This is a genomic window from Tateyamaria sp. LSS28 (assembly GCF_059611725.1).
Window position 1 is genome coordinate 1 of sequence record NZ_JCAPFI010000008.1, and the last position, 113458, is coordinate 113458.

110 protein-coding genes, 3 tRNA genes, 1 other RNA gene and 2 pseudogenes (1 of these 116 cut by a window edge) are annotated in these 113458 nt (G+C 59.0%); 51 read left to right on the forward strand and 65 right to left on the reverse strand.

From position 1 onward, the window contains the following. The 4 genes and pseudogenes from AC53L6_RS20915 to AC53L6_RS20930 form a co-directional block, all read right to left on the reverse strand. Positions 1-110 (reverse strand): annotated as a pseudogene (locus AC53L6_RS20915) (sulfopyruvate decarboxylase subunit alpha); the annotation flags it as partial. A gap of 19 nt (positions 111-129) precedes the next feature. Then, the gene (locus AC53L6_RS20920) at positions 130-1104 is read right to left on the reverse strand and encodes a zinc-dependent alcohol dehydrogenase (protein ID WP_496909248.1); all 975 of its coding nucleotides are present in this window, start codon (positions 1102-1104) and stop codon (positions 130-132) included. Positions 1105-1162: 58 nt separating this feature from the next. After that, the gene (hisD, locus tag AC53L6_RS20925) at positions 1163-2470 is read right to left on the reverse strand and encodes a histidinol dehydrogenase (RefSeq protein ID WP_299605487.1); all 1308 of its coding nucleotides are present in this window, start codon (positions 2468-2470) and stop codon (positions 1163-1165) included. Positions 2471-2706: 236 nt separating this feature from the next. Next, the gene (locus tag AC53L6_RS20930) at positions 2707-4935 is read right to left on the reverse strand and encodes an NADP-dependent isocitrate dehydrogenase (protein WP_496909249.1); all 2229 of its coding nucleotides are present in this window, start codon (positions 4933-4935) and stop codon (positions 2707-2709) included. Between the two features lie 350 nt (positions 4936-5285). On the opposite strand from AC53L6_RS20930, the gene AC53L6_RS20935 reads away from it, so the two are divergent. Together AC53L6_RS20935 and AC53L6_RS20940 are read left to right on the forward strand one after the other, a co-directional pair. Then, positions 5286-5669 carry a hypothetical protein gene (locus AC53L6_RS20935; protein WP_299749116.1) on the forward strand — a complete coding sequence of 128 codons (384 nt, stop codon included), beginning with the start codon at positions 5286-5288 and terminating at the stop codon, positions 5667-5669. A 110-nt stretch (positions 5670-5779) separates the two neighbouring features. Next, positions 5780-6217, forward strand: a complete 438-nt coding sequence (locus AC53L6_RS20940) for an ion channel (protein WP_299196390.1) — start codon at positions 5780-5782, stop codon at positions 6215-6217. A gap of 62 nt (positions 6218-6279) precedes the next feature. On the opposite strand, the gene AC53L6_RS20945 is transcribed toward AC53L6_RS20940, so the two are convergent. Genes AC53L6_RS20945 through AC53L6_RS20965 form a run of 5 tightly spaced genes read right to left on the reverse strand, consistent with a single transcriptional unit; the run spans position 6280 to position 12231 of the window. Beyond that, positions 6280-6834, reverse strand: a complete 555-nt coding sequence (locus AC53L6_RS20945; protein ID WP_496909250.1) for a pyridoxamine 5'-phosphate oxidase — start codon at positions 6832-6834, stop codon at positions 6280-6282. After that, positions 6827-7867 carry a lipocalin-like domain-containing protein gene (locus tag AC53L6_RS20950; protein ID WP_496909251.1) on the reverse strand — a complete coding sequence of 347 codons (1041 nt, stop codon included), beginning with the start codon at positions 7865-7867 and terminating at the stop codon, positions 6827-6829. Before AC53L6_RS20950 ends, AC53L6_RS20945 begins: the two co-directional genes overlap by 8 nt. Next, a complete protein-coding gene (locus tag AC53L6_RS20955; protein WP_496909252.1) occupies positions 7857-10235 on the reverse strand; it encodes an FtsX-like permease family protein in 2379 nt (792 codons plus the stop codon). The genes AC53L6_RS20950 and AC53L6_RS20955 overlap by 11 nt, the downstream gene beginning before the upstream one ends. Beyond that, the gene (locus AC53L6_RS20960) at positions 10232-10903 is read right to left on the reverse strand and encodes an ABC transporter ATP-binding protein (RefSeq protein WP_299605502.1); all 672 of its coding nucleotides are present in this window, start codon (positions 10901-10903) and stop codon (positions 10232-10234) included. Before AC53L6_RS20960 ends, AC53L6_RS20955 begins: the two co-directional genes overlap by 4 nt. Further along, entirely contained in the window at positions 10900-12231 is a 1332-nt protein-coding gene (locus AC53L6_RS20965) for an ABC1 kinase family protein (protein ID WP_496909253.1), read from the reverse strand. The genes AC53L6_RS20960 and AC53L6_RS20965 overlap by 4 nt, the downstream gene beginning before the upstream one ends. A 688-nt stretch (positions 12232-12919) precedes the next feature. Between AC53L6_RS20965 and AC53L6_RS20970 the strand changes: the two genes are divergently transcribed. Then, complete coding sequence (locus AC53L6_RS20970; protein WP_299605506.1) at positions 12920-13804, forward strand: bifunctional 5,10-methylenetetrahydrofolate dehydrogenase/5,10-methenyltetrahydrofolate cyclohydrolase; 885 nt, start codon at positions 12920-12922, stop codon at positions 13802-13804. A 1-nt stretch (position 13805) separates the two neighbouring features. Continuing rightward, entirely contained in the window at positions 13806-14834 is a 1029-nt protein-coding gene (locus tag AC53L6_RS20975; protein WP_496909254.1) for a GlxA family transcriptional regulator, read from the forward strand. On the opposite strand, the gene AC53L6_RS20980 is transcribed toward AC53L6_RS20975, so the two are convergent. After that, positions 14819-15658 (reverse strand): EamA family transporter, encoded by an 840-nt coding sequence (locus AC53L6_RS20980; RefSeq protein WP_496909255.1) that lies wholly within the window; start codon positions 15656-15658, stop codon positions 14819-14821. The genes AC53L6_RS20975 and AC53L6_RS20980 overlap by 16 nt on opposite strands. 137 nt (positions 15659-15795) lie before the next feature. Between AC53L6_RS20980 and AC53L6_RS20985 the strand changes: the two genes are divergently transcribed. From AC53L6_RS20985 to AC53L6_RS21000, 4 genes are all read left to right on the forward strand, one after another. Beyond that, the gene (locus AC53L6_RS20985; protein WP_496909256.1) at positions 15796-18165 is read left to right on the forward strand and encodes a trimethylamine N-oxide demethylase; all 2370 of its coding nucleotides are present in this window, start codon (positions 15796-15798) and stop codon (positions 18163-18165) included. Continuing rightward, positions 18162-18539 carry a hypothetical protein gene (locus AC53L6_RS20990; protein ID WP_496909257.1) on the forward strand — a complete coding sequence of 126 codons (378 nt, stop codon included), beginning with the start codon at positions 18162-18164 and terminating at the stop codon, positions 18537-18539. Before AC53L6_RS20985 ends, AC53L6_RS20990 begins: the two co-directional genes overlap by 4 nt. Then, positions 18536-18937, forward strand: a complete 402-nt coding sequence (locus AC53L6_RS20995; RefSeq protein ID WP_299605516.1) for a hypothetical protein — start codon at positions 18536-18538, stop codon at positions 18935-18937. Before AC53L6_RS20990 ends, AC53L6_RS20995 begins: the two co-directional genes overlap by 4 nt. A gap of 63 nt (positions 18938-19000) precedes the next feature. Next, positions 19001-19618 (forward strand): dimethylsulfonioproprionate lyase family protein, encoded by a 618-nt coding sequence (locus tag AC53L6_RS21000; RefSeq protein WP_496909258.1) that lies wholly within the window; start codon positions 19001-19003, stop codon positions 19616-19618. Here AC53L6_RS21000 and AC53L6_RS21005 read toward each other — a convergent pair. After that, positions 19615-20949 carry a trimethylamine monooxygenase gene (locus AC53L6_RS21005; protein WP_496909259.1) on the reverse strand — a complete coding sequence of 445 codons (1335 nt, stop codon included), beginning with the start codon at positions 20947-20949 and terminating at the stop codon, positions 19615-19617. The genes AC53L6_RS21000 and AC53L6_RS21005 overlap by 4 nt on opposite strands. A gap of 160 nt (positions 20950-21109) precedes the next feature. Between AC53L6_RS21005 and AC53L6_RS21010 the strand changes: the two genes are divergently transcribed. Then, complete coding sequence (locus AC53L6_RS21010) at positions 21110-21502, forward strand: hypothetical protein (protein WP_299196358.1); 393 nt, start codon at positions 21110-21112, stop codon at positions 21500-21502. Between the two features lie 161 nt (positions 21503-21663). Here the strand turns inward: AC53L6_RS21010 and glnT are convergent, their stop codons facing one another. The 4 genes from glnT to AC53L6_RS21030 form a co-directional block, all read right to left on the reverse strand. Next, the gene (gene glnT, locus AC53L6_RS21015; RefSeq protein WP_496909260.1) at positions 21664-22998 is read right to left on the reverse strand and encodes a type III glutamate--ammonia ligase; all 1335 of its coding nucleotides are present in this window, start codon (positions 22996-22998) and stop codon (positions 21664-21666) included. Positions 22999-23069: 71 nt separating this feature from the next. Then, complete coding sequence (locus tag AC53L6_RS21020; RefSeq protein ID WP_299605523.1) at positions 23070-24413, reverse strand: FMN-binding glutamate synthase family protein; 1344 nt, start codon at positions 24411-24413, stop codon at positions 23070-23072. Between the two features lie 10 nt (positions 24414-24423). After that, the gene (locus tag AC53L6_RS21025) at positions 24424-25101 is read right to left on the reverse strand and encodes a protein GlxC (RefSeq protein WP_496909261.1); all 678 of its coding nucleotides are present in this window, start codon (positions 25099-25101) and stop codon (positions 24424-24426) included. Then, positions 25102-26031 carry a class II glutamine amidotransferase gene (locus AC53L6_RS21030; protein WP_299605525.1) on the reverse strand — a complete coding sequence of 310 codons (930 nt, stop codon included), beginning with the start codon at positions 26029-26031 and terminating at the stop codon, positions 25102-25104. It abuts the gene before it with no gap. A gap of 203 nt (positions 26032-26234) precedes the next feature. On the opposite strand from AC53L6_RS21030, the gene AC53L6_RS21035 reads away from it, so the two are divergent. The 6 genes from AC53L6_RS21035 to AC53L6_RS21060 all read left to right on the forward strand — a co-directional run bounded on the left by AC53L6_RS21035 (position 26235) and on the right by AC53L6_RS21060 (position 31839). Then, the gene (locus AC53L6_RS21035; protein WP_496909262.1) at positions 26235-27638 is read left to right on the forward strand and encodes an ammonium transporter; all 1404 of its coding nucleotides are present in this window, start codon (positions 26235-26237) and stop codon (positions 27636-27638) included. Positions 27639-27660: 22 nt separating this feature from the next. After that, positions 27661-27834 carry a hypothetical protein gene (locus AC53L6_RS21040; protein WP_299196343.1) on the forward strand — a complete coding sequence of 58 codons (174 nt, stop codon included), beginning with the start codon at positions 27661-27663 and terminating at the stop codon, positions 27832-27834. A 156-nt stretch (positions 27835-27990) separates the two neighbouring features. After that, the gene (locus tag AC53L6_RS21045) at positions 27991-29142 is read left to right on the forward strand and encodes an aminomethyl transferase family protein (protein WP_496909263.1); all 1152 of its coding nucleotides are present in this window, start codon (positions 27991-27993) and stop codon (positions 29140-29142) included. Positions 29143-29198: 56 nt separating this feature from the next. Continuing rightward, positions 29199-29795: a dimethylamine monooxygenase subunit DmmA gene (gene dmmA / locus AC53L6_RS21050; protein WP_496909264.1), complete on the forward strand. Its 597-nt coding sequence runs from the start codon at positions 29199-29201 to the stop codon at positions 29793-29795. Next, a complete protein-coding gene (locus AC53L6_RS21055; protein ID WP_496909265.1) occupies positions 29792-30775 on the forward strand; it encodes a PDR/VanB family oxidoreductase in 984 nt (327 codons plus the stop codon). The genes dmmA and AC53L6_RS21055 overlap by 4 nt, the downstream gene beginning before the upstream one ends. Then, complete coding sequence (locus AC53L6_RS21060; protein WP_299605538.1) at positions 30772-31839, forward strand: heme-dependent oxidative N-demethylase family protein; 1068 nt, start codon at positions 30772-30774, stop codon at positions 31837-31839. The genes AC53L6_RS21055 and AC53L6_RS21060 overlap by 4 nt, the downstream gene beginning before the upstream one ends. Positions 31840-31842: 3 nt before the next feature. On the opposite strand, the gene AC53L6_RS21065 is transcribed toward AC53L6_RS21060, so the two are convergent. Next, positions 31843-32472 (reverse strand): helix-turn-helix domain-containing protein, encoded by a 630-nt coding sequence (locus AC53L6_RS21065; protein WP_299196333.1) that lies wholly within the window; start codon positions 32470-32472, stop codon positions 31843-31845. Between the two features lie 144 nt (positions 32473-32616). Between AC53L6_RS21065 and AC53L6_RS21070 the strand changes: the two genes are divergently transcribed. Then, the gene (locus tag AC53L6_RS21070) at positions 32617-33597 is read left to right on the forward strand and encodes a GlxA family transcriptional regulator (protein WP_496909266.1); all 981 of its coding nucleotides are present in this window, start codon (positions 32617-32619) and stop codon (positions 33595-33597) included. On the opposite strand, the gene AC53L6_RS21075 is transcribed toward AC53L6_RS21070, so the two are convergent. Genes AC53L6_RS21075 through AC53L6_RS21090 form a run of 4 tightly spaced genes read right to left on the reverse strand, consistent with a single transcriptional unit; the run spans position 33594 to position 38631 of the window. Further along, complete coding sequence (locus AC53L6_RS21075) at positions 33594-34160, reverse strand: sarcosine oxidase subunit gamma (protein WP_496909267.1); 567 nt, start codon at positions 34158-34160, stop codon at positions 33594-33596. The two genes, AC53L6_RS21070 and AC53L6_RS21075, sit on opposite strands and share 4 nt — an antisense overlap. Further along, a complete protein-coding gene (locus AC53L6_RS21080) occupies positions 34153-37098 on the reverse strand; it encodes a sarcosine oxidase subunit alpha family protein (protein ID WP_496909268.1) in 2946 nt (981 codons plus the stop codon). The genes AC53L6_RS21075 and AC53L6_RS21080 overlap by 8 nt, the downstream gene beginning before the upstream one ends. Then, positions 37095-37367, reverse strand: coding sequence for a sarcosine oxidase subunit delta (locus tag AC53L6_RS21085; RefSeq protein WP_496909269.1), 273 nt, complete (start codon positions 37365-37367; stop codon positions 37095-37097). The genes AC53L6_RS21080 and AC53L6_RS21085 overlap by 4 nt, the downstream gene beginning before the upstream one ends. 13 nt (positions 37368-37380) lie before the next feature. Beyond that, on the reverse strand, positions 37381-38631 hold the full coding sequence (locus AC53L6_RS21090; protein ID WP_496909270.1) for a sarcosine oxidase subunit beta family protein: 1251 nt from the start codon (positions 38629-38631) through the stop codon (positions 37381-37383). A gap of 284 nt (positions 38632-38915) precedes the next feature. Here AC53L6_RS21090 and AC53L6_RS21095 point away from each other — a divergent pair, with 284 nt between their 5' ends. The 3 genes from AC53L6_RS21095 to AC53L6_RS21105 all read left to right on the forward strand — a co-directional run bounded on the left by AC53L6_RS21095 (position 38916) and on the right by AC53L6_RS21105 (position 42962). Continuing rightward, the gene (locus tag AC53L6_RS21095; RefSeq protein ID WP_496909271.1) at positions 38916-39857 is read left to right on the forward strand and encodes an ABC transporter substrate-binding protein; all 942 of its coding nucleotides are present in this window, start codon (positions 38916-38918) and stop codon (positions 39855-39857) included. A 100-nt stretch (positions 39858-39957) separates the two neighbouring features. After that, the gene (locus tag AC53L6_RS21100; RefSeq protein ID WP_496909272.1) at positions 39958-40974 is read left to right on the forward strand and encodes a quaternary amine ABC transporter ATP-binding protein; all 1017 of its coding nucleotides are present in this window, start codon (positions 39958-39960) and stop codon (positions 40972-40974) included. Beyond that, positions 40974-42962 (forward strand): ABC transporter permease, encoded by a 1989-nt coding sequence (locus AC53L6_RS21105; RefSeq protein ID WP_496909273.1) that lies wholly within the window; start codon positions 40974-40976, stop codon positions 42960-42962. The genes AC53L6_RS21100 and AC53L6_RS21105 overlap by 1 nt, the downstream gene beginning before the upstream one ends. Before the next feature lie 63 nt (positions 42963-43025). On the opposite strand, the gene AC53L6_RS21110 is transcribed toward AC53L6_RS21105, so the two are convergent. The 11 genes from AC53L6_RS21110 to AC53L6_RS21160 all read right to left on the reverse strand — a co-directional run bounded on the left by AC53L6_RS21110 (position 43026) and on the right by AC53L6_RS21160 (position 55380). After that, positions 43026-43259, reverse strand: coding sequence for a hypothetical protein (locus AC53L6_RS21110; RefSeq protein ID WP_496909274.1), 234 nt, complete (start codon positions 43257-43259; stop codon positions 43026-43028). A 379-nt stretch (positions 43260-43638) separates the two neighbouring features. Next, positions 43639-43728, reverse strand: a tRNA-Ser gene (locus tag AC53L6_RS21115). A gap of 58 nt (positions 43729-43786) precedes the next feature. Next, positions 43787-44506 carry an alanyl-tRNA editing protein gene (locus AC53L6_RS21120; RefSeq protein ID WP_496909275.1) on the reverse strand — a complete coding sequence of 240 codons (720 nt, stop codon included), beginning with the start codon at positions 44504-44506 and terminating at the stop codon, positions 43787-43789. Next, positions 44503-46908: a DUF3772 domain-containing protein gene (locus tag AC53L6_RS21125; RefSeq protein WP_496909276.1), complete on the reverse strand. Its 2406-nt coding sequence runs from the start codon at positions 46906-46908 to the stop codon at positions 44503-44505. The genes AC53L6_RS21120 and AC53L6_RS21125 overlap by 4 nt, the downstream gene beginning before the upstream one ends. Further along, positions 46908-47942 carry a cysteine synthase A gene (locus AC53L6_RS21130; protein ID WP_299605569.1) on the reverse strand — a complete coding sequence of 345 codons (1035 nt, stop codon included), beginning with the start codon at positions 47940-47942 and terminating at the stop codon, positions 46908-46910. Before AC53L6_RS21130 ends, AC53L6_RS21125 begins: the two co-directional genes overlap by 1 nt. 68 nt (positions 47943-48010) lie before the next feature. Further along, positions 48011-49120, reverse strand: a complete 1110-nt coding sequence (locus tag AC53L6_RS21135; protein ID WP_496909277.1) for an NUDIX domain-containing protein — start codon at positions 49118-49120, stop codon at positions 48011-48013. A gap of 4 nt (positions 49121-49124) precedes the next feature. Next, positions 49125-49565 carry a TrgA family protein gene (locus tag AC53L6_RS21140; protein ID WP_299196304.1) on the reverse strand — a complete coding sequence of 147 codons (441 nt, stop codon included), beginning with the start codon at positions 49563-49565 and terminating at the stop codon, positions 49125-49127. A gap of 18 nt (positions 49566-49583) precedes the next feature. Then, entirely contained in the window at positions 49584-50792 is a 1209-nt protein-coding gene (locus AC53L6_RS21145) for a class I SAM-dependent methyltransferase (protein ID WP_496909278.1), read from the reverse strand. A gap of 75 nt (positions 50793-50867) precedes the next feature. Next, entirely contained in the window at positions 50868-52262 is a 1395-nt protein-coding gene (locus AC53L6_RS21150) for a cryptochrome/photolyase family protein (RefSeq protein WP_496909364.1), read from the reverse strand. A 98-nt stretch (positions 52263-52360) separates the two neighbouring features. Then, entirely contained in the window at positions 52361-53587 is a 1227-nt protein-coding gene (locus AC53L6_RS21155) for an aminotransferase class V-fold PLP-dependent enzyme (protein WP_496909279.1), read from the reverse strand. 101 nt (positions 53588-53688) lie between these two features. After that, the gene (locus AC53L6_RS21160) at positions 53689-55380 is read right to left on the reverse strand and encodes a BCCT family transporter (protein ID WP_299196295.1); all 1692 of its coding nucleotides are present in this window, start codon (positions 55378-55380) and stop codon (positions 53689-53691) included. A 474-nt stretch (positions 55381-55854) separates the two neighbouring features. Between AC53L6_RS21160 and AC53L6_RS21165 the strand changes: the two genes are divergently transcribed. After that, positions 55855-57693 (forward strand): BCCT family transporter, encoded by a 1839-nt coding sequence (locus AC53L6_RS21165; RefSeq protein ID WP_496909280.1) that lies wholly within the window; start codon positions 55855-55857, stop codon positions 57691-57693. Positions 57694-57755: 62 nt separating this feature from the next. On the opposite strand, the gene AC53L6_RS21170 is transcribed toward AC53L6_RS21165, so the two are convergent. The 6 genes from AC53L6_RS21170 to AC53L6_RS21195 all read right to left on the reverse strand — a co-directional run bounded on the left by AC53L6_RS21170 (position 57756) and on the right by AC53L6_RS21195 (position 62393). Continuing rightward, positions 57756-58172, reverse strand: a complete 417-nt coding sequence (locus AC53L6_RS21170; protein WP_496909281.1) for an HIT family protein — start codon at positions 58170-58172, stop codon at positions 57756-57758. Between the two features lie 41 nt (positions 58173-58213). Then, complete coding sequence (acuI, locus tag AC53L6_RS21175) at positions 58214-59200, reverse strand: acryloyl-CoA reductase (protein WP_496909282.1); 987 nt, start codon at positions 59198-59200, stop codon at positions 58214-58216. Positions 59201-59286: 86 nt separating this feature from the next. Next, a complete protein-coding gene (locus AC53L6_RS21180; protein WP_299749005.1) occupies positions 59287-60390 on the reverse strand; it encodes a dimethylsulfoniopropionate demethylase in 1104 nt (367 codons plus the stop codon). Next, positions 60390-60899: a DinB family protein gene (locus AC53L6_RS21185; protein ID WP_496909283.1), complete on the reverse strand. Its 510-nt coding sequence runs from the start codon at positions 60897-60899 to the stop codon at positions 60390-60392. The genes AC53L6_RS21180 and AC53L6_RS21185 overlap by 1 nt, the downstream gene beginning before the upstream one ends. Then, complete coding sequence (locus AC53L6_RS21190) at positions 60896-61603, reverse strand: DUF1326 domain-containing protein (RefSeq protein WP_299196282.1); 708 nt, start codon at positions 61601-61603, stop codon at positions 60896-60898. Before AC53L6_RS21190 ends, AC53L6_RS21185 begins: the two co-directional genes overlap by 4 nt. Before the next feature lies 1 nt (position 61604). Beyond that, the gene (locus AC53L6_RS21195; RefSeq protein ID WP_496909284.1) at positions 61605-62393 is read right to left on the reverse strand and encodes a DUF2182 domain-containing protein; all 789 of its coding nucleotides are present in this window, start codon (positions 62391-62393) and stop codon (positions 61605-61607) included. 69 nt (positions 62394-62462) lie between these two features. On the opposite strand from AC53L6_RS21195, the gene AC53L6_RS21200 reads away from it, so the two are divergent. The 10 genes from AC53L6_RS21200 to AC53L6_RS21245 all read left to right on the forward strand — a co-directional run bounded on the left by AC53L6_RS21200 (position 62463) and on the right by AC53L6_RS21245 (position 70376). Next, complete coding sequence (locus AC53L6_RS21200; RefSeq protein ID WP_496909285.1) at positions 62463-63218, forward strand: FadR/GntR family transcriptional regulator; 756 nt, start codon at positions 62463-62465, stop codon at positions 63216-63218. Positions 63219-63292: 74 nt separating this feature from the next. Next, complete coding sequence (locus AC53L6_RS21205) at positions 63293-64693, forward strand: selenium-binding protein SBP56-related protein (protein ID WP_299196276.1); 1401 nt, start codon at positions 63293-63295, stop codon at positions 64691-64693. A gap of 6 nt (positions 64694-64699) precedes the next feature. After that, on the forward strand, positions 64700-65347 hold the full coding sequence (locus tag AC53L6_RS21210) for a hypothetical protein (protein ID WP_299702452.1): 648 nt from the start codon (positions 64700-64702) through the stop codon (positions 65345-65347). A gap of 62 nt (positions 65348-65409) precedes the next feature. Continuing rightward, on the forward strand, positions 65410-66111 hold the full coding sequence (locus AC53L6_RS21215; RefSeq protein ID WP_496909286.1) for a lysophospholipid acyltransferase family protein: 702 nt from the start codon (positions 65410-65412) through the stop codon (positions 66109-66111). Positions 66112-66148: 37 nt separating this feature from the next. Further along, on the forward strand, positions 66149-66502 hold the full coding sequence (locus AC53L6_RS21220; protein WP_496909287.1) for a DUF4345 family protein: 354 nt from the start codon (positions 66149-66151) through the stop codon (positions 66500-66502). A gap of 77 nt (positions 66503-66579) precedes the next feature. Beyond that, positions 66580-66931: a transfer-messenger RNA gene (gene ssrA, locus AC53L6_RS21225) on the forward strand. A 99-nt stretch (positions 66932-67030) separates the two neighbouring features. Further along, complete coding sequence (locus tag AC53L6_RS21230) at positions 67031-67459, forward strand: nuclear transport factor 2 family protein (RefSeq protein ID WP_496909288.1); 429 nt, start codon at positions 67031-67033, stop codon at positions 67457-67459. Between the two features lie 358 nt (positions 67460-67817). Further along, positions 67818-68543, forward strand: a complete 726-nt coding sequence (locus tag AC53L6_RS21235) for a rhodanese-like domain-containing protein (protein WP_496909289.1) — start codon at positions 67818-67820, stop codon at positions 68541-68543. Then, positions 68540-69793 carry a chromate efflux transporter gene (gene chrA / locus AC53L6_RS21240; RefSeq protein ID WP_496909290.1) on the forward strand — a complete coding sequence of 418 codons (1254 nt, stop codon included), beginning with the start codon at positions 68540-68542 and terminating at the stop codon, positions 69791-69793. Before AC53L6_RS21235 ends, chrA begins: the two co-directional genes overlap by 4 nt. A gap of 76 nt (positions 69794-69869) precedes the next feature. Beyond that, the gene (locus AC53L6_RS21245; protein ID WP_299206823.1) at positions 69870-70376 is read left to right on the forward strand and encodes an SspB family protein; all 507 of its coding nucleotides are present in this window, start codon (positions 69870-69872) and stop codon (positions 70374-70376) included. Between the two features lie 8 nt (positions 70377-70384). Here the strand turns inward: AC53L6_RS21245 and AC53L6_RS21250 are convergent, their stop codons facing one another. Further along, a complete protein-coding gene (locus AC53L6_RS21250) occupies positions 70385-70954 on the reverse strand; it encodes a hypothetical protein (RefSeq protein ID WP_496909291.1) in 570 nt (189 codons plus the stop codon). A gap of 178 nt (positions 70955-71132) precedes the next feature. Here AC53L6_RS21250 and fumC point away from each other — a divergent pair, with 178 nt between their 5' ends. The 4 genes from fumC to AC53L6_RS21270 are packed head-to-tail and all read left to right on the forward strand — an operon-like array spanning position 71133 to position 73151. Beyond that, the gene (gene fumC, locus AC53L6_RS21255) at positions 71133-72524 is read left to right on the forward strand and encodes a class II fumarate hydratase (RefSeq protein WP_496909292.1); all 1392 of its coding nucleotides are present in this window, start codon (positions 71133-71135) and stop codon (positions 72522-72524) included. Further along, the gene (locus AC53L6_RS21260; protein WP_496909293.1) at positions 72521-72733 is read left to right on the forward strand and encodes a DUF4169 family protein; all 213 of its coding nucleotides are present in this window, start codon (positions 72521-72523) and stop codon (positions 72731-72733) included. The genes fumC and AC53L6_RS21260 overlap by 4 nt, the downstream gene beginning before the upstream one ends. Positions 72734-72774: 41 nt before the next feature. Next, entirely contained in the window at positions 72775-72936 is a 162-nt protein-coding gene (locus AC53L6_RS21265) for a hypothetical protein (RefSeq protein ID WP_496909294.1), read from the forward strand. Beyond that, positions 72933-73151: a ribbon-helix-helix domain-containing protein gene (locus AC53L6_RS21270; protein ID WP_299748966.1), complete on the forward strand. Its 219-nt coding sequence runs from the start codon at positions 72933-72935 to the stop codon at positions 73149-73151. Before AC53L6_RS21265 ends, AC53L6_RS21270 begins: the two co-directional genes overlap by 4 nt. Before the next feature lie 126 nt (positions 73152-73277). Here the strand turns inward: AC53L6_RS21270 and AC53L6_RS21275 are convergent, their stop codons facing one another. From AC53L6_RS21275 to AC53L6_RS21290, 4 genes are all read right to left on the reverse strand, one after another. Next, entirely contained in the window at positions 73278-74171 is an 894-nt protein-coding gene (locus tag AC53L6_RS21275; protein WP_496909295.1) for a fructose bisphosphate aldolase, read from the reverse strand. 85 nt (positions 74172-74256) lie between these two features. Next, entirely contained in the window at positions 74257-75597 is a 1341-nt protein-coding gene (locus AC53L6_RS21280) for a cytochrome P450 (protein ID WP_496909296.1), read from the reverse strand. Beyond that, positions 75594-76814: a hypothetical protein gene (locus tag AC53L6_RS21285; RefSeq protein ID WP_496909297.1), complete on the reverse strand. Its 1221-nt coding sequence runs from the start codon at positions 76812-76814 to the stop codon at positions 75594-75596. The genes AC53L6_RS21280 and AC53L6_RS21285 overlap by 4 nt, the downstream gene beginning before the upstream one ends. A 59-nt stretch (positions 76815-76873) precedes the next feature. Continuing rightward, positions 76874-77626 carry a cytochrome c biogenesis CcdA family protein gene (locus AC53L6_RS21290; RefSeq protein WP_299206840.1) on the reverse strand — a complete coding sequence of 251 codons (753 nt, stop codon included), beginning with the start codon at positions 77624-77626 and terminating at the stop codon, positions 76874-76876. Between the two features lie 93 nt (positions 77627-77719). Between AC53L6_RS21290 and AC53L6_RS21295 the strand changes: the two genes are divergently transcribed. After that, the gene (locus AC53L6_RS21295; protein ID WP_496909298.1) at positions 77720-77947 is read left to right on the forward strand and encodes a sulfurtransferase TusA family protein; all 228 of its coding nucleotides are present in this window, start codon (positions 77720-77722) and stop codon (positions 77945-77947) included. A 28-nt stretch (positions 77948-77975) separates the two neighbouring features. Here the strand turns inward: AC53L6_RS21295 and AC53L6_RS21300 are convergent, their stop codons facing one another. The 8 genes from AC53L6_RS21300 to purC all read right to left on the reverse strand — a co-directional run bounded on the left by AC53L6_RS21300 (position 77976) and on the right by purC (position 87876). Beyond that, on the reverse strand, positions 77976-80729 hold the full coding sequence (locus tag AC53L6_RS21300) for an Rne/Rng family ribonuclease (protein WP_496909299.1): 2754 nt from the start codon (positions 80727-80729) through the stop codon (positions 77976-77978). A 508-nt stretch (positions 80730-81237) separates the two neighbouring features. Then, positions 81238-82044: an endonuclease/exonuclease/phosphatase family protein gene (locus tag AC53L6_RS21305; RefSeq protein WP_472727895.1), complete on the reverse strand. Its 807-nt coding sequence runs from the start codon at positions 82042-82044 to the stop codon at positions 81238-81240. Between the two features lie 108 nt (positions 82045-82152). Beyond that, positions 82153-82821, reverse strand: coding sequence for an HAD family hydrolase (locus tag AC53L6_RS21310; protein ID WP_366523099.1), 669 nt, complete (start codon positions 82819-82821; stop codon positions 82153-82155). A 113-nt stretch (positions 82822-82934) separates the two neighbouring features. After that, the gene (locus tag AC53L6_RS21315) at positions 82935-84269 is read right to left on the reverse strand and encodes a sigma-54-dependent transcriptional regulator (protein ID WP_299206848.1); all 1335 of its coding nucleotides are present in this window, start codon (positions 84267-84269) and stop codon (positions 82935-82937) included. A gap of 6 nt (positions 84270-84275) precedes the next feature. Beyond that, positions 84276-86057 carry a sensor histidine kinase gene (locus AC53L6_RS21320; protein WP_299206850.1) on the reverse strand — a complete coding sequence of 594 codons (1782 nt, stop codon included), beginning with the start codon at positions 86055-86057 and terminating at the stop codon, positions 84276-84278. A gap of 37 nt (positions 86058-86094) precedes the next feature. After that, positions 86095-86763, reverse strand: a complete 669-nt coding sequence (gene purQ / locus AC53L6_RS21325; protein ID WP_299206852.1) for a phosphoribosylformylglycinamidine synthase subunit PurQ — start codon at positions 86761-86763, stop codon at positions 86095-86097. Between the two features lie 109 nt (positions 86764-86872). Next, positions 86873-87103, reverse strand: a complete 231-nt coding sequence (gene purS / locus AC53L6_RS21330; protein ID WP_299206854.1) for a phosphoribosylformylglycinamidine synthase subunit PurS — start codon at positions 87101-87103, stop codon at positions 86873-86875. Positions 87104-87114: 11 nt separating this feature from the next. Beyond that, positions 87115-87876: a phosphoribosylaminoimidazolesuccinocarboxamide synthase gene (gene purC, locus AC53L6_RS21335; protein ID WP_299702504.1), complete on the reverse strand. Its 762-nt coding sequence runs from the start codon at positions 87874-87876 to the stop codon at positions 87115-87117. A gap of 151 nt (positions 87877-88027) precedes the next feature. Between purC and AC53L6_RS21340 the strand changes: the two genes are divergently transcribed. The 3 genes from AC53L6_RS21340 (at position 88028) to bmt (ending at position 91459) form a co-directional block, all read left to right on the forward strand. After that, complete coding sequence (locus AC53L6_RS21340) at positions 88028-88345, forward strand: DUF1476 domain-containing protein (protein WP_496909300.1); 318 nt, start codon at positions 88028-88030, stop codon at positions 88343-88345. Positions 88346-88507: 162 nt separating this feature from the next. Further along, the gene (locus AC53L6_RS21345; protein ID WP_496909301.1) at positions 88508-90406 is read left to right on the forward strand and encodes a phosphatidylglycerol lysyltransferase domain-containing protein; all 1899 of its coding nucleotides are present in this window, start codon (positions 88508-88510) and stop codon (positions 90404-90406) included. Positions 90407-90442: 36 nt separating this feature from the next. Then, positions 90443-91459: a betaine--homocysteine S-methyltransferase gene (bmt, locus tag AC53L6_RS21350; RefSeq protein WP_299206862.1), complete on the forward strand. Its 1017-nt coding sequence runs from the start codon at positions 90443-90445 to the stop codon at positions 91457-91459. Here bmt and AC53L6_RS21355 read toward each other — a convergent pair. Next, positions 91456-92532 carry a PA0069 family radical SAM protein gene (locus tag AC53L6_RS21355; protein ID WP_496909302.1) on the reverse strand — a complete coding sequence of 359 codons (1077 nt, stop codon included), beginning with the start codon at positions 92530-92532 and terminating at the stop codon, positions 91456-91458. The genes bmt and AC53L6_RS21355 overlap by 4 nt on opposite strands. A gap of 208 nt (positions 92533-92740) precedes the next feature. On the opposite strand from AC53L6_RS21355, the gene AC53L6_RS21360 reads away from it, so the two are divergent. Genes AC53L6_RS21360 through AC53L6_RS21370 form a run of 3 tightly spaced genes read left to right on the forward strand, consistent with a single transcriptional unit; the run spans position 92741 to position 94645 of the window. After that, a complete protein-coding gene (locus tag AC53L6_RS21360; RefSeq protein ID WP_299206865.1) occupies positions 92741-93442 on the forward strand; it encodes a corrinoid protein in 702 nt (233 codons plus the stop codon). A gap of 34 nt (positions 93443-93476) precedes the next feature. Further along, positions 93477-94022, forward strand: coding sequence for a thioredoxin family protein (locus AC53L6_RS21365; RefSeq protein ID WP_496909303.1), 546 nt, complete (start codon positions 93477-93479; stop codon positions 94020-94022). Continuing rightward, entirely contained in the window at positions 94013-94645 is a 633-nt protein-coding gene (locus AC53L6_RS21370; protein WP_299702521.1) for a DUF1638 domain-containing protein, read from the forward strand. The genes AC53L6_RS21365 and AC53L6_RS21370 overlap by 10 nt, the downstream gene beginning before the upstream one ends. Before the next feature lie 92 nt (positions 94646-94737). Here the strand turns inward: AC53L6_RS21370 and AC53L6_RS21375 are convergent, their stop codons facing one another. Next, positions 94738-95145 (reverse strand): SufE family protein, encoded by a 408-nt coding sequence (locus tag AC53L6_RS21375; RefSeq protein WP_299703717.1) that lies wholly within the window; start codon positions 95143-95145, stop codon positions 94738-94740. A 136-nt stretch (positions 95146-95281) separates the two neighbouring features. Here AC53L6_RS21375 and AC53L6_RS21380 point away from each other — a divergent pair, with 136 nt between their 5' ends. Next, positions 95282-95815 carry a hypothetical protein gene (locus AC53L6_RS21380; protein WP_299206871.1) on the forward strand — a complete coding sequence of 178 codons (534 nt, stop codon included), beginning with the start codon at positions 95282-95284 and terminating at the stop codon, positions 95813-95815. Positions 95816-95824: 9 nt separating this feature from the next. Here the strand turns inward: AC53L6_RS21380 and rnd are convergent, their stop codons facing one another. From rnd to purM, 3 genes are all read right to left on the reverse strand, one after another. Beyond that, positions 95825-96985 (reverse strand): ribonuclease D, encoded by a 1161-nt coding sequence (rnd, locus tag AC53L6_RS21385; RefSeq protein ID WP_496909304.1) that lies wholly within the window; start codon positions 96983-96985, stop codon positions 95825-95827. Between the two features lie 66 nt (positions 96986-97051). After that, positions 97052-97642: a phosphoribosylglycinamide formyltransferase gene (gene purN, locus AC53L6_RS21390; protein ID WP_496909305.1), complete on the reverse strand. Its 591-nt coding sequence runs from the start codon at positions 97640-97642 to the stop codon at positions 97052-97054. Next, entirely contained in the window at positions 97639-98685 is a 1047-nt protein-coding gene (gene purM / locus AC53L6_RS21395; RefSeq protein WP_496909306.1) for a phosphoribosylformylglycinamidine cyclo-ligase, read from the reverse strand. Before purM ends, purN begins: the two co-directional genes overlap by 4 nt. Positions 98686-98877: 192 nt before the next feature. Here purM and AC53L6_RS21400 point away from each other — a divergent pair, with 192 nt between their 5' ends. Further along, on the forward strand, positions 98878-99969 hold the full coding sequence (locus AC53L6_RS21400; protein ID WP_496909307.1) for a hypothetical protein: 1092 nt from the start codon (positions 98878-98880) through the stop codon (positions 99967-99969). A 52-nt stretch (positions 99970-100021) separates the two neighbouring features. After that, positions 100022-100098, forward strand: a tRNA-Ile gene (locus AC53L6_RS21405). A gap of 8 nt (positions 100099-100106) precedes the next feature. Here AC53L6_RS21405 and AC53L6_RS21410 read toward each other — a convergent pair. Continuing rightward, entirely contained in the window at positions 100107-100553 is a 447-nt protein-coding gene (locus tag AC53L6_RS21410; protein ID WP_299206881.1) for a PaaI family thioesterase, read from the reverse strand. Positions 100554-100628: 75 nt separating this feature from the next. Then, on the reverse strand, positions 100629-101948 hold the full coding sequence (locus tag AC53L6_RS21415) for an ATP-binding protein (RefSeq protein WP_496909365.1): 1320 nt from the start codon (positions 101946-101948) through the stop codon (positions 100629-100631). Between the two features lie 43 nt (positions 101949-101991). Between AC53L6_RS21415 and AC53L6_RS21420 the strand changes: the two genes are divergently transcribed. Next, entirely contained in the window at positions 101992-102912 is a 921-nt protein-coding gene (locus tag AC53L6_RS21420) for an MBL fold metallo-hydrolase (protein ID WP_496909308.1), read from the forward strand. 70 nt (positions 102913-102982) lie between these two features. Continuing rightward, positions 102983-103057 (forward strand) — tRNA-Asn (locus AC53L6_RS21425). 140 nt (positions 103058-103197) lie between these two features. Here the strand turns inward: AC53L6_RS21425 and AC53L6_RS21430 are convergent. From AC53L6_RS21430 to AC53L6_RS21455, 6 genes are all read right to left on the reverse strand, one after another. After that, the gene (locus AC53L6_RS21430) at positions 103198-103320 is read right to left on the reverse strand and encodes a hypothetical protein (RefSeq protein WP_496909309.1); all 123 of its coding nucleotides are present in this window, start codon (positions 103318-103320) and stop codon (positions 103198-103200) included. A gap of 6 nt (positions 103321-103326) precedes the next feature. Continuing rightward, complete coding sequence (locus tag AC53L6_RS21435) at positions 103327-103593, reverse strand: hypothetical protein (RefSeq protein ID WP_496909310.1); 267 nt, start codon at positions 103591-103593, stop codon at positions 103327-103329. Positions 103594-103614: 21 nt separating this feature from the next. Beyond that, the gene (locus tag AC53L6_RS21440; protein ID WP_496909311.1) at positions 103615-103881 is read right to left on the reverse strand and encodes a hypothetical protein; all 267 of its coding nucleotides are present in this window, start codon (positions 103879-103881) and stop codon (positions 103615-103617) included. Between the two features lie 155 nt (positions 103882-104036). Then, positions 104037-104630: a DUF6778 family protein gene (locus AC53L6_RS21445; RefSeq protein ID WP_496909312.1), complete on the reverse strand. Its 594-nt coding sequence runs from the start codon at positions 104628-104630 to the stop codon at positions 104037-104039. A gap of 896 nt (positions 104631-105526) precedes the next feature. After that, a complete protein-coding gene (locus tag AC53L6_RS21450) occupies positions 105527-106444 on the reverse strand; it encodes an aminotransferase class IV (protein ID WP_496909313.1) in 918 nt (305 codons plus the stop codon). 94 nt (positions 106445-106538) lie between these two features. Continuing rightward, on the reverse strand, positions 106539-106898 hold the full coding sequence (locus AC53L6_RS21455; RefSeq protein WP_496909314.1) for a VOC family protein: 360 nt from the start codon (positions 106896-106898) through the stop codon (positions 106539-106541). A gap of 224 nt (positions 106899-107122) precedes the next feature. Between AC53L6_RS21455 and AC53L6_RS21460 the strand changes: the two genes are divergently transcribed. The 3 genes from AC53L6_RS21460 to AC53L6_RS21470 all read left to right on the forward strand — a co-directional run bounded on the left by AC53L6_RS21460 (position 107123) and on the right by AC53L6_RS21470 (position 109114). Next, positions 107123-107512 (forward strand): VOC family protein, encoded by a 390-nt coding sequence (locus tag AC53L6_RS21460; protein WP_496909315.1) that lies wholly within the window; start codon positions 107123-107125, stop codon positions 107510-107512. Between the two features lie 124 nt (positions 107513-107636). Next, positions 107637-108554 (forward strand): aldose epimerase family protein, encoded by a 918-nt coding sequence (locus tag AC53L6_RS21465; protein WP_496909316.1) that lies wholly within the window; start codon positions 107637-107639, stop codon positions 108552-108554. A 230-nt stretch (positions 108555-108784) separates the two neighbouring features. After that, the gene (locus AC53L6_RS21470) at positions 108785-109114 is read left to right on the forward strand and encodes a TfoX/Sxy family protein (RefSeq protein ID WP_496909317.1); all 330 of its coding nucleotides are present in this window, start codon (positions 108785-108787) and stop codon (positions 109112-109114) included. A gap of 342 nt (positions 109115-109456) precedes the next feature. Here the strand turns inward: AC53L6_RS21470 and ndk are convergent, their stop codons facing one another. Next, positions 109457-109879: a nucleoside-diphosphate kinase gene (ndk, locus tag AC53L6_RS21475; protein WP_496909318.1), complete on the reverse strand. Its 423-nt coding sequence runs from the start codon at positions 109877-109879 to the stop codon at positions 109457-109459. Positions 109880-109938: 59 nt separating this feature from the next. After that, a complete protein-coding gene (locus AC53L6_RS21480; protein ID WP_496909319.1) occupies positions 109939-111132 on the reverse strand; it encodes a multidrug effflux MFS transporter in 1194 nt (397 codons plus the stop codon). Positions 111133-111177: 45 nt separating this feature from the next. Here AC53L6_RS21480 and AC53L6_RS21485 point away from each other — a divergent pair, with 45 nt between their 5' ends. Together AC53L6_RS21485 and AC53L6_RS21490 are read left to right on the forward strand one after the other, a co-directional pair. Further along, positions 111178-113025, forward strand: coding sequence for an ABC-F family ATP-binding cassette domain-containing protein (locus AC53L6_RS21485; RefSeq protein WP_496909320.1), 1848 nt, complete (start codon positions 111178-111180; stop codon positions 113023-113025). 99 nt (positions 113026-113124) lie between these two features. Continuing rightward, a pseudogene (locus tag AC53L6_RS21490) lies at positions 113125-113458 on the forward strand (MarC family protein); it runs 290 nt beyond the window's last position.

The window sequence follows — 113458 nt, forward strand, 5'->3', positions numbered from 1 at the left end:
TGCTGGTCGATCTCGTCGATGACACCCGCAAGCTGTTTGCAGGGCACCGTCGTCACAAACGAAATGTCGTTCGCAACCAGATCATCGGTAATCTTCTTGTCTATGGTCATGAATATGCTGTCTCCGGCATCAGGGGTGGAGGATGATCTTGGGCGCAGCAACCGCTCCGCTGCGCAAGTCGGCGAAAGCGCGGGCCCCGTCCGACAAAGGACGTTCTTCGGCCCAGTCCAGCGGACCCAAGCGCCCATCGAAAATTGCACTGCATGTGTCGCGGAAATCCTGCGGCGTATAGGTGTACGTGCCGATGAATGTAATTTCCTGCAGTGTCATGCGCCGAATATCGAGACCGCCGGTGTCTTCGCCAAGCCCGATATGAACGATCACGCCGCCAGGTTCCGTGAGTGATGAGGCTGAAGCCCGTGTGGCGGCGTATCCGACGGCATCTACAACCAGCCCGTAGCTGCCTGTCCCCGCGGGGAAACATGGAATGTCACATCGTTTTTCCAGAAAGCTGCGCCTTGCCTCATTCGGCTCGGCGATGGTGACATTGGACAGGCCTTGCGCTTTCAATGCCAAGGCTGCGGCAAGACCAATTGCGCCGCCGCCCAATACAAGCGCAGAGCGGCTGGCCGCTGGATCCAATGCTACCAACCCAAGACGAACGGCATGCCAGCTGACCGCCAGCGGTTCCGCCAAAGCAGCCTTGTCCAGAGACACAGCGTCCGGCACTTCGATCAGATTTGCGGGGCGCATCGCCACAAATTCAGCAAAGGCACCTTCGCGCGGCGGCATGGAAATGATCTTGCGGTCCGCACAGAGATTGTCACGGCCAGAGGTACAAGCGGCACAGATCCCGCAGCCCACCAGCGGATTGATCGTGACCCGTTTGCCATCGCGGTCCCCACCTACGATCACACCAGCCGCCTCGTGCCCAAGGATCAGTGGCGCGGGTCGTCGGTCATCATGTCCCAAGTAAGCATGCATGTCTGATCCACAGATGCCCGATGCCACCACGCGCACAAGTTCCTGCTCGGGGTCCGGCACTGCATCCGGCACATCGCGAAATGTCAGAGTTTCGACGCCATCATAAACAAGTGCTTTCATTTGCCGGCTCCTCTCCCCCGCCACCGCATCAGCAACAGCCTTGCCGATGCCAACCGGCTCAGCCCTCGGCACTCAGATCAAAGTTCTCACCCGGGAAATACTTGGCCAGACGTACGTCCGCGGCGCGGGCGTGCCCCTCCATCCCCTCAAGGCGCGAGATACGAGCTGTTGCTTCTGCCACCGGTTTCGACCCTTCACGGGTCGCACGCTGCCATGTCACGATCTTCATGTACTTATGTACAGACAAGCCGCCTGTGTAGTTTGCCGCGCCAGATGTCGGCAACACGTGGTTTGTACCAGATGCCTTGTCGCCATACGAAACGGTTGTCTCTTCCCCAAGGAACAGCGAACCGTAACATGTCAGCCGTTCCAACCACCAATCCAGGTCCTCGGCTTGCACGGTCAGGTGCTCCGGTGCGTAATCATCCGAACAGGCGGCCATCTCTTCACGGTCCGCACACAGGATGACCTCGGCATAGTCGCGCCAGGCCGCGGTCGCGTTCTCGCGATTTACGTCCGGCAGATCATCGATCAACTGGGGCACCATTTCCATCACACGCTCAGCCAAATCACGGTTATCCGTGACCAGCCAAACGGGTGAGTTATAGCCGTGCTCGGCCTGGCTCACGAGGTCGGTCGCAACGATATGCGCGTCGGCCTTTCCATCGGCTAGGATCAGGCTGTCAGTCGGGCCCGCAATCATATCAATGCCCACGCGACCAAAGAGAATACGCTTGGCTTCGGCCACAAACTGATTGCCGGGACCGACAAGAATGTTCGCCTTGGGCAAGCCAAACAGGCCGAATGTCATGGCCGCGACGCCCTGCACGCCGCCCATGGCCATGATCTTGTCCGCACCGCAGATATGCGCGGCATAGACAATGGCCGGCGCAACACCGACGCCCGGACGCGGTGGTGAACACGCGGTGATGTGCTTGCAGCCCGCAACCTTGGCCGTTGTGACCGTCATGATGGCGCTGGCAATATGACTGTATCGACCGCCGGGCACATAACAACCGGCTGCATCGACGGGGATCGCCTTCTGCCCGGCGATCAGGCCCGGCACAACCTCAAGCTCAACATTCGCTACCGTTGCTTTCTGTGTCTCTGCAAACCGGCGCACATTGTCATGGGCAAACCGAATATCCGCTTTCAGCTTGTCAGGTACTTGGGCGACAGCCGCTTCGATCTCGTCAGCAGTCAAAAGCACGTTGCCTTCATACTTGTCGAACTTGGCCGCATACTCCAATGCCTTGGCATCACCGCCAGTTTCGATATCGGCCAAAATATCGCTCACAATCTGGTTGACGTCAGACGCCCCTGATGTTGCGGTCAGCGTTGCTTTCTTGAGGTATTCACGTGCCATCGGATGCCTTGGTTCACTTTGCAGTCCGGCGCACGCTAGGGGGTTGTTGTCAGGCGACGCAAGGTCAGCTGAGACGGGAGACGTGACATTCACGAACAAGCCGCCCCACTTTTGACTATCCGAAAGATATGATAGCCAATTGTCTCAATTTTGGCGCTTCACGTTGGCACAGCATTCACAACCTGAATACTGCGAAGTGAGCGCCGCCGGGAAAAGCGCCCGGCGACGCGAGACTCCTAGCTGTCGATCAGGGCATTCAGGGTCCCGGATGGGCGCATGATGCCCGCCACCTTGGCTGCGTCGGTGTTGTAGTAGCCACCCAAGTCGACCGCCGCACCGCGACCGGCCATGAGTTCTGCTGAAATCGTGTCTGCATTGCCGCCAAGCGATGCGGCAAGATCGGCAAAGGATGCGGCCAGATCCGCGTCATCGCTTTGTGCCGCCAACGCTTCGGCCCAATAGAGGGCAAAAAAGAAGTGGCTGTCACGGTTGTCCGGCTGACCGACCTTGCGGCTCGGGGATTTGCCCTCGCCCAGCAGCTTGATGATCGCAGCATCCGCGGCATCACCCATGATGGACGCCTTCGTATTGCCGTGTGCATCACCAAAGAAGCGCAGGCTTTCTGCAATGGCGCAGAACTCACCCAAGCTGTCCCAGCGCAGGTGGTTTTCCTCAACCAGCTGTTGCACGTGCTTCGGGGCGGACCCACCTGCCCCGGTTTCGAACATGCCGCCACCGTTCATCAGCTTTACGACCGACAGCATTTTGGCCGATGTCCCCACCTCAAGGATCGGGAACAGGTCGGTCAGATAGTCACGCAACACATTGCCGGTAATGGCGATGCAATTGTCACCCGCAGTGATGACCTTGAGCGCGTGGCGCGTGGCGGCCGCTGGGTCCATGATCTGGAACGCATCGAACTTGCCCTTTTCGGTCAGGATCGGGGTGATCATCTTGATCAGCTCAGCGTCATGGCCGCGCGTGGAATCCAACCAGAAGACCGAGGCATAACCCGTTGCGGCTTCGCGTGAAATCGCCAGATCAACCCAGTTCACAACCGCTTCTTTTCGGGTCGACGCCATCCGCCATATGTCGCCAGCTTCCACGTCATGGCTGGTAAGCACGTCGCCGCCATTGGCCGCGATCACTTTGACCGTACCGTCTGCCGGGATTTCGAAAGTGGTTGGGTGCGAGCCATATTCCTCGGCTTTTTTCGCCATCAAACCGATGTTCTGCACGGTCCCGGCCGTTGTCGGATCAAGCGCGCCATTGGCTTTGAAGAAATCAACCGTCTCGGCATAGACCGGCGCGTAAGAGCTGTCGGGGATAACGCAGTTCGTGTCGCCCTCTTTCCCATCCGGACCCCAGCCCTTGCCACCAGCGCGCAGCACGGCAGGCATTGAAGCGTCGATGATCACGTCGGATGGGACATGCAGGTTGGTGATGCCCTTGTCAGAGTTCACCATGTACATTGGTGGGCGATCCGCCATGACCGCGTCAATCTCGGCCTTGATTTCAGCGCCGTTGGACATACCCGCAATCACGTCCAGCATGGTGCCAAGACCGGAGTTAGGGTTCACACCGGCGGCTGCGAAATCGTCAGCGTATTTGTCAAAGACAGGCTTGAGGTAGGCGCGAACCGCGTGACCAAAGATGATCGGGTCCGACACCTTCATCATTGTTGCCTTCATGTGCAACGAGAACAGGGTACCGTCAGCTTTGGTGTCATCAATCGCTTTGCCAAGGAATGCCATCAACGCGTCCCGCGACATATAGGTCGCGTCGACGATGGTGCCCGCCTCCATGCTCAGGCCATCCTTGAGCACCGTCACGGTGCCATCTGCTGCCGTATGCTCGATTTTCAAAGCACCGGCCTGTGCGTCGCTCAAGGTCACCGATTTCTCGTTCGACCGGAAATCGCCAGCGCCCATGGTCGATACCTTGGTCTTGCTGTCGGCGCTCCACGCGCCCATCGAATGTGGATTGTCCTTGGCATAGGCTTTGACAGCGGCAGGCGCACGGCGGTCCGAGTTGCCTTCGCGCAGGACCGGGTTCACGGCGGAGCCCTTGATCGCGTCGTAGCGAGCACGGATGTCATTCTCTTCATCCGTGGAAGGCGCTTCCGGATAGTCGGGAATGTCGAAGCCCTGACCTTGCAGTTCCTTGATCGCCGCTTGCAGCTGCGGCACCGAGGCCGAAATGTTTGGCAGTTTGATCACGTTTGCGTCCGGTGTGGTCACCAACTGACCGAGGGCCGCCAGATCATCACTTTGCGCCTGCGCGTCCGTCAGACGTTCGGGAAATGTTGCCAGGATACGGCCCGCGACCGAGATATCACGCGTTGACACGTCGATGCCTGCGGCAGACACGAATTTACGCACGATGGGCAGCAGCGATGCGGCCGCCAATTGTGGAGCTTCATCCGTGACGGTGTAAATGATGTCGGGAGCGGCGTCTTGGGACATAATGCAGTCTTTCGCTTGTTTCTCACACGAGGGGCGCATGGCATGACGTTCTGCACACCATTGTATGCCGTGCAGATAACGGGTCAGCGGCAAAGGCTCAATGCCAGTCACGCAAGCGCGACAATTGTATCCGTTTTCCCGCCTTTTCAGCGCCGAGGATGCCATGGAAACCATTTCGAGCGCATCAGAAAAGCGCGAGACATCCGGTCTGTTGGATAGAAACTGAAATCATCTGCCGCGGAGTCGTTCCGGCCGCGAAAGACCCGACCGCTCGAGATTGAAAGAATCCGCCACAATTCTTTATATTATGCACAGTTGACGCGCAGCTTTTTGACCGCAATGCTCAATACATGAGCAGAATAAAAACGATGTGCGCAGCGTTCGTCGTTATGGCAACCGGGATCACACAGGCCGCAGCCGACAACGACATCGCCTTTTCCTTCGCCGAATGCGCTGGCCGTTTCTCGGCTGAAATGGAGCATGCATGGCTTCTGAATGATCCTGTGGCGCAAGTGTACGAGCAAGACCGGGCTTCTTTTGTCAGTTTGACCGACGCATCATTTGCACCCGGACAGGGCCGTGCAATCCTCAGTCACAGGGTAGAAGTCAAACTTGCCCACGCAGCGCTCTTGCAGCAAGCCAGCTTTGGAACACGCGCCGACCGCGCCAAGACCGCGCGCCATGTCGCCAACACTCATCTGGCAACATGTCGAACCCTGCTGCTTGGCAGCTGACCTAGGCATATAGCTGCGGCGTGGAAAGCCACCTGTTTACAGGGTCTTGAGCCTTCGGATATCGCGTTGCACAGTACAGGATCAAACTGTGACCTTCCGAAAGGCCGCCAATGACTGCTGCGTCCCAAATCCTGCTTGGCAGCGCGCTTTTGACGATTTGCGCCCTGATCCACGTCGGAGCCGTTGCGATGCTTGTCCCGTTTCTGGCGCGTGCCGCCGATCGTTTGGAAGAAACCGGATCACGCTTGCGGACACTGATCATAACTGGGCTCAACGTGCTCATTCTACTGGTCGCGCATACAGTTCAGGTCTGGGCATGGGCATTGGCGTTCTTCGCCATGCGGGCATTTGATGATTTTCCGACCAGTTTTTACTTCGCGACCGCGACATATACGACATTGGGATACGGTGATCTGCTATTGGGTTCGGGTTTGCGCATCTTTGGGACATTCGCTGCCATCACCGGCCTTTTGACTTTTGGCATCAGCACTGCGTTGCTGATGGGGGTTATCGTCAGGCTATTGCCGTCCCTGGACGACGACGAGTAGACAACTCACCGGTCTCGCGACTTTTGGTCGGGACGCTTCGCGCAGGCAGGCGACGGTTCGCCTTATGGTGCCAACCAAGAGCCCCTCCAACCATCTTCCCGGACATATGCGGCGCGGCGGTGTTTCTCGCCCAGATGCACGAGATCAATATGGTCAATCGTGCATCGCAATACGGCAAAACGCTCACGGACCGGCGGCTTGTCATAGGCAAACACATCCTCGATCGGTGTGCCGGGATCGGGTGCCGTCCCATAGGACACCCGCGATGCAACGGGAACCCTGTCCCATTCCCGCTCGACAAAGGCTCCCGTCAGGATTTCAACGGTCGTGGTCAAACGAATTTGCAGGCGCGATCGGGGCAACCACATGTGAACGGCTGCCTTTGGACATTGGCGCAATGCCTCTATCTTGGCCGTCACGATATCGGTGTGCACCTCGACCACCGCGTCAGGTTCATTGGCGCGGCGCAATGCGACTGTGCGCGCCTCGGGCACGCCGGACGGCGACACGGTGGCAAAGGTCGGGTATCGCGCCGGTGATCTGCCATCCGCAACACCTCGACGCATCTGCAGCCACGCTGTGGACAGAAAGGCTGCCAAATCGCCCGGGTCACTCATATCCCGTCATCTCCAGATATCCGACGCCATCGTGGCTGCCAGTGATATGCACGGGCCCTTCCCAATATGGAATGGCCAAGGGCATCCATGCCTCAGTATTCAATGCCTCTACAGAAACATCGACGCCCCTGTCGGGCAGGCGGACACGCCACGTCGTCGGCACGTGACGTTCGGCAACAGCACTTCGCGTGACAGGCTCAGCCGTAAATGCACCATCCGGGTACGCGGTCGTACCACCATCCGGATCGATCCATGTGGATGCGCTGTAAAACGTCCCATCGCGTTGGCGCAGCTGGAAGCCCATCAACTTCTCACCGCTCTCAAAAGACAAGGAAAACCAGTCCCACCCCGATTGCGTTTCTGACAAAGGTTGCGACGACCATTCGCGATCCAACCATGCACTACCTGTGACTTCAACGGGGCCTTCCGGCAGAACCAAGATGCCAGTAATGCTATAGAACGGCTGCGAATAGTAGTAACTGGCCTGTCCATCGGCCGATTTTACCGAATACCCGTCTTGCCCTTGAAAAACCAACGGCCCGTCGGCCTGCAACGCCATGTCGTACCCAAAGTCAGAACCTTGAGCGCTAAGCGAAAGCGTATCCAGATCCGGGCCTTCCATGGTCCATTCATCAATCCACGCGCGAAATGGATCAGCCTGCACACCAGCCTGCCCGATCCCGCCGCGTGCAAAGCGTTCCGTTGCGAAATGCGCGTCGGGTGTTGTGACGGCAGCGTGGGCAAACCACACCTGTGGCGATCTCCAACCCTCGCTCTCACCCGGTGCAAGAGCCGACCGGAACAATGTCCATTGAAGCCCGTATGGTGTGCCATCCGCAGCCTTCAGGTTGGCCGTCAGATACCACCATTCAATCCTGTAATCCGGATGCGGGCCGTGATCGGCGGGAAAGTCAAACTGCCGACCTGGCTGTGGCACGGCGAAACCATCGGCATCGGATCCCAACCCCGCAAAACCCTGCGCCAGCGCCGCAATTGGCCAGAGCAAACAGAAAATCACTGCTCTAACGTTCATTGGCAAACACCTTGAGCAGCGCATTTGGCGGTGTTCGCGCCAGCCGCAATGCGGGCCACGCAGCCGCCGCTAGAGCTGCGAGTATGGCATAAAGACCCAGGCGCGCATAATCACCAGGGAACAGGAACATAGGCAAGCGCCACCCAAACGCTTCGACATTGATGACCGCCAGCAACACCCAGGCCAGCCCAAGGCCAACAGGCAACGCGAAGAAACATACCAGCGCAGCACAGACAACGGCGCGCATCATTTCAAGTTGTCCAATCTTGCGCCGTGTCAGTCCAAGCGCCCAAACAGGAGCCAATTGCGGGACCCGCAGATCGGCCAATGTCAGCAAACTCATCAGCATGGCAAAGCCAGCGACCGCCAGCGTCAGTACATTCAACGCGGCCGTCACCGTAAAGGTGCGGTCGAACACCTGCAGTGAAAAGGCCTTGATCGCCGACTGATCCGTAATTGCGTTGTCGGCAATGCCCAAGTCGTCCGTTAGAACACCCCGGACCTGCTGCGGGTCCTGCGTGCGCAAGCCAAATTGGCGGGGTGCAATGTCCGGATGTAGATGGCGGAACAGGGTTTCAGCTACGACAACCTGCCCTTTCGGATTGCCATAATCGGCCACCACCGCGGCAATGGGCAATGACTGTCCCGGCGCAATGTCGATCTGATCCCCGACCCACAAATCCGCACGCCGCGCAAGCTGCTCATTGGCGACCGCCGCCTCCCCGGCCTCAACCTGATCCCAGGCGTCCGGCACCGCATCCAGAAACGCCCAGTTGTCCCGGTATGTTGGGCCAACACGCACACCAAAAAGGCGGGCTGGAAGCCGCGCGACCTGTACATCCACTGCAAGTAGTGGAAGGACCGTGACCCCCTGCCCGGCCATCGCCGTCTCGATCGTTGCGGCTTGCGCTGCATCCGTGGCTTCAACATACAATTCCGATGCGAGCCTCTGATCCAGAAAGTCCACAAATGTCTGCCTGAAGCTGGACACCATGGTTGCCACGCCAATATTGGCCGAAAGCGCAAGCAAGAGCGCCATCAAGGCAAGACTAAGACCTGGCAATTGCTGCCGCGTGTCCGCCCAAAACCAGCGATTTGCCGGGGTTCTCGCAAGGTTTTCCGCGTACCTGAGCAACGGATGGACAACCACCGGCAAAGCCAACGCTGCGCCGATCAGGAAAAACCCCAAGAGCGCAAATCCGGCCAACAAGCCCGACCCGCCCCAGAGAAGCCCAGCCGCACAAAGCAGCAAGGCAGCTGCAACAGCTGCTTGTACACGCTGCATACGTCCAGAAGTCATGGCCCATGCGCGGGGTCGCGCGCTCGCCAGCAGGGGCATGCGCGCGATTTGCCACAGCCGCCCACCAGCGGCAGCAAAGGCCCCAAGCACCGCAATGGCAAGACCCGAAGCCCACCAAGACGCACGGAATTGAAGCGTTCCAGCAACCTCGGTGCCATACAGCCCCCGCAAGGTCACAGCCACATCTGGCAGCAAGATGGCCGCGATCACATAACCCAGAACAATACCCAAACCTGCGCCAACAAGTGCCAGCAACAGAAGCTCGATCAGCATCAAACTGACGAGGCGTCGCAAAGGCACACCCAGCGCGCGCAAGGTGCGCACCAGCCCCCGGCGCTGCTCAAAGGCAAGGCCGATCGTACTGTACACGATGAAGAGGCCCACGGCGAAGCTGAGCAAACCAAAGGCGGTTAGATTCAAGTGAAAGCTGTCGGTCAGTTCTCCCATATCGGCGGTTTGGTTTGCGCGTTGCAGGCGCAGCCCTGGTGCGACGTCATCAAGGTCGGGCTTTGCCATCGGTTGCACAGGTTGCATCAAGAGGCGCGACAGATCATCACGATCAAGCAATCGTTGAACGACACCGATGTCACCCACCGCGATGCTAGGCGCGATGGCGGGATCAATGACTATCTCGATTTCAGTCTGCAGTCGTGCCGCAGTGGTTGCATTTGCATAGAGTTGCCCGGGATCCAGAAAGGCCGTCAGATCACTGGTCTGGGCCACCTGCCCGACGCCAAAACCCGCAGGCGAAGAAAGAGGGTCAAAACCAAGCAGGCGGACGCCCTCGAACCGTCCGTCAAGCACGGGCGAAACCAGCCATCCTGCGCGGCGCAGTTCCACGAAGTCCTGCTGCCCAATACTGTCACCCGTTTTTGGCACGATCTGATCGAACTGACCCTCACCCAGCGTTGCAGCGGCAGCATCATAGCTGGCGCGTGCCTCTGCATTGATGGCCTGCACGCCAGACCAAAGTGCCGTTGCCAGGGCGAGGCCCGCCAGAAAGGCAAACAGCTGCAATGGGTTTCGCCGCCAATGAGACAGTAGCGCTGCCATGCAGGCACGTGTCATGCGAGATGTCCCTGGCTTAGATGCAAGCGTCGATCCATCCGTGCCGCAATGGCCGGTGAATGGGTGACCAAAAGCAGCGCCGCCCCTGTATCCTCAACAAGATGAAGCAATTGGTCCAAGACTTCGGCCGCCGTGCCCTCGTCCAGGTTTCCTGTGGGTTCGTCAGCCAGCAGCACTTTGGGCCGAGCCGCGATCGCGCGCGCGATCGCCACGCGTTGCTGTTGACCTCCGGACAAGGCTTCGGGGTATTTTCGCATTTGATCTTTCAGGCCCAATCGCTGTGAAAGACGCTGGATCAGATCATTGTCTACCCGTCCGGACAGCCGCGCCTGGAACGTGATGTTGTCACCTACCGTCAATGACGGGATCAGATTGAACTGCTGAAATACGACGGCCACGTCTTTGCATCGAACCTCTGCGCGCGCACTGTCCGACATTGCCCCCAGATCATGGCCCGCGACACGCACAACGCCCTCATCTGCCGTTTCAAGCCCACCGGCAATGTGCAAAAGCGTGCTCTTGCCGCTGCCAGATTCTCCGGTCAGGGCCAATGTCTCCCCCGCTTCCAGCGTCAGGTCGACACCGCGCAGAACCGGTACAGGTGCTCCACCATTGGCGAATGACTTCTTAACACCGCTAAACTGTAAAACCGGAGGCAAAGCCGTCATGTGTGATCCATGTGCTTAGCCATCAGATCAGCGACCGGGACGCGCGCACGCAACCGATTGGCCAACAAGAACATGCCCGCAACCTTGCGCTGAATATACAGCAAGTCCATTGGAACCGGCGGCGGTACAAAGCCGTCAATCGCCAGTGCCTCCCCTGCCTGTTGCAAACGCTGGGACAGTCCAGACGCGGCAATGTCCAAGAAAGGAGATGCACGTATCTCGTCGAAAACAAGCATGATCATATCAAGGATGCGTGCGCGAAACGGCTCATCCACCGTTTCAGGCACCAGTTCCATCGCCGCAACAATCTGTGCCACCTCGGCACGCGCCCCCTCATTCCCGGCCCGCATGAGCGCACGCATCTGTTCTGACAGCCTTGGTGGCACATTGCGGGTTGCACCGAAATCCAAAAGTACAATGCGCCCAGTGTCAGGGTCATGGCGATAATTGGCAAAGTTAGGATCGGACTGCATGGCGCCAAACACAAACAGCTCGCGCAACATCAAATCACACAGCACATACATGACATGATCGCGCTGTTCCTGCGGCAAGTCGGCGACACTCTCGATCCCGTCTGACGGCACAAAGGTCATGGCGAGGACCTTGTCCGTGGAAAGCGGCGCGTGCAGTTCTGGCAGAGTTAGGCTCGGGTCGCCCTTCAGCAATGCAGCGAAATGTTCAAGATGTGCGGCCTCAGCGTGGTAGTCCGCCTCTTCCTTCAACTGCGAACGCGCCTCATCCAAGTAGGGGTCGATAGCAAAGCCGTCGGGTAACAGACCGGACAATCGGATCAATCGGCCGATATTTGCAACATCACTGTCTATGCTGCGCGCGATACTGGGATACTGAACTTTGATGGCAAGATCGGTTCCATCGGGCAATTGTGCCCTATGAACCTGGCCAATCGATGCAGCAGCAATGGGCCGAACATCAAAACGTGCAAACCGCTTGCGCCAGCCTGCGCCCCATTCCGCGTCCAGCACATCGCGCAACTGCTGCGGCGGCATGAAATCCGCATCTGCACGCAGCCGGGCCATGATATCGGCCAGCTCAGGCGGCAGCACATCGCCGGTGTCCATCGACATCAACTGCCCGACCTTCATGGCAGCGCCGCGCATACGCGCAAGCTCGTTCGCGATGCGGCGCATGTTTGTGGGTGTCAGCAGTAAATCGCGCGCAACAGGGCGACGGCCCTGCCCCAGTTGCAGCGCGCCGCCGACGGCCATGCGCCCGGCCACACCTGCAGCAAGCGATCCCATCCGCCCAAATCGCGAGATGCGCCCCGCAGGCACCGCCAGCGGGCGCGACAGGTGTGAGTGATCGGTCATGTGCTTTATAGTCCTTGCCTTCAAACCAACCTAAGTGACCCAGGAATGAAATCAATCGAACCACACATGATCCCTACTCTAGCAGGACGTTGCGTTCGGCGACGACAGCGATACCTCGGCCAAAGCAACGCAGATAGAAAGATTGAGAGGAGTGGCGGACAGGAGGTCCGCCGGGCTGTTCCTTTACCACATTAACAATGCGTATTAATTTTGGAGAAGTGAAAATTTAAACCCTAAAACCTACCAAATGTTGTTGAATTCTCTTTCTCCTTCGAAACCGGATGCCAACGGTTCGCTGTCCTCCAGCGACAGCGCTTCAGCAGTTTGGAAGCAACAAATCCAGCCTAGTGAATAGCGCCAAAAGTAGGATTTGTTCCGGCCCAAAGCCGACCTTGCCTGTGTTCAATCGCGCTGCGCCGCAGCGCCTCGACAGCGGGCTTTGAATCAATACGCACTTTAGTCGAACAATGTGACGCGTACTGGGGCGTCAAAGTCCGATACCGCAGGAGGCTCAGATGCAAGGAACTCTAAGGTCACCATTCAAGAAGTGTAACCAGTGGCGGCGGGATGGCTAGCGTCTAGGGTTTTACTCAACAGCCACCCACACCAACAGTAAAAAAAGTTGCACTAAGGGAAATAATCTGGAACGGTCGAACGTGTTAGCTCAGCAAATGTCACCGGAACCCCAGTGAAAGACAGCGCCCAGACCCATCATCACATCGACGGCCGCTCTGTCGCTGCCCGGATCCTGAACGCCTGCCGTACTTTCATCGAAGAGAACGGCCCCATTGGGCGGCTTGTCTCGGTCTCGATCGGTGACGTGCCGGAAATCGCGGTCTACGTGCGCAATCAGGAACGCGGCGCCGCCCGCGCCAACCTGCCCTTTGAAACCCAATTCTGGCACGGCGACATCACTCAGGATGAGGCCAAAGCGAAAATCCAGCGCATGAATGATGACGCCGAGGTGCTGGGGATCATTCTTCAGCGGCCTGTGCCTGATCACATCAACCTGCGCTCGCTGCAATCGGCGATCCACCCGCTTAAGGATGTCGAGGGGATGAACCCCGCGTCCATCGGCAACATCGTCTATTCGGACGTGGCCCTGGCACCCTGCACGGCAGCGGCCAGCGTCGAGTTGATCAAGGAAACGGGCCTTGACCTCAAAGGGCTGGAAGTGGTGATGATCGGCCACTCCGAAATCGTTGGTAAACCCGCCGCCATGATGCTGATGGCCGAAGGGGCCACCGTCACCGTCTGCCACCACCTGACCCGGTCGGTTGCCATGCACTCGCGCCGAGCCGACGTGGTGGTCGTGGCCGTTGGCATTCCGCACTTTCTGGGCCCCGACATGATCAAGCCGGGCGCTGCGGTGATCGACATCGGGATCAACCAGATCGACGGGCCAGACGGCACACCCAAAATCGTGGGCGACGTCGATACAGACGCGGTCGGAGACATCGCAGGCTGGATCACCCCCGTGCCGGGCGGCGTGGGGCCGGTCACGGTGGCAATTCTGATGCGCAACGCAACCGTAGCGCACCAGCGCCAGGTCGCAGCAGGATGGATGGATTGAGATGGGCAAACCCGACAACCGTTTCGACGTAGCCGCCGCGATAGACACCCAAGCGCAATCGCGGGTGATCGAAATCCATGTCACCAAGGGGTTCAGTGGGCTTGAATTGACATCAATCACCCACGTGCTGGCCACCGCCAACACGCTTTTGGGGCGCGATCTGTTCTCCTGGCGCTACAGCACAGACACACCCGGCATCATCGCGGGCGATCAGGGCGCCCTTGTGCGGGCCGAACCGGCCATTGGCGACCACCGGCTGGCCGACATGATGGTTGTGGTCGGCGGCAAGGGGGCCGCAGCAGGCAAATGGCTGGCGCGGGCACGCGCGATGCAGCGCAAGGCGCGCACCGTGGTGGTGCTGTCCGACGCCGCCACGGCTTATATTCAGGCGACCAAGGCCCCCAGTGGGCGCGTCACCACCCACTGGCGCGACATCACGAGCCTTGTCGAAACCGGCTATCACCCCAAGCTCACAACGCATCTCAGTGAAAACTCCGATGGCATCATCACCGCCGCAGGTGCAGGGGCGACACTTGAGTTGATGGTGGGCCTGGTGGCGCCCTACCTGACCAGCCCGCAGGTGGCCGAGCTAGGCAATCACCTGCTGCTGCAGACCCTCCGCAAAAGCGACGCGGAGCAACCCAAGGGCATGGCGGACAACGAAGGCATGTTTGACGCCCGCCTGACCAAGGTCATCCGCCTGATGGAAGACACGGTGAACGACCCCCTGTCCATGGATGAAATCACGGCGCGGGTTGGTGTCTCGACCCGGCATCTGGAGCGGGTGTTCCGCACCACGTTTAACGACACGCCCGCGCGTTTCTATAAACGCCTGCGGGTGAAACGTGCGCGCACCATGATCGAAGAGTCCCTGCTGCCCATGATCGACATCGCTATTGCCTGCGGTTTTGCCTCCTGCACAACCATGGCCAAGGCGGTCAAAGGGGAATACGGTGTGACGCCGTCCAAAATGCGGTCACGCAAAAGCATCCAGCTTTTAACCTATGAGGGTCGTCAGACGGCCAGATAGCCAATCCCCATGAATACAACCGCGATCCCGAGCCATTGGATACGGGCCACCGCCTCGCGCAGGAACACGGCAGCCAGAATGATGGTCAGCACGCCAAAGGTTGACGCCGCCACAGACGCAAAGGCGGGATAGGCAAAACTGCCTGCCAGCATCACCGCACCAATCGCGGTCGCGTCCAGCACGCCCATGATCGCCAGCACCGACAACGCCGACTTGGCCGGTATGACCGGTTGCCGCAGGATCAGCGCAGCCACTCCAACAACGCAGACCGCAGCCACGCGCGCGACCGCGATGGCCGTCATCTCCGACCCGCCGTCGACGGACAGTTGCCCAACGGCAAAGGACGCTGCGAACCCGATGGCCGCCAGCGCGGACCACAGGATGGCTGCAGGCTGCGCACCAGCACCTGTATCATCCTTCGACGTGGCTGCAACGAACCCGCAGCCCACGACCACAATCAGCACCGCAATCCATTGAAGGGCCGTCACGGTCTGTCCATTCATCACGGCCCAGCCCACCGACAGGATGGGAAAGCTCGCGACAATCGGAGCCACGACCGGCACTGGTCCAATCGCCAGCGCCTTGTAAAAAGCAGCACCTGTGAGGCCAAAGATCGCGCCCGACAGAACTGCATACACGGCGGCATCCGTTGCCAGCCCGTCGGCGCCAAGCGCGCCTGCCAATATGGTTGTGGCGATACATCCGCTCACCAGCACCGGAAACAGGGACTGGAAAACACCCACCCGCCGCGAGATGTAGCGTACAAGCGTATCGTGCACGCCCCAGCAAAACGCCGCGATCAGGCCGAGCGTCAACGCACCCATTGGCGGCCCATCAAACCCTGATATATTTTTCTCACCTAGCACTGCCCCATTGCTTGCGGCATGGCAGCCGCTTCGTTATTCTCACAGTTAAACATTTATTCCGCTAGTGCAAAAATCAGGCGGTATGGGAGGCGACGATGCTTGACGATCCTTATCCTAAGGTGAAGCCCGGTCCACCGCGTCCCAGCCGGATCATTCAGCCTGTCCAGTTCTCTCTGCCGCCCGGCACCGAACGCTACGTTGTACAGGGTGGTGGGGCCGTCCTGATCCCAGTCGAAGCCGGCGATCAGGTAACAATCATAAATGACGAAGGTGGTCAGGTCTGCGAAGTGGTCTGCGCTGATGATCAAGGGCGTGTCGCCGACAGCCTGCTGGATCGCCCTGCGGACGCGCCTGCCAATGGTCTGCGGGCTTTGCTGACGGGCAGCGATCAATCCCTGCGCGGCTTGCGGATGGGCATTGATGCGCGCCGTATCGACCTTGCCGCAGCGCGCGCAGTTCGGTTGTTTGACACAGGCACTCGCGCCAAGGCCGAAGAAGACATGCGCGTCACCCGCGACGGCACACTGATCATCGCGGCCTCTGGCAGTGCCATGGATCCCGAAGTGCAGGATACCGTCACGCCCCTGACCGTGATGATCCGGCGCGCCACGATCAAAAGCCATGTGAAGTTCGAATTGCCCGATCCGCTGGCCGACCCTGTGGCCGACATCAGGGTGCACACCCAAACGGCCGAGGCGTTCTTTGTCAAAGCGGGCGACTACATCCAGATCATCGATGTGGATGGTCGCCAGTGCACCGACTTCGAATGTTTTTCAGCCCGCAAGCTCGACAAGGGAATCGAACACGCGCTCGACGTGACGACGACCCGCACGCTGATGGGCCACGCCTACCCCATGCCCGGCCTGCACGCGAAATACTACGATCAGGAGATGCTGCCTTTGGTCGAAGTGGTGCAAGACACCTGCGGCCGCCACGATGCCTTCGCGCTGGCATGCTCGGCCAAGTACTATGACGACATCGGATACCCCGGTCACGTCAATTGCTCGGAAAACTTCAACACGGCCCTGTCCGCGTTCAACGTCACGGGCCGCCCCGGCTGGATGGCGATCAACTTCTTCTTCAACACATATCTCGACGAACACGGCGTCATGTACTCAGACGAGCCGTGGTCGCGCCCCGGCGACTATGTCCTGCTGCGCGCCCTCACAGATATCGTCTGTGTGTCCTCGGCCTGCCCTGATGACACAACCGCCGCCAACGGCTGGAACCCCACCGACATCCACGTGCGCACCTATAGCGGGCGCGAGACCTTCCAACGCAGCGTCGCCTACCGGCCCACCCCTGATGCGGACCCTAAAATGACCAAACAAACCGCCTTCCACGACAGCTTTGCCAAGCACACCCGCAACTTTGTCGAATACAATGGCTACTGGCTCGCCAACTGCTTTGCCGAAGCGGGCCCGATCGAGGAGTACTGGGCCTGCCGCCAAAAAGCGGTGATCATGGACCTGTCCCCGCTGCGCAAGTTCGAGATCACGGGGCCGGATGCAGAAGCACTCTGCCAGTACGTGTTCACCCGCAACATGAAAACGCTGGCCGTCGGCGGCGTCGTCTACACTGCCATGTGCTATGAACATGGTGGCATGATCGACGACGGCACCGTCTTCCGGCTGGGCAAGGACAACTTCCGCTGGATCGGTGGCAATGACTATGGCGGCGAATGGCTGCGGGAACAGGCCGACAAGCTCGGCCTCAAGGTCCTTGTCCGTTCCTCCACCGACCAGCTGCACAACGTCGCCGTCCAAGGCCCCGAGAGCCGCGACCTCTTGCGCAAGATCGTCTGGACCGCACCACATAATCCAGAGTTCGACCAACTGGGCTGGTTCCGCTTCACCCCCGCGCGCCTCAACAACGAATCCGGCACGCCTTTCGTCATTTCTCGCACCGGCTATACAGGCGAGCTGGGCTACGAAGTCATGTGCCACCCCAAACACGCCCCCGAAATCTTCGATGCGATCTGGAACGCGGGCCAGGACCATGGCCTGCGCCCCATAGGGCTGGAAGCGCTCGACATGGTGCGGATTGAGGCAGGGCTTATATTTGCAGGCTATGATTTCTCGGACCAGACCGATCCGTTTGAAGCAGGCATCGGCTTCACCGTTCCACTCAAATCCAAACCCGACGACTTCATCGGGCGCGACGCCCTGATCCGGCGCAAGGAACATCCCAGCCGCAAGCTCGTCGGCCTCGACATCGATAGCAACGTGCAGCTCGATCACGGCGACTGCATCCATATCGGCCGTGCGCAAGTGGGCGAGGTCACATCGTCCATGCGCTCGCCACTGCTGGATAAAAACATCGCCCTCGCCCGCATCGACGTCGCCCACGCCGACATAGGCACCCAAGTCGAGGTCGGCAAACTCGACGGCCACCAGAAACGGCTGCCCGCGGAAGTCGTCCCCTTCGCTCATTACGACCCGAAAAAAGAGCGACCCCGCTCATGATCCGCCGCGTCTTCCTCATCGCGCTTCTCACCCTCGCGCTGCCCGCCCACGCACAGTCGGTGAAACTCAAGGCACACGAGATCGACGCGCTCCTGTCCGGCAACACCGCCATCGGCAAATGGGAGGGCACCCCCTACCGCCAGTATTTCGACCCCGACGGGACCACGATCTACGCCCAAGAAGGCGCACGGTCGGCCCTTGGGCAATGGCGCATCGACGTTGAGAAAGACGAATACCAAAGCATCTGGCCCCGGGACGCCGACTGGGAAGGATGGTTCGTCATGGAATGGGACGGCAGGTTCTATTGGGTCAGCAAGGCAACCCCACCCACCCCCTTCGAACTGGTCGAAGGCGAACGGCTGGTGGCACCATGATCCGTGCCACTGGTCTTTTGTTGCTGTGCGCCAGCGCCACCCATGCGAACACGTATTGCGCGGATCTGACCGCACGCACAACCACCGAAATCGCGCTTCCCGATGGCACGCCGGGCACCTGCAGCACGTCACTGGATCTGTCCGGCGCGCAGGCAATCAACTGCCGCTGGCCCTTCGACTACCGCGCCGATGCCGCGACAGCGGCCTTTACCGCGCTACTGAGCGCAACCACGCAATGCCTCAACACCGATGGCGTCACTGATCAGGGCGTCAACCATCCCGACAGCTACGACCTGCGCATATTCCAAACAGAAGCGGCGCAGATCAGCGTGTCGATCAAGGACAAGGGCGCGCTCCAGCAGACCTATGTCTTTCTGCGCATCGCACCCAAGGATTGAACACGCGGCCTCACGTCGTTTTTACGCAAGACGATCAAACGGATTGCGGAGCAGACTGACGGCATGGATGCGGAAAATGCCTTTGAAACCCTGTTGCAAGCAACCCGCGCGGTATGCCGTCAGCATCCAGACGTGCGCGCCTTTGTCCCGTTTCCGACAGACATCACGCCGCAGCCGGTGACACCCAAACCCTGCCCCTGCAGCGCCTACCTGGAACAAGAAAACGGCTGGGACCACGATCCGGCCTACGCGGAACTGTCCACCGCCATCATCCGCTCCGGGCCAAATGCGCATTGGCGCGAAACCTACAAGAACACCGGTATCGGCGATCACTTCATGGATCGGTTCGGATGCTACTGCATCATCGGACCTGAGGGTCCATTCACATCGCAAACCGCGCGCGTTTTCATGGTCTACATGCCCCCGCATCTTTACTACCCATGGCACCATCACCCGGCCGAAGAGCTTTACCTCGTCCTCTCCGGCGCGGCGATCTTCTGCAAGGCAGACGCGCCCGACACCACGCTGCGGGCCGGAGACGTCAGTTTTCACGAAAGCAACCAGTCGCACGCAATGGAAACGCGCGATGACCCGGTTCTGTGTCTGGTGCTGTGGCGGAATGAGTTCGACACACCGCCGGTGTTGAGCGCGCGGGCCGAAACGACCCACGCCAAGGCCTAGTTTTGCAAGTATACCTCTAGGCTGTCATCCAACGCATCCACCCACGGCGTGTGGTGGATGGGTGCCATCGACCCTGTCATCACCGACGCATAACAATTGTCACGGAAGGTCATAATGCCCTGCTTCTTATGACCCTTCCACGCCTTGAACGCCTGACACGCGCCTTCGACATCGAATGACGGATAATCCGTCTCGGCAATCAATTCCTTGATGTAGTCTCCCTGATACCAGATCGCGTCATAGTCATCTTCACCTGCATCCTCGCGCGCCACACGGTCCACCACATCAGCCTCCATCACAGCCTTTGACGGCATAGCGATCTTGCCCATGATCGCGTCGCGCACCCACCAGGCTTGGGCGTCGAACATGTTGAAGGTGAACCACTGGTCCTGCATGCCCAGATAAAACAGGGCCGAGTTATCCACCCATGCCACGCCTTTATACAGGTCTGCCGTTGCCAGCCGGTTCGCCGTCTTCAGGCGTAGTTCTTCTGCCATGAAGGGGAAATGGTGCTGGTATCCTGTGCACAAGATCACCGCGTCCACATCGCGGCTGGTGCCATCCTTGAAATGCGCCGTCTTGCCGCTCACATGTGTCAGCAACGGCACCTCGGCCCAGTTGTCGGGCCAATCATACCCCATGGCCGCTGTCCGGTGCGACACGGTGATCGACTTCGCCCCGTACTTCCAACACTGAGAGCCGATGTCCTCGGCGGAGTAGCTGGTGCCGACGATCAGAATATCCTGATCCTTGAACTCCAACGCATCGCGGAAATCATGGGCGTGCAGCACACGACCCTTGAAGCTCTCGAAGCCCGGAAACTCCGGCACATTTGGTGTCGAGAAGTGGCCCGACGCACAGATCACGTGATCGAACTCTTCTGTGTATTCCCGGTCATTGGGCAAGTCCTTGACCGTCACGCTGAATGAACCGTCTTCGAATTCGACCCGGCGCACTGTCGTCTCGAACCGGATCCAATCCCGTACGCCCGCCTTATCCACACGGCCCTGAATGTAGTCGAACAGAACGGCGCGGGGCGGATACGATGCGATCTGCTTGCCAAAATGTTCTTCAAAGGAATAGTCCGCGAATTCGAGGCCTTCTTTGGGCCCATTGGACCACAGATAGCGGTACATCGACCCGTGCACCGGCTCGCCATATTGGTCCACGCCCGTACGCCACGTATAGTTCCACAATCCCCCCCAGTTGGACTGCTTTTCGAAGCAGACGATCTCGGGAATATCCTCGCCATTCTTCTTGGCCGATTGAAAGGCACGCAATTGTGCGAGGCCCGAAGGACCCGCCCCGATGATGGCGATACGTTTGGGCATTGAGCGACTCTCCTGACGATATTTGCGTTGGGTCAATTCGACCGTTATCGCCCCTGCAAGTCAACTAATTTGAACCACAGTAAAATCATACCGTGCGCCTTTTAGGTGTACATGAGTGTGTTTTGCGCTGATGATCCGAGCAAAAGGAACGGAACAAGATATGGCGAAACCACATTTCAGCTTCTGGATCATTGCGGGGTTGGGCCTCGCGTGGAACCTGATGGGCTGCCTGAACTTCGTCACCCAGATGAACCCCGACGCGGTCGCCCAGATGCCAGAGCTGTATCAGCTCATCATTGCCGCGCGTCCGCTTTGGGCCACGCTCGCCTTTGGCTTTGCCGTGTTTGGTGGGGCGCTTGGGTGCATCTTGCTGCTGTTGCGGCGCCGGATGGCCACCGTGGCCCTTGCGGTGTCGCTGCTGGCCATCGGACTGACAGTGGTCCAGACGATTGCAGTTGTCGGCATGGCCCCCAGCACGTTCCTTGCGCTGCTCGTTGGCGCGGCCCTGTTTTGGTACGCTACGATTGCGCAACGCAGCGGCTGGTTACGTTAGATTTCGCGACCGCTCGTCATCGGCGTCAGCTTGCCAGAAGTCTGGTAAATTTTTGGGAAACGGAGCGCGCGCAGAACCAACCATTTGATCCCGCGCGCAAATTCCAAACACACTAAGATATCGTCGCCACAGCGAACAGCGTGTCCCCGCGGGGACAACCTTCAGATATCCAGTGTGTTGTCCTTCTCCCACTGCGAGAAATGCGCCGTAAAGTCATTCCATTCCTGCGTCTTCATCTTGATGTATGAGGCCGAAAATTCCTCACCCATGGCGGTTTTCAACCCCTTGTCCTTGTCGTATTCACGCAGGGCATCCAGCATGTTCAGAGGCAGCTTTGGCGCGCCCCGCACCTTGTGGCCTTCGGCGTACATGTCGATGTCGTGCCGCTTGCCCGGATCGGCTTGGGTGCGGATACCATCAAGACCAGCGGCAATGATAACCGCCTGCAACAGATAGGGGTTTGTCGCCCCATCCGGCAGGCGAAGTTCGAACCGACCGGGACCCGGCACGCGCACCATGTGGGTGCGGTTGTTCCCTGTCCACGTCACCGTGTTCGGCGCCCATGTGGCCCCCGACATCGTGCGGGGCGCGTTGATGCGTTTGTAGCTGTTGACCGTCGGGTTGGTGATCGCCGCGAGGGCGCTTGCGTGCTTCATGATCCCGCCAAGGAAGTGGCGGCCCTTTTCCGACAGGCCCAACTCTGCGGTCTGGCTGCTGTCGTTGGGTTCCATCGCGAACACGTTGGTTTTCGCATCCGCCCCTGCCGCGTCCCAGACCGAGATGTGGGCGTGGCAGCCGTTGCCGGTCAGCCCCTCGACCGGCTTGGGCATGAAGGTGGCGCGGAAGCCATGTTTTTCGGCCACGGATTTGGTCATGAACTTGAAGAAGGAATGCTTGTCCGCGGTGCGCAAGGCATCATCGAACTCCCAGTTCATCTCAAATTGACCATTCGCGTCTTCGTGGTCGTTCTGATACGGCCCCCAGCCCAGATCGAGCATGTAATCGCAGATCTCGCGCACCACGTCATAGCGGCGCATCACGGCCTGCTGGTCATAGCAGGGCTTGGCGGCGGTGTCGTATTCGTCGCTGATCTGGTTGCCATCCGGCGTCATCAGGAAATATTCAGCTTCAATCCCGGTCTTGACGTGCAGACCCTCTGCTGCGGCCTCGTCAATCAGGCGGCGTAGCACGTTGCGGGGCGCTTGGGCGACGTCCTCATCCTCCATCACGCAGTTGCCTGCAACCCATGCCACTTCGGGTTTCCACGGCAGTTGGATGACCGAGGACGGGTCCGGCACGGCCAGCATGTCGGGATGCGCCGGCGTCATGTCGAGCCAGGTGGCGAAACCCGCAAAGCCTGCGCCGTCTTCCTGCATGTCGGCAATGGCTTGCGCCGGCACCAACTTGGCCCGTTGACCGCCGAAGAGGTCAGTAAAGGAAATCATGAAATACTTGACGCCATTCTCGGCGGCGAACTTGGCAAGATCAGTGGTCATCTATCTGTTCCTGTTGGTCTTTTTATGTGGTGAGGGCGCGTGCTGTGATGGCCGCGCCCTTCGTTGAGTGGTTAGTAAGAGGTGCCGGGCTTGCCAGGATACCAGTCGGTGCCCGCCAGTGGAATTTTCGCCATGGCCGCCGCTTCCAGCGTCACGGCGCAAAGATCCTCCGGCTCAAGATTGTGGAGATGGTTCTTGCCACAGGCGCGCGCGATGGTCTGCGCCTCAAGCGTCATGACCTTGAGGTAGTTGTTGAGCCGCCGCCCGCCTTCGATGGGGTCAAAGCGTTTCATCAACTCAGGGTCCTGCGTGGTGATGCCTGCGGGGTCTTGCCCTTCGTGCCAGTCGTCATAAGCGCCTGCAGTGGTGCCGAGCGCGTTATACTCAGCTTCCCATTTCGGGTCGTTGTCCCCAAGCGCAATCAGAGCGGCGGTGCCGATGGCAACAGCGTCAGCTCCAAGGGCCATGGCCTTGGCAACATCCGCACCCGTACGAATGCCACCCGAGACAACAAGCTGCACTTCGCGGTGCATATCGAGATCCTGAAGCGCCCGTACAGCTTCGCGGATACAGGCGAGGATTGGTTGCCCGACATGTTCGATGAACACGTCCTGCGTGGCTGCCGTCCCACCCTGCATCCCATCCAGCACAACGACGTCTGCGCCCGCCTTGACCGCCAGCGTGGTGTCGAAATAGGGGCGCGCGCCGCCGACCTTGATGTAGATCGGCTTTTCCCAATTGGTGATTTCACGCAATTCGAGGATCTTGATCTCCAGATCATCTGGCCCCGTCCAGTCTGGGTGACGACAAGCCGAGCGTTGGTCGATCCCCTTGGGCAGGTTGCGCATTTCAGCGACGCGGTCACTGATCTTCTGACCCAGAAGCATGCCGCCACCGCCGGGCTTGGCCCCCTGCCCCACGACAATCTCAATCGCGTCGCAGCGGCGCAAATCGTCCGGGTTCATGCCATAGCGCGACGGCAGGTATTGATAGACGAGCTTGTTGGAATGGCCGCGTTCTTCCTCAGTCATACCACCGTCGCCGGTTGTCGTCGACGTACCAGCCATCGTGGCGCCACGACCCAGTGCTTCTTTCGCACCGCCGGACAAAGCGCCGAAGGACATGCCCGCAATCGTCACCGGGATGTCAAGTTGGATCGGGTTCTTGGCAAACCGTGTGCCGAGCGTGACGTTGGTGTCGCAGCGCTCGCGATAGCCTTCGAGCGGGTAGCGCGAAATAGACGCGCCCAGAAACAGCAGGTCATCGAAATGGGGCAGCTTGCGTTTGGCCCCGCCGCCCCGAATGTCATAGATACCGGTTGCTGCGGCCCGCCGGATTTCGGCGTTTACGGGATTGGAGAATGTGGCCGACTGGATCGGCATCGTGCGTGGTGCGCCCTTTTGGTCGTCTTTCATATTCCGGCCCTCAGTACGCGTTGTCGATGTTGAAGTTATACAGTTTGCGTGCCGATCCGTAGCGTTTGAATTCTGAGGCTTTGGCATCGCAGCCGCCGCGTTCGAGCAACTCTTCGAGGATCGCAATGTGTTCGGGCCGCATTTCTTTCTCGATGCAGTCGGCACCGAGCGACTTCACCGAACCGCGCACAAATAGGCGCGCTTCATAGAGTGAATCGCCCAGTGCCTCGCCTGCATCCCCGCAGACCACCAGATTGCCCGATTGCGCCATGAAGGCTGACATGTGCCCGATATTACCGTGCACGATGATGTCGATCCCCTTCATCGAGATGCCGCAGCGCGACGACGCATTGCCCTTGATCACCAGCGTGCCGCCATGGCCCGTGGCCCCTGCATATTGCGAGGCGTCCCCTTCAACCACGACCATGCCGGACATCATGTTTTCAGCCGTACCGGGGCCGACAGAGCCGTGCACATGCACGGTGGCCTGCTTGTTCATGCCCGCGCAGTAATAGCCCGTGGAACCTTTGATATTTACTTCAATCGGCGCATCGAGGCCCACGGCAATTGCATGGCTGCCCTTTGGGTTCACGATTTCCCAATGTGTCTGGTTGGTATTGTCCGCCTGCGCGTGCAGGGTAGAGTTGAGCGCACGAAGTCCCTGCGCTTCCAAGTCAAATGTTTGCATTTATGCCGCTTTCTCTTGCGCGGTTGGGGCCGCATTGTGCGACCAAAAATAGACGGTTGCGGGCTCCGGCTCCCACACTTTGGCGGTGTCGATACCGGGCAGGTTCACAAGTGCCCGGTATTCCGACCCAAAGGCCACGTATTGATCGGTTTCGGCCATGACCGCTGGTTTGCAGGCAATCGGGTCACGGACGACGCCGAACCCGTCTTTTGTCCCCACAACGAATGTGAAGAACCCGTCGAGATCATCAAGGCTTGAGGTCAGTGCTTCGCCCAGGGTCGAACCGGTCTGCATTTTCCACGTGAGGTAGGCCGCACCCACCTCGGTGTCGTTTTCGGTTTCGATATGCACGCCAAGACGGCGCAGCTTGCGACGCAGCGAGTTGTGGTTGGACAGCGATCCGTTGTGCACAAGGCACTGGTCGATGCCGGTGTTGAACGGGTGCGCGCCCATTGTCGTCACCGCCGACTCGGTCGCCATGCGCGTGTGCCCGATCCCGTGCGTTCCGGACATTTGCCGGATATCGAAGCGGTCTGCCACATCTTTGGGCAGTCCGACCTCTTTGTAGATTTCGAGGGTCGAGCCGTGGCTCATCACCCGCAGATTGGGTCGAATTTCAGTGAGAATTTCACGGGCCACGGCCACCTGATCAGCCTGTAGTGACAAGACTGCATGGGTGTCCTTGATGTCCATCGAAACCTTGCCTTTGACCCGCTTGCGCAACTCATTATCGAGCTTGTCAAAGTCGACATCTGGTGTGTTCGATTGAACCGTCAGCTTTGCGTTACCGGTTGTTTCATCACCATAAATTGCGATCCCGGCGCTGTCGGGACCGCGATCAGTCATGGTGATCAGCATGTCCGTCAGCATGTCGCCAAGTTTCGGTTCCAACGCGGCGTCTTTCAGAAAAAGTCCGACAATCCCGCACATGGCGAAGGCCCTCCCAAAAAGTGATCTGTCGTTCGACTCGAACGCTAGCATCGTTACATCACATGCTCAACCAATGGGAAACTATTTTTCACTGCAGTTAAAAAAAGAGTCGCCAGACGAAACGTGTCGTGTTTCACTTTGGCCAGCGTCGCGCACTGCATACGACGGCGCACAAAGCCAACAGTCCAACACGGGGGTTCATCGTGGAAGAGCAAATCGCAGAATTGACGGCACAGATTGCCGCGCTGCAAAGCAAGGGTGGTGTGACCAACACCATGTTTGCCGAGACATTCTATTATCTGACCATCCCGCTGATGATCATCATTCACGCGGGGTTCCTTGCCTATGAAATGGGGGCGTCGCGCCTGAAGAACGTACTGAGTTCAGGGGTGAAGAACATCCTGGCCTTCGCGTTCATGATCCCGACTTTCTATTTCTTCGGTTGGTGGGTGTATTGGGGCTTCCCCACGGGTCTGCCCGGTGCGGCAGGCCCTGCAGGCATCTCGGGCGTCGAATACGCCAATGCAATCGCATGGGGTTGGGGCGAGAGCGCGCAGTACATGGGTCCGAACATCGCGGATCAGGCATCTGGCGTGTTCTTTGGCGCCTTTGCGCTGTTCGCCGCGACGACCGCGTCGATCATGTCGGGCGCTGTTATCGAGCGCATCCAGACCGTGGGGTTTGTGATCCTGGCCGTGGTTCTGGGCTCGTTTGCCTGGGTTGTCGCCGCCGCTTGGGGCTGGCACGCGGATGGCTGGCTGGTCACGCAATGGGGCGTGCATGACTTTGGTGCGGCGGGCCTTGTGCACGCGGTCGCCGGATTCTTTGCCCTGGGCGTTCTCATCAACCTTGGACCGCGCATCGGCAAGTTCAACGCGGACGGCAGTGCAAACCACATTGCCGGGCACAACATGCCGCTGACGGTGACCGGCCTGATGCTGATCATCGTGGGCTTCTGGGGCTTCCTCATGGCCTGTGTGATCGTGCCCGGAGAGGCGTGGAGCTGGTTTGCGGACAAGCCATCCACCATCTACGGCACGCCCATCACGTTGTCGGCGCTGGCCTTCAACATCCTGATGGCGGTTGCGGGCGGTATCATAGGTGCATGGGTGCTGACACGTGATCCGTTCTGGATGATGTCGGGTGCGCTTGCGGGCATCATTTCGACCGCCTCTGGCCTCGACATCTACTTCCCGGCGCTTGCGTTCATCATCGCCTTCTCGGCCGGTGTGATCCTGAAGCCTTGCGCCACATGGCTGGAAAAGCGCGGCATCGACGATGCGGTGGGTGCGGTCACCGTGCACGGGACCATCGGCTTGTATGGCATGGTCCTGCTGGGCGTGTTCGCCTCTGGCTATCCGTCGCTGCAAGGGGCGGCAGGCGAAGTACCGACCATCAGCCTGATCGGTCAGATCGTCGGTGCGGTCGTGTTCTTCCTGCTGGGCTTTGTTCCGGGATATGCCGTGTCGTACGTCCTGAAGATGTTTGGCATGCTGCGCATCCCTGAAGGCGCAGAAATCGCAGGTATGGACATGGTCAAGGTCCCGGCCGAGGGCTACCCCGAAGGCATCCCTGCACCTGGCGTCAATCTGGCGCCCGGCGAGTAATCGAACAGAAAAGGACGAAATCATGGGTTTTCCATATGACGAAGCAAGCTGGTCGGTGGTCGACGGTGCAATGTTCATGGGGTGGGGAGGCGCGATGCCGGGCCTTTATACCCTGATCGCGATGGTGATCTGCGTGGCAGTGCTGCTGTTTGGACAGAAGACCGAAAGCGCCAAAACCAAGCAATTCGAGAAGTAAGCACGCCAGACGTGCGCAAGGGGCGGCCAGCGGTCGCCCCTTATCTATTCAGCATTTGCCCAGCAGGAAAAAAAGTTGCATCGCATTCTTGCTTTTCAAAATAGGCTGAGGCTCAATACGTCACAACAAGACTCATAACGAACGGGGAAAAACACCATGGCCATTCTATGGAGAACATCCGCCCTTGCGGGACGCCACGCCGAGATCGGCGGCGAACTAGAAGACTGGAATGGTATGGGAACGGCGTGGTTCTACGACAACACGCCCGAGCGCGCCAAAGCCGATTACGAGGCGATCCGCACCAAGGCTGGCCTGATGGATGTGTCGGGCCTGAAGAAGGTGCATGTTGTGGGCGAGGACGCGGCATATGTCATCGACCGGGTCACGACCCGCAATGTCGAAAAGATCGCGCCGGGTCGGGCCGTTTACGCCTGCATGCTGGATGATCGCGGGCTGTTCGTGGACGACTGCGTGATCTACCACATCGCCGTCAACTCGTGGCTAGTCGTGCATGGCACCGGTATCGGTATGGAGCAGCTGACGACCGTTGCTGCCGCCAAGAACTGTTCCGTGATCATGGATGATGACCTGCACGACATGTCGTTGCAGGGTCCGAAGGCGGTCGACATTCTGGCCAAGGACATTCCCGGCATCCGCGATCTGGCCTATTTCGGGATCATGCAGACCCGCCTCTATGGCCGCGACGTGATGATCTCGCGCACCGGTTATACTGGCGAGCGCGGCTATGAAATCTTCTGTCGCGCCAAGGATGCGGTGCATATCTGGGACAACGTGCTGGAAGCGGGTGGCGACGACGTGCGCCCGACGCAATTCTCGACCCTCGATATGCTGCGGATTGAGTCGTATCTGCTGTTCTATCCCGGCGACAATTCCGAGACCTTCCCATTTGCAGACGGCACGCCCGCAGGCGACAGCCTATGGGAACTGGGGCTGGATTTCACAGTCTCCCCCGGCAAGGAGGGCTTTATCGGGTCCGAGAACCACTATGCCATGAAGGGCAAGGAGCGGTTCAAGATCTATGGCGTGCAGCTGGAAGGTGGCGCCATGGATCAAATGGAGATGTTTGCGCGAGTCCATCAGGACGGCAAGGATGTGGGCGTGATCACCTATGGTCTGTCATCCGAGTTGAACGGCTATTCGGTTGCGATCGCGCGACTTGATCCGTCCGTGGCTGTGCCCGGCACCAAGTTGACCGTGGTCCAGCCGGACGGAACGGAACTGGCCGCGACGGCGGAGGAAATGCCGTTCTATGACAAGGACAAGTCGATCCGCACCGCCAAGGGCTGATTTTCAAAGGGCGCGAGGAAAGCCCCCCGCGCCCTTTTCATGTGACGAGGACAGGTATGTCGAAATTCGAATTTCCCCCGTCGATCAAAAGCAGGCCGGTCTATGGCACGCTTAAGGCGCGACCGGGCAAAGGGCATCTGATGATTGCGGATGCCGAAGGGGCCGAGGCGATCCTTGGCATCGCAACACCCGATCTGATGGCCAAGACCCACATTATCTATATCCCACGCAGCGCCGGATTTACCGACCAGTTGCGCGCACTGAACCCCGCGCAGTTTTATGAGGGGCCCACCTATGCCGCGTCGGTGCAGCGCATCCGCCGTGTCTTGCAGGACGCGCATATGGGGTTGCAGGTCTACCTGACCGGCACCGAAGGGTTGATGGGCCAGGCCCAGAACGAGGCGATGCAGGCGGGTATCCCGCACACCGCCATTCAGACCGAACATCGCGGGTCCGTCGCCCGTCGGATGCAGTGCGTGCACTGCAAAGGCATCACCGAAGATGTGGAAACCGACCCGTTTCAATGCAGCCATTGCGGGCTGAACCTGTTTGTCCGTGACCACTATTCCCGTCGGTTGGCCGCCTATCAGGGTGTGTGCATCGACGCCGAGGATCCGAGCAATGTGCCCGCGCCGAAGGGGATTTACGAATGAGTGCCGCCCCGCAGAAAGCCAAGCCCGGCGCCGAAAAGATCGACGTTGTCGTATCGGCGGTGACCCCGATCAATGACCTTGTCACGCGGTTCGAATTCAAGCGCCGCGACGGCGCATTGTTCCCGCCCTTTTCCGGCGGCGCGCATACGGTCGTGACCATGCAGGACGCGGATCGCACCCGCCTGAACCCCTATTCGCTGATGTCAGACCCTGCCGATCTGAACGCCTATGCGATTTCCGTGCGTCGTGATGACGAGGGGCGCGGTGGGTCGCTTTTCATGCACCGCAGCGTGTCCGTCGGCGACGAGATGACGATCACCTTCCCGGTGAACCTGTTCTCGCTCGACCTGCGCGCGCGCAAGCACGTGTTTTTCGCAGGCGGCATCGGGATCACCCCGTTCATGTCGATGATTGCCCAGCTTGAGCGGATGGGCGGCGCGTGGGAGCTGCACTATGCCTGCCGCACCGAGGCGCTTGGGACCTATGTGGATCAACTGACCTACAAGCACCCGAATAAGGTGCATGTCTATTACGATGATCAGAACCAGTCGATTGAACTGGAGAGCCTGTTGGACGGCCAACCACTGGGCACGCATGCCTATGTCTGCGGCCCGAAGGGCATGATCGATTGGGTGCACGCGACGGCGTCCGCCGCCGGTTGGCCGGATGCCCATGTGCATTCCGAAGAGTTTCTGGCACCCGCACCCGGCGTGCCCTTTGAGGTGCGCCTGTGTAAGTCCGACAAGACCATCACTGTGGGCGAACACGAAAGCCTGCTGGAAGCCATCGAACGCGCCGGGGTCGAAGCCCCGTTCCTGTGCCGCGGCGGGTCGTGCGGGCAATGCGAGACGGATGTGGCGCGTGCAGATGGCGAGTTTGTGCACCGCGATCACTGGCTGGACGATGACCAGCACGCCAGCGGAGGCAAGATCATGCCCTGCGTCAGCCGCTTTATCGGAACATTGGAGCTTGAGCGATGACCATTCAATTCAACGACGAAACGTTCCGCGACGACTATTCGTTCCACAACTCGGACTGGGCGATCAAGCGGTTTCCGTTTCCGTTCCACGAAGACAGCTACATGTATGCCGTCAATATGGAGCAGCACCGGGGCGGGCCCGAGGGGTCCGTTTATGAAAAGCGGTTTGATGTGGACGAGCATTACGTGGCCGAGATGCGCGACCGGGCGATGGTGCTGGCGGACGATCCGCTGCGCTGCCAATCCCTGCCGCATATGACGCTTGCCGGGTGGGACCTGCTGGAACTGATCATGGTATCGAAGTCCGAGGATTACCCGGATCTGTTCGAACTGCATCGTGACGGCGACACGTGGCGGTGGGTCAACAAGCCGATGGGCATTGATGACACGTTTACGTTCCTCGATGACACCACCCTGCCCTATGGGCCCATGGAGTACATCACCCGCCAGACCCAAGGCGACTTCTGCGTTCTGGATCAACGGGATAACAACCTGTGGATGGACGCAGGCATGGTCACGACGCAGGCGGACTGGAGCCTGGATTTCGACATCGGCATGAACTTCTTCGAATGGCACGCACCGGTGCCGCTGGCGCATGAAAAAGGTATCTTTGTCCGGGCGCTAAAATTCCTGCTGAACATCCAGCAAGGGGCGCCTGCCCGCCGGTTGAACTGGACGATGACGGTCAATCCGCTGCTCGATACCAGCCCCGAGAACTACCACAAATGGGGCATCCAGAAGACGACGCTGACGCCGGAGAACATCGGCGCAAAACAGCATTTGCGGGTGGAGTTGCAGACATTCTTCCGCTTGCCCCGATCAAACGCACTAGTGTTTCCGATCCGATGCTACCTGTGCAGCTTCCAGGACCTGATGACTATGCCGAAATGGGGCCGCCGCCTGCACCGTGTGGTGCGCGATCTGCCCGTTGAATTGGCGACCTACAAAGGGTTCATCGACAACCGGCCGATGATGCTGGACTACCTGTCACAGTTCGATGACGGCTTGCCCACCTCGCCAGGTGTTTGGCCGGATTTCGAGACGGAGCCGCCGCTGGCAAAATAGCCCTCAGGCGTTTTGCGGATAGCTGATGACCGACAGATAGCGGGCTGGAAGCGTGACCAGCTTTTCCGGCCCGTGCGGTGCGTCGGCGTCAAAGAACAATGTGTCACCCGGCTTGAGCGGATAGACCTCGTCACCGTGGCGATAATCCACTTCGCCTTCGAGCATGTAGATGGTCTCGATCCCGCCGTGCTGGAAGGTCGGGAACACATCCGATTCAGCCGTCAGCGTGATCAGATAGGGTTCAACAATCACGCCAGAGGCGTTCGACCCGATATGGCCGAGCAAGTTGTACTGGTGGTTCGCGCGCGTGCCTTCGCGGTCGATGGACACCCCTTCGCCCGACTTCGTATGGACCGCTTGTCGGCTTTCCTCGAACCGACGGAAAAAGCTGGTCAGCGGCACCGACAGCGCGTTGGCCAAAAGTTGCAGCGTCGTCAGGGACGGAGAGGTATTGCCATTCTCGATCTTGGACAGCATCCCGATCGACAGACCGGTGATCTGTGCCAGTTCGGCCACGGTAATTTCCTGCTGACGTCGAAACGCCCGGACTTCGCGCCCGATGGCAACCTCCAGCACTTTTTCGCGTTCGCCGTCGCGTGTGCTGTGCGGGTCTTGAGTAAGCTTGCTGACCATTTCCGCGTCATTTTTCTCTATGTTCACGCCGTCCGCTTTCTAGGCAGCCCAGTGCCACTAAACAATTCCATTTTGCGCCTATAGTTGAGTATCATAAGCCGATTTTTTCCCGAGAGAACACAAAAGTTGAATGACAGTGAAATAATGCAGATCGGTTTTCTGATCTTTCCGGGTTTTCCGATGGCATGTCTGACATCCATCATCGAGCCTCTGCGCGCTGCGAACGAGATTGTGGGCGCCGCTGTTTTTGACTGGCATGTCATTTCCGAAACCGGGGCGCCGACCACATCCAGCGCGCGCGTCGTCTTTGAACCGGAAGCAAAGCTGGCCAATGTATCGGACGTAGACATCCTGTTTGTTCTGGGCGCGCCGAACAGCGTTTTTGAGGCGCCGAAATCGGGCAATGCGACGTTGCGCAGGCTGGATCGGCATGGCGTGGTTTTAGGAGCGATCAGCGGCGGCGTGTTCCCGTTGGTCCGCGCGGGCGTCATGACCGGTTATCGGTGTTCGGTCCATTGGTGCTATGAGGCGGCGTTTCGCAGCGCGTTTCCCGACATCGAGATGACGGATGATGTCATCAGCATGAATGGACGCCGGTACACGGTGTCGGGTGCGGCATCTGCCTTTGATCTGGCTTTGCGGTTGATCGAGGATCGGTTGGGGGCAGACGTCGCGTATGAGGTGGCCTGCTGGTTTCAGCACGCCACCATGCGGGGCGAAGGGGTGCAGCAACGCATTCCGATGCGCTCAAGCGCGGCGCCTGATTTGCCAAACCTTGTCGCAGACGCGGTCGCCCTGTTTGCCGAACATATCGAGCATCCGATTTCTGTCGCTGAGGTCGCGCGGGCCGTGGATGTGACCCCGCGCCAGGTGGAACGCGCTTTCAAACGGGCGACGGGCCAGAGCCCGACGCATTATTATCGTGGCATGCGGATGAAGGCCGCGCGTCAGCTTGTGCTGTATTCCAAACAGAATATGCAAAGCATCGCGCAGGCTGTTGGCTACACCTCTGCCACGCCGCTGATAGCCCACTACCGCGTTGCGTTTGGTGTCAGTCCGCAAGAGGATCGCAAGCAGATCAACTCGTTCCGTGTGCAGGGCAATGTGCCGCTGCCACCGGCCTAAAGTACAGCGACCATTGCCGTTGTGATCGCGTGATGCAACGACCCGGCAGAGGCGCGAGGGCCGATGATGCGGACCGATTGGCGCGCGTCGGTACGGATCACAAAACAGCCCAAATGGTGGATACCAGTGCGCGTGGCGTGGCCAGTGTCAAAGCCAGTCAGGTCAATGTTGCACATGAGTTCAAGCACAGCATTGACGCGCGGACCCGTCAGGTCAAAGCAGGTCCATGCGTCGGTCTGTTCGGTGACGGATGCCGTGTCGGAAAAATGGGATTTGACCTGGGCTGCGATGTCTTCATGCGTGTCGAAGTCGGCGCTGAGCATCCACTGGTCCGGCCCCGCCCATAGAGCCACATAGTCCCTGCCAATGGCTGCGCGACCGGGTTCCGGTACCGTAGCACCCAATAGACTCTTGAGTTTTTTTGCACACGCGCTTTCCTGCCCGAGCCGCGCGGCAACAGAGGCGAGCGCGACGTTTGGGACTTCGGTGAGAGTCACTTCGCCGACAGTGTCCACGCGTGGCGTCGTGCCGCCGAGGGCGGTGATTGGGATCAGATCATGCACGAACGCGTTCTCCTTCCGGGTCGACAAAATGGGCGGAGACCACTTCGACCTCGACAGTTAGGTCTGTCAACGGCGAGACGAGGCGCAGTGTTTCGCCGGTGCGGTTACCGCCATCCTTGAGAAAGCCCAGGCCGATCATGCAACCTAGCGTTGGCGAGAATGCCGCAGAGGTCAAATAGCCCTGGTCATGGGCCGCATCGACGGGTCCTGTTGCGTTCATCAAGTGGCCGCCCGCTGTCACCTTGTCGTCCGCCTTGACCGGACGCAGACCGACCTGCATCAATGCGTTGGCTTCGTTCAGACCGGGCCGTTCCGACAGTTTCGACCCGATGCTGTCCTTGGCCTTGGACACCATGCGGCCCATGCCGAGGTTCAGCGCAGTGGTTGTGCCGTTAAGCTCATTGCCCGCCGCGTGCCCCTTTTCGATGCGCATGACCCCCAGCGCTTCGGTGCCGTAAGGCGTGACGTCGAACTCCTCGCCCTCGGCCATCAGTTTGCGCATGAGCGCATCGCCGTAGCGGGCTGGGACTGCGATCTCAAAAGCCAGTTCGCCCGAGAACGAAATCCGGAAAAGCCGAGCCCGCAAGCCCCCGCAGACTGTGATGTTGCCGCAGGCCATGAAGGGGAATCCTTCGTTCGAAATGTCGTGGTCTGGGTCCACGATCCGTTGCAGCAGGCGTCGTGAATTGGGGCCTGCGACCGCGTATTGTGCCCACGCCTCGGTGGTGGAGATCAGTTGCACGTCCGCATCGGGCATCAGGCATTGGCGAACGAATTCCATGTGCTGGTACACCTTGGCGGCGTTGGCCGTGGTGGTGGTGACGACGAACTGATCCTCGGCCAGTCGGGCGGCGGTGCCGTCATCCATGGCGATCCCGTCCTCGCGCAGCATGAGGCCGTAGCGCGTTTTGCCCACCGCCAGCTTGGCAAAACCGTTGCAATAGACCTTATTCAGGAAGGTGGCGGCGTCGGTGCCCTGCACATCAATCTTGCCCAACGTGGTGCAGTCGCACACCCCGACCGAGGCGCGGGTGGCGGTGACCTCGCGGTCCACCGATTGCCGCCAGTGCGTCTCGCCCGGCAGCGGGAACCACTGCGCGCGCAACCAGTTGCCAACTTCGACAAAGACCGCCCCACGTTCCTCGGCCCAGTAGTGCGAAGGCGTGAGGCGGGTCGGGTGAAACTCCTTGCCGCGCATCCGGCCCGCCAGCGTGCCGATGGCTGTGGGTGTATAGGGTGGCCGGAAGATCGTTGTGCCAACCTCGGGAATCGGCTTGCCGGCCAGCTCGGCCATAATGGCGAGCCCGCCCATGTTGGACGTCTTGCCCTGATCGGTGGCCATGCCCAGCGTTGTGTAGCGCTTGAGGTGCTCGACCGAACGAAAGCCCTCCTGATGGCTCAGCTTGACGTCCTTGACGGTCACGTCGTTCTGCTGGTCAAGCCATGCGCGAGAGCAGCCTTCGACATACCAGAACGGGGTCTGGGTGACGGGGCTATCTTCGGCGTCCGGCACAGCGGGGGCGCGGCCCTTGAGGTCAAGCGCCTTGCGGGCGGCGTCCGCCCCGGATTTCAGAGCGCCGTGTGTTGAAAAGATGCCCTGCGCGGCCCCTGCAACCACCATGCCGGGCGGCAATGCGCCGCCGGGGATGAAAGCGGCAAGGTCGTTGTCCCATGTGGGGCGTCCACGTTGGTGACAGGTCAGATGCACGTTGGGGTTCCAGCCGCCGGACACGCCCAAGGCGCCGCATTCGATTGTACGGGTGCTGCCGTCGGCGCACGCGACCTCGACAAAGGTGAGGCCCAGACGACCCTTGGTGTCGGTCACATGCGCCCCTTGCATCACTTCATAATCCAGCGCGCGCGGCGCGTCGGGGCGGGTATCGATCACACCCGCAATCTTGACGCCCTTGGCGTGCAGGTCTTGCGCGGTGCGGTGCCCATCATCGTTGTTCGTGAAAATAGCGACACGCTGGGCCGGAGTCGCTGCCCAGCGGTTGGCATAGGCACGCAGGGATGCGGCCAGCATGATGCCCGGGCGGTCGTTGTTGTCAAAGGCGATGGGCCGTTCCGTTGCCCCGGCACAGAGTATGGTTTGCTTGGCGTAGATGCGCCAGAGGATCTGGCGGGGTTTGCCCCTAGGTGCTGTGGCAAGGTGGTCGCTGATCCGCTCAACCGCGCCGTAGATACCGTGATCGAATGCGCCGATCACCGTAGTGCGCGCCATCAAACGGACATTGGGAAGAGAGGCCAACTCGGCCACCGCTTGCGCTGCCCAATCGGCGCCTGCCATGTCCGAGATGGCGAACGTCTCTGCATTCAGACGGCCTCCCATGCGGAAATCCTCATCCGCAAGGATCACATGCGCGCCCGTGCGCCCCGCGGTCAGGGCCGCGTTCAGCCCGGCGGGGCCCGCGCCGATGATCAGCAGATCGCAGTGACGAAAGCCTTTGTCATATTCATCGGGGTCCGCCTGCATCGACAATGACCCCAAACCTGCTGCCTTGCGGATGATCGGCTCGTACAGCTTTTCCCAAAACGCGGCGGGCCACATGAAGGTCTTGTAGTAAAAGCCAGCTGTCAGGAAGTTCGAGAACCGGTCGTTGATCGCCATGGCGTCGAAGGCAAGGCTGGGCCAGCGGTTCTGCGACTTGGCGGATAGACCATCACACAGCTCGGCCGTGGTGGCGCGGGTGTTGGGTTCCTGCCGTGCGCCACTGCGCAATTCCACAATCGCGTTGGGTTCTTCCGACCCGGCGGTCAGGGGGCCGCGTGGGCGGTGATATTTGAAGGACCGTCCCATGAGGCGGACGTTGTTTGCCAACAGCGCCGAGGCGAGCGTGTCGCCGAGGTGGCCGGAGTAGCTTTTGCCGTCGAAGGTGAAGCTGAGCGTCGTGTCGCGGTCCAGTTGCCCCCCCGCGAGCCTGTTTTTCTGGGTCATGTCTGTGCCCTCGGTTTGCGGGCCAGTTCAACGGCTGAAATCTCGTGCGTGGTCGTGTCGCGTGTGACGATCAGGATCGACCGGTCGCCGCCTTCGTGGAACCACAGCTCGCGGTGCACGCCTGCCGGGTTGTCGCGGAGGTAGGCGTAGTCGTGCCAATCTTCGGCGTTGGCCGTCTCGGGATCGGGGCGGTTCATCAGTTCCGCCGCGCCGAGATAGACAAATTCGGCGCTGTCGCGCGGGCCAAGCAAGGGATGGTTTATGATCATGTCGTGCGGCCCCTCAGTGCAGGTTGGGCTGATTGCCCATCCCTTTTTCGTCGATCATGTGACCGGTGCGGAACCGGTCAAAGCGATAAGCGGTGGCAGTCTCATGCGGTTCGTCTTGTGCCAGCAGATGCGCAAAGGCGTAGCCAGAAGCAGGTGTCGCTTTGAACCCGCCGTAACACCAGCCGCCATTGAAATAGAGCCCGTCGATATGCGTGCGGTCGATAATGGGCGAGCCGTCCATACTCATGTCCATGATCCCGCCCCACATGCGCAACAGCCGCGCGCGGCCAATCATCGGCATGATTGCCATGCCGCCTTCGCACACGTCCTCGACCACTGGCAGATTGCCGCGTTGGGCGTAGGAGTTGTAGCCATCAATATCGCCGCCAAAGACCAGCCCGCCCTTGTCAGATTGCGAGACGTAGAAATGCCCGGCCCCAAAGGTGATCACGCCCGGCAGAACGGGCTTCAGCCCTTCGGAGACAAAGGCTTGCAGCACGTGGGATTCAATTGGCAACCGCATGCCCGCCTTGGCCATCAACCGGCTTGAGTTGCCCGCGACGGCACAGCCGACCCGGCCCGCACCGATGAACCCCTTGGACGTCTCGACACCCAAGCATTTGCCATTTTCGATGCGGAAACCCGTGACCTCACAATTCTGGATGATGTCTACACCGCGGCTGTCAGCGGCACGGGCATAGCCCCAAGCGACCGCATCATGGCGTACGGTGCCACCACGCCTTTGCGCCAAACCACCCTTGATCGGGAAACGGGCGTCGTCGAAGTTAAGGAACGGATATTCCTTCTTGATCTGGTCGAGGTCGAGGTATTCGGCGTCCGCCCCGTTCAGGATCATGGCGTTGCCGCGCCGGATGAACGCATCGCGCTGCGCGTCCGAGTGGATCAGGTTCATGATGCCGCGCTGCGACACCATGGCGTTATAGTTCAGATCCTGCTCCAGCCCCTCCCACAACTTGAGGGAAAACTCGTAGAACGGCTCATTTCCGTCGAGCAGGTAGTTCGAGCGGATGATGGTGGTGTTGCGGCCGACATTGCCGCCGCCAATCCAGCCCTTTTCGATCACGGCGACACGCTGCTGGCCGTAGACCGATGCGAGGTAGTGGGCTGTGGCCAGCCCATGGCCGCCGCCGCCGATGATGACGATGTCGTAGTGCGCCTGCGGCTCGGGATCACGCCATGCCGGTTTCCAGCCTTTGTGGCCGGTCAGCGCCTCTTTTATCACCTTGAACCCAGAATAACGCATGGAATCGGACCCCCTGCCCCACTCCTAAGTTAGTTTTAAAGGAAAAATGAGTTTGAGATGCGACACGCAACATCTGAAATCGGACATTCTGCACAGATTTACCGCCTTTGCGCGCATCACAAAATCATCTCAGCAAGAAAAAAACTTGCTTGATAGGAAAATAATGCAAGAGTGTTGGCACCAAGAAATGGCGCATGTCCGGATTCGAATTCGGACCCTGCACAATGAAGCCATTCGTGATGATCAAGCCGCGACACAGCGGTACACCACTAGGGAGAATATCAATGAACAAGTTTACAACTGCTTTGACGGCGGGCGTTCTGGCGTTTGCGCCAATGACGCTTCTGGCCGAAGACAGCAGCGATCCGATCGTAATCCCCATCCACAACTGGTCATCACAGATCGTGATGAGCCACGTGGTCGGCCAGATCTTTGAGTCGATGGGCAACAATGTCGAATTTGTCACAACCGACAGTCAGGCTGTGTATGAATCGGTGCGCCTCGGTGACGTAACGCTGGAGCTGGAAGTTTGGGAGGGTGCGTTTGGCGCGTCCTTCCGTGCGGCTTTGGAAAAGGGTGGTCTGCATGATGCCGGGGATCACGACGCGGTCACGCGCGAAGACTGGTGGTATCCCATGTGGACCAAGGACGCCTGCCCGGGCCTGCCAAGCTGGGAAGCGCTGAACGACTGTGCCGCGCTTTTTGCGACGGCCGAAACTGGCGACAAGGGCCGGTATCTGGATGGGCCGGTGGACTGGCTCAAGCACGGGCAGGAACGCGTTGAAGCGCTTGGCATGGACTTTGTCGTTGTGAACGCAGGCTCCGCTGCCGCTCTCTGGGCCGAGATCGGCGCCGCTGAAGCGGACAAGCGCCCCGTCGTGGTGTTCAACTGGACGCCCAACTTTGCCGAAGCCGTCTGGCCCGGTGAGTTTGTCGAGTTCCCCACATGGGTCGACGGCTGCGACAAGGACCCCGCCGTAGGACCTAACAAGGACGCACTTTATGATTGCGGAAACCCTGCTGACGGTTACCTGAAAAAGGCCGCTTGGGATGGCATGAAAGACAAGTGGCCAGGTGCCTATGACGTGCTGACCAAGATCTCTTTCACCAACCCGCAGATCGCTGAAATGGCGCGTCTCGTAGACGTTGAAGAGATGGAGCCGGAAGAGGCAGCCGCCGAATGGCTGGAAGCCAACCCGGACGTCTGGCAGGGCTGGGCCTCGTAAGGTCGTCAGACTTTGTTGAGACCTTGCGCCCGTCCGGGGTTACACTCCGGGCGGGCGTTTTGAACACCGGCGCCCAGTCCGGTGAGGAGAGAGCATAAAAATGACCGCCGACACCGTGATTTCCTGCAAAAGCGCGTGGAAGATCTTTGGGCCTGATCCCAAGAGATATCTGAAGTCCATGCCCGCCGGGCACAGCTTCGACGACATCCAGGCCGATGGCTATATTGCCGGGGTCAAGGATGTGTCGATCGACGTCAACCGGGGCGAGATGCTGGTCATCATGGGCTTGTCGGGATCTGGCAAGTCGACACTGGTGCGCTGTTTCTCGCGTCTGCATGACATCACCGGCGGGACGATCACCGTCGAAGGGCAGGACTTGATGTCCCTGTCCGAAAAAGAACTGATTGAACTGCGTCGCAGCAAGATGGGCATGGTGTTCCAATCCTTTGGCCTGCTGCCGCACCGTACCGTGCTGGAAAACGTGGCCTTTCCGCTCGAGATGCGCGGACAGGATAAACACACGCGCCGCGAACGTGCCCTCGAAGTGATCAAGCTGGTGGGCCTTGAAGGGCGTGAAGAGTATTTCCCGCGCGAACTTTCGGGCGGACAACAGCAGCGTGTGGGCATTGCCCGCAGTCTCGCCATCGAACCGGATATCTGGTTTCTGGACGAGCCATTCTCTGCGCTTGATCCGCTGATCAGACGCGAGATGCAGGACGAATTCTTGCGCTTGCAGGGATTGCTGGGCAAAACCATCGTGTTCATCACCCACGATTTTGACGAGGCGCTGCGCCTTGCCGATCGGATTGCCATCATGAAGGACGGCGCAGTCGAGCAATGCGACACGCCCGACCAGATCGTTCTGAACCCCGCCACCGAATATGTCCGCAAGTTTACCGAGGAGATCGACAAGGCTCGCGTCGTCCATGCGGGTGTTCTGGCACGCGAAGGTACCAACGGCGAAGGTGACCCAGTGGACGCAACGGCCTCCGTTCAGGACCTTGCGCGCCTGCTGGTGCAGGACACTCGCGCGATCATCCCCGTCGCCAAAGGCGGCCAGGTAATCGGCGGGATGGACCGTGCGGCGGCGTTGGAAATCCTGCTGGAGGCCAGCTGATGGCAGATGTCGCGAGCGATCTGAAATCAGATACCTCCGGCGTGGCGCAATGGACGCGGGGCAAGTGGGCCTCTGTATTTCTGATCTCAGCCGTTCTTTTAACCATCCTGCGCTATGGCGGGCTTTTGCCGGAAGCGATGCATCGCATTCCTGACGCACTGATCCCGCCCTTTGCCGCGTGGCTGGATGTGTTTTTTAACTTTGTGAAGGATGACTTGGGCCTTTTGGCTCTCACCCGCACATTGACCGAAGGGTTGGAATGGCTGTTGGACGCCACTGCCAACCTGATGTTCGGCAAGCGCCGATGGCCGCACCTTGGCCCGATCCCGTGGACTGCGGTGGCTGGTGTGGCCGCGGTGATCGGTTACTACCTTGGCGGTTGGCGCATGGCGTTACTGGGTGCGGGCACGTTTATCTGGACCGCCCTGATCGGACAGTGGAAAATCGCAATGGAAACCATGTCGGTGCTGATGGTCGCGGCGCCGTTGGCGTTCTTTATCGGCCTCGGCCTCGGTATCCTTGCGTGGAAATACGCAACCGTGAACCGGGCCATCAAGCCGATCCTGTCGGTGCTGCAAACGCTGCCCTTCTTCACTTACCTGCTGCCCGCTGTCATCTTCTTCAAGGTCGGCCCAACCGCCGGGGCCGTGGCGACGACAATCTACGCCATCCCACCCATGATCCTGATGACAACGCTGGGCCTGCAAAAGGTGCCGTCCGAAGTGGTCGAAGCGGGTAACATGAGTGGCTGCACCAAGTGGCAGCTTCTGCGCCATGTCTATCTTCCATCCGCCCGGACCGAGATCCTGGTGGGCGTGAACCAAGTCATCATGCTGTGCCTGGCGATGGTGGTGCTGACCGCCTTTATCGGGATGCCTGGCCTTGGTGCCAAGCTGCTGGCGATGATGGGCAGTTTCAAGCTGGGACGCTCGTTCGAAATTGGCGTGACGATCGTATTGCTGGCGGTGATGCTGGACCGGATGTCAAAGGCATGGGTCGTCAAGCAACCCGAGCACTTTGAACGCGACACGCCCTGGTGGCGCCGGCATATCTACCTGCTGACGGGCATTGCTGTTTTTGTGTTCTTCTGCATCGCGGCGCAATTCGTGCAAGTGTTTGCCGAAATCGGGCGCAAGCAGAACTTCAGCCAAGGCAAGGAGATCGATACGGCGATAAAGGCGTTTCTTGCGTTCGATCCAGTGCAGAACACAACACAGTCAATCCGCTACGTTCTGAATGTCTGGATACTTAATCCGTTCCGCGACTTCCTGCTCTCAATCCCGACGCCCGCATTCATCTTGCTGGTTGTAGCCTTTGCGCTCTCGCTTGGGGGCAAACGCCCCGCCATCTATGCCGCGATCTTCTTTGGCCTTGTCGCGCTTTCGGGGTGGTGGGACCGGTCGGTGATCACGCTCTATTCCGTCATTTCGGCCGTCATGCTGGCATTGTTGATCGGCGTGCCGTTGGGCATCGCCGCTGCCCGCTCGGAAAAATGGTCACGCCGGGTGCTTCTGGCGTGTGATACGGCACAGACCTTTCCCAGCTTCATCTACCTGATCCCGGCCATCATGCTGTTCGGCATCACGGCGACATCGGTTGTAATGTCCATCCTGATCTTTGCGATGGTGCCGCTGACCCGCTACACAATCGAAGGGCTGCGAACGGTGCCACCAGAGATGACGGAAGCTGCCGACATGGCAGGTGCCACACGCATGCAAAAGCTGCTGAAAGTGCAGTTGCCTTTGGCATTGCCGACGATGGCCGTGGGGTTCAACCAGGCCATTATGTTTGCGTTTTTCATGGTCATTATCGCGGCCTTTATCGGCACCCAGGATTTGGGGCAGGAATTGCAACGCACTCTGGCAGGTACGGATCTGGGCAAGAACTTTGTTCTGGGGATTTGCGTGTCGCTCATGGCGCTGACATTCGATCTGACGATCATGAAATGGGCGACAGATCGAAAGAAAGCGCTGGGCTTGCCTGACTGAAACAGATCCGTCAGATCAAAACGAGGGAAACAACGGTTCTTCTGCGCCTAAGTAAAGGCCGTCCTAGAGACGAGCGAGAGACGCGGCTAACGCATCTACAAACTTTGCCCCCATCGGAAAGAACGCCGTGTTCAGCGGTTCAGCAAACTTGGTATGTACTTCGCGTGGGTCCTGGAAGATGCGCTTGGCGTCCAAATCAAGGTGTTTGAGACGCCGGGGAGTTGCTGCCCCAATCCGTGCGCCTGTTGGCATCAGCAAGGCAATCGACGCCCCGTCGCTTTTGCTGACTGGTGCCATCGGGCATGGCGTCGAAAGCTTTATGGATAACGTCAACCACAGGGATCGGGCGCGGGGTTGAGATCCTCGCAATCCGGGCGTCCTTCAAGGGCTGTTTTGAGATAGACCCGCTCATTGCGCCCTAGATCGCGTTTAGACCCACGCAACCCAATGAGCCAGTGGAAGAACTCACACACAACACGTAGCATACCTTGGCGTCTCGAATAGCCGCTACCCGGTTCTCTCCTGACCTGAGACCTTTCGATTTCCCTACCACTGAATACGTACAAACGGCATCAATCAGAAGAAACCCAGAAAACGCAAGCTTCGCCAAAGTCCCTAGAAACAAAGATCAAAGCCAATTTGAGCGACGTGGGGGCAACCCGGGAAAAAGGTTGGGTGGCGGACAGGAAGGGATTCGAACCCTCGAGACGGTCTCCCGCCTACGCACTTTCCAGGCGCGCGCCTTCGACCACTCGGCCACCTGTCCACCGCCGTCTCTATCCAATTCGGGTATGGGGATGCAAGCAGGTTACGTACTAAATTTTTCAGCCGTCCAGATGCAGGTAAACACGGCGGTTCATCCGCCCCTTCTTTTCGATCTTGCCGATGCGCAGCGCGCCGATCTCGCCTGTCCGCGCAACGTGCGTGCCGCCGCAGGGCTGCAGGTCGACCGTTGCGTCGCCTTCGCCGATGCGAACCAGGCGGATCTCACCCGCCCCGCGCGGCGGTTGCACCGACAACGTCTTGACCATGCTCGGATTGGCATCCAGTTCCGCCTCATTGATCCACTCGGCACGCACCCGCATGTCGCTGGTCACGTGACTGTTCAATACGTCTTGAAGGCCTTCACGATCCTCCGGCGCGTCGGCCATGTCAAAATCCAGCCGCCCGCGCCCGGCCCCGACCGACCCTCCAGTCACACCAAAAGGCAGCGCCACAGACAGCAAGTGAAGCGCTGTATGCACACGCATATGGGCGTAACGGCGCTCCCAATCGAGGCTTTGCATGACGGTCGCACCAAGGCCGGGCAAGGCACGTGGCTCGGCCGGGACAAGAATGATGCCGTCACCGTCTCCCTTGATTGCGGTCGCAATGCTCAATGCACCACTATCCCAGCTGAGCGTTCCACTATCGCCGGGTTGCCCACCGCCCGTCGGATAAAAGATGCTCTGATCCAAGATAATCCCGCCCTCGGGCGTGTGACCTGTCACGACACCGCTGGCATCGCGCAAATAGGCGTCTTCGCGGAACAAGGGCGTTGTCATCTGCCATCTCCATCTTCGCCCGGCATATCCGGGTCCATATCACTTTCTTCCAGATGCGCTTTGGTCGGCGGCGCAGATGGGGGCGTTTTTACTTTGGGACCGGCCTGCAACACCTCGGGATTGCGTAGCCACACATCCCGCTGGGCAAAGGGTATCTCGATCCCCTCTTCTTCGAACCGGGCAGCGATCTGGTGGTTAATCTCGTTCTTGACGGCCAACATCCAGTTCACATCGCGGAGAATGATACGGATTTCGAAATCGAGACTGTCGGCACCAAACCCCATGAACAGGACAGCCGGGGGTGGATTGGCCAGGGCCATGGGATGCGCATCGGCAATCTCTTTCAGCACGGCCTCGACTCGGCGGGTGTCAGTACCGTAGGCCACACCGACCGGAATGATCACACGCCCCACCGTGTTGCCGCGGGTATAGTTCGTGACAGTACCGGAAATAAGGTCCGCGTTCGGAACAATAACGTCCGTGCGATCAAAGGTTTCGATCCGCGTGGACCGGACCGAGATCGAGCGGACATAGCCCATCTGCCCACCCACTTCGATCCAGTCGCCCTCTGATATCGGGCGTTCGATCAACAGAATTATGCCCGACACGAAGTTGGACACGATGGTTTGCAGGCCAAAACCAATACCAACTGACAAGGCCCCCGCGACGATGGCCAGACTGGACAAATCAATACCGGCTGCGGTGATCGCAAACAGGGCAGCCAGAAAAATGCCGACATATCCAAGACCAGATACAATCGCGACCTGACCGCCGGGGTCGATCCGCGTTTTGGGCAGGACAGACACCTTGAGTGCATTTTGCACGGCGCGCGTGATCAGGTATCCGACAGTGAAGACAATGAGGAGTGTAAAGAAACTGCCCGGCGAAATGGTCATGTCGCCGATGGTCAGTCCCGATCGAATGGTCGCCCACACCTCTGTCAGATCGGTGACACGTGCGCCCCAGATCAGGGATAGAGGGATGATCGCCAACAGAACGACCACAAAGCCAAGCAAAGTCGGCACAAGACTGTCTCGGGCGCCATCACCCGGTCGCAACGTGGCATAGGTATCGCGGATAACACCTTGCAACAGAACCACCATACCGATCAGCGCAAGCGTGAGGATCATGGGATAGGTCAGGAACTTGGCAGCCGCCCCGAACCCAAGTGCTGCCAGAATTGGGGCAACAAGCCCCACCAAGATAACCAACCGACCAACACTGGCGATGATACGGTCACCATAGGGAATTTCCTGGTCAGCGCCTTCCGCCGCGTCGCGCACACGGCGGCGCAGCAGCCAGCCCAATCGCGTCAGCATCAGACAGGCCAGAACGATCAGCGGGAAGTTCAGAACCGCATCCGAACCTGCATCGTAACGATCGAAATCAGAAAACTCTGCCAGGAGGATGTAAAGCGCCAAGACAATGCCAAGAGTCACGGCATATATGCGTCCTTCGGCCCGACGACGCGCCGGCACCGTAAATGACACGCGCAGCGCTTCGTCCTTGGGAAACAGTCGGCTGGCGAGCCAGCGGGCAAAGAAAAGGACCAGCCCAACAACTTCCAGAGTATCCAGCAGGAGGTCACCGCGCGGGCCAAACAGTTGGGTGGCGCGTACCGCGCGCACAAATGCAACCAGTCCCAGCATCGGGAAAAGGATTTGTCCAAGGGACACGATGAACCCAGCCACCCGGGCGCCTGACCGCGTATCCGACCTTTGAATGCGTACGGCCAGCAACTCCGACCAATACCGCGACCGCGCCAGAAGTACGACGCCAACAACCAGCAAGACCGCGATCAGCGGCAGGTTGTCCCTGGCATTCGAGCGGCGGGACGGATTGTGCCATGCTTGCCGCACACCAGCGACAACAGCAATCATCGTATCCTGCGCATGGCGCATCGCACCGGGCCAATTGGCTGGATTGACCGGCCATGGTCCCATGTTCAGCAGTGCATCGGTTTGGCGCTGGCGCAGGATATCATCAATCTCGGTGATAACCCCGTTGGCGCGACTGAACGCTTCCTCGGCGGTCCGTCGCGGCGTGCTGAGCCGTTCAAGCTGTGCGTTCAGTTCAGCGCGGCGATCCGCGATCTCAGTTGCCTCGTCCTGCCCCTCCTCCGGGGCCGGACCAAGGGCTGCAATCTGATCGCGCAGGGTTTGCAGGCGGCTGTCATTGGCACTCAGTTGGTTTTGAAACTGCTGCCGCCATCCGGCGACCTCTGCCCTCAGTATTTCAAATGCCTGGTCCGAGGCGCGGGCCGCTTCAACGGCCTGTTCCGCCCGGGTCGCGGTGTTTTGCCACCGGTCGTAGTCTGGCCCGTCAGCTTGCGCGACTGCAAGCGTTGCCAGCAGCGCCAGACAAACGGACAGAACCGCAGCGCGTAGCCACGTCAGGCCCATCATACATCCTCAAAGACGCCGGGAATACTTGAAGGACCTTGCTCAAGCCATTGTGGCACCGGCAATTCTTTCTCCCGCAAGAAGTCCGGATTGAACAGTTTGGACTGATAGCGCGTGCCAAAGTCACACAGGATCGTCACGATGGTGTGGCCCGGCCCCATATCCTTGGCCATACGAATGGCGCCAGCCACGTTAACACCCGAAGACGCACCAAGGCACAGCCCCTCATGTTCCAGCAGATCAAAGACAATGGGCAGCGCTTCGGCGTCCGAAACGTTGTAGTTGAAGTCAGGCGTCAGCCCCTCAAGGTTCTTGGTGATGCGCACCTGCCCGATCCCTTCAGCAATCGAACTGCCCTCCATCGCGATCTCGCCGGTGGTGTAGTAGCTGAACAGGCCCGCGCCATCGGGGTCTGCCAAACCTATTTTGACGCCCTTGGGCTGCAAGACCTCGGCCACCCCTGCCAGCGTACCGCCGGAGCCGACTGCGCAAATGAAGCCATCCACCTTGCCATCTGTCTGTTCCCAGATCTCCGGCCCGGTGGTGTCGACATGGGCCTTACGGTTGGCAACATTGTCGAACTGGTTGGCCCAGATGGCACCATTCGGTTCCGTCTTTGCCAGCTCCTCGGCCAAACGACCGGAGTAGCGTACAAAGTTGTTCGGATTGCGGTATGGCGCCGCGGGCACCTGCACCAGCTCTGCACCTGCCAACCGCAGCATATCCTTCTTTTCCTGGCTCTGCGTTTCGGGGATGACGATGACGGTTTTGAACCCCATCGACGCACCAACCAGCGCAAGGCCGATGCCGGTATTACCTGCTGTCCCTTCGACAATCGTGCCGCCCGGACGCAGTTCGCCGCTGGCCACGGCTTCCTGGATGATGGACAGGGCCGCGCGATCCTTGACCGATTGACCAGGGTTCATGAACTCGGCCTTGCCCAGAATCGTGCAGCCGGTCTCTTCGCTGGCGCGGCGCAGCTTGATCAGTGGCGTGTTTCCAATGGCCGAAGCCAGATCAGGCGCGTAACGCATGGGCGAGTTCCTTTTGTCATTCACGAAAGGTGTAGCTGTGGTATCCGGCGACCTCAAGCCGCGTTGGGTCACACAGCGGCGCGCAAACGCGCACGGTGGCGGGCCAACCAATAGGTGAGCAACGCTAGGGGCGCATTGGCAACCCGGCGATCATCGGCCATCTCAAGCAGATCTACAAAAGACAACAGGTGGCTGCGGATGTTTTCGCCTTCGTCTTCCTGACCACCAATACCGGCACTGTCATCGGGCAAATCGCAGATCCCGACAAACAGATGAAAGAAGTCAGTCGCTGCACCGGGCGAGGCATAACACTCGCCAGCAGGTTCAAGCAGGCGAAACTCAAGCCCAGCCTCCTCGGCCCCTTCCCTCCGCGCGGCTTCTTCCGCGGTTTCGCCAGGATCAATCAATCCGGCAACAGGTTCCATTTGCCATTGTACCGGATCGTTCCGACCGATTGGACCCAGACGGATCTGTTCCACCAGCAAAACCCGATCCCGCACCGGATCATAGGGCAATACGATCGCAGCGTCGGACGAAACGAATACAGCGCGCTCGATCTGATCAGACATACCGCCGCCAAAAGTCTCATGGCGCAGCGCCACCTCATCCATTGCAAAGAAATTCGTGTGGGCCCGCGTATGCGACACGATATCCACGCGCCCATCCAGAACCCCCTGCCCGTGTCGGCCCGATTGCGCCAGCACCTTGCTCCAGGCGCGCGCACGGATACGTGGAAACCGACGGGCCACATCGTCGGCATTCAGTTTGCCAAAGCCATCCATAACCTCTTCGGCGGCCCAGACGGTCATTGCACCCCAGCGCTCTTGCCACGCGGAAAAGTCCCAGACATCGTCAGTGGATGAAACCGTTTGACCCGGAACATAGACATCCGCGGCCTCGCCAGAGGTCAGCGTAACGGCGCGCAACTCGTAATCAAAACCACCCTCATAGTAGTTCAGCCGTGCGAAATCCTCGGTCGAAAGGCCGCGCACAATAATACCTGCTGTTTCAGCGTTGGCACGTTGGCGCAGAACGGGGTAGTGCCCTTCCTGCTCGGACAAGGCGACGTAGTCACGCAAGGATGCAGGGGCCAAATCGATGCTGTCGGCGCTGCGCCCCAGAACGCGCTCAAGCAGCGGCACGTGCTGCAACGTGCCATAGCAAAACAAACTGTTCATTGTCTCACCGCCAGGTGCGCCACGCATATTCGGTTAAAACACCCGTGATCGCCCCGCCGATCAGCAATGTCGCCCAGATGGGGACCGTACTCATCAAAAGCGCCCACTCCGATCCGATCTGAAAAATTGCCAGCAAGGCCTCAAACGCGCCATCGTACCGGTTCTTCATGGCGATACGCACCATCTCGTTGCACGACTGCACGAACAGTGCCCAGAAGACCATGACAATCGGACCAGTAAGCCCGACATTGACAGCCGATGTAAGCCCACGCCCCGCGCGCGAGCCAATCACCATCCAACCGGTGATCGCGCCCACTAGGATATTCACGTAGGTAAACCAGCCAAAGTTCGTGTCTTCCTCGAACAACGGCATGATCATGCCCGACACGATAAAGGCCAATAGCCCAAGGCCCAAAGCGGCCACTAACTTGGCTGCGTCAGGCATATTTTTGGTCTTTCATGGCTATCCAGGTCGTTTGATCGTGATCTGCGTTACATCGCAGTTGGCACTTTCAAAGGTCGCCGCGCAAGAGGTGAGGTAAAAATTCCACATTCTACGAAATCGATCATCAAATCCCATATCGGCAATCTGGTCCCACCTCTGGTTGAACGCCTCATGCCAGCGTCTGAGTGAGATGTTGTAGCTTTGGCCAAACTCAATGGATGTCTCGACGCCCAGACCTGCCTTGATGATCTGCTGACGCAGAACAGATGGGCTGGGAAGCATACCACCCGGGAAAATGTACTTCTGGATAAAGTCGACGCCACGTTTGTAAACCTTCCAACGGCGGTCCTGCACGGTGATGATCTGCAACGTGGCATTCTTACCGGGTTTCAAACGCTGTTTGACCGTCTCAAAGTAGACGGGCCAGTACTTCTCTCCGACCGCCTCGAACATCTCGATCGAGGCGATGCCATCATAAGTGCCACGCTCATCCCGATAGTCCTGCAGCTTGAAGTTCACGACATCGGAAAGTCCTGCTTTTTCAATGCGATCTTGCGCGTACTTAAACTGTTCTTCACTAATGGTCAGACCTGTGACCTTCAATCCGCGTTCCTTGGCCGCATATTCGGCGAACCCGCCCCAACCGCACCCGATCTCAAGGATATGATCCCCAGGCTGCGCGCCCATCTGGTCTACCATGCTCGCGTATTTCGCGATCTGCGCAGCCTCATGGCTTTCCTGCCCCGTCTCAAACAGGGCTGATGAATACGTCATCGTGTCATCCAGCCAAAGGCCATAAAACTCGTTGCCAAGGTCATAGTGATAGCTGATGTTCTTGCGGGCTTGTTCGCGATGGTTGCGCTGCAACCAAAAGCGGAACTTCTCGAACCGGCGCACCAGACCCATGCCGGGAAACCCGTCATAGATGTTGTCGTTGTCCGCATGGACCCAATCCATAAAGGATTGCAGATCTGGCGTGCTCCACCACTCGTCAAGGTAAGCATCGCAAAAACCCAAGTCACCCTCACGGATCAGCCGGGCAAACAGGTCATCGTTGTGGATATGCACCTCTGCCACCGGACCGGGGTTTGGTCCCTCGGCCCGAAAGTGGCGACCGTCCGGCAGGATGAAATCCACCCGGCCATTGTTCATCCCCTGAGCCATGCTGAAAACACGGGCGAAATAGCGTGGCAAGCCCGTTTGGCCGTCAGTCGTAGTAAGGATCATACACGCTCCCCGTTCGTGTTTTTGTCAAGTTAGCTTGACACATTGAGCCGCGCAACCATGCGCACGCGGTTGTCATTAGAAATTACGGTTTTCATAAGCACTTAGCGCCCGTTTCCGCCCCTCATCCGCTGGTACAATCGGGCTGGGATAGATGTCATTCGGCGACAGGTTCCATGACCGCGGGATCGCGTCGAAATATGACAGCGCCTCCGGCGCCGGATTGCGCCGGCCTTCGGCAATCCACCGGCTGACATAGTCGCGGTTCTTGTCGAACTTATCCAGTTGGGTCACCGGGTTGAACACGCGGAAATACGGCGTCGCATCGGGGCCTGATCCCGCTGACCACTGCCACCCCATCGCATTGCTTGCCGGATCCCAGTCAATCAGGCAGTCATCAAACCATTGCTGACCGATCCGCCAATGCGTCATCAGATGCTTGCATAGATAGGATGCCACGATCATGCGGCCCCGGTTGTGCATGCGGCCTGTTACGTACATCTCGCGCATCGCGGCATCGACAAACTGAATACCGGTTCGCCCCTGTTTCCAAGCGAGGACCTCTGCGGTTTCGCCTTCGTTCCAAGGAAACCCGTCCCAGTGTTCTTTCCAGTTGCGATCCAGAATATGGGGGGTGTGATGCATCAGGTGGTACGCGAACTCACGCCATACCAGTTCCTTCAAGAATACTTCTGCCCCTGCCTTGCCTTCATGAAGCGCCCGCATGCCTGCATGCCAACACTGATGCGGGCTGATCTCACCCAAAGCCAGGTTTTCTGACAGGTTCGACGTGCGGTCTTCGGCCGGAATATCCCGGCCCTCGACGTAACCGGCGACTTTGGTTTCGATAAAATCGCCAAGCCGTGACTGTGCCGCGGTTTCGCCAAGCCGCACATGAGGGCGGACAACGCCTGCCCCACGGTTCATAGCTGCGCCAAGAGCCCAGTCAGCCAACACCTCGCTCTCAGGCCAGCTTTCAGGCGCTGGAATGCGCCCCGGCAGAGACAGCGGCGCATCAACTTCCCGGTCCTTCACTGATCGCCAGAACGGTGTGTAGACCTTGTAGAAGCCGCCAGTCTTTGTCTCCGCCGTCCATGGCTCGAACATCAGATGGCCACCGAAACTGCGCGCTTCAATGCTCTGATCTTTCAAGGCAGCTTTGATTGCTGTATCGCGCTCCACAGCTTGCGGATCGTAAAGGCGCGACCAATGAACCGCCCCTGCTCCAGTCTCGGCGATCAGCTTTTGCAAAACGTCCAAAGCGTCGCCCGAGCGGAAGATCAATCTGCTGCCTTTGTCGTCCAAAGACTGGGCAAGATGTTCAACGCCCAATCCCCAACGCCACTTTGGCGCAGCGCCCAGATCATCCACACTGGCGTCACGGATCACGACCGGAATGACGGGCCGATTGCTGTCACAGGCGGCTTTCAAAGCCGGATGATCGCTCAACCGCAGATCGCGGCGAAACCACATGATGATCGGTGTGCTGCTCAACGCCCCGTTCCCTTTTCTTACCGAGGCTTACGTAGCACGCGCGCCGATGGATCAAGTTGTCGCAGGTTGCCTTTACGTCAAAGAACCGCGTCAAGGGCCGTCAGAAGGTGATCAATCTCTGCATCATTCGTGTAGTGTGTGAAACTCAGCCGCAAAACACCCTGATCCGGATCGACCCCCATGGCCTGAAGCGCCCGGACTGCATAGAAATCCCCACCTCCGGCCATGATACCATGATCGGCAAGGCGGGCGGCTACTGCGACCGGGTCACGTCCCAAATCCAACGCAACGGTTGGTGCACGGATCGCCGCGTCCGTGGGACCTATAACACGCAGATCATTGCGGTCTTTCACAGCATCCATGACCCGGGTCAACGCGTCGATTTCTCGTTCGCGCATGAGGTCATGAACGACTTGTCCCCGCGGGGACACTTGTGCTCCACCACCGCTTTTATGGTGATCGTAAAGCGCGTCCACATAATCTGCCATGCCCGCACATGCGGCCACTTGAGCATGATCGGGCCCAGCGGGAGTAAACCGTTTATAGAGGCTGTCAGCGTTGAAGTAGTGTCCCTGGTTCGGCAGCAACTCTCCCAAGGCGCGCCGGATGACCATCAGACCCTGATGCGGACCGTAGGTTTTGTAAGCCGAGAACAGATAGATGTCGGGGCCAAGATGGCCAACATCGGGGAAGCCGTGCGGCGCGTAACTGACGCCGTCGACACAGACGAACGCCCCGGCGGCATGGGCAAGCGCGGTGATCTCGGTCACCGGGTTGATCTCTCCCACCACGTTTGAGCAATGGGGAAAGCAGACCAACCGGACATTTTCGTCCAGCAGGTCTTCCAGCGCTGCGGTATCCAAGTGGCCGCTGCCGGGATCCATCTGCCATTCACGGATTTCGATCCCCCGATCCGCCAGACGCCGCCATGGGCCCGTGTTGGCCTCGTGATCTTGATTGGTCACCACGATCGCTTCACCCTGCTGCATCATCTGGGCGAAGGCTTGCGCCAGGACATAGGTGTTCTGCGTGGTTGATGGTCCAAAACTCAACTCATCCGTATCCACACCAAGGACGGCAGCCATCCGCACGCGTGCCTCGTCCATCTCTTCCCCGCCTAGCCGTGATGCCTCGTAGTCGGCATAGGGCTGCACCTTGCGCTGCGTGTAGAAGCGAAACAGGCGATCAATGACCTGTTTGCAAGTGTAGCTCCCCCCGGCGTTTTCGAAGAAAGCCTGTCCCTGCAACGACGGTTCGGCAAAGGCAGGGAATTGCGCGCGCACAAACTCAAGATCAAGAGGCATCGGCTGGTCCTTTATCTTAACAAGAAAAAGGCCCCAACCAATTGATCAGGGCCTTTCAATGCTATCCCAGCTGTCATCAAGGACAACTGGGAAGTCAGGTCTTACTCAGCCGGCAAGCCATTGCCCGTCGCACCCGGAATTTCCGAATGGACGGCGGGCACGCCTGCGGCCTCGCGGCGACCATCATTATAGATCGCCTTGATCAGCGCGATGCACATCAACGCCATCACGATCGAGAACGGCAACGCCCCAATCACCATGGCCGTCTGAATGGCCCCGGTCCCGCCGGAAATCAGCAGGCCTGCCACAACAAGGCCAAGGGCTGAACCCCAGAACAGGATGTGGGGACGCGCTTTTGGACCTTCGTCACCGGCCGCGTTGATGGTGTTCACGATCAGCACGGCAGAGTCTGCGGACGTCACCAGGAACGTCATCAGCAACACAACGATCAGAACCGCCATGCCCCATGCCAGTGCCTGTGCAATTGGTGCCAACATGAACTCGGTCATGGCAAAGATCTTGTCGCCATTGGCCGCGTCCAGAATGACGCCATTGGCATCGCCGTTCAGTTCCAGGTCAATGGCTGTGCCACCGGCCCATGAGAACCAGACAAAGCACATCAGCGACGGAACGATCATAGCACCCAGCACGAACTCGCGGATGGTCCGACCGCGCGAGATGCGCGCCAGGAACAGACCCACGAATGGTGCAAACGCGATCCACCAGGCCCAGTAGAACACGGGCCACCAGCCCTGCCACTGTGCCAACAGGAACGCTTCGGATCCGTCCACACCGTCAGACGCGTATACATTGAAGCTGAGCCATGGCAGCGCGATCAGGTAGTCCCAGATCCCAACGAAGAAGGCCGCTGCACCAAAGAAGGTCGCGCCGAACAGGATGAAGAAGCCCAGAAGGACAATCGACAGAACCATGTTGATGTTGGAGAGCCACTTGATGCCCTTGCCCACACCGGACAGTGCCGACAGGGTCGACGCGCCCATGATGACCAGAAGCGCCACGATGATGCCGAGTGTCGTGGCAGAGCCATCGTCGAGCACCAGGCCGCCAATCCCGATCCGGGTCAGACCGGCCACGAATTGTTCAACGCCAAAACCAAGCGTTTGCGCCACACCAAGAATGGTTGCCACAACCGCCACGATATCGATGAGGTTGCCCAGAAAGCCCGACAGCGAAGAGCCAAACAGCGGCGTCAGCGACGAGCGGATCGTCAGCGGCAGACCGCGGCGGTAGCTGAAGAACGCAAGCGCAAGACCCGCGATAGCGTAGCACGCCCAGGCGCCCAGACCCCAGTGAAGGAACGACCAGACATAGGCCTCGCGCACGTTATCCTCACCCAGCGCCGTGGTGGCGCCTTGGATGACGGAGGGGTTGTTCTTGAAGTGGGCCACCGGCTCGGCCACGGCCCAAGTCAGCATGCCGACACCGATCCCGGCACCGAACATCATCGAAAACCAGGAGAAGTTGCTGAACTCGGGCTTTTCGCCCGGTTGGCCGAGGTTCAAGCGCCCTGCAGTCGGCCAGAGGGCGAGCCCGAGGCAGACAAGCACGAAAAACGTCACGACCCAGATGTACCAGGCGGCGAAGTTTTCCAGAATTACGCTGTTCCAGTCGCCCAGAATCGTGCCGGCCTCGGTTGGCCAGACAATGCACCAGACGACGAGCATACTGATGATGATCTTACTGATCACCGCAACGTTGACGCTGAACCCTCGATAAAAACCGCTATCAGCGGTTTTGATCGGCAGCTCCGTCAATGGAGGTTGAATAGACATAGATACCTTCCTGTTGTCGTTTTTATGACAAGAGCAAAGCACGGGTAGAGACATAAACGAAGTGTTAATTCGAACAGTACAGGTCGCATTGGACACCAGAACGCCGTTTTTGTTTCTGATATGAAAAAACGGCCTTCAATTTTCAAAAACAGCGCCGTTTCTTGCGTCGAAAATGGCCGTATTGCCCGCAAAATATGTCTCATTTTTAGAGATTCGCGGCTTTCATTGCTTTCTGCATGGTCGGACCCGACGGTACCGTTCATCCCCGATAACGGCCCAAAATCGTCAAATCACACCCATTTACTGTCGCTGTTTCACCAGTATTCGCCCTGAACCCTGTCACCCTTAATACACGCACCGCGCGAAGCCGCGGACAAAGGGTGTCGTTTTCAGACCTTACGAAACGATGAAACCCACGCTGATGCCCAGGTCACACAAGATGGCAGGCCAACTCAGAAACAGGGAGCCAATCTCATGGCGATAAAAGAACCATTCACGGATCTTGATATCAACAAACAGGAGTCAGGGTTCTACGAAGGCTACAGCCTTCCCATCGCCCTCAAGTCCAAAGCGATCATGGTCGCGCTTGTCTTGTGGGCCATCATTTTCCCGGTCAGTGCCAATGGCACTCTGGATGACTGGAACTGGGCGTTGTTGCAGGGCTTTAATGCATTCTACATCATCTCTGTGGGTGCATTTGCGTTTTTCCTGTTTGCCCTCGCCATACTCCCCACAGGCAGGCGAAAGCTGGGGGGCGTCGATACGGTCCCGGAATTCTCCAACTTCTCCTGGTTCTCGATGATGTTTGGCGCCGGACTTGGTGTCGGCCTTATGGTCTTTGCGACGGCTGAGCCGCTTGGGCTGTGGGGATCCAACCCCGTCGTTGTTGCGGGGAATGTAGAGGGCAATTCGCCCGAAGCCTTGACGTCTGCGTATCGCTACACGTTCCTGCACTACGGATTCCATGCCTGGGCTATCTACGTCGTGACAGGGCTGAGCCTTGCCTACTATGCCTATACCCGCGACATGCCTTTGACGATCCGGTCTGCCTTGACCCCGCTTCTGGGGAAGGTCGCCAACGGAATCGTGGGGCATGTTGTCGATGTGCTGGGCGTTGTCGCAACCATCCTTGGTGTCTCTGTCACCATCGGCTACGGGGTCAGCCAGTTCGTCGATGGTGTTTACGCCGTGACGGGCCTGGAATGGTTGATGGGTGCCAGTGAAGGGGATGCACCACCTGCCCCGTCCACCGTCGGCCTGTTGTCGGCACTTGCCATCATCATGTTCCTGTCGATCCTGTCTGCCGTGTCGGGCGTCGGACGCGGAATCAAGTACCTGTCGAACCTGAACCTCGTTCTGTCAATCATCCTACTGATGACGTTCGTGATCTTTGGCAGCTTCGTGTTTGCCATGACGACCTATGGAACAGCGCTGGTAGATTATATCATCCAGTTCATCCCGCTCAGCTTCGAAGCGTATAGTCCTTTGGCGCAAGATGCCTTTGCCGCCACTCTGCCGGCCGACGCCGCACCGCTTGCAGCCGATCTGTACGGTGGGGCGACAAATGCGTGGGGTAGTCTGGATGGCTTTACCCAAGGGCTGGAGGGTGCGGCTGCCTCTCTGCCACCCGAGACACAAGCCGCAGCGTACGATGCAGGCAGCCAGGGACGGCTCTTTGGCTGGCAATCGGGCTGGACCACGTTTTACTGGGCCTGGTGGATCGCGTTCTCGCCCTTTGTGGGCCTGTTTCTCGCCCGCATCTCAAAGGGTCGCACGATCCGTGAGTTTATTCTCGGCTGTGTATTTGCACCCGCATTGGTTTGTTTTGCCTGGATGACAATCCTTGGCGGCACCGCCATTGATCTGGAGCTGCAAGGCGTGGCCGAAGGCGCCATCATCGGCGCGTCAAACACCAACAAGCTGTTTGTCACACTCAGCTACATGATCGAGGGCGGCTTTCTGTCTGCCATCACCATCATGTGCGTGGTGCTTATCATGACGTTCCTTGTCACTTCGGCGGATTCCGGGATTCTTGTGATGAACACGATCATGTCCGGCGGCGCGCAGGAAACAGGTATCAAGCACCGGATCATCTGGGGTCTGATCATGACAGGGGTGATCGGCGGTTTGATCATCGCGGGGGCTTCAGGACGCGGGGGCGACCCCCTGGCATCGCTTCAGGACGCAATGATCATAGGCGCCCTGCCCTTTACCATCATCATGGTGCTGATGGTGTTGTCGCTGATCAAGGCATTGTTCAATGACAGCCGCCGCGCCAAAGAGGACGGTGCCATCGGTCAACCAGCCGAGTAAGCGCAAATAGGAACGGCGAAGGGGCGCATGTTATGCACCCCTTCTACATCGCAGGTTCAAGCTTAAAATGCCGCGCGCATCTTCTCTGCATGCGCCTTGATCGCCTCCATATCACCCATTTTGCCCGGTGGACGCATCGAAACACCGTCGTGACGTGGGTGGATATGAAAGTGCAAATGAAACACCTCTTGGCCGCCCGCCGTTTCATTGAACTGCTGAACGGTGATGCCATCGGCATCAAATGCGGTCTTGGCCGCGTTTGCCACCTTCTTGACCGTGGACATGACGGAGGCCAACTGTGCGTCGCTGGCATCCAGCACATTGCGGCATGGTGTTTTGGGGATTACCAGACAATGTCCGTCTGTGCGCGGCATGATATCCATGAAGCAAAGGGTGTCATCGTCCTCGTAGACGGTGACATTGGGGATTTCGCCCCTCAGGATCTTGGCAAAGATGTTCTGGTCGTCATAGGCGGTCATCGCGGGTCTCCGAAAGCTGTTCGAAGACCCGTCTAGACCGATCAGGCGTTCACGTCGACCACGACGCGGCCCTTCACTTGCCCTTGCAAAATGTCTGCGCCCAGCTTTGGCAGATCGGACAGAGTGGCGGGCTGAACCATGGCTTCAAGCTTGTCCATGGGGAGATCTTTCGCGATGCGACCCCAAGCGCGGACGCGGTTGTCGTAAGGTTGCATGACACTGTCGATGCCCAAGAGGTTCACACCCCGCAGCAGGAACGGGACAACTGTCGCGGGCAGACCTGCCCCCCCCGCGAGACCAACAGCAGCAACCGAAGCGCCATATTCCATCTGCCCCAATACCCGAGCAAGCATGGCTCCGCCCACGGCATCCACGCAGCCGCCCCAGGTTTCAGATTCCAGCGGCCGCTTGACCGTTTCGTTGATCTCCTCCCGCGCCACGATCTGTGTTGCCCCGAGCGATGTCAGGTAGTCTGCGGTTTCTGGCCGTCCGGTCACACCAGCAACCTTGTGGCCCAGATTGGCCAGGATGGCCGTTGCCACAGACCCAACACCACCCGCGGCACCGGTCACAAGCACCGGACCAGGCTTGATACCATGATCTTCCAGCGCCATCACCGCCAGCATTGCAGTAAAGCCCGCCGTACCCACGGCCATGGCCTGCCTCGTATCAAGGCCTTCCGGCAGTGGCACCAGCCAATCCGCCCTGACGCGCGCCTTCTGGGAATAGCCGCCCCAATGCGCCTCGCCCACGCGCCAGCCGGTCAGCACGACCTTGTCGCCGGGTTTGTAGCGGTCATCATCGGACGCCTCGACCGTCCCGGCAAAGTCGATGCCTGGCACGTGGGGGTATTTGCGAACGAGTCCGCCGCCCGGACCAATGCAAAGACCGTCCTTGTAGTTCACGGTCGAATACTCAACCGCTACGGTCACCTCAGCCTGCGGCAGATCATCCAGCGACAGTTCCTGCACCGCAGCGGACGTTTTGCCACTTTCTTCGTCCTTGTTGACCACCAGTGCATTGAACATTTTGTTCTCCATTTTTCTGGGGATGATCCCCTGCTTCATCTTGCAAAGTAAACTTCGGGGTCCGGGGCAGCGCCCCGGTTCCACATCTATAACCAGAACGCCTCTTGTACCGTGGCCCGGCGTATCCCATCGAGGGTGTCGACTTCGAGGTCAGTTCCGGGATCCCAATGCGTCATGCGCACCATACCGATGGCCACGTTGGTCTTAAAGTCCGGCGACCATGCAGCCGACGTTACCTGCCCCACGCGTTTGCCACCGGCCAGAAGTGGCCAAGGCCGGTCACAGGTCGGCACCGCATCCCCATGGATAACGATGGGGCGAATTTGCTGAACCGGTCCTTCCTTGGACACGCGCAAAAGCGCATCACGTCCAATACAACCGATAGCCGTCTGGGTGTCGCAGAACCGCCCCAACCCGCACTCATGCGGTGTGTTGTCGTCGGTCATGTCATTGCCATAGCTCAAGAGCCCACCTTCGATCCGCTCAATGGCATTGGGGCAGCCCGCACGGACCTGTAGGTCTTCGCCTGAATTAAACAAAGCGTCCCACAACGGCATGCCAAGCGCGCTGTCTGGCACATAGATTTCGAACCCGCCCTGCTTGGAGTAACCTGAGCGGGCAATGGCTAGGTCCTGCCCCTCGAACTGGAACATGTCGAAGCGGAAAAAGCGGATGTCGCGCACGCGGTCGCCAAACACGCGCTCCAGCAGATCATCGGCCTTGGGCCCCTGGATGGCCAGCGGCGACACGTCCGGCTCATCCACCAGCACGTCCAGGCGGTAGCCGTTAGCGATGCCCTTGACCCAGAGCAGCAGATCGCTGTCAGCAATGGAAATCCACCACCGGTCCTCGCTGAGCTTGACCGCAACAGGATCGTTGAGCATGCCGCCCGTCTCATCCACGATGGGCACGTAGTAGCACTGTCCCGGCAGCATCCGGCGCAGATCGCGCGGTGTCAGCATCTGCATCAGCCGCCCGGCGTCCGGACCGCGAAGTTCGACTTGCCGTTCGACCGAGACGTCCCAGACCTGAACGTGGTCTTTGAGATGGCGGTAATCTGCCTCGACGCTTTCGAACACGGTCGGCAGCAGCATGCGGTTGTAGATGGTGTAGGCTTTGACGCCTGCCGCCTCGACCCCTTCAGAAAAGGGCGTGCGGCGCAGGCGGCGTGACGGAGATATGACGGCCATCAGTCGTCCTTTGGCATGAACACAATATCAGTAACGGGAGCGGTCAGACCGGCGGCCGTCATCATGGCGTGGACCTGACCCCGGTGGTGGGCCTGGTGGGTGAAAAGGTGCACCACGCAGGTTTCAAGCGGCATTTCAAAGTCCCGCTGTAAGGTGCTGGAATGCCAAGACAAATCGCCCTTGAGCGCGACGGTGTCGAGGCGGTCGCCCCAAAGGCGGATCGTCCCGTCCATGCGGAAGCGCTCCGCACTCCAGACCGCGAATGTCGGGGTGAATTCCTTGTGCTGTTCGGGCGGAACCGACGGCGGAGGCAGGTCCGCGTCGAACCGGCTCATCCAGATCGTGTCGCCCCACAGGATGTGGTTGAGCGTCGCCATGACGGACCCGAAGAACGCACCGCGATCCTTGCGCAGGTCCTCGTCCGGCACGCCTGTGAGCATTTCCGTCAGTTGGCGGTTCTGCCAGGCGTTGTAACGGGCCATGGTACGTACATAACCCGCGTCGATCATGGTTTGGGACCTTTCCAGTCGATCGGGCAGATTTCCGCGGATTTGCCGCCGAAGTCCCAGATGCGGCCGTAGTCACGCACCTTGGATTTCACACCGCGGGCTGCGATGATATCCGGCCCCATCCAGTACTTGGAGTTGGTGATCATCACCGGATGATCCTCGGACTTGCCGGTGATCATCTCGATCTCGCCCTGGATCTTGCGCCCGATATAGAGGCCGCGTTTCTTGCCTTCGCGCACGATCTCGACCTTTTCACGCTCGGCGCCCACGATGTCGCTGACCAGCATGGTGAAGAGACCCGTTGTGCCGCCTGCGGCGCCAGAGAAGATCTGCAGGATGCCATTGTAGGCCTTGCCGCTTGCGCGCTCGTCCACATAGGCCGCGACGCGCCAGCCGCCTTCCCCCATACGACCAGGGATATCGACCATCAGGCCGACGTTCAGGCCGCTCAGGTCCTCGCCTTCGAAATGCCCTTCGTCGATGGCAATGGCCATCCACGCGTGGCAATGCCCTTCGGTGGGGGGATGCGCGCCAAGTGAGACGACGCAGGGACAAAAGAGCTCGCACGAACAGTTGAGAAACAGTTCGCCCTTGATAGCCCATTCGGTGGGCGACATCTGCCGCCGGCCCGGGTTGGGCATCCGGCTGTCGATGCGCTGACTGACCGGCAACTTATCCGCGTCGGGGCGTTTTTTCACGGCCATCTTATCCTCCTGAAACAACGGGATATGCGAGCACACCGATACCACCCAGCACCAGTAGAACCCCCATGGGTTTTGTAACAACATGCCCGATCTGGGGCAGTTTTTCGATCACCATAAACAGCGTGGCAAGGCCCATCCACAAAAGGCTCATCACGCCGCCGACAAAGCCAAGGGCCATGAAGCCCCAACAACAGCCCACGCAAAACGCGCCGAGGCCTAGCCCCATGCGCAACCCGCCCGCAAAGCCGGTGCGCCAGTGGCCGAGAAAATAGGTCATGGGGCTATGGCAGACGCCATGGCAGATTTCCTTCGCTCGGGTGAATTGGAACAGACCGACGGCCAGCAGAAGCAGGCCCGCAAATGTGGTGGTCTTGGATATGCCGAGCATGTCAATGATGCCACCATAAAGCAAGACCAGTTGCACAGCCGAGATCAGTGCGGCAAAGGCGACCCAAACCACGAAATAGCCCAGTAGCACACCCAGCCACCCTACCCGCGTGCCGTTCGCCGACACCATCAGGTCCTCGTAGCTGCGCAAGGTCGGCACCAATGTCGGCAACATCATCGCGGCCATCATGATCGCCCACATGGCAAACAGCGGACCAAAATTGGCCATCGGCATGTACATGGGCATGCGCGGGTCCATGGCAGCCATGCGCGCGCCCATATCTCCTGGTCGGCCAAACAGGTCCACGTCCATGGAAAGCGACATGGAATACATGACCCACCACGACGCCAAAATCGCGCCGAAGAACCCCAGCCAGAGGGTCGAACGAACGATGTGCGACATGTGCCCTCCCTGACCTCATGCGACTCAATGCTTGCCAGATTAAATGTCAGACATTAAAATGTATGACAAATGAAAATTGATCCCGACAGCACAGTTGATCTCTCTGCCCAGATTGCCAAGGCGATCCGGGATGCCATTATCGCAGGTGATTTGATTGTGGATCAACGGCTTCCAAGCGAGGCCGAGCTTGCCGATCACTTTGACGTATCCCGGCCCACGGTGCGCGAGGCCCTAAAGCGACTCGCGGCGCAATCGCTGATCAGAACCCAGCGCGGGGCCACGGGCGGCGCTTTCGTGAACCGCCTGCGATTCGAGGATGCTTATGCCCAGCAGGTCACGACCTCGACCCTGCTGCTGTCCATGAATGCTGTCAGTTTCGATGTCGCCTGTGAAGCGCGCTATGCGCTGGAGCGTGCCTGTGCCCCGCTTTCCGCGGAACGCCGTACGCCGGATCATTTGGCGACGATGCGGGCGGAAATTCACCGTCAAGGCCAGCCCGGCCTCACCGACGAGGCGTTTTGTGCCTCCGATGTCACCTTTCACCGGGCATTGGTGGATGGCGCAGGCAACAAGGTACTCAGCTATCAGCTTGCCGGTGCGGTCGAGGCGATGCAGCCTCTTATGAACATGATCACGTTCACCGCCCGGTCGCGCGAAGCGATTGTGGCGCTGCACACGGACATCGCGGACGCGGTCGAGGCTCGGGACGCCGCCAAGATCGACGCGACATTGGTTAAATTAGAAGCCTACACGCGAGAGCTGGCCCATTCGGTCGTCACTGCCCGCGCGCAAAAGGCCGCAGAAAAGGAGCACAAGACCGCCTGATCCTTCCCCCAAAAGTCGCAAAGGCATCCGAGGGGTCGGGCACTGATCGTCAACCATACGTCAGGGAGGACGCTATGAATTTAAGACCAGATCCCACATTTCACCCCTCGCCCAAGATGGCCATGGAAGCCCCGGTTGAGAAATTGGCGTTTACGCTGATGCTCAGCCCTGATGGGACCAAACCCGATGGCCTTGCGGTTGTCGATGTTGATCCCACGAGCGACACTTACAGCCAGATCGTCCATGAGCTTTATGTCCCCAACCTTGGTGACGAGTTTCACCATTTCGGTTGGAATGCCTGTTCTTCGGCGCTCAGCCCCCTCACCGGCCACGCGTTTCTTGAACGCCGTTACCTGATCATTCCTGGCATCCGATCGTCGCGCATCTACATTATTGATGTAAAGGAACCGCTCAAAGCCAAGATCCACAAGATCATCGAACCCGAAGAACTGTTTGAGAAGACGGGCTATTCCCGCCCTCACACCATTCACTGCGGACCCGAGGGCATCTATGTATCGACCCTGGGCGGCGGTGGTGAGGATGGCACCGATGGCCCTCCCGGTATCTTCATCATGGATTGCGAAACCTTCGACATTCTGGGCCGCTACGAGATGGACCGCGGCATTCAGGACAAGCATTACGATTTCTGGTGGAACCTGCCGCGCGACTACATGGTCAGCAGCGAATGGGGCCTCCCGCCGCAGTTTGAAAACGGTGTGGTGCCCGAGGATCTTCTGTCCAACAAATACGGCCACACGATCCACTTCTGGGACCTGCGCGGGCGCAAGGTAACGAAGTCCATCGACCTGGGAGAAAATCACCAGATGGCGCTGGAAATCCGCCCAGCCCACGACCCGGTCAAGGAATATGGGTTCTGTGGCGTGGTGGTTGATACCACCAACCTGCAGGGTGCGATCTTTACCTGGTGGCGGGATGAGGACGGTGAATGGCAGGCCAAGAAGACGATCACCATCGACCCCGTGCCTGCGGACGCGGACGACCTGCCCGATCTCCTCAAAGGCTTTGGTGCGGTGCCACCGCTGGTCACAGACATCGACCTGAGCCTCGATGACAAATACCTCTATGTCGCGTGCTGGGGCCTTGGTGAAATGCACCAATATGACGTGTCCGACCCGATGAACCCGGTCCTTGCTGGCAAGGTCGAAATTGGCGGCATCGTCAAGAAAACCAAGCACCCCAATGGCAAGGACTTTGGATACGGCCCGCAGATGGTCGAGATCAGCCGCGATGGCAAACGCGTCTACTGGACCAACTCGCTTTATTCCACCTGGGATGACCAGTTCTATCCCGGCGAGCGTGGTGCGGCGATGGTCATGGCCCACGTGGGTGAAAATGGCGGACTGACGCTGGATGAAAACTTCTGGACCAAGTTTCCCGAAGGCTACCGCAGCCACCAGATCCGGCTTGAAGGTGGCGACTGTTCGACGGACAGTTTCTGCTACCCATCCGTCTAGATGGACATGACGACGGCGGCGGGCCTCTGGCTCGCCGTCATCCTCTCCGGCCTCTACCACGGCCTGAACCCCGGCATGGGATGGCCACTGGCCGTGTCGTCGGCCCTGTTTGAACGCAGGCGCAGTGCGCTCTGGCCCGCTCTGGGTGCCCTATCGCTCGGTCACTTCGTGGCTATGCTGGGCATTCTGCTGCCGTTTTCGATGATGACATTGCTGATCGATTACCAAGGCGAAATACGCATTGGCGCGGGGCTGATCGTGATCGCGATGGGCGTCTACCTTGCCATCACGCGCAAACATCCCCGTTTCCTTGCGCGCATTCCTCCGCACAAGCTTACGCTGTGGTCTTTCCTTGTCGCACTCGCGCATGGCGCCGCCTTGATGCTGGTGCCGATCTACCTGGGCCTATGTGCAATTGAGGAACTGGATGCGGGTCACCGCGCAGCCTCCGCCTTGATGGCAACGACAGCGCTGGCCCTTGGCGTGGCTGTGCTGCACACCGCTGCCATGATGGGGTCTGGCGGGGCCGTGGCCTATGCCGTGCACCGCTGGTTGGGCCTCAATTTCCTCAAGCGGGGTTGGTTCGACCTCGAGCTTGTCTGGGCACTCAGCCTGATTGTGGTAGGTGGTGTCGGGCTGTGGACCGCGTTCTGAAAAAGGCATTGACCTAGCGGCAACAGACCGCAACTGTCTGAGAAGAGACGTGCGGTACCGGAATGCCCAATATGTTGCGACTGATCGATAGAACATTGGGTAAATGGCTGCGCCACTTTTTCTTTGCCATTGTGCGCACGTATTTTTCGCTGTTCTACAATGTCAGCTGCTCGGGCAAACATCTGCTGCAGGACACGCAAGGCGCATTGATCCTCGCCACCCATGTCAGCCGCTTCGACGGACCGTTGATCGCCGCGATCCTCTATACGACGCAGCGTATCCGGCCCGTTGTGCACTACAAAGAATACTATAACTGGATGCAATGGTTCCCCATGCTCGTGGCCCGTGCGATCCCGGTCAGTTCACCCAAGTCCTGGCCAGCGGAAAAGCGGCAAGCCCAGAAAGAGGCAAGCATGCAACGTATTCTGTCTGCCCTCGACAGTGGCGAAAGCATCCTGCTGTTCCCCTCAGGTCACACACGACAACAGGAACCCGAGGTGATTGCACCACACCTGTCCGGTGCGCAAGACATCCTGCAAGCCAACCCCGATAGCCCCGTCCTGTTGCTCAGGCTCGACGGTTTGGGCCGGTTCCAACCCGCGCGATATGACTATTTCTGGACGTTCATCGGACGCAGCAAGGGGCGTCGCCATATCTCGGTCGACATCAAAACGGTCGATAACCTCGACCCGGGCATCGATCTTGCGGCCTTCAACAAAGATCTTGAGGACCGGTTGAACACACCCATACGCGACAGCTTCTAGACTTGCCTCGGGCCATACTTGGCCCTACGTGCCGCGCATGATCGACATACTGAACATCCTCGCCGCACTCCTGACTATCGCTTTCGGCCTCTTCGGTTTTGTAGCACCGCGGTACACGGCCTCCGCTCTAGACCTTGCGCCGACACACAGCACCATGGGGCTGAGCGAAATGCGCGCCTCTGTGGGCGGGCTTTTTGTGGTGGCGGGGCTCGCTGCCATCTGGATCGATGCACCATTGGCCTATGCAATGATCGGCTTTGCCTTTGCCGGCGCGGCCTTGGGGCGGTGTCTGTCTTTAGTGTTTGACAAACCTCCGGTGAAAAAAGTGTTGATCTTTGGTAGTGTCGAAGCAGCGCTTGCAGGATGGTTTCTGCTCGCTAATCCTTTTTGATCAGAGGCTTACATTCCAAACTTAATGAGCATCATTTCCATTTCCCATTTCAAAAAATTCCCGACCTGAGCCCCTCACAGATTGCAAAAGGTGCGCTCTTCACTTATCTAATCGATGTCCTTCGGGACTATGGACATAAACGCGCTCGTAATAAACGGATCGGACCCGGGGGCGGTACCCGGCGGCTCCACCAAATATCCCTTCGTTTGGGGGATCATGGGGCCGAAATAGGATCGACGGACGTCTAAAGGTGTTAGCTTTGTCTCGGCTGTCTGCCACCGTTACCGGCGAAAACAGTACAATTGCAAACGACAATCGTGCTCCGGTTGCTATGGCTGCGTAAGCAGTCCTAGTCGAACCGACTTTAAGCCCTAGCGCCTAGCCGCGTTAGGCGGGGTTCGCAGGCACCTGGCAACAGAAGCCTGCACTTTCACAAAAATTTTCGTGTTTTCTGAATACCTTCAAGGATTGTTAAGGCCGTGGCGCTATCGCTGTGGTGTTAATAGTCCGATTGAATACGAGGGGCGCATGCCGCACAAGGTCAAGACCCTGCAAGGCTGGTACGACGAGGTGTGGATCAAGGGCGATCTTGACGCGATCCCCAAATTTCTTGCGCCCGACGCCCGCTCGCGCGGGATCATGGGCGATACTCCCTTTTCGATCGAGGACCTCAGCGAGCTTGTGACCTTGGTCCGCGAACTGCTTGGCCCCATCGAAATCACCCTGCCGATCACCATGGAGCAAGACGACTGGCTTTCGGCATTGGTTGAGATCAAAAGTCACTCGGCGGACACGGGTGATCCGGTACATGTCTTCGGGCAAGTGATCGCACGGTTCGAGGGAACGCAGATGGTCGAAGTTTACACGGGCACAGATTCACTGACGCTATTTGAGCAACTCAGCTTACTTCCCGAAAATGCGATGGCTGTCATGCTTGGCGGGACGCGTCTGCGATAGTGGCTGCAAAGTGTTTTGTTCATACCTTCCTGTCAGCACTCCCATTTTCTCCAGTGTCCACACGAGAAACCTACCATTCAGTAAGCTCTGTTGTGCAGTTGACGATCGTATCCCACATCCGGCAGCCATTCTGCTTCGAAATTCCTTTCTGTTGAAACATCCTGAGCCTGCTACCGGTATGTCGACTTCGTTATGGGGTTGTATTTAAATCTGCAAAGCTTCCGGCAATCCAAAGGGTTGACGGACGCGACATCCAAGCGCAATTTTGTCAGTGGGGCCAACGCGACTGCCCCATCAGGCTGAACATCCTTACTGGCCCAAACGTCGCATCCTTTTGTTGTGCTCAAAGGATGCTGCAATGGACCATTCGTATTACTCCATATCTGCGTTTGAACTACTGACTTTGTTGGGAACAGACAAGGCGCCGTGCCTGATCGACGTATGCCTAACCGAAGACATTAAAGCTGAACCGTGGCGTCTGCCTGGCGCGCAACATGTCCAGCACCGCGACGTCCAGCTGTGGGGTGCTGCACATGCCCGAGACAGACCAGTCATCACTATTTGCCAAAAGGGTTTGAAGCTGTCGCATGGCGCCGCAGCCCAATTGCGCAGCATGGGCTTTGACGCACGAGCACTGACAGGCGGGAACCGCGCATGGTGTACCGCCAATTATCCACGCATTGCGTTGAGCGACTCTCCTGCACCGGGAACATCATGGGTTTTGCATGCGACCCGCGACGCACATGCGTGTATTGCTGCTTGGGTGATCCTTCGCTGGTATGACCCCCGCGCCATACTGATGTGGGTGGCCTCCGAACATGTGCAGGATGTTGCCGCGCGCTTTGAGGCATATGCTCTGCCAGAAACCCCTCTTGCTCAGAGCTTCGCCGCAACCGGCCTCAGGTATCCTGATCTTTTGGATTTTGTCACATCCGTTGATACTCTGACAAATCCCGTCACATCACTGCTTGGCGTGTTGCCCAATCTTCATGAAAGTGATGAAGACTTGATACACGCCGCCCTGCCGTTTCTTGACGCGGCCTGGCTGCTACATCGCCAATCCAATCGGCAGGAGGTCGCATGAGGGAACAGAGCTGGTCCCGGCTGATCCAGATCTTCGGACGCATCGGTTTGCTGTCTTTCGGTGGGCCTGCAGCACAAATTGCATTGATGCACGACACACTCGTTTCGCGCGAAAAGTGGTTGACCGAGGATCAGTACCTGCGCGCCCTGTCGCTCTGCATGCTGCTGCCGGGACCCGAGGCAATGCAATTGGCCACATATGCGGGCTGGCGGTTGCGCGGTGTGGCGGGAGGGCTGCTTGCCGGATTGCTTTTTGTCATTCCGGGGGCCGCCGTGATCCTTGTTCTCGCACTCGCCTATATTCGCTTTGGCGATATCCCTATGGTGCAGGCCGCGTTCCTTGGCATCAAGGCGGCTGTCATCGTCATCGTGTTGCAGGCACTTATGCGGCTGAGACAAAAGGCACTGAACGGCCTTATCGCGTGGGGCCTTGCTGGCGCGGCCTTTGTTGCGTTGTTCGTGTTTGGTGCCCCTTTCCCTTTGGTCGTGATTGGCGCGGGCTTGGTTGGCGCGTTGCGTGCCGATGGTGCGGCCGCCGTGACAAACCCCGCTCCGGTCAGGACCCAAACTGCGCGCACCATCGCGGTTTTCGGGACACTCTGGCTCGCGCCGCTTGTTGCGCTATGGCTCACTGCCCAGAGTTTCCTGCTCGAAATCGGCCTGTTCTTTTCCAAACTTGCGGTCGTGACGTTTGGCGGGGCTTACGCGGTGCTCGCCTATATGACCCAGCAAGTCGTCCAGGATCACGGCTGGATTACAACCGGGCAGATGATAGACGCCCTGGGGCTTGCAGAAACCACACCCGGCCCACTGATCCTTGTAACCGAGTTCGTGGCACTGCTTGCGGGCTACGCTCAGGGCGGTCTGACACTTGCCCTCGCGGCAGGCGCGCTGACGCTGTGGGTGACTTTTGTGCCGTGCTTTCTCTGGATCTTTATGGCTGGACCATATCTGGATCACATCGCCACACGGCCCCGGCTGTCGGCCGCGTTGCAGGGTATCACGGCTGCCGTGGTCGGCGTCATCCTGAACTTGTCGGTCTGGTTTGCGTTGCATGTCGTGTTTGCAGATGTCGGCACAGCCAAGATAGGCGCCCTGCCCGTCGCAGACCCTTCGACCCTCAATCCTTGGGCGATCGGCCTGACAGTTGCCGCAGGGCTTTTGATGCTGCGCTTGCGCGTCAGTTTGCTGGCGACATTGGCGATCATGGCGGCGTCAGGTTGCGCACTTTCACTTTTGGGGCTGGTTTAATCCCATTGAACGCGCGCCACCTCTTCCCTCTGCGTTAAATTGGGATATGGTTGATACACGCAGCACGAGGATCACCATGAGCCGGAGCATTGATTACGGCAACCTGATGCACGAGGCCATGCGCGGCCTTATCCGGAAGGTGTTGACGGATGTTGCCCAGAACGGGCTACCCGGCACACATCATTTCTTCATTACCTTCGACACAAGCCACCCAGACGCCGAGCTGGCCGACTGGCTGAGTGATCGCTACCCGGGCGAAATGACGGTGGTGATGCAGCACTGGTATGACAAACTTGATGTCGGGGCCGAGGGCTTTGCCGTGACACTGAACTTCGGCGATGCCCCGGAACCCCTGTACATACCCTACGATGCGATCAAGACCTTTGTAGATCCGTCGGTCGAATTTGGGCTCCGCTTTGAGACCCAAGGCGAGGACGAAGACGAAACCGCGCCAGCGACACCGCCGGAAATCTTACCAAGCCGCGCACCCGCTGCCCCCAAACCAGCGCTTGAAGACAAAGCGAAGGCTGACGATGAGGGCAAAGATGCCGACATCGTGTCTCTCGACAGTTTCAGGAAGTAACCCGGCAATCAGTCCCGGGTCAGGAATGTTTCCACTGCACGCAGGATTTCCCCGTCCTGGATGTTCTGGAAGTTCAAGTCCAATCCGCCTTCAGTCAATGTGCGGTCATATTGCTGCAGGCTGTAACCACCATCGGTGCTCACGAACAGGGAATAGACCGTCAGCGTCTCTGCATCGATGCGCGCCCAAACATAGGGTTCGCCTTTCATCGGGTCGAGTTGCACTTCATGACCAAAAACGTTCTTTCTTTGAGCCGCTGCATAGACTTCGCCTCGACCGCTTGGCACAAAATCGATGGAATATGATTTTTCTGACTGCTTACCGGATGCTCTACGCGTGACCGATGTCCACGTGACAGTGAACCCGTATTTCGTCGTATTGATCTTTACGCTCATATCGCGGGGAATCTTTGTTCCGTCCGCTTGAATAACATCGGCACTGCCCGAGTATTCACCGACAAACGGTGCAATATCCGCCCGTACAGGTGCCCCAAGTGCGAGCATGGTAAAGCCTAGTGCAAAGAGGGCAGCAAAAAAGGGCCGCGTCGAGCCGCCAACAAGTGCGCGTGAGACATTCATGAGGTGGTCCTTTTTCCTCCTGTTTCCCCAGATATAGGAACGCTCGCACACGGATGCACCCTCGGTTCGCCAATGTGTGATGACATCATCCATGATCCAGCGCACCAGTCCTTGTCTGCGCTGCCCTTGGCCGGTAGATGCATGACATCACGACGACACGCGTAAAAGGAGCCGCCCCATGGCCGACACCCGCACTGAATCCGACAGCTTTGGTCCGCTGGAGGTTCCAGCCGACAAGTATTGGGGTGCGCAAACGCAACGCTCCATCATGAACTTCCCGATCGGTTGGGAAAAGCAGCCTGTGGCCTTGGTGCGTGCACTTGGTGTGATCAAGAAGGCCTGCGCCATGCAGAACAAGGCGCAGGGCACGCTTGACGCAAAGCTGGCCGATGCAATCATCGAGGCGGCGGGCGAAGTCGTTGCGGGCAAGCTGGATGACAACTTTCCGCTGGTGGTCTGGCAGACCGGGTCTGGCACGCAATCGAACATGAATGCCAACGAGGTGATCGCGAACCGTGCTATCGAAATTCTGGGTGGTGTAATCGGCTCAAAGGACCCGGTGCACCCCAACGATCACTGCAATATGGGCCAATCGTCGAACGACACATTTCCGACGGCCATGCACATTTCGACCGCCATGACAGCGCGCGACGTGCTTTTGCCGGGTCTTGAGAAACTGCACACGGCCCTTGAAGCAAAAATCACGCAGTTCGATGGGATCATCAAGATCGGTCGAACCCATACGCAGGACGCAACCCCGCTTACGCTTAGCCAGGAATTCTCGGGCTACAGCCATCAGGTCGCCATGGGCATTCAGCGGGTCAAAGACGCGCTGGGCCGCATCTACGAATTGGCGCAAGGCGGCACAGCCGTTGGAACTGGCCTGAACACCAAGGTCGGCTGGGCCGAGGCGGTCGCGGGCCACATGGCCGACATCACCGGCCTGCCCTTTGTCACCGCCCCCAACAAGTTCGAGGCGCTGGCAGCCCATGATGCCATGGTCGAAATGTCCGGCGCACTGAAGACGGTTGCAGCCTCGCTCTTCAAGATCGCCAATGACATTCGGCTGCTTGGCTCCGGCCCCCGCTGCGGTCTGGGGGAGTTGGTTCTGCCCGAGAACGAGCCCGGCTCGTCCATAATGCCGGGTAAGGTGAACCCGACCCAGTGCGAGGCACTGACTCAGGTTTGCGCACACGTCATGGGCAATGACGCAGCAGTAGGTTTTGCCGGGTCGCAGGGACATTTCGAACTGAACGTCTACAAGCCGATGATGGCCTATAATGTGCTGCAATCCATGCAGTTGCTTGGAGACGCCTGTTCCGCCTTCACGGACAATCTGGTGGATGGGCTGCAGGCGGACGAAGTGCGCATTGACAAGCTGATGCGCGAGTCGCTGATGCTGGTCACCGCGCTGGCGCCCGAGATCGGCTATGACAACGCAACGAAGGTTGCCAAGACCGCACACAAGAACGGCACAACGCTGATAGAAGAAGCCGTGAAACTTGGCTTTGTCACCGAAGAACGGTTCAACGAGGTGGTGCGCCCCGAAAACATGATCGGCCCCAAGTGAGCACACCGATCAACCTAAACAAGGTTCGCAAGACCCATGCGCGCGCTGAGAAGAAGGCGCGCGCCGACGCCAATGCGGTCACATTTGGGCTGACCAAAGCGGAAAAGGATCGCGCAAAGCGGGAAAACTCCCGGTCTGCGCGAGAATTGGACGGCAAAGCCGCCGAAACGTCCCCGTATGGTGCGAATGGGAACGACAAAAAGCCATAAATCTTAGTCAAGTTAGCGGCGTTGAGAGTTATAGGTGTTTCATGACACAGACCGATGACACAGCCGTGCGCGACCGTATCCGCGCCCTGCGCCGCGCGCGCCGTTACATTCGTGCCAACCAGGGATCTTTGGCGCGTCTGCTGAACACATATGAGCGTATTGCCGAACTCGACCCGTCACGGCGGTTCTGGGCAGAGCAGTGAGCACCCGGCCACAGAAGCACTCCCTCACCCTCAAGGGCCATCGCACCAGCGTGTCATTGGAACCCGAGTTCTGGAACGCCTTCCGCATGATTGCTGAAGAAGATCGGCGCCCAATCAATGACTTGGCAGCCGAAATTGATGCAAATCGCGGCACCGATGTCGGACTGGCGTCAGCCATTCGGGTCTATGTGCTCAAACGGTGGATGGATCGCTAAGCACGGACCATCACAACAGATCGGCTTGCTGCTGCGTCCAGCATTGCAACGCCATACAGTCAAACAACGTGTAAACCCGCCCTCCTCAAAAGAGAACGGGTTCGAAATGTTTAGTCGTTGATCAAACTAAGCGATGGATGCTTCGAAAATCTGATTGATGTTTCCGCCAAGCGCGGCGTGGAACCCGTCATCAGTCATGTCGCGCTGCAACCCTTCCGTCAGGGCGCGGCTAAAGCTCGCGATCATTTTGTGGTTCTGGGCAAGCCGCACACTGGCATCCTGCGTCGAATATCCACCAGACAGCGCCACGACCCGCTGTACACGCGGATGATCCGCCAACGCATCATAGATACCGGGTTGCTCGGGTAAGGTCAGCTTCAGCATGATGTCCTGGCCGTCGCCCAACGCCTCCGTCTGTGCCATCAGGGCATCAGCCAGCATCGCTTCGGCCTCGGCCTTGGTCTTGGAATGAATGTTCACCTCCGGCTCGATGATCGGGACCATACCAGCGGAAATAACCTCATGCGCGACGTCGAACTGGTTTGCGACTATCGCCTTGATCCCATCCACATTGGCCCCGTGGATCACGGACCGTTCCTTGGTGCCGTAGATGCCCATCGCCTTGGCCGCCGTCAGCGTGTCCGCCAGCCCCGGAATGGGCTTGAGCAATTGAACACCGTCGGCCTCGTCCTGCAGCCCCTTGTCGATCTTCAGAAATGGCACCACGCCACGCTTGTCCCATAGGTACGATGGCACCGCCTGCCCTTCGATCTGTTCGTGCAGTGTTTTTTCGAACAGGATTGCGCCAATGACCTTGGCGCTTGTGAAATCCGGGCTCAGGATGATGCGTTCCCGCATTTTCTGGATCTCGCCAAACATTTCGTCTTCGGACCCATAGTCCGAAGCATCCACCCCATACAGCGCAAGCGCCTTTGGCGTGGACCCGCCAGACTGGTCCAAGGCAGCGATAAAGCCGCTTCCGTTTTCCATCTGGTCCTGCATCTTGGCAAAGTCGGTCATACCGTGCTCCAAAGTCATGACTTCAATTGCCCCAGACCTAACGCATTAACGCCGTGCAAGAAATCCCGCCAAGCCCCTGTTTGCGCTATCTTTTGCCGATATGAAGCCAGATTCCGTCTTTTGCACGAACGGTCAGGTGTGCCACAGGTACGGGCGCCCGTCCCTCCACGCATGATACCGTAACATCGCGCAGCAACCGCGCCAGAATCAGCGGACCTTCGACCATGGCAAATCCGGCGCCCGTACAAACCCGTGCGCCAGCAGAAAATGGAATGTAGGCATCACGCCCACATGTCTTGCCGTTTTCGGTTTGCCATCGACCTGGGTCAAACTCGTCTGGGCGCTCCCACAACCGCTCGTGACGGTGCAAATGCCACGGACTCAGCACCAGCTGACTGCCCTGCGGCACCTCACGATCCCGGAACTTTTCAGGACAAGCCGCCTCGCGCACCATCATCGGGACAGGTGGATACAAGCGAAGCGTCTCGCGGAACACGTCTCGGGTCACCGGCAGTTTTGACATCACGGCGAAATCGCAGTCTGCCAGAGCCGTCGCCTCTGCAGCCACTTTTTCTTGCCACTCCGGGTAAAGAGCCATCAGATACAGCGCCCATGCCAGCGCGGATGCACTGGTTTCGTGACCCGCCAAGAAAAAGATCGCAACCTGGTCCACCATTTCTTCGGGGGAAAAGGTCTCGCCTGTTTCGGGATCATGTGTCGTCATGATCTTGGTCGCCAGATCATCAGGCGCGGTGCCGTCGGCAATCTCTTGTGCTCGCTGAATAACCAACTTGGCAATCAACGCCCGAATACGCGCCGCGCTGGCTCTTGTGTCGCGGCGAAACAGCCGTGGCATCCAACGCGGCAATGGGACAAAGGCGGCAAGGTTCAGAATTGGCTGGCTGCGCTGATAAGCGCGGAACTCGTGAAACACTGCGCTGGCCAACGCGTCCTCGATCGGAATGGAGAAGAGCGTGCGGAAGATGACATCAGCCGCCGCATGACTGGTCTGTTCTTCGATCTCAATCACGCCCTCGGACATACGACTGGCGGCGGCCTCCGAAGCATCCCACATGGCCGGGAACGTCTCGCGCAGGCGCCCGCCTTCAAACGCCGGATCAATAATGCGCCGCTGTCGTTTCCATGTCTCTCCATTGGTCAGAAACACTGAATTCCCAAGTAAAGGGCGCAGGCCCTCACTTACACGGTCAGACTTTGGAAAGTCCTCCGGCCGGTCCTTAAGGACCGTTTTCACCAACTCCGGTTGGTTCATCAGGTAACTGCGAAAAAACGGCGTCCGAAACTCGGCCATCCACGCGCGGTACAGACGTGCAGGCTGGGCCGATAGGATGTCCTGTCGAAAGAGCTGCATGTAGCGCCACAGCGACACACGGTCCGGGCGGCTGGGGGGCTTGGGTGGGATCATGCAGCGACTGACGTGTACTTGGACACTGCGTGGTCTATGCGCGACTTTGAAGGTGGGCGATCTGCGTATCGATCCGCCAATGTCAGCGGCCCCGCCGTGATCCGGAAATAATCATAATCCTTGGGCCGGTCGAAGGCACAGAGATATTGAAAATGCAGCCGGAAGAAACGCCAGCGCAATTCTTTCCAGCGCGCCGGACTTAGGCTTTGGGTGAAGGCGGCAGAGAACACCAGCGGCCAGCGCTTGTTCTTGGGTGCAACACCCGAGACCGATACGGGATCACACAGCGCAAAGGCGCATCCGTCGCCCGGGGCTGTCACATCGACCCATGTCAATGCGTCCTGCACCGACAGAAATTGAAGATCGGCACGCAGGCGGTGTGCGTCCGGCAAGAAGGAAACCATGGGCACCACCTGCCCTAAGGACAGGAATGCCAGTGCAGGTCCATTGGCGGGCACCTGCCCCGCCCGGATCAGGTCTGCCAGGATCGAAACGGCCAGATGGGCACCGGATGAATGACCAACGATCAGCACTTCGTCGACGTCTTCTGACAAGGCCGCCGCTATACTGCTCCGGAAGTCGCGCATGCGTTCTTCCAATGCGGGTGGGTTCGCCCCTTTGGATGCAGCGGAATAGGCATAGTCATGCATGAGGTAGTAGGCAAAAATCTTGCCATCCTTGGACTTGAACCAACGCAATAGAGTGATGCAAGCCGCGGCGCCAAGAAGCAGCCCCCCCCATGAGCCAACGGAGCCAAATACCGCGCCAGCGCGCCACAGGGCATACCAGAGAGCGAAAGCCAGCAAGGCTTGTCCCAGCAACATGCCAACGGGGTACAAGGCGGCAATCACGGGCCCTTTCCGCAGTCGCATCAAGCGGCGCAACGCGCCGGAGGCAATGTAGGTCCACGCCGTACGCATCAATTGCAAATATGTGCCGGGTATCGAAGCCTCCATTGAGCCACGCACAATGTCGGACCAGACCAGAACCTCAATATCCGCATGCACATTGCTGCCATCCATCTCAGCATCGACCTGCCAGCCATAATGTTCAGATTTGGGTGCCGGACGCAGTGCAATCTGGTAGCCCGAGATATCCGCCTGTGCCGCCCCTTCCTTGCGATAGAGTTCGCGGTAGCGGCGGGGATGAATCGGATCATATCCCGGAATGTAGAACACCCGGCGACGCGAGACGGATTTTGGATGCGGCCTGCTCATTCATGCACCTTTTGGTGCAACCTAGCGCGCTTCTACGGCCAAAGTAAGGCTGTGACTGCTTAGCCCAATGTGGCGAGTGCCGGGAACTGCTCGAGCAACCAGAACGAAAACCGGGTGAACAGTCCAAACAGCATCGCAGCACCGACCAGCAACAGCAGTCCGCCCATAACCTTTTCGATCAAGGCCATGTGTCGCTTGATCCTGTTCATGAAGCCCATCGCCCGGCTCATGAACATTGCGGCCAACAGGAACGGAATACCCAGGCCGGCCGCGTATATGCCAAGCAAGAATGTACCGCGTGTGACCGAGGCTTCAGATGCTGCAAGGGTCAGAATGGCACCCAATTGCGGACCGATACACGGTGTCCAGCCGAATGCGAAAGCCAATCCAAGGATATACGCACCAAACGACGACCCACCCTGATCTCCCGCATCCATCCGCGCCTCACGGTCAAGGAATGGAATGCGGAACACACCCAGAAAATGCAGGCCAAAGACCATGATCACGGCACCGGATATCTGGGCGAAGAGTATCTGGTTCTGCAAAAAGAACGCGCCAAAGGCTGACGCGGCAAAGCCGAGAATGATGAAGACAGTCGATAGGCCAAGCACAAAGAACAAAGCGGTGACAGTGGCACGGCTGCGGCCTGACTGGCCTTCTGACATCTCTCCGACAGTCATGCCCGACATGTATGCCAGATACGGCGGCACAATGGGCAGCACACAGGGGCTGAGAAAGCTGATGATGCCTGCCAGAAGCGCAACGCTCATGGCAGGGATCAGGCTTGCGTCGATGATATCGATTCCGAACATATCACCCACCTAACCGTCCTTACCCCGCACGTCACCTGCGACACGGTCACATGTCTGTGGACAGGATGTAACATCGCGCCTATTTCGGCTTTTATGAATGACGCACACGAACTAGATGCGGTCGGGCTACTATGCCCCTTGCCCGTGCTCAAGGCACGCAAGCGCCTGCAAAAGCTTTCCTCCGGTGACTTGCTGATCATCGCCGCTGATGATCCTGCGGCCGTGGTGGACGTGCCCCATTTCTGCACTGAAGCGGGTCACATACTTGTCTCAGCAGACACCAGCGGTCCGATCCAGCGTTACACGATCCGCAAAGGATAAGGGCGCGCCTTAGGCACGCCCTTTTTCTTTACTTACCCAGCGACCACCAGCCGCGCTTTTTCGGCTTGGGTGGGTCGTCCGGAACAGATGCTGGTGCTTCGGTCACGGCTTCTGGCACCTTAACTTCTTCTGCCTGCACTGGTTTCGACACCGGTTCAGACGCAGACGCATCATCGGCTTTCACCGTCTTGGACTTCGTGCTGCGCGACCGTGTAGAGCGCGTCGAGGTTTTCTTGGGTGCTTCTGTCGCCTCTTCAACTGGCACCTCAGGTGCTTCGACCTCAGGTTTCACCTCAGCCGGTTCAGTTTCAGCGCTCTCCGCCTCTGTTGCCGCAGCCTTTGCGGCGTCCGCTTTGGCCTTGGTGGACGGACGAGACCGAGACGACCGGCTTCGCGTGGTCTTCTTCACCGGTTTTTCCGCCTGCTCCGTGGCCTCGTCTTGCTTCGGCTCCTCGGCAGTTGGTGCTTCGTCGGAAAGTGGTGCCGCTTCGTCAGACGCCGCTTCATTGGCCTCTGATGTTTCACCTTCTACCTGATCAGCCACCGTCTCTGTGCCGGACGACTTGCTGCGGCTCCGGCTGCGACGCCGACGACGACGACGTTTGGGCTTTGGTTCACCGTCCTCGCCTGTGGATGTCTCTGGAACAACCTCCGACAAGGCATCTTCGTCCTCGTCTATCTGGTCCATGATCGATGTATCGACGGACACCACGGGCGCCTCAACCGCGTTCACAACGCGAGTTGCGGTCTTGAATTTCTCGAGCGAGAAGTCGGGGCTCACGAGATGCGGGTCACCTTCAATCCGGACAGAAAGACCATAGCGGCCCTCAATCTGCGCGATATGCTCGCGCTTCTGGTTCATCAGGAAATTTGCGATGCCAACAGGCGCATTGATCAACACCTCGCGTGAGCGGCGGCGCGTCCCTTCCTCCTCAATCTGGCGCAGAATGGACAGGGCCAGATTATCATCCGACCGGATAAGGCCCGTGCCATGACACGCCTGACAGGGTTGCGTCGTTGCCTCGATCATGCCGGGGCGCAGACGCTGACGGCTCATCTCCATCAGGCCAAAGCCGGAAATCCGACCCACCTGAATGCGGGCGCGGTCGGTCTTCAGGCGATCCTTCATACGCTTTTCAACGGCGGAGTTGTTCTTACGCTCGTCCATGTCGATGAAGTCGATGACGATCAGACCGGCAAGGTCACGGAGACGCAACTGGCGCGCCACCTCGTCAGCAGCCTCCAGATTGGTTTTGAGCGCGGTTTCCTCGATCGACCCTTCCTTGGTCGCCCGGCCGGAGTTCACATCAATGGCCACCAAAGCTTCGGTCACGCCGATCACGATGTAGCCGCCCGACTTCAGCTGAACGGTCGGATTGAACATGCCACCCAGATAGGTCTCGACCTGGTAGCGGGCGAACAGCGGCAGGCTGTCCTGGTACTGCTTCACGTTCTTGGCGTGGGACGGCATGATCATTTTCATGAAGTCCTTGGCGATGCGATAGCCGCGCTCGCCCTCGACAAACACCTCGTCAATCTCGCGATTGTACAAATCGCGGATCGATCGTTTGATCAGGTCGCCCTCTTCATAGATTTTCGCGGGCGCGATGGACTTGAGCGTCAGCTCGCGGATCTGCTCCCACAAGCGTTGCAGGTACTCATAGTCACGTTTGATCTCGGCCTTGGTGCGCTTGGCCCCTGCTGTCCGAACGATCAGACCGGCACCCTGCGGCACCTCGATCTCGTTTGCGATTTCCTTGAGCTTCTTGCGGTCGGCAGCATTGGTGATCTTGCGGGAAATACCACCGCCACGGGCGGTATTGGGCATCAGGACACAATAGCGTCCAGCCAGCGAAAGGTAGGTGGTCAGGGCAGCACCCTTGTTGCCGCGTTCTTCCTTGACCACCTGCACCAGCAGGATCTGACGAACCTTGATGACTTCCTGAATCTTGTAGCGGCGCGGCCTGGGTTTGCGCGGCGGACGAATGTCTTCGCTGTCGTCCTCATCCGCGACAGATTCGATGCTGTCATCCTTGGATGTTGCATCCGCCCCCTTCGCTTTGACGTCATCGTCCTCAACGGCATCGGCAGTCGGAGCATCGTGCTCTGCTTCATCAGCCTCATCCGTATCTACAGCTTTTTCAGCTTCATCGGCTGCCGAGGTTTCAGATGCAGAGGTTTCATCCTCCGCTGCTGGTTCAACCTTCTCTCCGGTATCATCAGCCTCGGAAATCTCTTCGCCCGCTTCCGGCGTATCAACAGGCGTATCCTTGACCGTTTCCATTGGGGAAGAGGCCTCTCCCTCTGGAACGGCTACATCCGTTTCAGCATCAGCGCCTGTATCGAGGTCGATGGTCTCCATTCCCTCAATCTCGGTCGATACCTTGGCGTCCGTATCAGCGGCTTTTGACGCTTTGGACTTCGACCGCGACGACCGCTTTCGCGTCGGCTTGGGTTTATCCTCTTCGTCATCGCGCGCCTTCAACGCCTCGGCATAGGCGCGCTCTTCCTCCATCAACGCCTCGCGGTCAGCGACTGGGATCTGGTAGTAATCCGGGTGGATTTCCGAGAACGCAAGGAACCCATGGCGATTGCCGCCATAGTCCACAAACGCCGCCTGAAGCGACGGTTCGACCCGTGTTACCTTTGCGAGATAGATGTTGCCAGCAAGCTGGCGTTTGTTTTCGGATTCAAAGTCGAACTCCTCGACCTTGTTTCCGTCGACCACCACAACGCGGGTTTCTTCCGCGTGGGTGGCATCGATAAGCATTTTCTTTGGCATGAAATTCCATTGCGCGCCCGCAATCGTCTGGCGCCTGGCGGCGCAAGCGTGTTGGGGGCGTGTCTTGTCTGAGCGAATATGGACGCGCTGCAGATCAGGCCGGAGGGGCCTTCTGCCGGGAACTGTACTGTCCTCACGCGCGTCATCGCGGTTCTTCTCCGACACGGTGCTTCGTTGCATCGTGTCCGTTCATAAGCTGCGCCAGACCTTGGTCCGCGTCAGCAATTCGTGGCCATTGCTGGCCCAATCGGTCTGTGAACTGCGGCAGGGTGTCCTGTCCGTTCCGTCCAACAGCGAAACTCAAACGAAGCGACGCACCACAGGCGCATTTGCTTCGTCTCTTTAGATAAGAGTAAGGTGGGGTAAATGACAATGGGCAATCGCCCGAACCGGCAAATGACGCATCTTCCCATTCCCTCCCGGTACGAAAAAGTGCGCGCAACCTCTCTAGATGACGCGCGTGTCTCGCAGTTGACACCAACCGATCCGGGCAAAAACCAGCACTCGTTCAGGTTACCAAGATCAATGGGCGGTGGTCCGATACTTCGGGTTGATCCGGCACATCAAAGGCGCTTTTGGCCATTAAGTCATTGGACACCAACATGTAGTCGGCAAAGCGTTGGCTCTTTGTATAAAGCGTCGTGCGGGTATCCATGATGCGGTGATGGGCAATCAAGTCATGCAGGCCGTTCTGTGCAAATTGCGCAAAACTGGCACTGTCCGGTAAGAGGTTGAAATCCCCCGCGAGTACCGCCGGGATGTCTTGCTGCCAGAGCGAGCGAAAGAGAGCTATCGCGCGTTCGGTCTGCCGTGTACGGGCCGCCGTGTCGCCTTTGCCCGACGGGTCTCGCAATCCATGGAAATGGCCAACGCAAAGCGACTGACCTGTGCCGGGGTCCTGCACCCGTACCACCTGCATCGCGCGTGGCACGGGTTCTGCGCCCCAGCCATCTGGGCGAAACGTGCCATGGACAAAACCCTGCGCGAATTGTGTAACCGCCAAGTTCCGCCGAACCCACAAGCCCAAGCCATGCTCAGAGGGGACGGCAACGCCTTTGTCATCCATTAAAACACCGCGCGTCGCCGCCGCGAAAAAGGACTGGTGGTCCGGAAGCAGCGCAGAAATGTCACCGAACAAGTCCGACCGTTGTGCAAGATCGCGGTAGGGATCGACATAACGTAACCATTCAGGGCTTTGCACCGGGGCGCGTGTGACCTCCTGCAGGCACAAAACATCGACATCGAGGCTGGCAATCCACGGTGCAAGTGCATCCCAGACCTGCCCACCCCAGGCATTCAGACTGACAATCTTCATCGTCGCATGACCCCACCAATGACCCCCTGCTCACGTCGGCACCGTCTCACTGGTGGCGGGGACAGACAAGTATGCTTCGCGGATCAACATCAGAGTGCCCTGACCAGGCTAGAGATGAATTCCAAATCCGCCGACTTCTTCGATAGCCGCCCACAAATCGGGCGCAACCCGTTGGCCAAGCGAGGGTAAGGGCGTGTCGGCAGGACGCAAGTCCGGCACCTGTACAGCGATGCAACCGGCGCGCACAGCCGCTGTAATCCCGCTGTCGCTGTCCTCGAAAGCCGCACAGCGTGTGGGGTCCACGGCAAGGGCTGTCGCCGCCTGGAGATACGGGGCCGGATCCGGCTTGCGTGCTGGTACCTCGTTGCCGCCTACGACCGCCTCGAAATGTCGCAAAAGCCCGGCTTTATCCAGATGCTGGCGTGCAGTGTCACCATTGGTCGAGGTTACAACGGCCATCCTGGCCCCCTGCCCGGCCAACCGCTCGAGGCTGTCACGCACCGTCGGACGCAAGGGCACGGTCTGCGCCACCCGGCGGGACACCTCAGCATGCCAGGCCACATTAAACCCGGCCAAATCGAATTCCGGGCCTAGAAACGATTCCAGCCGCTGCCGCGCAGCGTCGCCCGAAACCCCGACCAACGTTAGAAAATGCGCATCAACGGCCTGAGCGGCGAACCCATGTGGCACCAGAATATCCCTTGCCACCGCGCCGTAGACCCGCTCGCTGTCCAAAATCAGCCCATCCATGTCAAAAAGGAAAGCATCCGGCATCATCACTGCAATCTCCCAACACCAATGCCGCACTCATGCCACGCCCGCATACGAAACAAAATGACCGCCGGGTTTCCCGGCGGTCACTTGTTTCAACAGGCTGTCACGTAAGGTGATCAGAGATAGTCAGAACGCTGCAAACCGTATTTGGCCATCTTCTCGTTCAGAGTCCGACGCGGCAGGCACAACTCTTCCATGACGCTGGCGATGGACCCCTTGTGACGACGCATCGTATTGTCGATCAGCATGCGTTCGAAAGCCTCGACATATTCTTTCAAAGGCTTGCCTTCTGTGGTCATCACAGGCTGCATTTCCTCGTGATCGTTCATCAACAAGGATGCAATGGATCCGGTGCCGCGACGGGCCTGCAAGACGGCGCGCTCGGCAATATTGATCAACTGGCGCACATTACCCGGCCACGGGGCCTGCAACAGCTGAGCCGCCTCCTGCGCCGACACCTTGGGTGCCTCACAGCCATATTCATCCGCAAACTGATCGCTCAGCCGGGTGAACAGGGTCAGAATGTCCTCGCCCCGCTGGCGCAGCGGGGGCACAGTGATCTTCAGGGCCGCCAGACGGTAATAAAGGTCGGGGCGCAGTGCGTCCTCACAGGTCCGGCCGGCTTCCTGCATGTTGCAAATGCCCACGATACGGGTCTCTGCCGGGGTGCCCTGCTCGTTGATGATCGACAACAGTCGGGCCTGAAGCGCCTCACTCAGGGCTTCGATATCCTCAAGAACAAGGGTCCCGCCGCGTGCCTCCTCGATCGCGGGCAAGGCACTGTCCTCCGGCAACATGGGACCGAACAGACGCTTGGCCAGCGCCTCCTCTTCCCAAGCCGAGCAGCTGACCAATACGAATTTCTTGCCGGCGCGGCTGCCAACGGCATGCAGTGCATGGGCGACCAGCGTCTTGCCTGTGCCAGTTTCGCCGTCAATCAGCACGTGACCGTCGGCCTGCCCCAGATCCAGAATATCCTCGCGCAGACGCTCCATCACAGGCGACTGGCCGATCAGCTTTTTCATCAACTGGCCGCCATCGCTCAACTCGCGACGCAGCGCACGGTTATCCATAGTGAGACGGCGGGCGCCGGTAGCGCGCTTTGCAAGCTCACTCATGCGATCAGGGTTAAAGGGCTTTTCGAGGAAATCGAACGCACCCACCCGCATCGCTTCAACGGCCATGGGCACATCGCCGTGGCCTGTAATCATGATGACCGGCAACGCACTGTCATTGCCCATCAACTTCTTCAGAAATTGCATCCCGTCCATTCCGGGCATTTTGATGTCTGAAATCACGATGCCAGGATATTCCGGCCCCAGCACCTTGAGAGCATCTTCGGCGCTCGCAAAGGTTTCGGTGTCGTAGCCTGACAAGGCCAGCCATTGGCTGATGGATTGGCGCATGTCCTGCTCGTCATCGACGATGGCAATTTTCATGGCTTGTGTCATTGTGGCTTACTCCGCCGCTCTGATCTTGTTGTCTTCACCCCCCGAACCCTCGTCATCGAGAATCGGAAGCTGCATTTCAAAGACGGCACCGCCCGCTTGTCCGTTGCGTGCAACCAACCGTCCGCCTAAATCGTTTACAATGCCGGAAGAGATAGCAAGGCCCAACCCTACGCCATCGCCCGGCTGCTTGGTGGTGTAGAATGGTTCGAACAGGCTGTCCAAATCTTCGATACCCGGTCCGTTGTCGCGCACGGTCAGTGTCGCCGTCTCACCCGCCGACAGGATAATATCAACCTGTGGCTCCCGTTCCGACTTGGTGGCGTCTATGGCATTTCGCAATAGGTTCACCATCACCTGTTCGATCCGCATCCGGTCGCCAAGAACTTCTATCGGTTCCGGGGGAACAACGCGGTTAATCAGAACCCGGCGCTGCCGCAGCTGCGGCTCCATCATCGACAGGCTGGACGCCAGCGCATCGCCCATATTTACAGGGCTTAGCGCATCCTGACCTTTGCGTGCATAGGATTTGAGCTGGCGGGTGATCGCGCCCATCCGCTCAATCAGATCATCGATGCGACCAAAACCGACCAACGCCTCATCCGGGCGGTTTCTGCGCAGCAGCAGACGTGCACCGGCCAGATAGGTTTTCATTGCTGCCAGCGGCTGGTTCAACTCGTGACTGACCGCTGCCGACATCTCACCCAATGCCGCGAGTTTCGACGACTGCTCAAGGGTTTGTTCGGCCTGCGCGAGGTCTTCCTGAACCCGTTTTCGCTCGGCGATTTCTCGCTGCAACTGCACATTCAGGTGGCGAAGCTCTGCCGACTCCCGAGCGAACAACGCTAGCCGCAAAGCTGACCTGCGGCTCATTGCATAAAATGCGAGCGCTAGAAGAATGGCGAATCCCATAATCTCAAGCGCGAGAACTCCGTTTACGCGCTCACGAACACTAGCATAGGTGGTAAAAGACGTCATTCGCCAGCCACGAAACGGAATGCGTGCCTCAAGCCGCATCACGCCTTCGCCCTGCAAGTAGGCATCGGGCGGCAGCGCGGTCCAATCTGCCGTAGCGCGAATGGCACGCTCGATCGCACTCTGTGGAGTTTGGCGTGCCAGTGCATCCTCTTCCGTGCGTCCACGCCACCGCGGTTCAGTACTCAAGATGATCTGACCAGCACTGTCGGTGACCAATACAGCGGCCGATATGCCAGCCCAAGCTCGTTCAAACTTCTGTAAATCCACCTCAACGGCGATCACGCCCAGAACATCGCCCCCCGCCGTCACGCGGCGAGAATATGTAAAGTCAAATCCACCCGCCTCGCGTTCGGTGAGCGTAAAAATAGTGCCGCTGGCCCGCAGCGCGTTAATGAAAAAAGGCTCTGTTCTGTGATTGGAGCCGAGGCGATTGCGGTCCGTTGCCGCGACGGTCCGCCCGTCACGGTCCAGCAGATAGAGATTGGCCGCGCCAATCTCTTCTACAAAGGAAATCAGGCGTTGCGTAGATTGCTGATAATCTTGACTGTTCAGCGCCCCAATCAGAGTTGGGTCGCGCGCCAGAAGCTGTGGAACAATCTGACTCTGACGCAGTTCGCTTAGCAGGTTACCAGAGTACAGTGCGAGCCTGAGCTCTGCCCTGTTTCGCGTGGTTTCGGTAAACCGATCTGTCAGTAGCCGGTTTGTAAAAAAGACTGTTGTGACCGCTGCAACGGTCAAAAGGACAAGCGCAGCTCGAACACGCCAACTTGTGGCGGATGTGCGGGGCGCAGGGGGTCGATCAGCAGCTGGCATAAAGAGGAACCTACGGCGTCGATGGTTCCGGCTCAAGTCACGCGGACGTCAATTGCCCCACCACTGCGCGAAAGAGCGCCTGTCCATCGGTCCCACCATGGCCTGAGTCCGCCGCCCGCTCCGGATGGGGCATCATGCCAAGGACGCGGCGGTTCTCAGACAGAATACCCGCAATGTCATGGCGCGATCCGTTCGGGTTGTCGGTATAGCGGAACGCAATGCGATCATCGCCCTCAAGTGCATTCAACGTGCTGTCGTCTGCAAAGTAGTTACCGTCATGATGCGCAATGGGAATGTCGATTACATCGCCAGCATTGTAGCCTTCGGTAAAGGCCGATTGCGACGTCTCGACTTTAAGGCCAACCGTTTTGCAGATGTACTTGAGCCCGGCATTGCGCAGCAGCGCACCCGGCAGGATTCCGGTCTCGGTCAGGACCTGAAAACCATTACATACGCCAAACACATATCCGCCCTGCTCTGCATGCGCCTTAACGGCTTTGCAGATCGGTGAATTGGCCGCGATGGCACCACACCGCAAGTAGTCACCAAAGGAAAAACCGCCCGGGACACCCACCATGTCAACGCCAGCAGGAAGCTCGGTGTCTTTGTGCCAAACCATTTCGACATCCGCACCCGCATTGCGAAAGGCCACGGCGAGATCTCGATCACAGTTCGATCCGGGGAAAACAACAACGGCAGCTTTCACGTTATGCGCTCCTTTGTATTCAGGTTTTGACAGCTACTGAGGAAATGATTCCAATAAAGCTTGGCCAGCGAGCTAATGTACTAAATCGGTTTATAATGCCGCGGGTGGCTCAGCTCATCTCCACCCGATAGCTTTCGATCACCGTATTAGCCAACAGCTTCTCGCACATGGCCGTCACGTCTGCTTCATTGGTACCATCCGCCAGGTCGAGTTCAATCACCTTGCCCTGGCGCACCCCGTTCACCCCATCAAAGCCCAATGCACCAAGTGCGTGACGCACTGCTTCGCCTTGTGGGTCCAGAACACCGTTCTTCAACATCACATGCACGGTCGCTTTCATGTTCGTCTCTTTCAGTTGATAAGCGTCGGTTTAGAAATAGGCGCCGCGTTCTTTGGCATCACACCCAGACGGCGGGCCACCTCGGTATAAGCGTCGGCCAAGTTGCCCAGATCACGACGAAACACGTCTTTGTCCAACTTCCGGCCTGTCTCAATGTCCCACAAGCGGCAGCTGTCCGGGCTGATCTCGTCCGCAACGATCAGGCGCATGAAATCCCCGTCATAGACGCGGCCAATCTCGATCTTGAAATCGACAAGGCGGATACCGACCGCCAACATGACACCGCTCAGGAAGTCGTTGACCCGCAAGGCAAGGGACAGGATGTCGTCCATGTCCTGTTGGCTGGCCCATCCAAATGCGGCGATATGCTCTTCGGTCACCAGCGGGTCGCCCAGCTTGTCATCCTTGTAACAGTATTCGACGATCGGGCGCGGCAACTGCGTGCCCTCCTCGATCCCAAGCCGTTCGCTCATGGTGCCCGCCGCATAGTTACGCACGATCACTTCGAGCGGCACGATCTCGCAGGCGCGAACCAACTGCTCACGCATGTTCAGACGCTTAAGGAAGTGCGTTGGCACGCCGATCTGGCCGAGTCCGGTCATGAAGAATTCGCTCAGGCGATTGTTCAACACGCCTTTGCCTTCGATCACGTCTTTCTTCTGGGCGTTGAAGGCGGTGGCATCATCCTTGAAATACTGAACAATAGTGCCGGGCTCGGGGCCTTCGTACAAAACCTTGGCCTTGCCTTCGTAAATCTTTTTGCGTCGCGCCATGGGCGTCCTTTCGCGTGTGCAGGGGTGATGAGTCTCCCTGCCGATGGGCACCTCATAAGCAATCGACCCAAATGCCGCAAGCAATGGGGTTGCGCGGCGTGCCCTGGCCTGCATATCTGGAACAAAGACACGCCAGAAAGGGGGGTGACAAATGAGCACCTTTGACGAGCGCGAAAGCGCTTTTGAAAACAAATTCGCCCATGACGCGGAAATGCAGTTCAAGGCGGACGCCCGCCGCAACAAGCTGCTGGGCCTGTGGGCCGCCGATCTGATGGGCAAGACCGGCGATGCCGCCGAAGAGTATGCGCGGGAAGTTGTGAAATCCGACTTCGAAGAAGCAGGCCACGAGGACGTCTATCGCAAAGTGGCGGGTGATCTTGGTACGAAGGCGGATGAGGCTACAATCCGCGCCAAGATGGCTGAACTGATGGCAGAGGCGAAAGCTCAGTTGATGAGTGAACTAGAGTAGTATCATTGGCTTGAAGCTTAAAATTGATGTGATACGAAGCGCGCGCCTTTACCGGTGCGCGCTTTTTAATTTGCATTGTCACCAGTTGCCTCACCTCCGTTAAGAAATGGCACACTCTTGCCCGCTAGCCCTTGATTGGGGACTGCGGGAAAGGGTCGGTACATGCACAGAATTCAGGCATTGGCGGTGGTGCGCACCGCCCTTCGGGTCGGCATGCCGATGATGATCCTTGTGGCATGTGTCATGCTTCTGGCGCGCCAAATCCCGATGGACGTGGTGGCCAGTCTGCCACAACAGCTGGCCGACATCTCGATCTTACAATGGGGCCTGGCCGCTGTTCTGACCCTTGGAAGCTTTTTCGCCGTCGCCCAATATGACGTGCAGGCACATCGGACTCTTGGCACCGGTGTACCCGAAGGCCAGGCACGGATCACCGGGGCTGTCGGAATCGCCATTGGTCAAACGGTCGGTTTTGGCTTGGTGTCGGGTGCTCTGGCGCGGTGGCGCATGCTGCCTGGGATGAGTGTAACGCAGGCGTTGAAACTGTCCACGCTGGTGTCACTAACCTTCGTCGTGGCCTGGGCCGGCGTGACAGGGCTGGTCAGCGCCGTTTTGCCAGCCCCCGCATGGACGATCCCCTTGTCTGTCGGCGCCATTGCCCTGCTGCCCGCCTGTGCCGCATTGCTATTCTGGTGCCCGACCTTGCGCATTGGGCGCCAAACGATTCCACTGCCCAGCCTGCGCATCGCCGGTTCGATCCTGATCTGGGCGCTAGTCGACATGGCCCTCGCAGCGGCGGCGCTTTGGGTGCTGCTGCCCTCCGGCACAATGGCCTTTGAGGTGCTGTTGCCGCTGTTCATGGTCGCCCTTGGCTGTGGACTGATGTCGAACACACCCGGCGGCGTCGGTCCCTTCGAATTGATCCTCGTGTCGGCGTTGCCCGCCGGTGCCGGGGTCGAGGCGGGTGTTCTGGCAGCTATCCTTGCGTTTCGCATCGTCTATTATGCCGCCCCGGCCTGTCTGGCCATCCTCGCCATGTTGCGGCCCCTGCCCGCCGTGACCAAGTGGCACCAAGCTGTGCAGCCGTGGCAAGCATTGCCACGCAGCGAAGCGCAGGCCCTGCGCCAGAACGGTGGTCAGGTCGATCCGGCAACATCCGGCAGCAGCACACCGATCTGGCCCACATCGCAAACCCGCACTCTGTTTACGGACCCGGAGGGCCGCGCTGACACCTCTGTATTGACGTGGTTGTGCGGTACCGCGCGGGCACATGGGCGCATTCCGTTGCTTTATAAATCCGGGCAGCGGTTGGCCCAATTGGCGCGTAGTGGCGGTTGGGCCGTGCTGCACATTGCCGATGATGCCATTATCGATTTGGTGCACTACGATATCGACACCCCCCTACGCCGAAGATTGCGCCGCAAGCTGCGGGCTGCGCAAAAGGCCGGGATCACCTTGCGGTCGGATGCCCCTTTGCCACCGCAATCAGCAGCAAATGTCGATGCAGAGTGGCAAGCCCAATGCGGATCTGCGCGCGGCGGAAGTATGGGACGGTATTGCCCGAATTATATTTCGCAGCAACGGGTTGTCAGCGCATATTCAGGTAACAAACTCGTAGGGTTCGCCACATTTCATCATGGCCCATCGGACTGGTGCCTGGACATCATGCGTCAAGGCACAGACGCACCCGATGGTACGATGCATGCCCTTGTTCATCAGGCCCTGATGGATGCAAAGGCCATGGGGTGCACGCGCGTCAGCCTTGCATCGGTCACTGCCTGCCCAGACCCGACAAGCCCAATGTGGCGTTGGGCGGCTCAGGTGGCTGTCCGTCACGCCGGAGGCACGGGGTTGCGCCAATTCAAATCCGCATTTGCCCCGCGCTGGGTCCCCCGATATGCCGCCGCTCCAACCTGGGCTGGCCTGGTGCTGGGCTTGGCTGATATCGCCCGTACCGTGCACGCCCCTGATCCGCTGCCGAACCACATGCTAGAAGCAAATGCAAACGCAGCTCATCATGAAGATGAGAATTATGAACTGGCCTCACGTTCGGCGGCATGACATGTGATCGAAGCTCTTCGCGCGAAAGGTTTCCCCATGTCGGATGCTCTGACCACTCTTCTGGCCGAAAAAGGCACTTTGTTGGCCGATGGTGCCACGGGCACCAATCTGTTTGCCATGGGCCTGATGTCAGGTGACGCCCCCGAGTTGTGGAACGAGGAGGAACCCCAGAAGATCAAGGCGCTGTACAAAGGGGCCGTTGACGCGGGAAGCGACGTGTTTCTAACCAACTCCTTTGGCGCCAACGCATCGCGGCTCAAGCTGCATGACGCCGGCCACCGTGCCTTCGAACTGAGCAAGATCGCCGCCGAACTTGGTCGCGAGGTCGCGGATGCCGCCGGACGCAAGGTGATCGTTGCAGGCTCGGTTGGTCCGACTGGCGATATCATGGAACCTGTCGGCAGCCTGACCCACGCAGACGCGGTCGAGATGTTTCACGAAACCGCCGCCGGATTGAAGGCGGGCGGCGCAGATATCGGTTGGTTGGAGACCATTTCGGCCCCCGAAGAATACACGGCTGCCGCAGAAGGATTTGCCCGGGCGGAGTTGCCTTGGGTCGGTACAATGAGCTTTGACACCGCGGGCCGCACGATGATGGGTGTGACAAGTACAGATATGGCGACCCTGGTGGCCGGGCTGGATTTCCCGCCCGTGGCTTTTGGTGCCAATTGCGGCACGGGCGCCTCAGATCTGCTGCGCACGGTGCTGGGCTTTGCCGCCACCGGTACGACGCTGCCCATCATCGCCAAGGGCAATGCCGGCATTCCGAAATACCACGACGGACATATTCACTATGATGGCACGCCGGAGTTGATGGGGGACTATGCCGCCATGGCGCGTAATTGTGGTGCGACCATTATTGGCGGTTGCTGTGGCACGACCCCGGCCCATCTGGAGAAGATGCGCGAGGCGTTGGACACGCGCGCCGTGCAGGCGGCCCCGTCGCTGGATGCAATTGTTGAAGCGCTGGGTGCATTTTCTTCCGCCAGCGATGGCACCGGTGATGATGACAACCGCCCGACCCGCAAGCGCCGTGGACGGCGTGCGGCCTAGAACAGGCTCAGCTGGGCGCTGGGTGCGCGCGGCGGCCGAAACAGGTCGGTGCGCATCGGTGCCAGATTTTCCTTCAACCCCAGACGCTTGACGGCCACTTTGAACCGATGTGCGACAATCTCGGCATAGGGTCCTTCGCCCCGCATCCGGTGCCCCCAGCGGGCATCATAATCCTTGCCCCCGTGCATTTCGCGCAGGCGCGACATGATGCGGTGTGCGCGGTCGGGATAATGCGCGGCAAGCCACTCCTGCCAAAGCGGCGACACCTCTTGCGGCAGGCGCAGCATGATCCAGCTGGCGCTGCCCGCCCCGGCCGCCGCGCCCGCGCCAAGGATCGCCTCAAGCTCGGGATCGGTGAGTGCGGGCACCATGGGCGAGGCCATGATGCGGACGGGAATGCCCGCCCCTGTCAATCTGCGCATCGTTGCGAGCCGTCGCTTGGGCGTGGGCGCGCGCGGCTCCATCGCGCGGGACAGTTCGGGATCGAGGGTGGTGACAGACAAGCCAACCCGCGCCAATCCCTTGGCCGCCATACGCGCAAGGATGTCGATGTCGCGTTCGATCAGCGTGCCCTTGGTCACGATGGCGACGGGATGATCGCAAGCTTCCAGCACCTCAAGGCAACGGCGCATGATCTCGTGCGTGCGATCGATAGGCTGGTACGGGTCCGTGTTGGTGCCAATGGCGAGCGTTGCCACCTTGTAACTTTTGCGGGCCAGTTCGGCGCGCAGCACGTCTGGCGCATCAGGCCGCGCCACAAGCCGCGTTTCGAAATCCAGGCCCGGAGACAGGCCCAGATAGGCGTGGGTGGGCCGGGCAAAACAGTAGACACATCCGTGTTCGCACCCACGGTAAGGATTGATCGACCGGTCAAACGGCAGATCGGGAGACCGGTTGTAGCTGATCAAGCTGCGCGGGTGTTCGATGCTGACCTCCGTCCTCAGGGTCGGCAGGTCCTCCACCATTTCCCATCCATCCGCCTCGGCGTGACGGCTGACCTTGTCATACCGGCTGACTGCGTTGGACACGGCGCCGCGGGCCTTGGCGGTGTGAGTTTGCAGATCGGGTTTCATACGCCCACACTAGAACACAACAGGAACATTTTCCAGAATGAACGCATCACGAGACGCCGCATCGGCATACAACAGCACACAAAAGTGACACTCAGCGTCGCACGCGAAGCGGCCCATGTCGCAATTCAGACAGTCCACCTGCGACATTCTGAACGATAACTCGAAAAAACCAGGCACCGGGTCCGGCACCCACTCAAGAGGAATGCCCATGTCAGACGAAGACGAAATCATCCTGTCCGAACTTGATGACGAAGAGCTTGTCCAGCAGATGTTCGACGACCTCTACGATGGTCTCAAGGAAGAGATCGAGGAAGCGGTCAACATCCTGCTCGAACGCGGCTGGGTGCCTTACGACATCCTGACCAAGGCTTTGGTCGGGGGTATGACGATTGTGGGACATGATTTCCGCGACGGCATTCTGTTCGTGCCCGAAGTGCTGCTGGCTGCAAACGCGATGAAGGGCGGCATGTTCATCCTCAAGCCGCTGCTCGCCGAAACCGGCGCACCGCGCGTTGGCAAGATGGTCATCGGAACGGTCAAGGGCGACATCCACGATATCGGCAAGAACCTCGTGTCGATGATGATGGAAGGCGCAGGTTTCGAGGTTGTTGATCTGGGCATCAACAACCCGGTCGAAAACTATCTGGAAGCGATCGAACAGGAAGGTCCGGATATTCTGGGCATGTCGGCGCTGCTGACCACAACCATGCCTTACATGAAGGTCGTGATCGACACGATGGTCGAACAGGGCATTCGGGATGACTATATCGTTCTGGTCGGTGGCGCCCCCCTGAATGAAGAGTTCGGCAAGGCCATCGGCGCCGACGCCTATTGCCGCGACGCGGCCGTGGCGGTCGAAACGGCCAAGGAATTCGTGGCCCGCAAGCATAACCAGATGGCGGCAGGCTAACTGTCCTGTCGCCCCGGCCCAACCGGAGGACGACATGCTGCTTGATACACCGATCTGCGACTTTGGTGCGCCAGCGCCTCAGTTCAGCCTCGCGGACGCGCATGGCGCCGTGCATAACCTGTCAGACCAAATGGGTCAGAACGGCGTGCTTGTGGCGTTCATCTGCAATCATTGCCCCTATGTCATCGCGATTGCGGACCGACTGGCGGCGGATGCGAAGGCCCTGAAAACACTGGGTATCGGCGTGGTTGCCATCAACGCCAATGACTATGCCGCCTACCCCGCTGATGCCCCGGACAAGATGCCCGGTTTTGCGGAAAAACACAGGTTTGACTTTCCCTATCTCATCGACGCGGATCAGTCCGTTGCGCGCGCCTATGGCACTGTCTGCACACCCGATTTCTTCGGCTTCAACCGCGATGGACAGCTGCAATACCGGGGGCGGCTAGACGACCCACATATGGGTGACGCCAAAGATCGCGTGCCCGAGTTGCTAAACGCCATGCGGCAGGTGGCCGAAACCGGACAGGGTCCCCAAGACCAGACGCCCAGCATGGGGTGTTCGATCAAATGGCGCTGACAGACGCCCAATTGACTGACTCCGGCCTGCCCGCCATGGGCGCGGGACGTATCTTGCTGATTGCCTGCGGTGCGCTCGCCCGCGAGATACTGGATCTCAAACGCACAAACGGCTGGGATCACATGGATCTGACCTGCCTGCCCGCCAAGTACCACTTGTTCCCTGACAAAATCACGGAGGCGGTGCGTGACGCGGTCACCAGGCACCGTGACGCCTATGAAACCATCTTTGTGGTCTATGCGGATTGCGGGACGGGCGGCCTGCTGCAAGCCGCCTGTGCCGAGATGGGTGTAGAGATGATCTCGGGCCCACACTGCTACAGTTTTTTCGAGGGAAATGAAAGATTTGCAGCGCAAAGTGAAAGTGAAATCACCACCTTCTACCTGACTGATTTCCTCGTCCGCCAGTTCGAAGCCTTCGTAATCAAACCCATGGGGCTCGACCGCCATCCCGAACTGCGGGACATGTATTTCGGCAATTATGAAAAGCTCGTTTACCAGGCCCAGACCAATGATCCGAGCCTTACCGAGAAGGCGCGCGCCGCGGCACACACACTGGGACTGACCTTTGAACGTCGCTTTACAGGCTATGGTGACCTGCAAACCACTCTGAAGCGGCTTTAACAGCACCTTCTTCTGACAGGAAATACGACCGGGGCGGCGCAGGCGGGGGCAGAGCCCCCTAAATCATGGTGCCGCCTCTGGCGGTCTTGGGATCACGCAGCCGCGGCCACCAACTGGATCCGCGCGATCATGGCCCGAAGCCCATTTGAGCGTTGCGCCGACAGGTGGTCGTTCAGCCCCAGCCGCGCCATTTCTGCCCGCGCATCCACGGCCCGCACCTCGGCCACCGGCAAGCCGTTGTATAGCCTGCGCAGCACTGCAATCAGCCCCTTCACGATCATTGCATCGCTTTCGCCGTCAAATCGGAATATCCCGTTTTCGATCTGCGGATGCAGCCAGACCTGGCTGGCACAGCCGTCAACCTTGGTTGCAGGCACCTTGAGCGCAGCGGGCAAAGGGTCCATCGCCTTGCCCTGCTCGATCACATAACGATAACGGTCTTCCCAATCCTCGAGAAACTCAAAATCTTCCACGATCTCTTCAAAGCTGGCCGTTGCCATCCGGTATCCCCACATCATGCCTGTGCCTTTGTGACCTAGGCGCAGCAGCCGCAAAGGTCCAGAGCAGCAATGGATGCTTTTCAACAGCGCCTGCATCCGCTACCACATGTGCCAAAAGCAAATATGCGAGCGGACAATGCGCCTGATCTTACCTGCCCTTCTGGTTGCCACGTTGACCCTGTCGGCCTGCGCAGCTGTGCGTGACAGCCGGGTGAACCCGATCAACTGGTTTGGCAACAGCCGGTCCGGACCAGTTCAGCCCGACCCGAGGGCTGCGACCAACCCGCTGATCCCGGAAACGCGACGGGCGGGCCTGTTTTCCAGTCTGCGCGACCAGACGGAACTCTATGTCGGCACCCCTATTGATCAGATCACTGATCTGGTGATTGAACCGGTCCCCGGAGGCGCCATCGTACGGGCCACGGGCATCGCGGGCGAGGACCGTGTGTATGACGTGCGTCTGACCACCGAGAGCGACGAAAACCTGCCTGTTGACGGTGTGCTGACCTATCAGTTGCGAGGCATTCACTCCGACCGCCCCACACGCACGCTCAGCCAGCGTGTGCGCACGGTCACGGCTGCCCGCCGCCTGACCGATCAGGAATTGGCCGAGATCCGCGTGATCCGTGTTGAGGGATTGCGCAACGCGCAATCAACCACGCGGCGCTGACACACCGCGTCAATCCAGTGGAATGATCTGAACGTCGGCCCCGTTGGCCGTAAGCGCAACACGTCCGTCGCACAGCCTCAACGCATCCGTTCCGAACACTTCGGACCGCCAGCCCTGCAGCGCAGGAACATCCCGCACCCCTGCCGCCAACGCGTCCAAGTCCGCAGCAGAGGCAATCAACTTGGCCGCAACACCCGCACTTTCCGTTTTGGCCTTGAGCAACACCCGCAGCAGGTCGGCCAGGGCCGGGTTAACCTGCAGCTTTTCACGCGACCGGTCGGGACGCGGCATCATGTCGGGGTCCATGTCCACCCCGCGCTGGACCGCGGCAAGGATGCCATCAGCGATGTCGCCCTTGCGCGCCTCACGCAGCAGCAGTCGTGAGCGGCTCAAGTCCTCAAAGGATTTCGGTTTGTTGCTGGCCAGTTCCACCAGCGCATCATCTTTGAACACGCGGTTGCGAGGGATATTGCGTGTCTGTGCGTGGGTTTCGCGGAACGCGGCCAATTCCCGGACCACCGCAAGGAACCGTGCAGAGTGCGTGCGTGTCTTGACCCGTTTCCAGGCGTCATCAGGCTTGATGATGTAGGTGTCGGGGCTGAGCAGCGTCTGAAGTTCTTCCGACACCCAACGCGCACGCCCGCTTTCTGACAGCTTGTCCGCGAGGAATTCGTAGATTTGCCGCAGGTGCGTCACGTCCGCAATCGCATAGGTTTTCTGCGCGTCCGTCAGAGGCCGCCGCGACCAATCGGTAAAGCGCGAGGTCTTGTCGAGTGACTGCTTAGCGATCTTGCGCACCAGTGTCTCATATCCCACCTGTTCGCCAAAGCCGCAGACCATCGCGGCCACCTGCGTGTCGAACAGCGGTTCGGGAAAGACCTGCGCATCAACATAGAAAATCTCGAGGTCCTGCCGTGCGGCGTGGAACACCTTGACCACCGATTTGTCGCGGAAAAGGTCGTAGAGCGGCTCAAGCGACAAGCCATCAGCCAGCGGATCAACCAGCACGGCATTGCTGTCATCTGTGCCGGCCATGGCCAGCTGCACAAGGCAGAGTTTCGAGTAATAGGTCCGTTCGCGCAGGAATTCTGTATCGACGGTCACATACGGGTGCGCGCGGGCCTCGGTGCAGAATTCAGCCAACGCGTCCGTGGTTGTGATAGTTCTCATGGGTGGTTCTTTTTGTTGCTTTTCACCGTCTGGTTGTCCGGTCCTACACCAACACGCGCACGCTGGCTAGAGCAGGAGGGGCGTTCGATCGCCAGAGGCAAATCGGCGCAGCACAGCCGGGTATAAAATGTGCTCTTGCTGCAGCACCCGGGCGGCCAAATCGTCCGGCGTATCGCCCGGCCGAACGGGCACGCGCGCCTGTCCGAGAATCGGGCCATCATCCAGTTCGGGCGTGACCAGATGCACGGTGCAGCCGTGTTCGGTATCGCCCGCCTCAAGCGCTCGGGCATGGGTGTGCAAACCACGGTAGTTGGGCAGAAGCGAGGGATGAATGTTCAACATGCGCCCGCGCCATGGCGTCACGAAGCCTGCCGTGAGCACGCGCATGAACCCGGCCAGGCAGATCAGGTCCAACTCAAAGGGATCAAGGGCTTCCGAGATCGCCGCCTCAAACCCGGCACGATCCTTTCCGAAAGGCCGGTGATCGACCACCACCGTGGCAAGCCCGGCGTCTTTCGCCCACGCGATGCCACCAGCATCGGCCTTGTTCGAAACAACGACGATCGGCGTGGCGGGATGCGACGCATCCATGTCCTCGACCAGCGCACGCATGTTTGATCCGCCACCCGAGACAAAGATCCCGACACGTTTTTTCAAAGAAGCGCCCCGGAGTAGCGCACGCCCTGCCCTGCTTCGACCGCGCCGATCCGGGTAACGACCTGCCCTTCGCCTTCGAGTGCGGCTGTCACATCGACTTCAGAGGCCGGGTCCACAACCACAACCATCCCGATACCGGCGTTGAAGGTCTTGAGCATTTCGGCTTGATCCATGCCGCCTTGCGCCGCAAGCCATTGGAAGACCGATGGCAGTTCCCATGCGTCCAAATCCACATGCACAGCCATCCCCTCGGGCAGCACACGCGGCAGGTTTTCGGTCAGACCACCGCCGGTGATGTGGGCAAAGCCGTGCACGCCGCCCGCCTTGATCGCAGCCAGCGCCGCCTTGACGTAAAGCCGCGTGGGCGTCAGCAGGGTCGTGCCAAGGCTTCCTTCGCCCCATGGGCAAGCATCGTCCCAGCCAAACCCAGAGGTTTCGACGATCTTGCGGACCAGCGAGTATCCGTTGGAATGCACACCGTCTGAGGCCAATCCCAAAAGCACATCGCCCTCGACCACGCCCGCTGGCAGGGCCGTACCCCGCTCCATTGCGCCAACGGAGAAACCGGCAAGATCAAAGTCACCCGCAGGATACATTCCCGGCATCTCTGCGGTCTCACCACCGATCAATGCGCATCCGGAGGCCTCACACCCCCGCGCAATACCTTCGATGATACGTGCTGCCTGATCGAGTTCCAGTTTGCCGGTGGCGAAGTAATCCAGAAAGAACAGCGGCTCCGCGCCTTGGCAGACCAGATCATTGACGCACATCGCCACCAGATCGACACCCACGCCGTCCACGTTTCCGGTATCGATAGCGATCCGCAGCTTGGTCCCGACACCATCCGTGGCGGCCACCAGCACCGGATCGACAAAACCGGCAGCTTTCAGATCGAACAATCCCCCGAAGCCACCCAGCCCGGATGCAACCCCTGCCCGTTTCGTGGCTGCGGCAGCCGGTTTGATCCGCTCGACCAGAGCGTTGCCTGCGTCGATATCGACACCGGCCTGCGCATAGGTCAGTCCGTTCTTGTTACTGGTCATTCTCAATCTCCCCGGGGGCTCGCCTGCCCCTTAACGTGAAGACAGGTGGCGTTGCAAAAGGAAATGCAGTTCTGCGCCGCTGCGCCGCGTTTCACGCGCCCCTCACAGCGCGTCACCCTCTCGTGACACCTCGTATTCGAGGCTGCGAGAACGTGACACAGTTCTTGCACCAACCACTCAAAGGACATCGCCATGACGTTTCACCGCCTGCTCATTGGATCATCCCTGACGGCGATCTCGCTTTCTGTGCCCGCTGCCCAGGCCGAGATTGTCGACGTTCAGGATGGCGGCTTCTCTTTCACCTTGGGTGGTCAGATCAACCGCGCCTTCCTGTTCACGGATGACGGAGTAGAGAGCAACGAGTTCTTCGTGGACAACGACAACTCATCGACACGGTTGACCGCGCGGGCAGCTTACAGCTTCGGAAACTATGTCATCGGTGCCCTGGTAGAGTATGAGTTCGAATTTTCCTCTTCAAACTCGGTTAGCCAATTGAATTCGGACATCAGCTCATCCGTTTCCAACGAACGCAAGTTCGAGCTGTTTGCGAACACGCCCTACGGTAACTTCGCCTATGGACAAGGCGACGCTGCCTCGAACGGGATTTCAGAGATTGACCTGTCGGGAACAGCCCTTGGCAACTATTCCGACGTAGGCCTGATTGCGGGTGGCCAGATATTCCGCACGGCTACGGGTGGTTTTAGCGGCAAAACTGTCGGCAATTTCTTCTCAAACTTCGACGGTATCAGCAGGGTCGAACGTTTCCGCTACGACACGCCCACGTTTGGCGGTGGTTTCGTGGCGTCCGTTTCCTTCGGCGAAGACAGCAATAGCGACATTGCCATCCGGTACACACGAACGTTTGGCGATGTGCGTGTGCGTGGCGGTATCGCCTATGCCCAGATTGACGAGGTGGATCGGGTTGCGGGCTCAGTTTCGGCCTTTCACGATCCTACTGGCCTGAATGTCACCTTTGCATCCGGGACCGACGACCTGGATACAGCCGGTCGTGAAGACCCCGGCTTTAACTATGTGAAACTGGGCTATCAGAAGCAGGATCTTCTGCCGTGGGGCAGCACGTCATTCGCTGTCGATTTCTATGATGGCAGCGATCAGGCGGTGAACGGCAGCGACTCTGAAAGCTACAGTATTTTCGCGGTGCAAAAGATCGATCGACTGAACACCGAGGTCTACGGCGGCTTCCGCACATTCAGCGCGGAAACGCCGACCGAATCCTTTCGGGATATCGACGCTGTCTTTATCGGTGCACGCTACCGGTTCTAAGCCGTCGCCTGTCTTGACACCCGGGGTGGCGATGCTATCCCCGGGATCAGGCGGGCCTGTAGCTCAATTGGTTAGAGCAGAGCGCTCATAACGCTTTGGTTGCGGGTTCAAGTCCTGCCGGGCCTACCAACCGCCCTTCATGCTTTGCGGACGTGCCAGCCGACCGTCATAGTGACAACCGTATCACCATCGTCGTCGCGGATATCAACATTGATGTCGAAGGCCGTCTTGCCCACTTCTTGCAGTTCCTTGACCAGTTCCGGCCCCGGACGTTCGGTTTTGGCGTGGGCCTCAAGACGCCCCTTCGCGATCTTGACGTAAGAGATGTTGGCGCCGGATGCGACGGGCCGCGCCTGAAAGATCATGGGACCAAAAGCACCAGCAAGGGCAGCACCTGATGCGGCTTCGCCCAGGGTGAACATGGCCCCTGCATGCTGGCTCTGGATGTGGTTGGATGTTTCAGGCCGTTGGTCCAGTGCTGCGACACCAATACCGTCGCCAACTTCAAGCAGTTCAACCCCAACGTGGTTGGCAAATGGCACCGCCTTGCCGAGTTGGTCGCGAATCATGTCATACGGTGTCATTTCAGGCGCTCCTGCTGTGCTATGTCGCCAGTAAAACCGATCCGTCCTGCGCGGCAAGCGTGCCGCTGCGGCACGTCACCGGGCGATGACGATATCGGCACGCAGACCACCGAGCCGCTCGCTTTCGCCGAGGCGCAGCACGCCACCATGGGCGCGCGCAATGTCGGTGGCGATGGCCAATCCCAGCCCGACACTACCGCCTTTGTCCTGATTTCGCGACGGATCAAGACGGGTGAAGGGGCGCTGCGCATCAGCGCGGCGGTCTTCTGGAATGCCCGGACCATCATCTTCGACCCGGAAGCGCAGCGACTTCTCGGTAAGTGCCACGCTGACCTCGGCGCGCCTGCCGTAGCGCACCGCGTTGCTGATCAAGTTACCAAGCGCCCGGCGCATCGCTATCGGGCGCAGCATGACCGTGCCCTGCCCATTCACCTCGTGCAACGTCACCGGTTGATCACCCCGCTGCGCATCTTCGACAAGTGTTTGGGCCAGTGCAATCGGATCTACCGCCTTTGGCTCGCTTTCCCCATCGCCCTTCGCGAAGTCAAGAAACGCGTCGATCATGTTCTGCATGTCGTCGACATCCGCTTCCAAAGCGTCGCGCGTGTCGTCATCGACCATCGAAAGGGCCAATCGCATCCGCGTCAGAGGCGTGCGCAGATCATGGCTAACGCCTGACAACATGAGTGTCCGTGTCTCCATCTGCCTTTCGATCCTGTTGCGCATGTCGACAAAAGCAGTCCCGGCTGCCCGCAACTCAGTGGCACCCGCCGGTACATAGGCCAGATGACGTCCCCGCCCAAAAGCTTCGGCAGCCCTTGCAAGCCTCCGGATCGGGCGCAGCTGATTGCGCAGATAGATAAACGACACAAAGGTCGTCAGGACCGAGAAGACGACCATGTAGACCAGCAATTGGTGCGGGTTTCGGGCCGAAACGCGGCGTCTGTCAAAGGTGATGGAAACCGGCCCGGTTCCACTTTCGACTGCAATCTGCACCAAACCGCTCCCGGACAGATCGAAGGAACGGATCGCTGGGATCGTCTCCCCCAGACGTCGGATCACAACACGCCCGGAAAAGTCATCCCAATCGCGTTGATTGGGCGCATCCAGTGCCTCCTCCGGAATACGCTGCACAATCATGGCCAGCGGACCGGTTGCATCTAGTACGGCCTGCGTCACATCGGCGTCAGGTGGCAGATCAGACAAAACGTTCAATACTAGGTTTATCTCGCGTTCGACCGTGTCAGCCATCTGAACCGTCACACCTTCGAAATGGCGCTGGGCGAAAAGGACAGACACGACAAGCTGCACGACCACAACCGGCAGAAGAAGGATCAGCGCGGCGCGCGCGTAGATGCCACGGGGCATATATTGTTTGAGCCAGGCAAAGGACATGGCGTAAACCCTATCGAGCCGCGATCCCGGACGAAAGACCACCATGCTGCCGCCAGACGATTTTGATCCACCCATAGGTATCTCCGAAGTACTGGAACCCGGACTGCGCCGCATCGTGGCACCAAATCCATCGCCGATGACCTATCGAGGCACCAATACATACCTCGTCGGCACAACCGCTTTGGCGGTGATCGACCCGGGCCCAGACAGCGCCGCGCACCTTGACGCGGTCATGGGAGCAATCGGTTCAGAACAATTTGTATCGCATATCATCGTGACACATGCACATCTGGATCATTCTCCTTTGGCTGCCCCCCTTTCCAAGGCCACAGGCGCACCCGTTCTCGCGTTTGGAACAGCAACGGATGGGCGAAGCAGCGTCATGCAAAGCCTAGTGGACAACGGGCTTGCGGGCGGAGGAGAGGGTGTCGATATATCCTTTGCGCCCGACACCCGACTACGCGACGGGGATGTGATCAACGGCCCGGATTGGCACCTTGATGTCATTCACACACCGGGGCATCTCGGCAATCATATCTGCCTTGGGTTTGGCGATGCTTGCCTGACGGCGGATCACGTCATGGGATGGGCCAGTTCACTGGTGTCTCCACCTGACGGCGATCTGACAGATTTCATGGCCTCCTGCGAAAAGCTGTGCAGGAGGCGCTGGCGCGTTTTCTATCCCGGGCATGGAGGCCCAGTGATCGACCCGACCGCACGGCTGGAATGGTTGATCGCGCATCGTCGCACCCGGGAAGCCGCCATTCTTGCGACGCTTGACAAAGGGCCCGCCACCGCAGTGCAGATCGCCCAACTTGTCTATGTGGATACGCCTAAGGCTCTCTTGCCTGCTGCCACGCGCAACGTATTAGCTCATCTGATCGACCTGATGGGTCGATCAGAGATCGAAGCCAGCGATCCATTGGCACATGACGCCCGTTTTGCACGCATTGGTGGAGTTTGATTTTTTTGTTCACGGGCCTGCAAAACCCTCTGGACGACCTGAATCGGCCTTGCTATACGGCGCAAACCGTTCCGGCGTAGCTCAGCGGTAGAGCAGTTGACTGTTAATCAATTGGTCGTAGGTTCGATCCCTACCGCCGGAGCCAATTCCCCCAACTAAAAGTGCATCGTCAGTACTGAAGCACCACATCCGTGGTCAATCAGATCGCATTGCTGATGCCTGTAACCGGTGTTGCAACGCCAGTGATAGCGGATAGCGCTTTCTGAAATTAGGTATACGGAGCCTCTAAGCATACAGAATGTCACCATCCCCGATGTTGAACCGTCCGCCAAAGAACAGGCCAGATGGTTGGGTCAGATCAAAGGCATAGATGGCTTGCTGCTGTCCGGTAAAGGCCGCGCCTGCCAACTGTTGCTACCACTCCGGGGGCTCTTCGCGCAGGACAAACACGCTGCTGGGATAGCCTGATTGCGGTGCCAAGCCGCCGACGAGGCCAAGTGCTTCAATCAGGTTGATCGTTGGTTTCGGAAACTCGACAAGGGCCTGCCCGCTCACCGTGCCGATCGCGGTAAAGGCACGTCGGTCCTGCCGGACCGTGATCTGATCCCCTGGGAGCAAAGCAACATCAAACCGTAGCTCTGCCAAAAGATCATCCAGCCAAAATGCTGCCGGTCGTCTCACCGCGTTGTACCAGAACCTCGGTCAGTTCGGATTCGACCGTAAGCCCACCTGCATCTCGGTCAGCGTGGTGGATCCACCAACCGTTTCAAACAGTCCATCATCGACGTTTTCTGAGATCGTCACGCTCAACAGATCACAGGAATAAATAAACTCCGCGTCAATGCGGCCATGGGCCAGACAGCTGTTCGGAAAGCAGCTTCGCGCGCTGAAGTCCTCTGACCCAGCAATACGTGCAACACGGGCGTCGACGGGAACAGCCAGCACTTCTGCATTCAACGCCTCTGCCAATGCAGGTATTTCACGTGCATTCGGTCCGAGACGCGGGAAGCCGCATGCGACAAGGGCGCAGCAAAGAAGCCCAAGTTAGAGAGTTTTCCGCACCATCCCGATACCGCCGAAACAAGTCTTGCGCACCTGTCGGTGCTGCCGAAAAAACGAGCCGCTCAAATACCAACGCGGGAAAAGGTCTGCCGAACATCCGGCCCTGTCCCGAGCCAACCTGCAATCACATTTGCAACATGGTTCACGATCCGAACGCGCTGGGTCTGCCCCGCCGCCTCTGCATCCAGAGCTTGCTGCCCGCTAAAGGCGACAAGATCTGCCGACACGTCCGGCTCCGCCGCCAGAACCGCACCGCTGCGCGCATCGACGACCTGAATGGCAAAGTTGATGTTGTGCACACCCGCAGCCGAAAGCTGCCTCCGCGTCCGATCCGTCACTGCGTGAAAGCGGGTCACCGTCACGCGCAGATCGACGGCACGCCCCCGATTCCGCAACCCCGCGGCTCCCTTTTCGATTGCCTCGCGCATAATGCGTTCGACCTGTGCGTAGCGGTCACCGGGCAGCTCACCGCGCCACACGATATCTGCCTCTGCAGAGAACGTATTGGCTTCGGTAACGGTCAGCGTCCGCGGTACGTCCACCGACACAGTATTCAGTCGCCAACCTTTCGATTGTTCTGCGCTGGGATTCTGATCGTAGTTCGTTTCCCAAACCTGCGTGCAAGCCGAAAGCGCGAAGGCTGCGAAAACCCCCAAACTGATCTTCCGAAAAGCACGAACTCTTCTCGTCAAACTCACCGTCAAAGCCTTGTACACCTTGAAACCTCAAGCTCTTAGAAACGCAACTCCACACATTCAAAAATCCCGAACACCAGCATCAACGCGGCTTCGTTTAACGCAAGAGGGGAAAGGCCAAGAGCACGTACACCAGTACACCCTCGAAACTTCTCATGCCCCCCAATACGCAGCACTTGGCAGCATGTTCGGCACGGAGTATCTTTTTAAGGTAACGTGTGCTGTCGCGATGTAACAAGCCAGTCGTTTTCAACCAGAACAATTCCGCCGACACGAAATCAAGCGGGACTTCTCCGTCATCAAACGGATCAACGTCGGCTGGCAATCAGTGCCTTGTGCTCCGCACACCAGCTCAAGGGAATCGAGCCTACCAACCCCCACAACCACCGGCCTGGAACACCATGGTCTGCGCACCAAAGGAGCCTGTCAAAAACGCTTCGTCCGTCGCACATGCGTTCAAAAGGGAATAGTTCCACTCAAAGGCCGGAATGCACGCCGCATGACACAGGCAGCAAGGATCAAGGCAAGGCCAACGTTGCCGGTGGCGCAGATCTGCTTGTTTACCGGCGCACGCAACACGGTACAGGCGTTACGAGCCAGCCAAACAGCCAATCCGATATTTCAATACCCGGAAGCACCGCAGCCCGCTTTGGCGTGCGGCAAAGTCCTGGCCTCGACCACACAAACAGTGTCGGCGCTTTGTATGCCTCGGGCCTCAACGGTGAACCCACTGCGGAATACTTTGGTCACCCCAGCGAACACCCGCACATCCACGACACGCCATAAGGTGTCATTTTCATGGATGCACCGATTGAATACGATGCTTTCTAGCAGTTGACCCATCGCACGGATGGTCGTCAGCGTTCAGCCTTAATCAACCGTTTGTAGGCCGCGCGTAGGCGCAGGAACACAGGGCCGGCCCTGCCGCCGCCAATGACGCGACCGTCAATCTCGAACACGGGCGTTTGCGCACCGAAGGTTCCTGTCAGAAACACCTCGTCCGCCGCATAGGTGTCAACCAGCGAATAGTTGCGCTCGAAGACGGGGATGCCCTCGGTCCGGCACAGATCAATGACCTTCTGCCGGGTGATCCCGTTCATGCAGTAATCCCCGGTCGACGTCCAAACCTCGCCCTTCTTCACGATAAAGAAGTTGCAGGCATTGGTGGTGTTCACAAAGCCAAACGGGTCAAGCATCAACGCCTCGTCCGCTCCGGCCCGTACGGCATGATTCAGGGCGATGATACAGTTGAGTTTGGAATGAGAGTTGAGTTTCGAATCCTGCGTCAGCGGCAGCCCCCGGTGATGCGGCACGGTATGGAGGCGAATGCCACGCTCGACCACGCTCTCATCGGGCTTTGAATGCTCGGCAATGATGACGATGGTCGCCCCCCACAGGCTCAGATGCGGGTGCTGGAACGGCTTGGCCTTGCGGCCCCGCGTCACCATCAGGCGGATATGGACATCCGTCTCCATCCCGTTGGCCGCAAGCGTATCCCAAACGGCCTGCTTCAGCGCTGCACGGCCCAGCCCAATCTCGATCTCGGTATAGGCCGACGCCTCGAACAGCCGATCCAGGTGATCATCAAAGAACGGGATATGCCCATCATACAGGCGTAACCCTTCCCAAATCCCGTCGCCCAACATGAAGCCACTGTCATAGACGGACACGACAGCCTCCGCCCGCGGGACAATGCGCCCATCCACATAGATCAGGATGTGATCGTTGCGATCATCCGCCGCCGCATCGTGGGTCGAGATTGGTGTGTCTGTCATGGATGGCCCCCTTGCAGAACCTCATGCCACCGCAATGCGCAACAGGGCAAGAGTGCACGACAGCAAAGCCTGCTATATGGGGATACGCTCGCGCCTACAGACGCTCCATCAACTCGATCCGATTGCCAAAGGGATCAAAGACATAGGTGCGTGCAAACCCCTCCAATGGCTGGTCGTCAACACAGGCAACACCCGCCGCGTCGCACCGCCCCCGCATCTCGGACAGATCATCAACCACAAAGGCAGGATGCGCCTTTGTGGCCAGACTAAAGTCCTGCATCACACCAAGGTGCACCTTGACACCACCACGCTGGAACCAGCAGCCGCCGCGTTTCGCAAGACTCTCGGGCTTCGAAACTTCGAAGAGCCCCAGAACGCCGGCATAGAAGGCGCGCGCCGCATCTTCCTCGCCTTGCGGCATGGCCAGTTGCACATGGTCGATGGTTTTCAGCATGCCGCCTCCCGGATGGGATTGTCGCTCCAAGCTGCCATTGCGCACAGGAAAACGAAAGTAAGCACCCCATCGCACAGCGGACGTTTGCCGGAACATGGCGCATGCACATTTGCGTCACTCGGTGCACCTTGCCATTCTGTCTGCAAGTGCGGCGCCAAGGCGACGCGCTTCATCCGCCAAGAGCCAGACAATACAAAACGGGGAACCTCAAAATGATTGGCTACGTGACACTTGGAACCGATGATCTGGACGAAGCCAGGGCATTTTATGCGCCACTCTTTGAACACATGGGGCTTCCGCTCTGCTTTGAGGACCCGCAGGTGGTATCATGGGGTGACAAGGATGACGAAACAGTGCCCCGGTTCTTTGTCTGCTATCCATTTGACGACAACCCCGCCAGCACGGGTAATGGAACCATGACAGCCTTCCGGGTCAAAACCGCGTCCGAGGTCGACGCGCTGTACGAGACTGCCATGCGTGGTGGCGGCTCTGACGAAGGCAAACCGGGCTTCCGCCCAGAAAGTTACGGAGATAAATTCTATGTGGCCTATGTGCGCGATCTGGACGGAAACAAGCTCGCCTTTGCGTGCTATGATGGCAAAGTAAATCCATAGAATTCAGAGGGATAGACGCACCTCACTCGGCGCCACGGTCACGCAGAAAAACACGTCCGTCGGTATCCCGCCTAGCCCGTATTGCCTGTTTGCACCTGACTGTTCCCTTTGACATTGTGCAGGCATGAGCACCACATACTCCATCCGTTCCAACCGTCTGATTGCCACCTTCGATCCCGACGGGGCGCGCATGCGCAGCCTGTGTTTGGACAATGGGCCAAACCTTGTTCTGGACGTAGATGATACAACGTCCCAAGAGCTGCGCGATGCCTATGGCGGCACCATCGTGGGACCAGTTGCAAACCGGGTTTGCGGGGGACAGGTATCCATCGGCGAAACGACGCATCAGATGCCATGCAACGAAAACGGGACCACCGCGCTTCACAGCGGACCGGATGGGCTGGACCGGGCCATCTGGACGGTCGCCGCGCAGGACCGCACCGCACTGCAACTGACCCATCACCTGCCAGACGGTCACGGCGGGCTGCCGGGAAATCGCGATATCGAAGTCTGGTTCGAGGTGGCCGACAACACGCTGACATTCCGGGTCACGATGACAACGGATACCCCGACACCTGCTTCGATCGCGCACCACCCCTATTGGCGCGTCACGCCCGAACATACGCTCCGCATCCACGCCACGCACTACCTGCCCACGGATCATGCCAACCTGCCAACAGGCGTTGTCGCGCCTGTCGCAGACACACCATTTGACCACCGGACCGCGCGGCCCATCGACCCGGGCACAGATCATAATTTCTGCGTTGCCAAACAGGCGAAGGCTCAGCCAGCCCCCATGGCAACACTGACAACACCCTCGTATGTTCTTGAGATTGCCAGCACCGAACCGGGGTTGCAGGTCTATTCTGGAGCTTTCCTTCCCACGATCCCTGAAGCAGACATTGCAACACTGACAGGCGTTGCGCTGGAACCTCAGGGGTGGCCGGATGCGGTCAACCATCCCGACTTTCCAAACGTGATCTGCACGCCCGATCACCCGTATTCACAAGTAACGCAATACACGCTGCAACACGCCACATAATCGCCACATTTGAACCATCCCGGCGGCACAATTCCATGCTGGGCTGTGATCACCGCGCGCACGAACGCGGAGTGTTCAAATATATGAGGTGTCAAAATGTCGAGCAAAGAGCGTCCCAAGCCCCCGAAACAGGGCTCCAAGAAAGACGGCAAACCAGCGCCCTACTTCACAGACTACGCCAGTATCTGATCCCGGGTGACAGCCCCTCGCGCTGCAGCTAACGTGCGACCATGAGCGATCCCGTTTCTTCAATTCGCAACCTTGGGCCAGCCATGGATGCCGCCTGTGCCAAGGCTGGCATACCGGATGCAGACACATTGCGTACGCTTGGTGCGGATGACGCCTATGCCCGCCTGCTGCAATCCGGCGTGCGCCCACATTTCATCGGCTACTACGTTCTGGTCATGGGCCTGCAGGGCCGCCCCTGGAACGATTGCAAAGGCGAAGAAAAGAAAAAGCTGCGCAAACGGTTCGATTCAATCAAGGCACAAGCATTCGACAAAGGGCTCAGCGACTTCGAGCGCAAATTGAACGAAATCGGCGTAATCGCCAAAGCCTGAGCCTTCGGACTTCGTCTCAGCGCACGGCACAGTGACGCGATCTTAACGCAAACACCCAACACTTCCGGCTGCGCAACATGTTGTGACGGTGACTGTCATATCCCCAACTCCGGTGTACGGGGGGTGCACAGGGGGTGTACGGATGGTGCCCCCGTGATGTCACCGATCAGATATGATCTTTATCTATATTTTTCAGACCAGTAAAGGCATGCTTTGAACTTGATTTTGGTAAAACGAATTCCCGTTGCCCGTCCGCTCCATTAACCATTGATTAACTACAAAAAAACCGGCGCACCCAGAGGGCACGCCGGCATGTCTCATCCGCACTGGATGTGCGGTGGATTAACCCACCAGCTCCAGCCCCGAGAAGAAGTACGCGATCTCAACCGCAGCGGTCTCAGGGGCGTCCGAACCGTGGACAGAATTTTCGCCAACGCTTTCGGCAAAATCGGCACGGACGGTGCCGGGGGCTGCGTCAGCAGGGTTGGTCGCGCCCATCACTTCACGGTTCTTGGCAATGGCGCCTTCGCCTTCCAGGACCTGCGCCACGATCGGAGCGGACGCCATGAATTCGCACAGCTCGTCATAGAAGGGACGCTCGGCGTGCACCTTGTAGAACTCGCCCGCCTGCGCCTTGGTCAGGTGGATGCGCTTTTGCGCAACGACACGCAGGCCAGCTTCTTCGAACTTGGCGTTGATTGCGCCTGTCAGATTGCGGCGGGTTGCATCAGGTTTGATGATGGAAAAGGTGCGCTCGAGGGCCATGGGTGTCTCCTGTCAGCCGCAGCCGGGACCGTCCCGGCGCGAAAATCTGGGCCCCCGTATCATGGGGTTTTGTGCTTGGAAACCCCTGTCTCGCCCGGCTCCCAAGCAGCGGCGGCGACCGCCATTGTCAACGCCAGGGCAAGCGCCGAAAGCATCAACAAGAGCAGGCCCTCGGGCGTCGCGCCATCGCCCAACACGGCTGTGGTCAACCAACTCAGCACCGCGCCAAGCCCCAGCGCGACCGCTCCGCTGAACCCCGATGCGCTACCCGCAAGGTCGGGTCGAACGGACAACGCACCGGCATTCGCATTGGCCAGCGACAACCCGTTGCCGATCCCGACCACAATAGTGCTCAGGAACAGCGGCACCACCAAAACGCCCCCGTTCATGTAGTAGATGATCGCCACCCCCAGCGCCAAAATCGGCAACGTCCGCCCGATCAAGATCAGGCGCATTGGTCCAACCCGCTCAACCAATCGCGCCGACAAACCGGCGCCGAACATAAAGCCAGCAGTTGTCGATCCGAGCGCGATACCGATCTGCGCAGGCTCCAGACCAAACACATCTGCCGCAACAAAAGGTGCCCCCGTCAAAAACATGTAGAACGCGCCGACCCCCAGCGCCTGCACCCCGACATAGGCCCAGAACAACCGTTCACGCAGCAACGCGCCCACCCGCATACTGCGCCCCGGGCCGGGCGCGTGCGTCTCTCCCAGATCGCGAAGGCACCACAGCAGCAACACGGTTCCAAGCAGCGCATAGGTCACAAAGACCGAACGCCAGCCAAATGCAGTTTCCAACAGCCCACCCACCATCGGGGCAAGCATCGGCGCAATCGCCATGGCCGAGGCAATCAACGATAACTTCGCTGCTGCCAAACGCCCCTCGTACATGTCACGCACCACGGCAGAGGCCAGAATGCCGCCACCCACCGCCACGGCCTGACCGGTCCGCGCAATCAGAAAAAGCGTGATGTTCTCGGTCAAAAGACACAGCACGGACGCCACAGCATAAAGGACCAGAAGCCCAAGAATGACAGGCCGCCGCCCCAACCTGTCCGACAGCGGGCCCAGCAGCAGTTGCAGCACCGCCGCCGCCAGCATGTAAAGCGAGATTGACCGCCCCATAACCGCCTCGGACACGCCAAATGCCTCCCGCATGGCAGGCAAGGCGGGCAGGAACATGTTCAACGTCAGCACGCTCAGCGCCGTCAGCAAAACAAGGGTTGCAAGGTGTGGCTGGGTTCGGGTCATCCGCAGGGGCTAGCACGCCCCTGCCCCCTCTGCTAGAGCGCGGCCATGCTGCGAATATCAGACATCACCTACGCCATTGCAGGACGCCCATTGTTCGAGGGTGCCAGCGCCGTAATCCCCGAAGGACACAAGGTTGGCCTCGTGGGCCGTAACGGCACGGGCAAGACCACGCTCTTTCGCCTGATCCGGGGGGAGCTGGCCTTGGAGTCCGGCGATATCGCCCTGCCCTCCGGCGCGCGCATCGGCGGCGTGGCGCAGGAGGTTCCCGCCTCGGACACATCCCTGATCGACACGGTTCTGGCGGCGGATACAGAGCGCGCAGCCCTGTTGGCCGAAGACACCGATGACGCCACACGCATTGCCGAAATCCAGACGCGCCTGGCCGATATCGACGCTTGGTCAGCCGAGGCGCGCGCCGCCACGATCCTCAAGGGTCTTGGTTTTGACGATGACGAACAGCTCAAGCCCTGCGCAGATTTCTCCGGGGGCTGGCGCATGCGCGTGGCACTGGCTGCGGTGCTCTTTGCACAGCCCGACCTGCTGCTTCTCGATGAACCAACGAACTACCTCGACCTCGAAGGGGCGCTGTGGCTGGAATCCTACCTTGCCAAATACCCGCACACAGTCGTCATCATCAGCCACGACCGTGGCCTTCTGAACCGGGCCGTGGGCGCGATCCTGCACCTCGAGGACCGCAAGCTGACCTACTACCAGGGCCCCTACGACCAGTTCGCGCGGCAACGGGCCGAAAAGCTGGCCAATGCCGCCGCGATGGCCAAGAAACAGGAAGCCCGCCGCGCCCACCTGCAATCCTATGTGGACCGCTTCCGCTACAAGGCCGACAAGGCCCGGCAAGCGCAATCGCGGCTCAAGGCATTGTCCAAGATGCAACCCATCACAACCCCGCAAGAAGCGGGTCTGAAGCGGTTCGACTTCCCCAACCCCGAGGAACTGTCGCCGCCCATTATCCACCTCGATGGCTCCAGCACCGGCTATGGCAACACCACCGTTCTGTCCAAGCTAAACCTGCGCATCGATCAGGACGACCGCATCGCGCTGCTGGGCAAGAATGGTCAGGGCAAATCCACCTTGTCCAAGCTGCTCAGCGATCGCCTGCCGTCCATGTCTGGCAAGATGACCAAATCGTCCAAGCTGCGGATCGGGTACTTTGCGCAGCACCAGGTGGACGAATTGCACGTGGATGAAACCCCGCTTGATCACCTGCGCCGGGAACGTCCCTCGGAATCCCCGGCGAAATGGCGCGCACGGCTGTCAGGTTTCGGACTGATGGCAGAACAGGCCGACACCTTGGTCGGTCGGCTGTCTGGCGGGCAAAAGGCACGCTTGTCTCTGCTGTTGGCAACGCTCGATGCGCCTCACATGCTGATCCTCGACGAACCAACCAACCACCTAGACATCGAAAGCCGCGAAGCCTTGGTGGAAGCCCTGACGAACTACACGGGTGCCGTCATCCTGGTCAGCCACGACATGCACCTGCTCGAACTCGTCGCGGACAGGCTGTGGCTGGTGTCTAACGGTACGGTCAAACCGTTTGAGGACGACCTCGAAGCGTACCGCAAGCTGCTGCTTAGCGATGGCAAACCTGCAAAAGGGGCCAAGGCCGAACCACCGAAAGCCAAAAAGCCCAGCCGCGAAGTTGTCGTCGCGCTGCGCTCCGAACTGCGCAAATCCGAGGCGCGCGTGGAAAAGTTGAACCAGATGCGGAACAAGCTCGCCAACAAACTTGCCGATCCGGACCTTTATGAAGACGCCAAGATCAGAGAGATGGAGGTCTGGCAAAAGAAGTATGCCGAGGTCATGGACGCGCTCGATCGCGCCGAAGCCCTATGGATGCAAGATCTGGAGAAGTTGGAAACCGCGGAAAAAGCCTGACTCTTTCTTCTGACCGAAAATACCACGGGGAGTGTGAGGGGCGGCGCCCCTCATCCCAGAAGGATCAAACGCGCCGAAGGCGCGCAATGTGAAAACACGATGATAGACACCGCTTTCCTTATCACCGCCTTCGTGACCATGTTTGTGGTGATCGATCCCATCGGCCTTGCCCCGCTTTTCGTGGCCCTGACCTAAGGCGTGCCCGAACGCCAGCGCCGCGCGATAGCGGTGCGAGCCTGCGGCATCGGCATGATCATCCTGATTGTCTTCGCCCTGTTTGGCGAGGCAGTGCTGGGCTTTGTCGGCATCTCGATGCCGGCGTTCCGGGTCGCAGGTGGTGTTCTGTTGTTTCTCACCGCACTCGACATGCTGTTCGAACGGCGGACCAAGCGCCGCGAAGATCAAGCTGACGACGAAGATCATGACGACCCTT

Bases quoted from the DNA above. Each gene is read 5' to 3' on its own strand.
- AC53L6_RS20920 (WP_496909248.1), bottom strand. From the start codon at position 1,104: ATGAAAGCACTTGTTTATGATGGCGTCGAAACTCTGACATTTCGCGAT.
- hisD (WP_299605487.1), bottom strand. From the start codon at position 2,470: ATGGCACGTGAATACCTCAAGAAAGCAACGCTGACCGCAACATCAGGG.
- AC53L6_RS20930 (WP_496909249.1), bottom strand. From the start codon at position 4,935: ATGTCCCAAGACGCCGCTCCCGACATCATTTACACCGTCACGGATGAA.
- AC53L6_RS20935 (WP_299749116.1), top strand. From the start codon at position 5,286: ATGAGCAGAATAAAAACGATGTGCGCAGCGTTCGTCGTTATGGCAACC.
- AC53L6_RS20940 (WP_299196390.1), top strand. From the start codon at position 5,780: ATGACTGCTGCGTCCCAAATCCTGCTTGGCAGCGCGCTTTTGACGATT.
- AC53L6_RS20945 (WP_496909250.1), bottom strand. From the start codon at position 6,834: ATGAGTGACCCGGGCGATTTGGCAGCCTTTCTGTCCACAGCGTGGCTG.
- AC53L6_RS20950 (WP_496909251.1), bottom strand. From the start codon at position 7,867: ATGAACGTTAGAGCAGTGATTTTCTGTTTGCTCTGGCCAATTGCGGCG.
- AC53L6_RS20955 (WP_496909252.1), bottom strand. From the start codon at position 10,235: ATGACACGTGCCTGCATGGCAGCGCTACTGTCTCATTGGCGGCGAAAC.
- AC53L6_RS20960 (WP_299605502.1), bottom strand. From the start codon at position 10,903: ATGACGGCTTTGCCTCCGGTTTTACAGTTTAGCGGTGTTAAGAAGTCA.
- AC53L6_RS20965 (WP_496909253.1), bottom strand. From the start codon at position 12,231: ATGACCGATCACTCACACCTGTCGCGCCCGCTGGCGGTGCCTGCGGGG.
- AC53L6_RS20975 (WP_496909254.1), top strand. From the start codon at position 13,806: ATGGGCAAACCCGACAACCGTTTCGACGTAGCCGCCGCGATAGACACC.
- AC53L6_RS20980 (WP_496909255.1), bottom strand. From the start codon at position 15,658: ATGGGTGCGTTGACGCTCGGCCTGATCGCGGCGTTTTGCTGGGGCGTG.
- AC53L6_RS20985 (WP_496909256.1), top strand. From the start codon at position 15,796: ATGCTTGACGATCCTTATCCTAAGGTGAAGCCCGGTCCACCGCGTCCC.
- AC53L6_RS20990 (WP_496909257.1), top strand. From the start codon at position 18,162: ATGATCCGCCGCGTCTTCCTCATCGCGCTTCTCACCCTCGCGCTGCCC.
- AC53L6_RS20995 (WP_299605516.1), top strand. From the start codon at position 18,536: ATGATCCGTGCCACTGGTCTTTTGTTGCTGTGCGCCAGCGCCACCCAT.
- AC53L6_RS21000 (WP_496909258.1), top strand. From the start codon at position 19,001: ATGGATGCGGAAAATGCCTTTGAAACCCTGTTGCAAGCAACCCGCGCG.
- AC53L6_RS21005 (WP_496909259.1), bottom strand. From the start codon at position 20,949: ATGCCCAAACGTATCGCCATCATCGGGGCGGGTCCTTCGGGCCTCGCA.
- AC53L6_RS21010 (WP_299196358.1), top strand. From the start codon at position 21,110: ATGGCGAAACCACATTTCAGCTTCTGGATCATTGCGGGGTTGGGCCTC.
- glnT (WP_496909260.1), bottom strand. From the start codon at position 22,998: ATGACCACTGATCTTGCCAAGTTCGCCGCCGAGAATGGCGTCAAGTAT.
- AC53L6_RS21020 (WP_299605523.1), bottom strand. From the start codon at position 24,413: ATGAAAGACGACCAAAAGGGCGCACCACGCACGATGCCGATCCAGTCG.
- AC53L6_RS21025 (WP_496909261.1), bottom strand. From the start codon at position 25,101: ATGCAAACATTTGACTTGGAAGCGCAGGGACTTCGTGCGCTCAACTCT.
- AC53L6_RS21030 (WP_299605525.1), bottom strand. From the start codon at position 26,031: ATGTGCGGGATTGTCGGACTTTTTCTGAAAGACGCCGCGTTGGAACCG.
- AC53L6_RS21040 (WP_299196343.1), top strand. From the start codon at position 27,661: ATGGGTTTTCCATATGACGAAGCAAGCTGGTCGGTGGTCGACGGTGCA.
- AC53L6_RS21045 (WP_496909263.1), top strand. From the start codon at position 27,991: ATGGCCATTCTATGGAGAACATCCGCCCTTGCGGGACGCCACGCCGAG.
- dmmA (WP_496909264.1), top strand. From the start codon at position 29,199: ATGTCGAAATTCGAATTTCCCCCGTCGATCAAAAGCAGGCCGGTCTAT.
- AC53L6_RS21055 (WP_496909265.1), top strand. From the start codon at position 29,792: ATGAGTGCCGCCCCGCAGAAAGCCAAGCCCGGCGCCGAAAAGATCGAC.
- AC53L6_RS21060 (WP_299605538.1), top strand. From the start codon at position 30,772: ATGACCATTCAATTCAACGACGAAACGTTCCGCGACGACTATTCGTTC.
- AC53L6_RS21065 (WP_299196333.1), bottom strand. From the start codon at position 32,472: ATGGTCAGCAAGCTTACTCAAGACCCGCACAGCACACGCGACGGCGAA.
- AC53L6_RS21070 (WP_496909266.1), top strand. From the start codon at position 32,617: ATGCAGATCGGTTTTCTGATCTTTCCGGGTTTTCCGATGGCATGTCTG.
- AC53L6_RS21080 (WP_496909268.1), bottom strand. From the start codon at position 37,098: ATGACCCAGAAAAACAGGCTCGCGGGGGGGCAACTGGACCGCGACACG.
- AC53L6_RS21085 (WP_496909269.1), bottom strand. From the start codon at position 37,367: ATGATCATAAACCATCCCTTGCTTGGCCCGCGCGACAGCGCCGAATTT.
- AC53L6_RS21090 (WP_496909270.1), bottom strand. From the start codon at position 38,631: ATGCGTTATTCTGGGTTCAAGGTGATAAAAGAGGCGCTGACCGGCCAC.
- AC53L6_RS21095 (WP_496909271.1), top strand. From the start codon at position 38,916: ATGAACAAGTTTACAACTGCTTTGACGGCGGGCGTTCTGGCGTTTGCG.
- AC53L6_RS21100 (WP_496909272.1), top strand. From the start codon at position 39,958: ATGACCGCCGACACCGTGATTTCCTGCAAAAGCGCGTGGAAGATCTTT.
- AC53L6_RS21105 (WP_496909273.1), top strand. From the start codon at position 40,974: ATGGCAGATGTCGCGAGCGATCTGAAATCAGATACCTCCGGCGTGGCG.
- AC53L6_RS21110 (WP_496909274.1), bottom strand. From the start codon at position 43,259: ATGGCACCAGTCAGCAAAAGCGACGGGGCGTCGATTGCCTTGCTGATG.
- AC53L6_RS21120 (WP_496909275.1), bottom strand. From the start codon at position 44,506: ATGACAACGCCCTTGTTCCGCGAAGACGCCTATTTGCGCGATGCCAGC.
- AC53L6_RS21125 (WP_496909276.1), bottom strand. From the start codon at position 46,908: ATGGGCCTGACGTGGCTACGCGCTGCGGTTCTGTCCGTTTGTCTGGCG.
- AC53L6_RS21130 (WP_299605569.1), bottom strand. From the start codon at position 47,942: ATGCGTTACGCGCCTGATCTGGCTTCGGCCATTGGAAACACGCCACTG.
- AC53L6_RS21135 (WP_496909277.1), bottom strand. From the start codon at position 49,120: ATGAACAGTTTGTTTTGCTATGGCACGTTGCAGCACGTGCCGCTGCTT.
- AC53L6_RS21140 (WP_299196304.1), bottom strand. From the start codon at position 49,565: ATGCCTGACGCAGCCAAGTTAGTGGCCGCTTTGGGCCTTGGGCTATTG.
- AC53L6_RS21145 (WP_496909278.1), bottom strand. From the start codon at position 50,792: ATGATCCTTACTACGACTGACGGCCAAACGGGCTTGCCACGCTATTTC.
- AC53L6_RS21150 (WP_496909364.1), bottom strand. From the start codon at position 52,262: ATGTGGTTTCGCCGCGATCTGCGGTTGAGCGATCATCCGGCTTTGAAA.
- AC53L6_RS21155 (WP_496909279.1), bottom strand. From the start codon at position 53,587: ATGCCTCTTGATCTTGAGTTTGTGCGCGCGCAATTCCCTGCCTTTGCC.
- AC53L6_RS21160 (WP_299196295.1), bottom strand. From the start codon at position 55,380: ATGTCTATTCAACCTCCATTGACGGAGCTGCCGATCAAAACCGCTGAT.
- AC53L6_RS21165 (WP_496909280.1), top strand. From the start codon at position 55,855: ATGGCGATAAAAGAACCATTCACGGATCTTGATATCAACAAACAGGAG.
- AC53L6_RS21170 (WP_496909281.1), bottom strand. From the start codon at position 58,172: ATGACCGCCTATGACGACCAGAACATCTTTGCCAAGATCCTGAGGGGC.
- acuI (WP_496909282.1), bottom strand. From the start codon at position 59,200: ATGTTCAATGCACTGGTGGTCAACAAGGACGAAGAAAGTGGCAAAACG.
- AC53L6_RS21180 (WP_299749005.1), bottom strand. From the start codon at position 60,390: ATGGCCGTCATATCTCCGTCACGCCGCCTGCGCCGCACGCCCTTTTCT.
- AC53L6_RS21185 (WP_496909283.1), bottom strand. From the start codon at position 60,899: ATGATCGACGCGGGTTATGTACGTACCATGGCCCGTTACAACGCCTGG.
- AC53L6_RS21190 (WP_299196282.1), bottom strand. From the start codon at position 61,603: ATGGCCGTGAAAAAACGCCCCGACGCGGATAAGTTGCCGGTCAGTCAG.
- AC53L6_RS21195 (WP_496909284.1), bottom strand. From the start codon at position 62,393: ATGTCGCACATCGTTCGTTCGACCCTCTGGCTGGGGTTCTTCGGCGCG.
- AC53L6_RS21200 (WP_496909285.1), top strand. From the start codon at position 62,463: ATGAAAATTGATCCCGACAGCACAGTTGATCTCTCTGCCCAGATTGCC.
- AC53L6_RS21205 (WP_299196276.1), top strand. From the start codon at position 63,293: ATGAATTTAAGACCAGATCCCACATTTCACCCCTCGCCCAAGATGGCC.
- AC53L6_RS21210 (WP_299702452.1), top strand. From the start codon at position 64,700: ATGACGACGGCGGCGGGCCTCTGGCTCGCCGTCATCCTCTCCGGCCTC.
- AC53L6_RS21215 (WP_496909286.1), top strand. From the start codon at position 65,410: ATGCCCAATATGTTGCGACTGATCGATAGAACATTGGGTAAATGGCTG.
- AC53L6_RS21220 (WP_496909287.1), top strand. From the start codon at position 66,149: ATGATCGACATACTGAACATCCTCGCCGCACTCCTGACTATCGCTTTC.
- AC53L6_RS21230 (WP_496909288.1), top strand. From the start codon at position 67,031: ATGCCGCACAAGGTCAAGACCCTGCAAGGCTGGTACGACGAGGTGTGG.
- AC53L6_RS21235 (WP_496909289.1), top strand. From the start codon at position 67,818: ATGGACCATTCGTATTACTCCATATCTGCGTTTGAACTACTGACTTTG.
- chrA (WP_496909290.1), top strand. From the start codon at position 68,540: ATGAGGGAACAGAGCTGGTCCCGGCTGATCCAGATCTTCGGACGCATC.
- AC53L6_RS21245 (WP_299206823.1), top strand. From the start codon at position 69,870: ATGAGCCGGAGCATTGATTACGGCAACCTGATGCACGAGGCCATGCGC.
- AC53L6_RS21250 (WP_496909291.1), bottom strand. From the start codon at position 70,954: ATGAATGTCTCACGCGCACTTGTTGGCGGCTCGACGCGGCCCTTTTTT.
- fumC (WP_496909292.1), top strand. From the start codon at position 71,133: ATGGCCGACACCCGCACTGAATCCGACAGCTTTGGTCCGCTGGAGGTT.
- AC53L6_RS21265 (WP_496909294.1), top strand. From the start codon at position 72,775: ATGACACAGACCGATGACACAGCCGTGCGCGACCGTATCCGCGCCCTG.
- AC53L6_RS21275 (WP_496909295.1), bottom strand. From the start codon at position 74,171: ATGACCGACTTTGCCAAGATGCAGGACCAGATGGAAAACGGAAGCGGC.
- AC53L6_RS21280 (WP_496909296.1), bottom strand. From the start codon at position 75,597: ATGATCCCACCCAAGCCCCCCAGCCGCCCGGACCGTGTGTCGCTGTGG.
- AC53L6_RS21285 (WP_496909297.1), bottom strand. From the start codon at position 76,814: ATGAGCAGGCCGCATCCAAAATCCGTCTCGCGTCGCCGGGTGTTCTAC.
- AC53L6_RS21290 (WP_299206840.1), bottom strand. From the start codon at position 77,626: ATGTTCGGAATCGATATCATCGACGCAAGCCTGATCCCTGCCATGAGC.
- AC53L6_RS21295 (WP_496909298.1), top strand. From the start codon at position 77,720: ATGAATGACGCACACGAACTAGATGCGGTCGGGCTACTATGCCCCTTG.
- AC53L6_RS21300 (WP_496909299.1), bottom strand. From the start codon at position 80,729: ATGCCAAAGAAAATGCTTATCGATGCCACCCACGCGGAAGAAACCCGC.
- AC53L6_RS21305 (WP_472727895.1), bottom strand. From the start codon at position 82,044: ATGAAGATTGTCAGTCTGAATGCCTGGGGTGGGCAGGTCTGGGATGCA.
- AC53L6_RS21310 (WP_366523099.1), bottom strand. From the start codon at position 82,821: ATGATGCCGGATGCTTTCCTTTTTGACATGGATGGGCTGATTTTGGAC.
- AC53L6_RS21315 (WP_299206848.1), bottom strand. From the start codon at position 84,269: ATGACACAAGCCATGAAAATTGCCATCGTCGATGACGAGCAGGACATG.
- AC53L6_RS21320 (WP_299206850.1), bottom strand. From the start codon at position 86,057: ATGCCAGCTGCTGATCGACCCCCTGCGCCCCGCACATCCGCCACAAGT.
- purS (WP_299206854.1), bottom strand. From the start codon at position 87,103: ATGAAAGCGACCGTGCATGTGATGTTGAAGAACGGTGTTCTGGACCCA.
- purC (WP_299702504.1), bottom strand. From the start codon at position 87,876: ATGGCGCGACGCAAAAAGATTTACGAAGGCAAGGCCAAGGTTTTGTAC.
- AC53L6_RS21340 (WP_496909300.1), top strand. From the start codon at position 88,028: ATGAGCACCTTTGACGAGCGCGAAAGCGCTTTTGAAAACAAATTCGCC.
- AC53L6_RS21345 (WP_496909301.1), top strand. From the start codon at position 88,508: ATGCACAGAATTCAGGCATTGGCGGTGGTGCGCACCGCCCTTCGGGTC.
- bmt (WP_299206862.1), top strand. From the start codon at position 90,443: ATGTCGGATGCTCTGACCACTCTTCTGGCCGAAAAAGGCACTTTGTTG.
- AC53L6_RS21355 (WP_496909302.1), bottom strand. From the start codon at position 92,532: ATGAAACCCGATCTGCAAACTCACACCGCCAAGGCCCGCGGCGCCGTG.
- AC53L6_RS21360 (WP_299206865.1), top strand. From the start codon at position 92,741: ATGTCAGACGAAGACGAAATCATCCTGTCCGAACTTGATGACGAAGAG.
- AC53L6_RS21365 (WP_496909303.1), top strand. From the start codon at position 93,477: ATGCTGCTTGATACACCGATCTGCGACTTTGGTGCGCCAGCGCCTCAG.
- AC53L6_RS21370 (WP_299702521.1), top strand. From the start codon at position 94,013: ATGGCGCTGACAGACGCCCAATTGACTGACTCCGGCCTGCCCGCCATG.
- AC53L6_RS21375 (WP_299703717.1), bottom strand. From the start codon at position 95,145: ATGGCAACGGCCAGCTTTGAAGAGATCGTGGAAGATTTTGAGTTTCTC.
- AC53L6_RS21380 (WP_299206871.1), top strand. From the start codon at position 95,282: ATGCGCCTGATCTTACCTGCCCTTCTGGTTGCCACGTTGACCCTGTCG.
- rnd (WP_496909304.1), bottom strand. From the start codon at position 96,985: ATGAGAACTATCACAACCACGGACGCGTTGGCTGAATTCTGCACCGAG.
- purM (WP_496909306.1), bottom strand. From the start codon at position 98,685: ATGACCAGTAACAAGAACGGACTGACCTATGCGCAGGCCGGTGTCGAT.
- AC53L6_RS21400 (WP_496909307.1), top strand. From the start codon at position 98,878: ATGACGTTTCACCGCCTGCTCATTGGATCATCCCTGACGGCGATCTCG.
- AC53L6_RS21410 (WP_299206881.1), bottom strand. From the start codon at position 100,553: ATGACACCGTATGACATGATTCGCGACCAACTCGGCAAGGCGGTGCCA.
- AC53L6_RS21415 (WP_496909365.1), bottom strand. From the start codon at position 101,948: ATGTCCTTTGCCTGGCTCAAACAATATATGCCCCGTGGCATCTACGCG.
- AC53L6_RS21420 (WP_496909308.1), top strand. From the start codon at position 101,992: ATGCTGCCGCCAGACGATTTTGATCCACCCATAGGTATCTCCGAAGTA.
- AC53L6_RS21450 (WP_496909313.1), bottom strand. From the start codon at position 106,444: ATGACAGACACACCAATCTCGACCCACGATGCGGCGGCGGATGATCGC.
- AC53L6_RS21455 (WP_496909314.1), bottom strand. From the start codon at position 106,898: ATGCTGAAAACCATCGACCATGTGCAACTGGCCATGCCGCAAGGCGAG.
- AC53L6_RS21465 (WP_496909316.1), top strand. From the start codon at position 107,637: ATGAGCACCACATACTCCATCCGTTCCAACCGTCTGATTGCCACCTTC.
- AC53L6_RS21470 (WP_496909317.1), top strand. From the start codon at position 108,785: ATGAGCGATCCCGTTTCTTCAATTCGCAACCTTGGGCCAGCCATGGAT.
- ndk (WP_496909318.1), bottom strand. From the start codon at position 109,879: ATGGCCCTCGAGCGCACCTTTTCCATCATCAAACCTGATGCAACCCGC.
- AC53L6_RS21480 (WP_496909319.1), bottom strand. From the start codon at position 111,132: ATGACCCGAACCCAGCCACACCTTGCAACCCTTGTTTTGCTGACGGCG.
- AC53L6_RS21485 (WP_496909320.1), top strand. From the start codon at position 111,178: ATGCTGCGAATATCAGACATCACCTACGCCATTGCAGGACGCCCATTG.